This is a genomic window from Streptomyces sp. NPDC059787 (assembly GCF_042732315.1).
Classification (GTDB): domain Bacteria; phylum Actinomycetota; class Actinomycetes; order Streptomycetales; family Streptomycetaceae; genus Streptomyces; species Streptomyces atrovirens.
Genome location: NZ_JBHWHX010000031.1, coordinates 1 through 94,169 on the forward strand (window position 1 = coordinate 1; position 94,169 = coordinate 94,169).

Annotated in this window: 90 protein-coding genes and 1 riboswitch; of the genes, 44 read left to right on the top strand and 46 right to left on the bottom strand. The window is 72.2% G+C overall.

The window, feature by feature from the left end:
• Positions 1-88: 88 nt before the first annotated feature.
• The 3 genes from otsB to ACFV5H_RS25860 are packed head-to-tail and all read right to left on the bottom strand — an operon-like array spanning position 89 to position 3,413.
• Positions 89-952 (bottom strand): trehalose-phosphatase, encoded by an 864-nt coding sequence (gene otsB, locus ACFV5H_RS25850; protein ID WP_385057925.1) that lies wholly within the window; start codon positions 950-952, stop codon positions 89-91.
• A 60-nt stretch (positions 953-1,012) separates the two neighbouring features.
• Positions 1,013-2,410 (bottom strand): trehalose-6-phosphate synthase, encoded by a 1,398-nt coding sequence (locus ACFV5H_RS25855; protein ID WP_385057927.1) that lies wholly within the window; start codon positions 2,408-2,410, stop codon positions 1,013-1,015.
• A 58-nt stretch (positions 2,411-2,468) separates the two neighbouring features.
• A complete protein-coding gene (locus ACFV5H_RS25860; RefSeq protein WP_385057928.1) occupies positions 2,469-3,413 on the bottom strand; it encodes a glucosyl-3-phosphoglycerate synthase in 945 nt (314 codons plus the stop codon).
• A gap of 140 nt (positions 3,414-3,553) precedes the next feature.
• Positions 3,554-3,701: riboswitch (SAM riboswitch) on the top strand.
• Positions 3,702-3,718: 17 nt separating this feature from the next.
• On the opposite strand from ACFV5H_RS25860, the gene thrC reads away from it, so the two are divergent.
• The 4 genes from thrC (at position 3,719) to groL (ending at position 7,947) form a co-directional block, all read left to right on the top strand.
• Complete coding sequence (gene thrC, locus ACFV5H_RS25865) at positions 3,719-5,008, top strand: threonine synthase (RefSeq protein WP_385057929.1); 1,290 nt, start codon at positions 3,719-3,721, stop codon at positions 5,006-5,008.
• An 81-nt stretch (positions 5,009-5,089) separates the two neighbouring features.
• On the top strand, positions 5,090-5,365 hold the full coding sequence (locus ACFV5H_RS25870; RefSeq protein ID WP_385057930.1) for a ubiquitin-like small modifier protein 1: 276 nt from the start codon (positions 5,090-5,092) through the stop codon (positions 5,363-5,365).
• Between the two features lie 430 nt (positions 5,366-5,795).
• The gene (locus ACFV5H_RS25875) at positions 5,796-5,999 is read left to right on the top strand and encodes a cold-shock protein (protein WP_004929928.1); all 204 of its coding nucleotides are present in this window, start codon (positions 5,796-5,798) and stop codon (positions 5,997-5,999) included.
• 325 nt (positions 6,000-6,324) lie between these two features.
• Positions 6,325-7,947: a chaperonin GroEL gene (gene groL / locus ACFV5H_RS25880; protein ID WP_073934393.1), complete on the top strand. Its 1,623-nt coding sequence runs from the start codon at positions 6,325-6,327 to the stop codon at positions 7,945-7,947.
• A 90-nt stretch (positions 7,948-8,037) separates the two neighbouring features.
• Here groL and ACFV5H_RS25885 read toward each other — a convergent pair whose 3' ends face one another.
• The 3 genes from ACFV5H_RS25885 to ACFV5H_RS25895 form a co-directional block, all read right to left on the bottom strand.
• Positions 8,038-8,265, bottom strand: coding sequence for a hypothetical protein (locus ACFV5H_RS25885; protein ID WP_385057932.1), 228 nt, complete (start codon positions 8,263-8,265; stop codon positions 8,038-8,040).
• 952 nt (positions 8,266-9,217) lie between these two features.
• The gene (locus ACFV5H_RS25890; protein ID WP_385197461.1) at positions 9,218-10,687 is read right to left on the bottom strand and encodes a serine/threonine-protein kinase; all 1,470 of its coding nucleotides are present in this window, start codon (positions 10,685-10,687) and stop codon (positions 9,218-9,220) included.
• A gap of 136 nt (positions 10,688-10,823) precedes the next feature.
• Positions 10,824-11,180 (bottom strand): hypothetical protein, encoded by a 357-nt coding sequence (locus tag ACFV5H_RS25895; RefSeq protein ID WP_385057936.1) that lies wholly within the window; start codon positions 11,178-11,180, stop codon positions 10,824-10,826.
• 157 nt (positions 11,181-11,337) lie between these two features.
• Here ACFV5H_RS25895 and ACFV5H_RS25900 point away from each other — a divergent pair, with 157 nt between their 5' ends.
• Positions 11,338-12,468: an NADH:flavin oxidoreductase gene (locus ACFV5H_RS25900; protein WP_385057937.1), complete on the top strand. Its 1,131-nt coding sequence runs from the start codon at positions 11,338-11,340 to the stop codon at positions 12,466-12,468.
• A gap of 361 nt (positions 12,469-12,829) precedes the next feature.
• Positions 12,830-14,299, top strand: coding sequence for an MFS transporter (locus ACFV5H_RS25905; RefSeq protein ID WP_385197463.1), 1,470 nt, complete (start codon positions 12,830-12,832; stop codon positions 14,297-14,299).
• Between the two features lie 208 nt (positions 14,300-14,507).
• On the opposite strand, the gene ACFV5H_RS25910 is transcribed toward ACFV5H_RS25905, so the two are convergent.
• The 3 genes from ACFV5H_RS25910 to ACFV5H_RS25920 form a co-directional block, all read right to left on the bottom strand.
• Positions 14,508-15,080 (bottom strand): hypothetical protein, encoded by a 573-nt coding sequence (locus ACFV5H_RS25910; protein WP_385057941.1) that lies wholly within the window; start codon positions 15,078-15,080, stop codon positions 14,508-14,510.
• Between the two features lie 49 nt (positions 15,081-15,129).
• The gene (gene murQ / locus ACFV5H_RS25915; RefSeq protein ID WP_385197464.1) at positions 15,130-16,065 is read right to left on the bottom strand and encodes an N-acetylmuramic acid 6-phosphate etherase; all 936 of its coding nucleotides are present in this window, start codon (positions 16,063-16,065) and stop codon (positions 15,130-15,132) included.
• Between the two features lie 102 nt (positions 16,066-16,167).
• On the bottom strand, positions 16,168-17,109 hold the full coding sequence (locus ACFV5H_RS25920; protein ID WP_385057944.1) for a MurR/RpiR family transcriptional regulator: 942 nt from the start codon (positions 17,107-17,109) through the stop codon (positions 16,168-16,170).
• Between the two features lie 57 nt (positions 17,110-17,166).
• On the opposite strand from ACFV5H_RS25920, the gene ACFV5H_RS25925 reads away from it, so the two are divergent.
• Both ACFV5H_RS25925 and ACFV5H_RS25930 read left to right on the top strand, forming a co-directional pair.
• Positions 17,167-17,580 carry a hypothetical protein gene (locus tag ACFV5H_RS25925; RefSeq protein WP_385057945.1) on the top strand — a complete coding sequence of 138 codons (414 nt, stop codon included), beginning with the start codon at positions 17,167-17,169 and terminating at the stop codon, positions 17,578-17,580.
• Positions 17,577-17,855, top strand: a complete 279-nt coding sequence (locus ACFV5H_RS25930) for a DUF4031 domain-containing protein (RefSeq protein WP_073934401.1) — start codon at positions 17,577-17,579, stop codon at positions 17,853-17,855. The genes ACFV5H_RS25925 and ACFV5H_RS25930 overlap by 4 nt, the downstream gene beginning before the upstream one ends.
• Here ACFV5H_RS25930 and ACFV5H_RS25935 read toward each other — a convergent pair.
• Together ACFV5H_RS25935 and ACFV5H_RS25940 are read right to left on the bottom strand one after the other, a co-directional pair.
• Positions 17,837-18,922: a GNAT family N-acetyltransferase gene (locus tag ACFV5H_RS25935; protein WP_385197466.1), complete on the bottom strand. Its 1,086-nt coding sequence runs from the start codon at positions 18,920-18,922 to the stop codon at positions 17,837-17,839. The genes ACFV5H_RS25930 and ACFV5H_RS25935 overlap by 19 nt on opposite strands.
• Positions 18,923-18,932: 10 nt before the next feature.
• Positions 18,933-19,595, bottom strand: coding sequence for a hypothetical protein (locus ACFV5H_RS25940; protein ID WP_385197467.1), 663 nt, complete (start codon positions 19,593-19,595; stop codon positions 18,933-18,935).
• 48 nt (positions 19,596-19,643) lie between these two features.
• On the opposite strand from ACFV5H_RS25940, the gene ACFV5H_RS25945 reads away from it, so the two are divergent.
• From ACFV5H_RS25945 to ACFV5H_RS25955, 3 genes are all read left to right on the top strand, one after another.
• On the top strand, positions 19,644-20,057 hold the full coding sequence (locus ACFV5H_RS25945) for a cytidine deaminase family protein (protein WP_385197469.1): 414 nt from the start codon (positions 19,644-19,646) through the stop codon (positions 20,055-20,057).
• Positions 20,058-20,090: 33 nt separating this feature from the next.
• A complete protein-coding gene (locus ACFV5H_RS25950; protein ID WP_385197470.1) occupies positions 20,091-20,771 on the top strand; it encodes a maleylpyruvate isomerase family mycothiol-dependent enzyme in 681 nt (226 codons plus the stop codon).
• Positions 20,772-20,866: 95 nt separating this feature from the next.
• The gene (locus tag ACFV5H_RS25955; RefSeq protein WP_385057954.1) at positions 20,867-21,556 is read left to right on the top strand and encodes a copper homeostasis protein CutC; all 690 of its coding nucleotides are present in this window, start codon (positions 20,867-20,869) and stop codon (positions 21,554-21,556) included.
• A gap of 213 nt (positions 21,557-21,769) precedes the next feature.
• Here the strand turns inward: ACFV5H_RS25955 and ACFV5H_RS25960 are convergent, their stop codons facing one another.
• Together ACFV5H_RS25960 and ACFV5H_RS25965 are read right to left on the bottom strand one after the other, a co-directional pair.
• The gene (locus tag ACFV5H_RS25960; protein WP_385197472.1) at positions 21,770-23,851 is read right to left on the bottom strand and encodes a HelD family protein; all 2,082 of its coding nucleotides are present in this window, start codon (positions 23,849-23,851) and stop codon (positions 21,770-21,772) included.
• Positions 23,852-24,175: 324 nt separating this feature from the next.
• Positions 24,176-25,066: a helix-turn-helix domain-containing protein gene (locus ACFV5H_RS25965; protein ID WP_385058446.1), complete on the bottom strand. Its 891-nt coding sequence runs from the start codon at positions 25,064-25,066 to the stop codon at positions 24,176-24,178.
• A 93-nt stretch (positions 25,067-25,159) separates the two neighbouring features.
• On the opposite strand from ACFV5H_RS25965, the gene ACFV5H_RS25970 reads away from it, so the two are divergent.
• The gene (locus ACFV5H_RS25970; RefSeq protein ID WP_385058444.1) at positions 25,160-26,032 is read left to right on the top strand and encodes an aldo/keto reductase family oxidoreductase; all 873 of its coding nucleotides are present in this window, start codon (positions 25,160-25,162) and stop codon (positions 26,030-26,032) included.
• Positions 26,033-26,162: 130 nt separating this feature from the next.
• Entirely contained in the window at positions 26,163-26,348 is a 186-nt protein-coding gene (locus tag ACFV5H_RS25975) for a hypothetical protein (RefSeq protein ID WP_385197474.1), read from the top strand.
• A 46-nt stretch (positions 26,349-26,394) separates the two neighbouring features.
• Here ACFV5H_RS25975 and ACFV5H_RS25980 read toward each other — a convergent pair whose 3' ends face one another.
• Positions 26,395-27,150 carry a helix-turn-helix domain-containing protein gene (locus tag ACFV5H_RS25980; protein ID WP_385058449.1) on the bottom strand — a complete coding sequence of 252 codons (756 nt, stop codon included), beginning with the start codon at positions 27,148-27,150 and terminating at the stop codon, positions 26,395-26,397.
• Positions 27,151-27,371: 221 nt separating this feature from the next.
• Between ACFV5H_RS25980 and ACFV5H_RS25985 the strand changes: the two genes are divergently transcribed.
• The 4 genes from ACFV5H_RS25985 to ACFV5H_RS26000 all read left to right on the top strand — a co-directional run bounded on the left by ACFV5H_RS25985 (position 27,372) and on the right by ACFV5H_RS26000 (position 30,367).
• Complete coding sequence (locus ACFV5H_RS25985; protein ID WP_385197476.1) at positions 27,372-28,040, top strand: DUF4097 family beta strand repeat-containing protein; 669 nt, start codon at positions 27,372-27,374, stop codon at positions 28,038-28,040.
• Between the two features lie 30 nt (positions 28,041-28,070).
• Complete coding sequence (locus ACFV5H_RS25990) at positions 28,071-29,027, top strand: ATP-binding cassette domain-containing protein (protein WP_385197478.1); 957 nt, start codon at positions 28,071-28,073, stop codon at positions 29,025-29,027.
• Positions 29,024-29,815 carry an ABC transporter permease gene (locus ACFV5H_RS25995; protein WP_385058439.1) on the top strand — a complete coding sequence of 264 codons (792 nt, stop codon included), beginning with the start codon at positions 29,024-29,026 and terminating at the stop codon, positions 29,813-29,815. Before ACFV5H_RS25990 ends, ACFV5H_RS25995 begins: the two co-directional genes overlap by 4 nt.
• Before the next feature lie 168 nt (positions 29,816-29,983).
• Positions 29,984-30,367: a hypothetical protein gene (locus ACFV5H_RS26000; protein WP_385058438.1), complete on the top strand. Its 384-nt coding sequence runs from the start codon at positions 29,984-29,986 to the stop codon at positions 30,365-30,367.
• Positions 30,368-30,371: 4 nt separating this feature from the next.
• Here ACFV5H_RS26000 and ACFV5H_RS26005 read toward each other — a convergent pair whose 3' ends face one another.
• The 3 genes from ACFV5H_RS26005 to ACFV5H_RS26015 form a co-directional block, all read right to left on the bottom strand.
• The gene (locus ACFV5H_RS26005) at positions 30,372-32,015 is read right to left on the bottom strand and encodes a DNA repair helicase XPB (protein ID WP_385058436.1); all 1,644 of its coding nucleotides are present in this window, start codon (positions 32,013-32,015) and stop codon (positions 30,372-30,374) included.
• A 96-nt stretch (positions 32,016-32,111) separates the two neighbouring features.
• Positions 32,112-32,297 carry a hypothetical protein gene (locus tag ACFV5H_RS26010; protein ID WP_385058434.1) on the bottom strand — a complete coding sequence of 62 codons (186 nt, stop codon included), beginning with the start codon at positions 32,295-32,297 and terminating at the stop codon, positions 32,112-32,114.
• Between the two features lie 425 nt (positions 32,298-32,722).
• On the bottom strand, positions 32,723-35,464 hold the full coding sequence (locus tag ACFV5H_RS26015; protein WP_385197479.1) for a helicase-associated domain-containing protein: 2,742 nt from the start codon (positions 35,462-35,464) through the stop codon (positions 32,723-32,725).
• Positions 35,465-35,581: 117 nt separating this feature from the next.
• On the opposite strand from ACFV5H_RS26015, the gene ACFV5H_RS26020 reads away from it, so the two are divergent.
• Both ACFV5H_RS26020 and ACFV5H_RS26025 read left to right on the top strand, forming a co-directional pair.
• Positions 35,582-36,718, top strand: a complete 1,137-nt coding sequence (locus ACFV5H_RS26020; RefSeq protein WP_385197480.1) for a hypothetical protein — start codon at positions 35,582-35,584, stop codon at positions 36,716-36,718.
• 377 nt (positions 36,719-37,095) lie between these two features.
• Positions 37,096-37,725: an HAD family hydrolase gene (locus tag ACFV5H_RS26025; protein ID WP_385197482.1), complete on the top strand. Its 630-nt coding sequence runs from the start codon at positions 37,096-37,098 to the stop codon at positions 37,723-37,725.
• An 11-nt stretch (positions 37,726-37,736) separates the two neighbouring features.
• On the opposite strand, the gene ACFV5H_RS26030 is transcribed toward ACFV5H_RS26025, so the two are convergent.
• Positions 37,737-38,003, bottom strand: a complete 267-nt coding sequence (locus tag ACFV5H_RS26030) for a hypothetical protein (protein WP_385058776.1) — start codon at positions 38,001-38,003, stop codon at positions 37,737-37,739.
• A 164-nt stretch (positions 38,004-38,167) separates the two neighbouring features.
• On the opposite strand from ACFV5H_RS26030, the gene ACFV5H_RS26035 reads away from it, so the two are divergent.
• Positions 38,168-38,551 (top strand): cold-shock protein, encoded by a 384-nt coding sequence (locus ACFV5H_RS26035; protein ID WP_385058778.1) that lies wholly within the window; start codon positions 38,168-38,170, stop codon positions 38,549-38,551.
• A 4-nt stretch (positions 38,552-38,555) separates the two neighbouring features.
• Here the strand turns inward: ACFV5H_RS26035 and ACFV5H_RS26040 are convergent, their stop codons facing one another.
• The 4 genes from ACFV5H_RS26040 to ACFV5H_RS26055 form a co-directional block, all read right to left on the bottom strand.
• Positions 38,556-39,413, bottom strand: a complete 858-nt coding sequence (locus ACFV5H_RS26040; RefSeq protein WP_385197484.1) for a 1,4-dihydroxy-6-naphthoate synthase — start codon at positions 39,411-39,413, stop codon at positions 38,556-38,558.
• Complete coding sequence (locus ACFV5H_RS26045) at positions 39,400-40,122, bottom strand: futalosine hydrolase (RefSeq protein WP_385197522.1); 723 nt, start codon at positions 40,120-40,122, stop codon at positions 39,400-39,402. Before ACFV5H_RS26045 ends, ACFV5H_RS26040 begins: the two co-directional genes overlap by 14 nt.
• An 8-nt stretch (positions 40,123-40,130) precedes the next feature.
• Entirely contained in the window at positions 40,131-40,631 is a 501-nt protein-coding gene (locus ACFV5H_RS26050; RefSeq protein WP_385058781.1) for a DUF2771 domain-containing protein, read from the bottom strand.
• 64 nt (positions 40,632-40,695) lie between these two features.
• Positions 40,696-42,129: an MFS transporter gene (locus ACFV5H_RS26055; protein ID WP_385058783.1), complete on the bottom strand. Its 1,434-nt coding sequence runs from the start codon at positions 42,127-42,129 to the stop codon at positions 40,696-40,698.
• Positions 42,130-42,471: 342 nt separating this feature from the next.
• On the opposite strand from ACFV5H_RS26055, the gene ACFV5H_RS26060 reads away from it, so the two are divergent.
• The gene (locus ACFV5H_RS26060) at positions 42,472-43,398 is read left to right on the top strand and encodes a DUF3027 domain-containing protein (RefSeq protein WP_385058784.1); all 927 of its coding nucleotides are present in this window, start codon (positions 42,472-42,474) and stop codon (positions 43,396-43,398) included.
• A gap of 6 nt (positions 43,399-43,404) precedes the next feature.
• Here the strand turns inward: ACFV5H_RS26060 and ACFV5H_RS26065 are convergent, their stop codons facing one another.
• From ACFV5H_RS26065 to ACFV5H_RS26080, 4 genes are all read right to left on the bottom strand, one after another.
• A complete protein-coding gene (locus ACFV5H_RS26065) occupies positions 43,405-43,836 on the bottom strand; it encodes a DUF4440 domain-containing protein (RefSeq protein ID WP_385058786.1) in 432 nt (143 codons plus the stop codon).
• Between the two features lie 137 nt (positions 43,837-43,973).
• On the bottom strand, positions 43,974-44,930 hold the full coding sequence (locus tag ACFV5H_RS26070; RefSeq protein WP_385197485.1) for a hypothetical protein: 957 nt from the start codon (positions 44,928-44,930) through the stop codon (positions 43,974-43,976).
• Between the two features lie 16 nt (positions 44,931-44,946).
• Complete coding sequence (locus tag ACFV5H_RS26075) at positions 44,947-45,843, bottom strand: helix-turn-helix domain-containing protein (RefSeq protein ID WP_385197487.1); 897 nt, start codon at positions 45,841-45,843, stop codon at positions 44,947-44,949.
• A gap of 440 nt (positions 45,844-46,283) precedes the next feature.
• Complete coding sequence (locus ACFV5H_RS26080) at positions 46,284-46,745, bottom strand: ATP-binding protein (protein ID WP_385058792.1); 462 nt, start codon at positions 46,743-46,745, stop codon at positions 46,284-46,286.
• A 159-nt stretch (positions 46,746-46,904) separates the two neighbouring features.
• On the opposite strand from ACFV5H_RS26080, the gene ACFV5H_RS26085 reads away from it, so the two are divergent.
• Both ACFV5H_RS26085 and ACFV5H_RS26090 read left to right on the top strand, forming a co-directional pair.
• Positions 46,905-47,783, top strand: a complete 879-nt coding sequence (locus ACFV5H_RS26085; protein ID WP_385197489.1) for a helix-turn-helix domain-containing protein — start codon at positions 46,905-46,907, stop codon at positions 47,781-47,783.
• Entirely contained in the window at positions 47,780-47,989 is a 210-nt protein-coding gene (locus tag ACFV5H_RS26090) for a DUF397 domain-containing protein (protein ID WP_385058795.1), read from the top strand. The genes ACFV5H_RS26085 and ACFV5H_RS26090 overlap by 4 nt, the downstream gene beginning before the upstream one ends.
• Positions 47,990-48,060: 71 nt before the next feature.
• On the opposite strand, the gene ACFV5H_RS26095 is transcribed toward ACFV5H_RS26090, so the two are convergent.
• Positions 48,061-48,663 (bottom strand): M23 family metallopeptidase, encoded by a 603-nt coding sequence (locus tag ACFV5H_RS26095; protein ID WP_385197491.1) that lies wholly within the window; start codon positions 48,661-48,663, stop codon positions 48,061-48,063.
• 350 nt (positions 48,664-49,013) lie between these two features.
• Complete coding sequence (locus tag ACFV5H_RS26100) at positions 49,014-50,276, bottom strand: SLC13 family permease (RefSeq protein ID WP_385054488.1); 1,263 nt, start codon at positions 50,274-50,276, stop codon at positions 49,014-49,016.
• A gap of 107 nt (positions 50,277-50,383) precedes the next feature.
• On the opposite strand from ACFV5H_RS26100, the gene ACFV5H_RS26105 reads away from it, so the two are divergent.
• On the top strand, positions 50,384-53,527 hold the full coding sequence (locus ACFV5H_RS26105) for a sacsin N-terminal ATP-binding-like domain-containing protein (RefSeq protein WP_385197492.1): 3,144 nt from the start codon (positions 50,384-50,386) through the stop codon (positions 53,525-53,527).
• 166 nt (positions 53,528-53,693) lie between these two features.
• Positions 53,694-54,473 (top strand): DUF5707 domain-containing protein, encoded by a 780-nt coding sequence (locus ACFV5H_RS26110; protein ID WP_385054377.1) that lies wholly within the window; start codon positions 53,694-53,696, stop codon positions 54,471-54,473.
• Positions 54,474-54,572: 99 nt separating this feature from the next.
• On the opposite strand, the gene ACFV5H_RS26115 is transcribed toward ACFV5H_RS26110, so the two are convergent.
• Both ACFV5H_RS26115 and ACFV5H_RS26120 read right to left on the bottom strand, forming a co-directional pair.
• Positions 54,573-56,975: a cation-translocating P-type ATPase gene (locus ACFV5H_RS26115; protein ID WP_385197494.1), complete on the bottom strand. Its 2,403-nt coding sequence runs from the start codon at positions 56,973-56,975 to the stop codon at positions 54,573-54,575.
• 118 nt (positions 56,976-57,093) lie between these two features.
• Positions 57,094-57,396 (bottom strand): DUF2530 domain-containing protein, encoded by a 303-nt coding sequence (locus ACFV5H_RS26120; RefSeq protein WP_385054382.1) that lies wholly within the window; start codon positions 57,394-57,396, stop codon positions 57,094-57,096.
• Positions 57,397-57,603: 207 nt separating this feature from the next.
• Between ACFV5H_RS26120 and ACFV5H_RS26125 the strand changes: the two genes are divergently transcribed.
• Entirely contained in the window at positions 57,604-59,055 is a 1,452-nt protein-coding gene (locus ACFV5H_RS26125) for an NCS2 family permease (protein WP_385197495.1), read from the top strand.
• 16 nt (positions 59,056-59,071) lie between these two features.
• Here ACFV5H_RS26125 and ACFV5H_RS26130 read toward each other — a convergent pair whose 3' ends face one another.
• On the bottom strand, positions 59,072-59,254 hold the full coding sequence (locus tag ACFV5H_RS26130; RefSeq protein WP_167996206.1) for a ribbon-helix-helix protein, CopG family: 183 nt from the start codon (positions 59,252-59,254) through the stop codon (positions 59,072-59,074).
• Positions 59,255-59,408: 154 nt separating this feature from the next.
• Between ACFV5H_RS26130 and ACFV5H_RS26135 the strand changes: the two genes are divergently transcribed.
• Genes ACFV5H_RS26135 through thpR form a run of 3 tightly spaced genes read left to right on the top strand, consistent with a single transcriptional unit; the run spans position 59,409 to position 61,876 of the window.
• Complete coding sequence (locus tag ACFV5H_RS26135) at positions 59,409-59,846, top strand: MarR family winged helix-turn-helix transcriptional regulator (protein ID WP_385054388.1); 438 nt, start codon at positions 59,409-59,411, stop codon at positions 59,844-59,846.
• 53 nt (positions 59,847-59,899) lie between these two features.
• The gene (locus ACFV5H_RS26140; RefSeq protein WP_385054391.1) at positions 59,900-61,264 is read left to right on the top strand and encodes an MFS transporter; all 1,365 of its coding nucleotides are present in this window, start codon (positions 59,900-59,902) and stop codon (positions 61,262-61,264) included.
• A 15-nt stretch (positions 61,265-61,279) separates the two neighbouring features.
• The gene (gene thpR, locus ACFV5H_RS26145) at positions 61,280-61,876 is read left to right on the top strand and encodes an RNA 2',3'-cyclic phosphodiesterase (protein ID WP_385197496.1); all 597 of its coding nucleotides are present in this window, start codon (positions 61,280-61,282) and stop codon (positions 61,874-61,876) included.
• 166 nt (positions 61,877-62,042) lie between these two features.
• On the opposite strand, the gene ACFV5H_RS26150 is transcribed toward thpR, so the two are convergent.
• From ACFV5H_RS26150 to ACFV5H_RS26160, 3 genes are all read right to left on the bottom strand, one after another.
• Positions 62,043-63,035, bottom strand: coding sequence for an aldo/keto reductase (locus ACFV5H_RS26150; protein WP_385054397.1), 993 nt, complete (start codon positions 63,033-63,035; stop codon positions 62,043-62,045).
• 30 nt (positions 63,036-63,065) lie between these two features.
• Positions 63,066-63,641: a Uma2 family endonuclease gene (locus tag ACFV5H_RS26155; RefSeq protein WP_385054400.1), complete on the bottom strand. Its 576-nt coding sequence runs from the start codon at positions 63,639-63,641 to the stop codon at positions 63,066-63,068.
• 135 nt (positions 63,642-63,776) lie between these two features.
• Positions 63,777-64,454, bottom strand: coding sequence for an SGNH/GDSL hydrolase family protein (locus tag ACFV5H_RS26160; protein ID WP_385197497.1), 678 nt, complete (start codon positions 64,452-64,454; stop codon positions 63,777-63,779).
• An 88-nt stretch (positions 64,455-64,542) separates the two neighbouring features.
• Between ACFV5H_RS26160 and ACFV5H_RS26165 the strand changes: the two genes are divergently transcribed.
• Entirely contained in the window at positions 64,543-65,529 is a 987-nt protein-coding gene (locus ACFV5H_RS26165; protein WP_385197499.1) for a WD40 repeat domain-containing protein, read from the top strand.
• Here ACFV5H_RS26165 and ACFV5H_RS26170 read toward each other — a convergent pair whose 3' ends face one another.
• Entirely contained in the window at positions 65,530-66,300 is a 771-nt protein-coding gene (locus tag ACFV5H_RS26170; RefSeq protein WP_385197501.1) for a TetR/AcrR family transcriptional regulator, read from the bottom strand.
• Positions 66,301-66,386: 86 nt separating this feature from the next.
• On the opposite strand from ACFV5H_RS26170, the gene ACFV5H_RS26175 reads away from it, so the two are divergent.
• The 3 genes from ACFV5H_RS26175 to ACFV5H_RS26185 are packed head-to-tail and all read left to right on the top strand — an operon-like array spanning position 66,387 to position 68,891.
• Entirely contained in the window at positions 66,387-67,349 is a 963-nt protein-coding gene (locus ACFV5H_RS26175) for an ATP-binding cassette domain-containing protein (protein WP_385054411.1), read from the top strand.
• Positions 67,346-68,167, top strand: coding sequence for an ABC transporter permease (locus ACFV5H_RS26180; protein WP_385054415.1), 822 nt, complete (start codon positions 67,346-67,348; stop codon positions 68,165-68,167). The genes ACFV5H_RS26175 and ACFV5H_RS26180 overlap by 4 nt, the downstream gene beginning before the upstream one ends.
• 28 nt (positions 68,168-68,195) lie before the next feature.
• The gene (locus ACFV5H_RS26185; protein ID WP_385197502.1) at positions 68,196-68,891 is read left to right on the top strand and encodes a hypothetical protein; all 696 of its coding nucleotides are present in this window, start codon (positions 68,196-68,198) and stop codon (positions 68,889-68,891) included.
• A 60-nt stretch (positions 68,892-68,951) separates the two neighbouring features.
• Here ACFV5H_RS26185 and serC read toward each other — a convergent pair whose 3' ends face one another.
• The 7 genes from serC to ACFV5H_RS26220 form a co-directional block, all read right to left on the bottom strand.
• Positions 68,952-70,070 (bottom strand): phosphoserine transaminase, encoded by a 1,119-nt coding sequence (gene serC, locus ACFV5H_RS26190; RefSeq protein ID WP_385054420.1) that lies wholly within the window; start codon positions 70,068-70,070, stop codon positions 68,952-68,954.
• Positions 70,071-70,241: 171 nt separating this feature from the next.
• A complete protein-coding gene (locus ACFV5H_RS26195; protein WP_385054422.1) occupies positions 70,242-71,492 on the bottom strand; it encodes a cytochrome P450 in 1,251 nt (416 codons plus the stop codon).
• Positions 71,489-72,724, bottom strand: coding sequence for a cytochrome P450 (locus tag ACFV5H_RS26200; RefSeq protein ID WP_385197504.1), 1,236 nt, complete (start codon positions 72,722-72,724; stop codon positions 71,489-71,491). The genes ACFV5H_RS26195 and ACFV5H_RS26200 overlap by 4 nt, the downstream gene beginning before the upstream one ends.
• Complete coding sequence (locus ACFV5H_RS26205; protein WP_073934445.1) at positions 72,721-73,338, bottom strand: ATP/GTP-binding protein; 618 nt, start codon at positions 73,336-73,338, stop codon at positions 72,721-72,723. The genes ACFV5H_RS26200 and ACFV5H_RS26205 overlap by 4 nt, the downstream gene beginning before the upstream one ends.
• Positions 73,319-73,666, bottom strand: coding sequence for a DUF742 domain-containing protein (locus ACFV5H_RS26210; protein WP_030835307.1), 348 nt, complete (start codon positions 73,664-73,666; stop codon positions 73,319-73,321). Before ACFV5H_RS26210 ends, ACFV5H_RS26205 begins: the two co-directional genes overlap by 20 nt.
• On the bottom strand, positions 73,663-74,070 hold the full coding sequence (locus ACFV5H_RS26215; protein ID WP_385054428.1) for a roadblock/LC7 domain-containing protein: 408 nt from the start codon (positions 74,068-74,070) through the stop codon (positions 73,663-73,665). The genes ACFV5H_RS26210 and ACFV5H_RS26215 overlap by 4 nt, the downstream gene beginning before the upstream one ends.
• The gene (locus ACFV5H_RS26220) at positions 74,067-76,154 is read right to left on the bottom strand and encodes an ATP-binding protein (RefSeq protein ID WP_385197506.1); all 2,088 of its coding nucleotides are present in this window, start codon (positions 76,152-76,154) and stop codon (positions 74,067-74,069) included. Before ACFV5H_RS26220 ends, ACFV5H_RS26215 begins: the two co-directional genes overlap by 4 nt.
• A gap of 300 nt (positions 76,155-76,454) precedes the next feature.
• Between ACFV5H_RS26220 and ACFV5H_RS26225 the strand changes: the two genes are divergently transcribed.
• On the top strand, positions 76,455-79,319 hold the full coding sequence (locus ACFV5H_RS26225) for an FAD-linked oxidase C-terminal domain-containing protein (protein ID WP_385197507.1): 2,865 nt from the start codon (positions 76,455-76,457) through the stop codon (positions 79,317-79,319).
• Between the two features lie 99 nt (positions 79,320-79,418).
• On the opposite strand, the gene ACFV5H_RS26230 is transcribed toward ACFV5H_RS26225, so the two are convergent.
• Entirely contained in the window at positions 79,419-79,871 is a 453-nt protein-coding gene (locus ACFV5H_RS26230) for an NUDIX hydrolase (protein ID WP_385197509.1), read from the bottom strand.
• A gap of 258 nt (positions 79,872-80,129) precedes the next feature.
• Between ACFV5H_RS26230 and ACFV5H_RS26235 the strand changes: the two genes are divergently transcribed.
• Positions 80,130-81,077, top strand: coding sequence for a DMT family transporter (locus ACFV5H_RS26235; RefSeq protein ID WP_385054447.1), 948 nt, complete (start codon positions 80,130-80,132; stop codon positions 81,075-81,077).
• 10 nt (positions 81,078-81,087) lie between these two features.
• Here ACFV5H_RS26235 and ACFV5H_RS26240 read toward each other — a convergent pair whose 3' ends face one another.
• Together ACFV5H_RS26240 and ACFV5H_RS26245 are read right to left on the bottom strand one after the other, a co-directional pair.
• Positions 81,088-81,393, bottom strand: coding sequence for a helix-turn-helix domain-containing protein (locus ACFV5H_RS26240; protein WP_385197510.1), 306 nt, complete (start codon positions 81,391-81,393; stop codon positions 81,088-81,090).
• On the bottom strand, positions 81,390-81,788 hold the full coding sequence (locus ACFV5H_RS26245) for a type II toxin-antitoxin system RelE/ParE family toxin (RefSeq protein WP_385197512.1): 399 nt from the start codon (positions 81,786-81,788) through the stop codon (positions 81,390-81,392). Before ACFV5H_RS26245 ends, ACFV5H_RS26240 begins: the two co-directional genes overlap by 4 nt.
• A gap of 116 nt (positions 81,789-81,904) precedes the next feature.
• Here ACFV5H_RS26245 and ACFV5H_RS26250 point away from each other — a divergent pair, with 116 nt between their 5' ends.
• From ACFV5H_RS26250 to ACFV5H_RS26285, 8 genes are read left to right on the top strand one after another with little or no spacing between them, the layout of a single operon-like run.
• Complete coding sequence (locus ACFV5H_RS26250; RefSeq protein WP_385054456.1) at positions 81,905-82,699, top strand: TIGR03084 family metal-binding protein; 795 nt, start codon at positions 81,905-81,907, stop codon at positions 82,697-82,699.
• Positions 82,696-84,378: an acyclic terpene utilization AtuA family protein gene (locus ACFV5H_RS26255; RefSeq protein ID WP_385197514.1), complete on the top strand. Its 1,683-nt coding sequence runs from the start codon at positions 82,696-82,698 to the stop codon at positions 84,376-84,378. Before ACFV5H_RS26250 ends, ACFV5H_RS26255 begins: the two co-directional genes overlap by 4 nt.
• The gene (locus ACFV5H_RS26260; RefSeq protein ID WP_385197516.1) at positions 84,375-85,973 is read left to right on the top strand and encodes an acyl-CoA carboxylase subunit beta; all 1,599 of its coding nucleotides are present in this window, start codon (positions 84,375-84,377) and stop codon (positions 85,971-85,973) included. The genes ACFV5H_RS26255 and ACFV5H_RS26260 overlap by 4 nt, the downstream gene beginning before the upstream one ends.
• Before the next feature lie 7 nt (positions 85,974-85,980).
• A complete protein-coding gene (locus ACFV5H_RS26265) occupies positions 85,981-87,891 on the top strand; it encodes an acetyl/propionyl/methylcrotonyl-CoA carboxylase subunit alpha (protein ID WP_385197517.1) in 1,911 nt (636 codons plus the stop codon).
• A 24-nt stretch (positions 87,892-87,915) separates the two neighbouring features.
• Positions 87,916-89,052 (top strand): acyl-CoA dehydrogenase family protein, encoded by a 1,137-nt coding sequence (locus ACFV5H_RS26270; protein ID WP_385197519.1) that lies wholly within the window; start codon positions 87,916-87,918, stop codon positions 89,050-89,052.
• 35 nt (positions 89,053-89,087) lie between these two features.
• Positions 89,088-90,668, top strand: a complete 1,581-nt coding sequence (locus tag ACFV5H_RS26275; RefSeq protein WP_385197520.1) for a 4-coumarate--CoA ligase family protein — start codon at positions 89,088-89,090, stop codon at positions 90,666-90,668.
• Entirely contained in the window at positions 90,665-91,399 is a 735-nt protein-coding gene (locus ACFV5H_RS26280) for an enoyl-CoA hydratase family protein (RefSeq protein ID WP_385054472.1), read from the top strand. The genes ACFV5H_RS26275 and ACFV5H_RS26280 overlap by 4 nt, the downstream gene beginning before the upstream one ends.
• Complete coding sequence (locus ACFV5H_RS26285; protein WP_385054475.1) at positions 91,387-92,001, top strand: TetR/AcrR family transcriptional regulator; 615 nt, start codon at positions 91,387-91,389, stop codon at positions 91,999-92,001. Before ACFV5H_RS26280 ends, ACFV5H_RS26285 begins: the two co-directional genes overlap by 13 nt.
• A 12-nt stretch (positions 92,002-92,013) precedes the next feature.
• On the opposite strand, the gene pdxH is transcribed toward ACFV5H_RS26285, so the two are convergent.
• The gene (gene pdxH / locus ACFV5H_RS26290) at positions 92,014-92,682 is read right to left on the bottom strand and encodes a pyridoxamine 5'-phosphate oxidase (RefSeq protein ID WP_385054478.1); all 669 of its coding nucleotides are present in this window, start codon (positions 92,680-92,682) and stop codon (positions 92,014-92,016) included.
• Positions 92,683-92,974: 292 nt separating this feature from the next.
• Between pdxH and ACFV5H_RS26295 the strand changes: the two genes are divergently transcribed.
• Positions 92,975-94,075, top strand: a complete 1,101-nt coding sequence (locus ACFV5H_RS26295; protein WP_073934464.1) for a citrate synthase 2 — start codon at positions 92,975-92,977, stop codon at positions 94,073-94,075.
• Positions 94,076-94,169: the final 94 nt, after the last annotated feature.

A 94,169-nucleotide genomic window follows, 5' to 3' on the forward strand; every position in this document is an offset into this window, starting at 1 on the left:
GATTCCAGCCCCTCCGGCGTTTGAGGAGCGGGGGTCCGGGGGCAGCGCCCCCGGGTCGGGACGGGAAGGGGCGGGGGCGAAAAAACGGTCAGCGCATCCGCTCCGCCAGCCACCGCAGCAGCCGCACGACCCCCGCCGGCCCGTCGACCACCACGTCCGCCCGCTCCCTCAGCTCCGCCACCTCGTCGCTGCCGCTGCACACCAGCAGCCCCGGAGTGCCGGCGGAGCGGAGTTTGTCGACGGCCGTGTAGGCGGGCAGGTCGCCCAGGTCGTCACCCGCGTACAGCACCGACTGCGCCCCGATGTCCCGGGCGTACTCCATCAGGGCGACGCCCTTGTCCATCCCGGGCGGACGCAGCTCCAGCACCATGCGGCCGGGCTCGACGATCAGACCGTGCCGGGTGGCGAGGTCGGCGAGCGGCTCGCGCAGGGCCTCGAACGCGGCCTGCGGGTCGGCGGCCCGGCGGGTGTGGACCGCCACCGCCCGGCCGCCCTTCTCCTCGATCCACGTGCCCTGCCACGCGCCGACCCGGTCGAGCACCCCCGGCAGCTCCGCGCGGACGGCGGCGACCCCGGGGTGCGGGGCGGGCGCGGTGACCGTGCCGGTGACGGCGTCCCAGCGCTCGGCGCCGTAATGGCCGAGAACGACGAGGTGTCCGAGGCCGGGAACGCCCGCGAAGCCCCCGTGGCGGACCGCGACCCCCGCCGGCCGGCCGGTGACGACCGCGACCGCGGCCACCTCGGGCGCGAGCGCGGCGAGCGCGCCGACCGCGTCCGGGTGCGCGCGGGCCTGCTCGGGATCGGCCACGATCGGCGCGAGCGTCCCGTCGAAGTCGAGCCCGATCAGTGCCTTCCCCGGGCGGGAGAGAAGCGCCTCCAGCCCTTCCCGCCCGGCCTGCGTGGCGGGCGTCGGCGTGGCATTCGGCTCCGTGGAATCCGTATGGCTGGCCATACCGTCCAACCTATCCGCGCCCGCCCCCTCGCACTCCTGTGTGACCGGCCATACCTCCGGTCAGCCGGGCGTTCCGTCCCGCAGCGCGTCCAGCTGCTCCAGGAACCAGCGGGCCGGGGGCAGCGCGGTCGCCGCCGCAGCCAGGCGCTTGGCGCGCTCGGCGCGTTCGTCCGGGCTCATCGTCAGGGCCTCGTGCAGGGCCTCGGCGGTCCCGACGACGTCGTACGGGTTGACCGTGAGCGCGTCCTCGCCCAGCTCCTCGTGGGCGCCCGCCTCCCGCGACAGCACCAGCGCGCAGCCCGCGTCGGAGACGACCGGGACCTCCTTGGCGACCAGGTTCATGCCGTCGCGGATCGGGTTGACCAGCGCCACGTCCGCCATCCGGTACGCGGCGAGCGAGCGCGCGAAGTCGTCCTTGACGTGCAGGACGACCGGCCGCCAGCCCGGTGTGCCGTACCGCTCGTTGATCTCCTCCGCGACCCGCCGCACCTCGGCGGTGTAGTCGCGGTACACGGCGAGGTCCTGCCGGGAGGGGTAGGCGAACGCGACGTGCACGACGCGCTCGCGCCACTCGGGACGGTCGTCCAGGAGCTGCCGGTAGGCCAGCAGGCCCCGCACGATGTTCTTCGACAGCTCGGTCCGGTCGACCCGGACGATCGTCCGGCGCCCCTCGCCGATCTCCTTCCGGAGCGCGGTGATCCGCTCCTCGACGTCCGCCTCGTGGGCGCGGGCGCGCAGGAAGTCCGCGTCGGCCCCCAGACCGTGCACGCCGATCCGCGTGTCCCCGAGGCCGTCCGCGAAGCGTTCGCAGCACGCGGTGAACGCGTCCGCCCAGCGGTGGGTGAGGAAGCCGAGCCGGTCGGCGCCCAGCATCCCGCGCAGCACCTGCCGCGCGATGTCGTCGGGCAGCAGCGCGAAGTACTCCGGCGGCGCCCACGGTGTGTGCGAGAAGTGCGCGATGCGCAGGTCGGGGCGGAGTTCGCGGAGCATCCCGGGGACGAGCGTCAGGTGGTAGTCCTGGACCAGTACCGCCGCACCCCGCGCCGCCTCCTCGGCCAGCGCCTCGGCGAACGCCCGGTTGTAGGCCTCGTACGACGCCCACTGCCGGCGGAACCCCGCGTCGAAGACCGGCTCCAGCGGCGTCTGGTACAGCATGTGGTGCACGAACCACAGCACCGAGTTGGCGATCCCGTTGTACGCGTCCGCGTGCACGTCCGCCGGGATGTCCAGCATCCGCACGCCGTCCTCGCCGACCCCGCGCCGCACCGCCTCGCGGTCGCCGTCGGACAGCGCCGAGCACACCCACAGCGCCCCCGCGTCCGGTCCGATCGCCGACAGCCCGGACACCAGCCCGCCACCGCCCCGCCCGGCCCGCAGCGAACCGTCGTCCTCCACCGTGTACGAGACGGGCCCGCGATTCGACGCGACCAGCACCTGAGCACCCTGCGTGACAGCCATACGCGTCAACCTAGCCCGGCCCCACGGGCCTCAAACGCACGGATCGGCCGTATACGGGTCAGGCCACCCTTCGTGCCTGGTACTCCGCGATCTCCGCCATCGGCGGCCGTTCCTCCGTGTCCACGGAGTACGTACGGGGTTCGAAGTTGTCGCCGGTGCGCTCGAACTGGGTCAGGGACGGGCGGATCAGATGGCCGCGGGCCAGGCGGAGCTGCGCGGTGCGGTAGATCGCGGCGGCCATCCGGCCGAGGGCCTGGCCGTCCTGGTGGCGGTGGACGCGGACGCCGACGTCCACCTGGGCGAGGGCGTCCAGGCCCACCAGGTGCAGGGCGTCGACCAGCATGCCCAGCTCGACGCCGTACCCGACCGGGAACGGGAGCTGTTCCAGCAGGGTGCGGCGGGCCGCGTACTCGCCGCCGAGCGGCTGGACGAAGCCGGCGAGCTGGGGCCAGTGCATGTTCAGCAGCGGGCGGGCCATCAGCTCCGTGACCCGGCCGCCCTGACCGGCGGCGGAGCCCAGCGGACGGTCGTACATCGCCTTGACCAGGTGCACGTCCGGCTCGGTGAGCAGCGGGCCGACGATGCCGGAGACGAAGTCGGAGGAGAACTCCCGCAGATCCGCGTCGACGAAGCACACGATGTCCCCGCGGGTGACGAGCAGGGAGCGCCACAGCACCTCGCCCTTGCCGGGCACCGCCGGTATCCGGGGCAGGATCGCGTCCCGGTGCACCACTCGCGCGCCCGCCGCCGCCGCCACCTCGGCCGTGCGGTCGGTCGAACCCGAGTCGACCACCACCACCTCGTCGACCAGCGGGACCTGGAGCACCAGGTCGTGCCGGATCACCGACACGATCTCGCCGACCGTCGCCTCCTCGTCGAGCGCGGGCAGCACCACGCTCACCGTCTGACCCGTCGCGCGTTTCGCCGCCAGGATCCGGTGGAGCGGGCGGTCGGCCACGGACCAGGAACGGTCGATCAGCCAGCGCTCGACTTCTTCCAGCACGGTCCCGGGCTCCTCACTGGCCTGTGATCCATCTCGCGGTACGGACGACTATCTCAACCATGCAGGCCTTCGGTTACAGTCTTGAACAACGCCGATGACCACCGCATGCCGGGGTCACCGCGCGGACGACAACTGAACACCGCTCATCCAGAGGGGCAGAGGGATACGGCCCGATGAAGCCCCGGCAACCCTCCAGTCGGTTCTTGTCACACGGACGTGGCGAGGCTCCCGGCTAGGGAAGGTGCCAAATCCGTCTCACGGCGAGGTGCGTCGTGAGGAAGATGAGGAGAAAGGGCCTCGCCTCCATGGCTGTGCAGACTGTTGCAAGCACCACCGATTCCGCCGCCGTAGACCTCGGTCCGGCCGCGGCGCTCTCCTGCCGCGAATGCGGGCACCGCGTCCCCCTCGGCCCCGTCTTCGCCTGCGAGGAGTGTTTCGGCCCGCTGGAGATCGCGTACGACTTCTCGGCCCACGACACCGAGGAGCTCCGCAAGCGGATCGAAGCGGGACCCGCGAACATCTGGCGCTACGCGCCGCTGCTGCCCGTCCCGGCGGACGTGGCGACCAAGCCGAACCTGAACCCCGGCTGGACCAAGCTCGTCCAGGCCGACAACCTCGCGCGTGAGCTGGGTGTCGACGCCGGCAAGCTGTTCGTCAAGGACGACTCCGGCAACCCGACGCACTCCTTCAAGGACCGCGTCGTCGCCCAGGCCATCGAGGCCGCCCGCGCCTTCGGCTTCACCACCCTCTCCTGCTCCTCCACCGGCAACCTCGCCGGCGCCGTCGGTGCCGCCGCGGCCCGGGCGGGCTTCCGGTCCTGCGTGTTCATCCCGCACGACCTGGAGCAGGGCAAGGTCGTCATGGCCGCCGTCTACGGCGGTGAACTCGTCGGCATCGAGGGCAACTACGACGACGTGAACCGCTTCTGCTCCGAGCTGATCGGCGACCCGGCCGGCGAGGGCTGGGGCTTCGTCAACGTCAACCTGCGGCCGTACTACGCGGAGGGGTCCAAGACCCTCGCGTACGAGATCTGCGAGCAGCTCGGCTGGCGGCTCCCGGACCAGATCGTGATCCCGATCGCCTCCGGCTCCCAGCTCACGAAGATCGACAAGGGGCTGCAGGAGCTGATCGCGCTCGGGCTGGTCGAGGACAAGCCGTACAGGATCTTCGGCGCGCAGGCCGAGGGGTGCTCGCCGGTGTCCACCGCGTACAAGGCGGGGCACGACGTCGTACGTCCGCAGAAGCCGGACACGATCGCCAAGTCGCTGGCGATCGGGAACCCGGCGGACGGGCCGTACGTGCTGGACATCGCCCGCCGGACGGGCGGGGCGGTGGAGGACGTGAACGACGGGCAGATCGTCGACGCGATCAAGCTGCTGGCGCGCACCGAGGGGATCTTCGCGGAGACCGCGGGGGGTGTCACGGTCGGCGTGACCAGGAAGCTGCTCGAGAGCGGTGCCCTCGACCCGTCCCTGACCACGGTTGTGCTGAACACCGGGGATGGTCTGAAGACGCTGGACGCGGTGGCCGGCACGGGGCTGACCGCGACGATCCGTCCGAGCCTTGAGTCGTTCCGTGAAGCCGGGCTTGTCTGAGTCGTTCGTCCGCGGGCCGTCTGTGGCCGGTCGCGCAGTTCCCCGCGCCCCTAGGGTGCTGTCCCTTCCGGAGGTTTTGTCGTGAGCGTGACTGTTCGTATCCCCACCATCCTGCGCACCTACACCGGTGGGCAGGCCGAGGTTGCCGCCGAGGGTGCGACCCTCGGCGAGGTCATCCAGGACCTGGAGAAGAACCACACCGGGATCGCCGCCCGGGTGCTGGACGATCAGGGCAAGTTGCGGCGGTTCGTGAACGTCTACGTCAATGACGACGACGTGCGGTTCGAGCAGGGGCTCGAGACGACGACCCCGGACGGGGCCGGCGTGTCGATCATTCCGGCGGTGGCCGGCGGCTGATCATTACCTTCGGTAATGACGGTTACCGAGCGTTTGGGACTTTGCCCCCTCCGTGAGAGAAGCGGAGGGGGCAATTCCATGGGATTGAGCGCGATAGAGTTGGGGAACGCGCTCCCGATCCACTGATCGGAAACACTGAATTCCTGCCGCGGGCCCGACTGGATGTAGCCAAAGTGTGGGCACCTTTCGCGGCATTTGTGACCTTCGCGTGGCCCGACTTGCCCTGGATTAAGGCGAATTCTCGCCACATTCCGGACCGGCGTCGTCCAGATTTCTCGTCCGATTGACCTGTTGCAGACGGCAGTTGGACAGATACATTCAGCCGCGGTCGACGCGTTCCGGCGCACGCCCCCAACCGTTGGGGGGTGAGGTCTGACCCGGATCCGCGAAGTGTGGATCTGTGCAAGGGCCAGTAATAGGGGAGTTAGGCATGGCTCAGGGCACCGTCAAGTGGTTCAACGCGGAGAAGGGGTACGGCTTCATCGCGGTCGACGGTGGTGCGGATGTTTTCGTCCACTACAGCGCGATCCAGATGGACGGCTACCGCACCCTCGAAGAAGGCCAGCGGGTCGAGTTCGAGATCTCGCAGGGTCAGAAGGGCCCGCAGGCCGACATGGTTCGTCTCAGCGCCTGAACGCGCTGCCAGCCGCAAGCATCTTCTGCCGGCGAAGGGCCCGCACCTCCCGGGGTGCGGGCCCTTCGCCGTGCCCGCGCGCGGCCGAGAGGTGTTCGCGTACGGCCGAGCGCCCCCGTGTACTCCTCATGGGCGCTTGCACTCGCATGGGTCGAGTGCTAATCATTGGCGTTAGCACTCTGAAGGTGAGAGTGACAACGAAGGACCGGGTCGGTGAGGCCCGCGGGCCGTGTGGGGCAAGGAACCACGGGGTCGGCGAGCCGTCCGTCGCGGGCGCGGGCGCGGTCCGAAGGAATCACCCCCAGTCCTGGAGGGACCACTTCACATGGCCAAGATCATCGCGTTCGACGAGGAGGCGCGGCGCGGCCTCGAGCGCGGCATGAACCAGCTCGCGGACGCCGTCAAGGTGACGCTCGGCCCCAAGGGCCGCAACGTCGTCCTCGAGAAGAAGTGGGGCGCCCCCACGATCACCAACGATGGTGTGTCCATCGCCAAGGAGATCGAGCTCGAGGACCCGTACGAGAAGATCGGCGCCGAGCTGGTCAAGGAAGTCGCCAAGAAGACGGACGACGTCGCCGGTGACGGTACGACCACCGCGACCGTCCTCGCCCAGGCCCTGGTGCGCGAGGGTCTGCGCAACGTGGCCGCCGGCGCCAACCCGATGGCTCTGAAGCGCGGCATCGAGAAGGCCGTCGAGGCCGTCTCCGGTGCCCTGCTCGAGCAGGCGAAGGATGTCGAGACCAAGGAGCAGATCGCCTCCACGGCCTCCATCTCCGCCGCCGACACCCAGATCGGCGAGCTCATCGCCGAGGCCATGGACAAGGTCGGCAAGGAAGGCGTCATCACCGTCGAGGAGTCCCAGACCTTCGGTCTGGAGCTGGAGCTCACCGAGGGTATGCGCTTCGACAAGGGCTACATCTCGGCGTACTTCGCCACCGACATGGAGCGTATGGAGGCCGTCCTCGACGACCCGTACATCCTGATCGCGAACTCCAAGGTCTCCAACGTCAAGGACCTGCTCCCGCTCCTGGAGAAGGTCATGCAGTCGGGCAAGCCGCTGCTGATCATCGCCGAGGACGTCGAGGGCGAGGCCCTGTCGACCCTGGTCGTCAACAAGATCCGCGGCACCTTCAAGTCCGTCGCCGTCAAGGCCCCGGGCTTCGGTGACCGCCGCAAGGCCATGCTCGGCGACATCGCCATCCTCACGGGCGGCGAGGTCATCTCCGAGGAGGTCGGCCTCAAGCTGGAGAACGCGACGCTCGACCTGCTGGGCAAGGCCCGCAAGGTCGTCATCACCAAGGACGAGACCACCATCGTCGACGGTGCCGGCTCGGCCGACCAGGTCCAGGGCCGCGTGAACCAGATCCGCGCCGAGATCGAGAACAGCGACTCGGACTACGACCGCGAGAAGCTGCAGGAGCGCCTGGCGAAGCTCGCCGGCGGTGTCGCGGTCATCAAGGCCGGTGCCGCCACCGAGGTGGAGCTCAAGGAGCGCAAGCACCGCATCGAGGACGCCGTGCGCAACGCCAAGGCGGCCGTCGAGGAGGGCATCGTCGCCGGTGGTGGCGTGGCCCTGCTGCAGGCCTCCCAGGTCTTCGAGAAGCTGGAGCTCGACGGTGACGAGGCGACCGGCGCCAACGCCGTGAAGCTCGCGCTGGAGGCCCCGCTGAAGCAGATCGCCGTCAACGGTGGTCTCGAGGGCGGCGTTGTCGTGGAGAAGGTCCGCAACCTCACGGTCGGCCACGGCCTGAACGCCGCGACCGGCGAGTACGTCGACATGATCGCCGAGGGCATCATCGACCCGGCGAAGGTGACGCGCTCCGCGCTGCAGAACGCCGCCTCCATCGCCGCGCTGTTCCTCACCACCGAGGCCGTCATCGCCGACAAGCCGGAGAAGGCCGCGGCCCCGGCCGGCGGCGGCATGCCGGGCGGTGACATGGACTTCTGATCCTTATTCGAGGATCGGATCCGTCCGTCGTACGACCGAGGGCGGCACCCCCTGTGTGGCAGGGGGTGCCGCCCTCGGGCGTGTGTGGGGTCAGTCCGCGTACTCCTTGAGTTCCTCGGTGTCGAGGGTGATGTCCACGGGGGAGGGGAGTACGACGGTGGTTCCCCAGGGGTAGGACGGAGACTGCTGGTAGCGGCCGTTCTTGGGCTCGCTGTATACCTTGACCGTGTCGCTGTCGCGGTCGATGCCGACAGGGGCGTGTCGGGGCGGGCGGGGGGCGCGTTCGCCCCGACACGCGCCGCAGATGCCGCCCGGCAACACCTCCGGACGACCCGGCGCCCGGCATTTCGCGCACTCCAGGAGCCGGAGCGGGCAGCGGCTCCGGCGGCAGCTTGTCGGTCAGGCGACGGCGTAGCAGGGCCGCCGGATGGCGCACGGGAGTGGGCAGGCCGGCGGTGAGTGCGGCACGTACGGCCTCGTCGGTGGCACCGCGCGCGAACCACTCCTCCACCAGCGGGGCGAGCCGCGCGCAGTCGGTCCGGGAGAGCGACAGCGCGGGGGTGTCACGGCCGAGGGCGGCGAGGAGGAGGTGGGCGCGGGAGCGGGTGGGGCGGGCGCGTTCAGGCGGGGCGGCGTCCTCGCCCGGTACGTCGCCGCGGGTGAACGCCGCCCACCAGTCGTCGTCGCGTGCGGTGGGCGACCACCACGATCGGGTGATCCAGCGTGTGCCACTCCCGGTGTCCCCTGCCGCGACGGTTTCCCGGCCGCGGCGCAAGTGGCCTGTGCGCTGAAGGTTGTTGAGGGCGGTCCGCAGGGAGCGCTGTCCGTACGGGAGCGTCCTGGCCGGCGTCTTCACCGAGATGTCGGCGCCGTCGGTGAGCCGGTCGATGAAGGCGGCGACGGCCGCCTCCCGGGGCGGGAGGTGCGTGAAGTCATGCCGCGTGCGCCGGTGTTGGCCCGGCACGGTGCGTTTTCCGTAACCCGGATTGGCCATCGGGTGCGGGGAGCCGTGCGCGGACAGGCGAGCAGGACCAGGCTGGGCGGCAGCCATGGGATCGACTTTCTCTCGATCTTGTAGGTCAGGCCCCCGCAGGTGTTGTGTGCACCGGGCGGTGGCTGTTCGTTATGCGGGCACGCCAGACGTTCGTGACCTTGCGTGGCGAGCCGGACGCGTCAAGTCAACACGCGGGGGTGGGAGGGCGGGTGGGACCCTCCGCCCGTTCCTTGAAAAGAGGGCTCGGAGCTCGGTACTTGAGCTTCGGGAGTCCGGTCAGCCGGCCCGGGTCTCCGTCAGGGGGACGTGCCGGTGTGCGGCGAAGGCGCGCAAGGCGTCCGGGAGCGGAGGCGTGTCGCCGATGGGCCGCAGCCATCGGGTGCGGATGTGAATGGTTCCGTTCCGTTTGTTGCGGACCCACAGCGGGCGGTGGAAGGCCAGGGGGAGGTACTGCCGCTCACCGCACCGGACGGTCAGCCACGTCTCCCTGGCGCCGTCGGCCAGTTCCAGGGACCTCATGTCCGTCCAGCGCAGCACGGCCAGATTGCCCGGGGAGCCCATCCCGATGCCCAACTCGTTGATCACGATTCCGTCGTTGGTGCTTCCGTACAGGCCGACCAGCCGGATGGCCGTGAAGAAAGAGCCGAGGAATCCTGTCAGGGGGACCGAGTCGGGCAGGTCGTGGATGCTGCCCAGCACGGTCGTCGTGACGAACCCGGCCATGACGAGCAGGTTTCGCGTGATCAGGATCGTCCAGCTCCGGCGGTTGCGCCGGTAGAGGGCGAGCGGCGGCGTGGTTCTCGCACGTCGGCGGGGGGCGGTCGAGGGCCGGGGAGGGTCCGGCGGCCGGTGCGGGGGTGGGGGCGGAGGCGTGGGCGGGGCCTCGGGGCGGGGACGGCCGGCCGTCACGGTGGGGGATGCGTGGAAGGGGGCGTCCGGGGGGTCGGTCACGGTGGCCGTGTGATCGGTACGGTCTGCGCACAGGTCCAGTAACCGCCTTGGTGACGGCCGTTGTTCGGGTTCCTTGCGGAGGCAGGCTTCAGCGAGGGGGCGCAGGGCGGCGGGCAGCGCGGTCACATCCGGGGTGTCGTGCACCGCCCGGTACATCAGCCCGTACGGCGACCCCTCCCCGAAGGCGCTGCCGCCGGCCGCGGCTACCAGTACGGCGCCGAGGGCGAAGACGTCGCACGCCCCGGTGATCGCGCGGCCCAGGACCTGCTCGGGTGCGATGAACCCCGGGGTTCCGACAGCCGCGCCGTCGACGGTCAGCCGGGTGCCCTCCAGCGCCTGGGCGATTCCGAAGTCCAGGACGCGGGGGCCGTCCTCGGCCAGGATGATGTTGCCCGGTTTGAGGTCGCGGTGCACCAGCCCGCAGCCGTGGATCGCTTCCAGTGCCTCGGCCAGCGCGGCGGCGAGGGACCGGAGTCCGGCTTCGTCGAGGGGGCCGCGCCGGGCGACGGCTTCGGCCAGCGTCGGTCCTTTGACGTACGCGCTCGCCATCCATGGCTGTGCCGCGTCGGGGTCGGCGTCCACCACCGCCGCCGTATGGAAGCCGCCGACCCTGCGGGCGGCCTCGACCTCCTTGCGGAATCGGTCCCTGAACCGTGGGTCGGCCGCGTACTCGGGCCGGATCACCTTGATGGCGACGGCCCGGCCGGAACGCGAACGCCCCAGATAGACGGATCCCATGCCTCCGCTGCCCAGCTTGCGTTCGATCGAGTAGTCCCCGATGCGTGCCCCCGTCACGGCAGCCCCTCATGTGGTCAGCGGTGGGCGTTGTCCCCCATGCGGGTAATCCTGCGCTCATAAGGCGCCGGCCTCCCGCGGTACGGCGGGGTGTGGCCGCTTTGTGACATTGCCCGGGCTTCGGGCGTGCGGCGTTTCAGGCGGCGCACCACGGCACGCGGCAGACGTGCGGTGCCGTGCCCTGCGGGCACAGGCCCCGCAGCACCGCCTTGCGGACCGCCCGCCAGGTCCGCAGCGAGCACACCAGACGGACGCGCAGCTCGACCGGCTCCCGTGCGCCGCTGCTTCGGCCCGGGTGCTCCCAGGCCCACTGCTGCGCCAGGTGGTCGTAGAGGTCGGCGGTCGTCGTACCGCTGCCGGGGAGCGTGCGGAGGACGTCCCGGCCGACGGTCCGGGCGTTCCGGAGCTCCACGGCCCGGTCGACGACCGAGCCGGCCCACGCCAGTCCTTCCTCGTCCGCGTACAGGCCGAAGCGCAGGAGGCGTGTTCTCATCGGGCGACCGTACCCCGGTGCGCGGGAGGGCGTCCCGTGACCGGCGTCACGTCCGGGGCCCGAGGGGAATGCCTCTCCCCGCTTCCCGGTTGGTGCTGAGCGTGCATTTAATGCATGCGCACGTACTAACCGGTATGCAAAGCAGAGGAGCCCCCACGTGACCACCACCTCCCCGGACACCGCCGCCCGAGCCGCCGGGCTCCTCTCCCGGCCCGTCACGATCAACGGCCTGACCGTCCCCAACCGCATCGCCATGGCGCCGATGACCCGGATGTTCTCGCCGGGCGGTGTGCCCGGTGCGGACGTGGTGTCGTACTACTCGCGTCGCGCCGCGGCCGGTGTCGGGCTGATCGTCACCGAGGGGACGTACGTGGGGCACGAGTCGGCCGGGCTGAGCGACCGGGTGCCGCGGTTCCACGGGGAGGAGCAGCTCGCGGGCTGGGCGGAGGTCGCCGAGGCGGTGCACGCGGCGGGCGGCACGATCGTGCCGCAGCTCTGGCACATCGGCATGGTCCGCGAGCAGGGTCAGGCGCCGTACCCCGAGGCCCCGGCGGTCGGCCCGTCCGGGGTGCGCACGGACGGCACCGAGGGCAAGGGCGAGGCGATGACGCAGACCGACATCGACGACGTCGTCGCCGCGTTCGCCCGGGCCGCCGCCGACGCCGAGCGCATCGGCTTCGACGGTGTGGAGCTGCACGGCGCCCACGGCTATCTCATCGACCAGTTCCTGTGGTCCGGCACCAACCGCCGCACCGACGCCTACGGCGGTGACCCGGTGGCCCGTGCGCGGTTCGCGGCGGAGATCGTGGCGGCGGTGCGTGCCGCCGTGTCGCCCGAGTTCCCCGTGATCTTCCGGTACTCGCAGTGGAAGCAGGACGCCTACGACGCCCGGCTCGCCGAGACGCCCCAGGAACTGGAGGCGATCCTCGCCCCGCTCGCCGCGGCCGGTGTCGACGCCTTCCACGCGTCCACGCGCCGCTACTGGCTGCCGGAGTTCGAGGACTCCGACCTCAACCTGGCCGGCTGGACGAAGAAGCTGACCGGCAGGCCCGCCATCACCGTCGGCTCCGTCGGGCTGAACGGCGAGTTCCTCAAGGCTTTCCAGGGGCAGGGTGCCGAGCTCGGCAGCATCGACAACCTGCTCGACCGGATGGAGCGGGACGAGTTCGACCTCGTCGCCGTGGGCCGTGCGCTGCTCCAGGACCCGAACTGGGCGGCCAAGGTGCTGGCCGGCCGCTTCGACGAGCTGACGCCGTACGAGCCGGCGTCCATGAAGACGCTGAGCTGACGTCGTGCGGGTCGGTGTCCATGCGGACCCTGAGCTGACGTCGTGCGGGTCGGTGTCCATGCGGACCCTGAGCTGACGTCGTGCGGGTCGGTGTCCATGCGGACCCTGAGCTGACGCCGTACGAGCCGGCGTCCGTGAAGACGCCGAGCTGACGCCGTACGAGCCGGCGTCCGTGAAGACGCCGAGCTGACGTCGTGCGGGTCGGTGTCCCGTGAAGACGCCGAGCTGAGCCGGTCGATGGCGCCCCCGGAAGCGGGGGCGCCATCCGCGCGTCACCCGTTTTTAATTTGCTTAAGTCAATCAATCGCCTTAAAGTTGCCTGAGTCAAGTATTGGCCTGAGTCACGACGGAGACCTCCTTCATGTCCGACGCACTCGACCGTTCCCCCACGCCCGGCACCGCCGCGCCGCCCAAGACCGGTGCCGTGGTGCCCGTACTGGCCTTCGGCGGCATCGTGGTCTCGCTGATGCAGACCCTGGTGATCCCGATCGTGGGGCAACTGCCGCAGTACCTGAACGCCTCCGCCGCGGACACCGCCTGGGCCATCACCGCCACCCTGCTCGCCGCCGCCGTCGCCACGCCCGTCATGGGCCGCCTCGGCGACATGTACGGCAAGCGCCGCATGCTGCTGGTCAGCATGGCCATGCTGGTGGTCGGCTCCGTGGTCGCCGGACTCAGCGACTCCCTGGTCCCGATGATCGTCGGCCGCGCCCTGCAGGGCCTGTCGTCCGGTGTGATCCCGCTCGGCATCAGCATCCTGCGCGACGAACTGCCCGCGGAGAAGCTGGGCTCGGCCACCGCGATGATCAGCGCCTCGCTCGGCGTCGGCGGTGCCCTCGGCCTGCCCGTCGCCGCGCTCATCGCCGACAACTTCGACTGGCACATGCTCTTCTGGATCTCGGCCGCGCTGGGTGTGGTCGCGCTGGTCCTGGTGCTGATCATGGTGCCGGAGTCGAAGGTGCGCACCGGTGGCCGGTTCGACCTGCCCGGCTCGATCGGCATGGCGGCCGGACTGATCTGTCTGCTGCTGGCGATCTCCAAGGGCGGCGACTGGGGCTGGGCGAGCGGCACCACCCTCGGCCTGTTCGCGGCGGCCGTCGTGATCCTGGTGGCCTGGGGCTTCTACGAGCTGCGCAACGACCAGCCGCTGGTGGACCTGCGCAGCACGGCCCGCCCCCAGGTGCTGATCACCAACCTCGCCTCGATCGCCATCGGCTTCGCGATGTTCTCGATGTCCCTGGTCATCCCGCAGGTGCTGCAGCTCCCGGAGGAGACCGGCTACGGCCTGGGCCAGTCGCTGCTGACGGCCGGTCTGGTCATGGCGCCGTCCGGCCTGGTGATGATGGCGCTGGCCCCGGTCTCCGCGCTCGTCTCCCGCGCCAAGGGCCCGAAGGTGACGCTCATGATCGGCGCCCTGATCGTGGCCGCCGGCTACGGCCTGAACGTCCTGCTCATGAGCGAGGTCTGGCACTTCGTGCTGGCGTCCTGCGTCATCGGCGCCGGCATCGGCTTCACCTACGGTGCGATGCCCACGCTGATCATGGGCGCCGTGCCCGCCTCCGAGACGGGTGCCGCCAACGCCCTCAACACCCTCATGCGGTCCATCGGCACCTCCGTCGCCAGTGCCGTCGCCGGTGTCGTCCTGGCCCAGATGACCACGGAGTTCGGCGGGTTCGCACTGCCGTCCGAGGACGCCTTCCGTACGGTGCTGGCGCTCGGGGCCGGGGCGGCGCTGCTCGGCTTCGTCATCGCCGGCTTCATTCCGCGGCAGCGGGCCGCGGGGGCGGAGGACGCCGTCGCGGGGCGCGTGGCGGAGCCGTCGAAGGCGTAGGGCCGGTCGGCGCTGCCGGATGACGGCCGCCGTCCCGGGAACCCCGGGGCGGCGGCCGTTGCCGTGTTCGGGGTCGTGGCGGGGCCCGGGAGCTGCGGTTGTCCGCGGTGGGTGGGCCGTCGCGGTGGTGTTTCTCGCCCCCGCCGCCCCTTCCCTTCCCGTCCCTGGGGCTCCGCCCCAGACCCCGTGCGCAGTTCCCCGCGCCCCTTCAGGGATTGCCGCCCATCGGCTCGATGTCGACCCTGACCGGTGTCCCCCACACGCGCAGCACCTCGTAGTCGGTGAACTCGTGGACGATCCGGTACGCCATGGCGGGCCGGGGCCCGCGTCGCTGCGCCGCGACGAACAGTTCCGCCTCGCGCCGGTCCCGGCGCGGGGTGCCGCACAGCTGCCACGTCTGCCCGTTCCACAGCTCCGGCAGCCAGCGCTGCTGCGGCTGCGGCCGGTCACCGCGCACCCCGTACCGGGACTGCACGGGCCCGGCGGGCCGGGCCTGCGGGGCCGGGCCGTTGAACTCGGCGCGGCGGGCGGTGCGGCGCCGGGTCTCGCAGAGCAGGCACAGGTCGGGGGCGCTCTTGTCGACCGGTCCGGTCGGGTGCTCGGCGCAACGCGTGCTGGGCGCGGCCGTGGTGACGCTCTCCTCCAGCAGGTCCAGGGCCCGCCGCAGGTCGTCCTTCACTTCGTGCAGCCGGGCGTCCGGGGTGTCGGCGGACAGCGCCTCGCCGTGCTCCCCGAGCACGCGCAGGGCGCGGCCCAGGGCGGTGAGCTGCGCGTGGTTCATGGTTCGTCTCCGGGTCGGGTGCTCTCCAGTATCCGCCCACGGATTCCCTCTACTCCCGCGCCCTGGTGAGCGCCGCGCGCAGACGGCCGTCGGACTCCGCGAGCAGACGGGCGGCCGTCGGACCGTCCACGTCCGCCAGGATCACCAGGATCGCGTGCTTGACCTCGCCGTCCGTGGCGGTCAGGGCCCGCTCGATGACGTCGTCCGCCGCACCCGTCGCCTGCGCGACGATACGGCGGGAACGGGCGCGCAGCTTCTCGTTGGAGGCCCGCACGTCGACCATCAGGTTCCCGTACGTCTTGCCCAGCCGGATCATCGTGATCGTCGACAGCATGTTCAGCACCAGCTTCTGCGCGGTACCGGCCTTCAGGCGCGTGGAACCGGTGAGGAACTCCGGGCCCACGACGACCTCGATGCCGTGCTCGGCCGCCGCCGCCAGCGCACTGCCCCGGTTGCAGGCCAGGCCCACGGTGAGGGCACCGAGCGCACGGGCGTACGCGACGGCGCCGACCGCGTACGGGGTCCGGCCGGAGGCGGAGACACCGACCACCGTGTCGTCGGCGGTCAGCTCCAGCGCGGCCAGGTCGGCCTCGGCCAGCTCGCGCGAGTCCTCGGCACCCTCCACCGAGGTGACCACGGCGTCGGGACCGCCCGCGATCAGACCGACGACCCGCGCCGGATCGGTGTTGAAGGTCGGCGGACACTCGGAGGCGTCCAGCACCCCCAGCCGGCCGGCGGTACCCGCACCCGCGTAGATCAGCCGCCCGCCCCGGCCCATCCGCTCGGCGACGGCGTCGATCGCGGCGGCGATCACCGGCACCTGCTCGCCCACGGCCCCGGCCACCGTGGCGTCCTCGCCGTTCATCAGCCGCGCGATGTCGAGGGTGGGCAACCGGTCGACGTCCGCCAGCTCGGGCCGGAACGCCTCGGTGGTGAGCGTCTCCAGCTGGGCACGGAGATCGCGGTGGTGGGAGGTGGAAGTCATGGCGGGTCTTTCCAGTCCGGGGGTTGGGCGGCCTACCTCAGGGGCGCGGGGAACTGCGCGATCAGCCACAGATCACCCGCGGTCGAAAACGGCGCTCCGCCCCTACGGCCCCTTGCGGAGCACCCGGTGCCGATGAGCCAACGCCTCGTACGACGCGGCCAGCGAAGGCGCCGCCGACTCGTACGTCCGCTGGGCGACCCCCACGAACAGACAGTCCACCACCAGCAACTGCCCCGTCCGGGACGACATCGCGGCCGGCCGCAACTCGCTCTCCCGTGCCGTGGACGTGGTCAGGACGTGATCGGCGTACTGCGTGACGGGACCGTCCGGGCGTCCGGTGACCGCCACCGTCGTCGCCCCGCGCTCGAAGGCCACCCGGAGCGGTTCGATGACGTCCCCGGTCGACCCGGAGTGCGTGACGGCGATCGCCACGTCTCCCGACCGCAGCTGCACCGCGTTGGTGACGGCGAGGTGCGGGTCGCTGTGGGCGTGCGCCATCAGGCCTATGCGCAGCAGCTTCTGGGTGAGGTCCTGGGCGACGAGCCCCGACGCGCCGACACCGTACACATCGGTGCGGCGGGCGCCGGCCAGGGCGGTCACGGCGGCGGCGAGCTGCACGGTGTCCAGTCCGGCCGCCGTGTCGGCGAGGGTCTGCTGCTCGTCGTAGGCGAGTTTCGCCACGACGTCGGCTATGGGGTCGTCCACCGCGATGTCGGTGGTGATGGCGGGCGCGCGCCCGGACTGCTGCTGGGCGGCGAGACCGGCCAGCGCGAGGCGCAGATCGCGGTAGCCGGGGTAGCCGAGCAGGCGGGCGGTGCGTACGACGGTGGCCTCGCTGGTGCCGGTGAGTTCGGCGAGTCCGGTGACCGTGAGGGCCGCGCAGCCGGCCGGGTCGTCGGCGACGGCCTCGGCGACCCGCTGCATGGAACGGGTCATCGACGGAGCCAGCGTGCGCACCTTGGCCGCCAGGGCGGCGGGCGCGGGAGGGGAGGGCGTACTGCCGCCCGGACCGTTCCCGAAAATTTCCTTCACGTCACGGGTCACGATATGAAAGATATTTTCGTTCCGGTCGTGCGGTCAAGAGTGCGCACAATAGGGGGCATGGACCCCCACGATCCGCCCGGCGAACCCGGCGCCCCCGGACCCCGTCCGGTCAGCCCTCTGGAACAGGCCCTGCACGCGGCGCGCGCCCTCGTGCTCGCCGATCTGGCCGCGCGCGAGGTCGCCGAGGCGGAGGTGGTGTCCCTCGTCGAGGAGTCCGTCACGCACCGGCGCTGGTGGGTGGAACAGTGGCCGGACGGTTCCGGGTTCCTCGCCGGCCTGGTCGCCCAGGACGTACAGGACGCCCTGCTGGAGCGGCACGGGCGCTGGCCGCTGTGCCCGGTCTGCGGTACCGGCGACCCGCACGCGCTGGACGTGGAGCCGGAACTCGGCCCCGATCCGCACTGGGTGTGCCACAAGGCGGGCGTGAAGGTCGCGGCGGTGGGCGGGCTGGGCGGGGCGACACCTTCGTGACCGTGTACATCGACCCGCCCACCTGGCCGGGCCACGGCCGGATGTGGTCCCACCTCGTCAGCGACCTCTCCTACGACGAACTGCACACCTTCGCCGACCGCCTGGGCGTCCCCCGCCGCGCCTTCGAACGCGACCACTACGACGTCCCCGCCCACCGGTACGCCGACGCGGTGCGCGCGGGGGCGGTCGAGGTCAGCAGCCGCGAGGTGGTGCGGCTGCTGCACGGGGCGGGGCTGCGGCGCCGCAAGGGCGCGGCTCAGCCGCGGAGTTCGTAGGAGATCTGCCCCTCCTGCCGGGACACCTCGGTGAAACCGGCCCGGGTGACGACCTTCTGCGAGGGCACGTTCTCCTGGTCGACCACGGCGGCCACCGTCCGTACGCCGTCCCGCGTGAGCGCCCACGCCGACAGGGTGCGCAGCGCCTCGGTGGCGTAGCCGTTGCCGCGGGCGTCCACGGAGAGGTCGTAGCCGATCTCCACCCTGCCGTCCTCGTCCGGGACGCCGTGGAACCCCATCGCGCCCACCGCGCGGTCGTCCTCGCGCCGGACCAGTACGTACATGGCCCACTCCGGGTGGAAGACACCCTCCTCGTACTGCTTGAGCAGCATCCCGGCGCCCTCCCGCGTCCCCTCGAACGGACCCGAGTCCACCCAGTGGAACCCGCCGTCACCGGCGAGGGACAGTTCGGCCGCGACCGCGGGGGTGACGCCCTCCAGGGCCAGCCGCTCCGACCGGAGCACGGGGTTGTTGCTCCACTTCCACTCGGTGACGGGTTCCCGGCCCGGCAGATCACCGCGCCCGGTGGCCCACAGCAGCGTCCGCCACGGCGTGGGCCCCGGCTTGGCCTGCGGGAAGATCCGGGTGAGGACGAAGGAGGCCAGCTCGGCCGGCGGCTCGTAGCCGATCCCCATCCCCTCGGCGATGTCGTGCGTGTGCAGTAGCACCTCGGCGATGCCCATCGCGGCGAAGCCCTCACGGCTCGCGTGCCGGAAGGGGAACGGGTGGAAGGCGCGGACCGCGCGCGGGGTGGTGCGGACGGCGGCGGCGAGCAGGGCGCCGGTCGTGGTGATCACCTGGAGGGTGCCCGCGTTGTCGGCGGGGTCCAGGCCGTCCTCGCTGCCGTCGAGGGTGATCTCGAAGGGCACGTAAGCGTCCTGCGCCCGCCCGGCGATCTGTCCCGCGTACGCGATGAGATCGCTCGCGATGTGTGCCGCCGTCTCCCGGCAGTTCCACTCCAGTCGCCCGGCCCGCACCCCCGTCCAGTCCCGGTCGGTGACCGTCCCCAGCGCCGCCACGCAGTCCGCGACGGCTTCCTCCACCTGTTCCGCTCCCACAGCACGCATGCGGGGCAGGCTAGGCGGGCGGCACGGCCGGGGGCGACAGCATTTCCAGCTCGCCGCGCATGTTGTAGCGGGCGGTGGCCTCCCAGTGCTCCCGCCCGTACGGCGTACGGAACAGGCGTGGCAGGGCGAGGAGTTGCCGCAGCACCTCGGCCCGTCCCGCGCGGAACGCGTCGTTCGGCACGAAGTGGTACTCCTCGCGGACGGCGGCGGTGTAGGCGGCGTACGACGACGGCGACGCGGCGAGGACCGCGAGGTCGGCGTCGCACAGCACCTGCCCGTCCCGGTCGTCGTCGGCCGGATCGTGCGTGACGGTGAGCCGCACCAGCCGGGCCACCTCGGCGGTCTTCTCCGCGGACACCCCGGCCTCGGGAAGGGCCCGCTCGGCGAGGCGGGCGGAGCGCTCCTCGTTGGTGGACCGGTCCGGCAGGTAGACCGCGTCGTGGAACCAGGCGGCGAGCCGTACGACGTCCGGGTCGCCGGCGTACTCCTCCAGTACGTCGATGTGGTCCAGGACGGCGGTCAGATGGGTGAGCGTGTGGTAGTGCCGCTGGGGCTCGGACCAGCGGCGCAGCAGGGCGTCGGCGTACCGGTACGGCTCGGGGTGGCACGCGCCGTCCCGTGCCGGGAGGAGGGCACGCAGCCAGCGGGCATGGAGGGCGTCGGTGTCGGCCATGGGCCCATTGTCCGCCCCGGCTCCCGGCGCCTGCCGCACACTGAGGGGATGACCACGCAGATCCGCTCCGTCGACCGTGAACTCGTCGAGGCCGCCGCCCGGGTCGCCCGTACCCGTTGCCGGGGTGACAACCACACCATGGCGGCCGCAGGCCGGGGCCGGGACGGGCGGATCGTCACCGCGGTGAACGCCTACCACTTCACCGGCGGGCCCTGCGCCGAGCTGGTTCTCGTCGGCGCGGCCGCGGCTCAGGGGATCTACGAGCTGGAGACGATCGTCGCCGTGGGGGACCGGGACCGGGGGGTCGTTCCCCCGTGCGGCCGGTGCCGGCAGGTTCTGCTCGACTACTTTCCCGGGATCGAGATCATCGTCGGCGGGGGTGAGGACGTCCGTACCGTCCCCATCGCCGAACTGCTGCCCGTGGGCTACGTCTGGGCCGACCATCAGGTCGACGCCCAGTAGGCCGCGCGCCCCCGCCGCACTAGCGTGGACGGCATGACGACTCCTGCGGATGTGCGGAACGTACGAGACCCCGAGCTGCCCGGCCGGCTGCTGGCCGTCGAGCGGGACGCGCTGATCCCGTTGCTGCGGGGGAGGGCCGACGGGGACTTCGCGCTGCCGGTGGCGGCGTGTCCGGGGTGGACGGTGCGGGATGTGCTGGCGCACTGCTCGGCCGCGTTCACCCGGGTCCTGGAGCGGCGGTTCGAGGACGGGGTGTTCTCGCCCGAGAGCAACGAGCGGGACATCGTCGAGCGGGCCGGGTGGACGAACGCCCGGGTCGTGGACGAGCTGGAGCGCGGGATGAGCGGGGCGGGGCCCGTGATCGCCAAGGCGGGCGGGGCGCTGGACGGGCTCGCGCTGGGCGAGTGGGTGCACGCCGGGGACGTACGGGTCGCGCTGGGGGAGGCGGGGGCGTACGCGGGCGCGGGGCTGCCGTACGCGCTCACTCTGCTGGGGCAGGTGACCAGCGGGAAGGGCCATCTGCCGCTGCACGCCGACCTCGACGACGCCGACGAGCCGCTGCGACTGGGCGACGCCACGGGGGAACGTCCCCCGGCCCGCTACATCGGGGACGGGCCGACCCTCGTACGGCTGTACGCGGGGCGTCCGGTGGACGGTGCCGCGTACGAGCTGGCCGGGGCGGAGGCGGCGGAGCTGAACATCTTCGGGGACTGAGCGGAGGGGCGGGGCGGCCTCGGGCGGGCGGTCGGGCGTAGTCTTGGATTGGACTAGACCTGTAGTCGCCGTCTGATGCCGAGGAATGGGGTCCCATGAGCAAGCGTGCAGTCCTGGAGGTGATCGCCCTCGACGTCGAGGACGCGGTGGCCGCCCAGGCCGGAGGTGCGGACCGCCTCGAGCTGGTGACCGACATGGCGGCGGACGGGCTGACGCCTTCGGCGGCGACCGTCGCGGGGATCCGGGCTGCGGTGGACATTCCGGCGCGGGTGATGCTGCGGCTGGCGGACGGGTTCGCGGCGGGGGACGTCGAGCGGCTGGTGAAGGCCGCGTGCGAGATGCGCGAGGCCGGGGCGGAGGAGTTCGTGCTCGGGTTCCTCGACGCGGGCGGGGCCGTGGATCTGGGTGCGGTGGAGCGGGTCGCCCGTGTGCTGGAGGGGTGCCGGTGGACGTTCCACCGGGCGATCGACCGGGCCGCCGACCGGGATGCTCTGCGCAAGCAGCTCGATGGGGTGCCGGGGCTGGACACCTATCTGACGGCCGGGTCGGCCGATGGGGTGGACGCCGGGCTGCCGGTTCTGCTCGCGGAGGCGGGGCGGCGGGGGGAGCCGGGGTACGAGCAGCAGTTGCTGGTGGGGGGTGGACTGCGGTTGGAGCATGTGCCGGGGTTGTTGGATGCGGGGATCGACGGGTTCCACATCGGTGGGGCGGCCCGCCCTCGGGGGTGGGGCGGGCCCGTGTCGGCGGCGGCCGTCGCGGAGTGGCGGCGGGTGCTGGGGGGCTGAGCGGCGCTGCTGCTGGGCGGGGGGTGGTCGCGCGGCCCGGCGCTTGCGGGGCGCCGTCGCGCCCACCCGTGCCGCCCCGCGGCACGATTGCCCGCGGTGGCGGAGGGGGCGGGTCGCGCGGCCCGGCGCTTGCGGGGTGCCTCCCCCGGAGGGGGTACCCCCAGCCCACCCGTGCCGCCCCAGCGGCACGATTGCCCGCGGTGACGAGAGCGGTTACGTCAGCTGCTCCGGCAGGGGTGCGTTGTGCGTGACGATCAGGCCTGACACCGCTCGGGTCAGGGTTACGTACAGGCGGCGCAGGCCCGTGCGTTCGTCGGGTTCGGCGTCGACCACCGCGCGGGGTTCGTCCAGGAGTACGTAGTCGTACTCCAGGCCCTTCGCCAGGGAGGCCGGGACCAGGGTCAGGCGGGTCTCACGGGTCGTCTCCTCGCCGGGGGCGATGTAGGTGATGCCTGCCGCCGTCAGTGCCTTCGCCAGTTCCGGGATGTGGGTGTCCGCCGCGATCAGGCCCACCGAGCCCTCGTTGCGCAGGAGTTCGCGGCACGCGGACACCACGTCGTCCGTCCCCCCGGACCGGCGGACCTCGAAGAAGCCCGGGTTCTCGCGGATCGACGCCACCGGGGTCAGACCCGGAGCGATGTGCGTCAGGAGCCGGGAGGCGTAGGTGATGACGTCCGTGGGGACGCGGAAACCGGCCGTCAACTCCTCGATCACCGCGTCCTGTTTGCCCAGGTGGAGCAGGGCTTCGTCCCAGCTTCGGGTCGCCCAGGGTGTGGTGCCCTGGGCCAGGTCGCCGAGGACGGTCGCCGAACCGGTCGTGCAGCGGCGGCCCACCGCGCGGTACTGCATGGGGGACAGGTCCTGCGCCTCGTCCAGCACCACGTGTCCGAGGGAGTGCGTGCGCTGGACGAGGTCCGTCGCCTCGTCGATCAGTACCGCGTCCGCCACCGACCACTTCGCCGACTTCACCGACCGCGCGGGCTTCGCCCACAGGATCGTCTTCTGCTCCTGCTCGTCGAGCAGGCCCTCGGCGTGCTCCGCCAGGAACTCCGGGTCGCTCAGCAGCCGCAGCACCAGCTTCGCCGGGTCGACGGCCGGCCAGACCGTCTTCACCGCCGCCTTCACCGCGCTGTTGCGGGCCACCGCGTCCTGCACACGGTCGTCCGGTGCCTCGCCCGCCCGCTCCATCTGCACCAGCACGGCGTGCGCGACGCGCTGCGGAAGGGCGTCGCGGGCGGCGCCGTAGCGGATGTCGCGGTCGAGCAACTGCCGGACGATCTCCTCCAGTTCGTACGCCGGTACCCGCCAGCGGCGTGAACCCCGTACGACCACGACCGGTTCGGTGGGCATCGTGACGTGCGCGTAGAGGGCCCTGCGCAGGACCTGCGCCATGCGGGCGTCGCCCTTGACCACCGCCGCCGGCGCGTCGTCCGTCCCGCGCACCTCCACGTGCGCCACCAGGTCGTCCACCGTGGCCTGCGCGACCGTCAGCTCGCCCAGTGCGGGCAGCACCTGCTCGATGTAGTGCAGGAAGGAGCGGTTCGGCCCGACGACCAGCGTGCCGGTGCGGGCCAGCCGCTCGCGGTGGGCGTAGAGGAGGTAGGCGACCCGGTGCAGGCCGACGGCCGTCTTCCCGGTGCCCGGACCTCCCTGCACGCACACGCTGCCGGACAGCCCGGACCGTACGATCTCGTCCTGCTCGGGCTGGATCGTGGCGACGATGTCCCGCATCGGGCCGACGCGCGGACGTTCGATCTCCTGCTGGAGCAGCTTGCTGGTGGTCGCGGCCTCGGACGGATCGGAGAGGTGCTCGTCCTCGTACGCGGTGAGGTCGCCGCCGGTGTAGCCGAAGCGGCGGCGCAGCGCGATGTCCAGCGGGTCCTTCCTGGACGCCCGGTAGAACGGCTGTGACACCGGCGCACGCCAGTCGATCACCATCGGGTCGCCGTCCGCGTCGTGCACGTGCCGGCGCCCGATGTAGAAGCGCTCGCCCTCCGCGCCTTCGGCCTGCTCGGCGCCGGGGGAGTGCAGGTAGTCGAGGCGGCCGAAGAACAGCGGGGTGTCGCTGAGGTCGGCCAGCGCCTTGATGCGCTCGTCGATCTGGTGTGCCAGCGCGGCCGCGTTGACCCAGTTCGCCGTGACGTCGCTGATGTCGAGGGCCTCGACGTCCTCGCGCATGGCGCGGAGCGCGGAACGGGACGCGGCGAGGTGGGAGCGTTCGCGGGCGAGCGGGTCGTCCGCGGGGGTGGTCGCGGGACCGTCTACGGGCTCGTCTACCGGTGTGGACGCGGACAAGGGTGTGCCTCCGGGAGAACTGCGGCTGAAGTTGCTGCGAGATACCGGCCGGTTTCCGTCCGGGCGGCGGCGCTCCGTGAGGGGAGGCGGGCAAGAGCGGAGATTCTAGGACGCGGAGCCGGTGCGGGCCAAACGGTTTGTGCGCCGGACGGGGCGGGCGCGGTGGGCCGACGCGGCGGGCACGCCCGTGTCCGCGCCGGTCAGCCCGTAGGGGGTGAACCGTCCGCGTCGCGCACGCCGGGCACGCCCGTGTCCGTGCTGGTCAGCCCGTAGGGGGTGAACCGTCCGCGTCGCGCACGCCGGGCACGCCCGTGTCCGCGCCGGTCAGCCCGTAGGGGGTGAACCGTCCGCGTCGCGCACGCCGGGCACGTCGACCGGACGCCGCACCGGTCGTCCCGTGGTCAGCGAGGCGAGCAGGGCGAGCCGCTCGGCGTCCTCGGTCCCCGGCTCGGCGTGGTAGACCGCGAGCATCATGCCGTCGGGGCCGTCGACGTCCAGTTTGGACATGGTGAGGTTCAGCTCGCCGACCTGCGGGTGGTTCATCCCGATCGGCCCGGTGCCCGGCGGCCGCACGTCGTGGCGTGCCCACACCTGCCGGAACTCCTCGCTGGCCAGGGACAGTTCGCCGACGAGCCGGACGATCCGCGGGTCGTCGACGTCGGACCCGATCCGTCTGCGGAAGGCGGCGACGCACCGGGACGCCGTGTGGGCCCAGTCCGTGTGCAGCGCCTGTTCGGCGGGATCGAGGAAGAACGACCGGAGCCGGTTCTCCCCCACCCGTACGCTCGGGACCAGCGCGGTGGCGAGCGCGTTGGCGGCGATCACGTCGAGGGACCGGTCCGTCACGAAGGCCGGCAGCCCGATCGCGCGGAGCAGCTGTGCCGTGGCCGGCGGAACGGTCCGCCGCAGTGGCCGGCGGTGGGCGCGGGGCCGTGGCGCGGCGAGCTGGTGGAGGTAGCCGGTGGCGGTCTCGTCGAGCCGGAGCACCCGGGCGAGCGCGTCGAGGACCTGCGCCGACGGGTTGCGGTCGCGGCCCTGTTCGAGTCGCAGGTAGTAGTCGGAGCTGATGCCGGCGAGCATGGCCACCTCCTCACGGCGCAGCCCCGGCACCCGGCGTATCCCGTGGACCGGCAGCCCGATGTCCTCGGGCGTCACCAGCTCCCGGCGCGCCCGGAGGTAGTCACCGAGCCGGCTCTCCTCAGACATGTCCTTCATGGTAGGCGGGCGGGGCCGCTCGTCCCTGTCCCTGTCACTCCCAGGATCGGCGGGGACCTGGGCGGGCCGGCCGCCGGCGTGGACGGTGGGGGCATGAGCACTCGGACGACATCCCTCCCCGGCGGCACCTGGACGATGGGCGACCTGACCGTCACCCGGTTCGGCTACGGGGCCATGCAACTGAGCGGCCCCGGTGTGATGGGGCCGCCGGCCGATCACGACGGCGCGCTCGCGGTGCTGCGCGAGGCCGTACGTCTCGGCATCACCCACATCGACACCGCCGACGCCTACGGGCCGCACGTCACCAACCGGCTGATCCGTGAAGCGCTGCACCCCTACCCCGACTCACTGCACCTCGTGACCAAGGTCGGCGCGGTCCGCGACGCACAGGGCGGCTGGCCCCCGGCCCGGGAGCCGGACGACCTGCGCCGGGCCGTCCACAGCAACCTCGAGAACCTCGGCGTCGAGACGCTGGACCTCGTCAACCTCCGGCTCGGCGACGCCGGAGGCCCGCGGCCCGGCTCGCTCGCCGAGGCGTACGAGACCCTCGTCGAACTCCAGCAGCAGGGCCTGATCCGCCACCTCGGCCTGAGCAACGCGACCGCCGGTCAGATCGCCGAGGCGCAGACCATCGCCCCGTTCGTCTGCGTGCAGAACCTCTACAACCTCGCCCACCGCCAGGACGACGACCTCGTCGACCGGCTCGCCGAACAGGGCATCGCCTACGTGCCGTTCTTCCCGCTGGGCGGCTTCAGCCCCCTGCAGTCCTCGGTGCTCTCGGCCGTGGCCGCCCGGCTCGGCACCCGCCCGATGTCGGTCGCCCTGGCCTGGCTGCTGCACCGGTCGCCCAACATCCTGCTCATCCCCGGGACCTCGTCGGTGGCACACCTGCGGGAGAACATCACCGGCGCGGCCCTCGCCCTGTCCGGGGAGGACCTCGCCGAGCTCGACACGATCGGCCGCTGACCCGCCGCCCCTAGGGGACGACCCGTCCTGCCTGAGGGCTACGGGTCGTCCCGGAGGCGTACGCGGGGGGCCGGCAGGCCGGTCCCTTCGGCCGATGCCCGTACCGGTGGCGGAGAGCAACCATGGAGGCATGAGCGCAGCGACCCTCCACCCCACCACACCGCCGGTGCGGCCGACCGGCGCGACCTCGATGCAGGGCAGTCGCCCGCACCGCCTCGGTGATGCCCTGCGCGCCGTGAAGGTGTTCCTCGGCGCCGCCTTCGAGGTGGTCCTCCTCGGCGAGTACGGTGAGGAGGCGGGCGTCCGCCGCAGGTAGGCGGTGCCCCCTCCGCACGGCGGCCGTCGCGCCCGCGGTCGGCCGGCTACCCGTGGTCCGGGCCCGGTCCGGCGGTGTCGTCCGGGGCCGTTTCGGGTTTCGTGTACAGGACCTCGCGGGCCTGCTCGGCGGAGCGAATCATGGTCTCGGCGATGAAGTCGAGGAAGCGGGCGGCGTTCTCCAGCCGGGTGGCGGCCGGTGTACCGGGCCCCATGACGGCGACGCCCTGCCGTGAGGTCTCGGCGACCTGGGCGGTGGACCGGGCGCTGGCGATCATCGACTGGTACCAGATGTCCTCGTCGAAGCCGTAGCGCTCACGGCGGCCCTCCTCGCGGTACCGGCGGACGAGGTCCTGAGTCTCCAGGAACGTGATCGCCTTGGAGACGGACGCCGGGGAGACCTGGAGGCGCTGGGCGAGTTCGGCGGCGGTGAGGCTGCCGGTGTCGCTGAGGGTCAGGCAGGCCATGACCCTGGCCATCATCTTGGGTGTGCCCGACGCTATGAAGACGGTGGTGAGCGTCTCCTCGTACGCGCGCACGGCTTCCGCGTCGCGGCCGTAGTCCTCCGTGAGCGCCTTCGGCCCCCGCGGCGCGGCCTGTCCGCGCCGGTGGGCGCGGCGCTCGGTGGCGCGGTGGGCCAGGTCCGCGCGGTAGGCGGTGGGGCCGCCGTTGCGCATCACCTCGCGCGTGATCGTCGAGGTGGGGCGGTCGAGACGTCTGGCGATCTCCGCGTAGGCGAGCCCGTCGGCCAGCCCCGTCGCGATCTGCTGGCGTTCCTGCTGGGTGAGCCTGCCTCCTGGCAACGCGATCTCCTTCGTGGTCCGTGGTGGCTCCAGCATAGCGTTCACTCTCATTTCATTGCAATGAACCAAGCGTGCGTGTTGCGTTAGGTTTCAAACCGTTGCAACGATATTTAGGCTCTGAGCTGCATAAATCTTTTTCTTGTGCAACAAGCATGTTGCCGTAATCATGAACGCAACGTAGCGTTTCCGTTGTCAGAAACGACAACCCGAAGGAGCGCACGATGCAGTTCGACACCCCCACCCCCGTCTCGGTCGTCCTCGACATCCCCGCCGGCCGCATCCGGTTCATCGCCGCCGACCGGGCCGACACCGTGGTCGAGGTCCTGCCCGCGGACGCCACGAAGAGCCGCGACACGAAGGCGGCGGAGCGGATCAGGGTCGAATACGGCGGCGGGGTCCTGCGGATCGACGGCCCGCCGGCGAAGAACCAGATCCTCGGCCCGTCCGGATCCGTCGAGGTCACCGTCCAGCTGCCCACCGGCTCCCACATCGAGGCGAAGGCCGCCGGCGCGGAGCTGCGGGGCGTCGGCCGGCTCGGTGACGTCGTCTTCGAGGGCGCGCAGGGCCCGGTCAAGCTCGACGAGACCGCGAGCGCCCGCCTCACCGTCCTCGCCGGTGACATCTCGGTCGGCCGTCTGGGCGGCCCCGCCGAGATCAGCACCCAGAAGGGAGACATCCACGTCACCGAGGCCGTGCGCGGCACGGTCGCGCTGCGCACCGAGCACGGTGACATCACCGTCGGCGCCGCCCGCGGGGTCTCCGCCTCCCTCGACGCCGGCACCGGCTACGGCCGGGTCCACAACACGCTCAGGAACGCCGACGGTGCCGCCGCCGGCCTGACCGTCCACGCGACCACCGCCTACGGCGACATCACCGCCCGCAGCCTGTGACCGCCCGCTGCCTGTAAAGGAGAACCCCTCATGACCGGCTTGGCCATCGCGGCGAACGGGCTGCGCAAGTCCTACGGCGACAAGACCGTCCTCGACGGCGTCGACCTGACCGTCCCGGAAGGCACGATCTTCTCCCTGCTCGGCCCGAACGGCGCCGGCAAGACCACCGTCGTCAAGATCCTCTCCACCCTCATCACCGCGGACGCGGGCGACCTGCGCGTCGGCGGCCACGACCTCACCGCCGACCCCCAGGCCGTGCGGGCGGCGATCGGGGTAACCGGTCAGTTCTCCGCCGTGGACGGCCTGATCACCGGCGAGGAGAACATGCTCCTCATGGCCGACCTGCACCACCTCCCCAAGCACGAGGGGCGGCGGGTGGCCGCCGAACTGCTGGAGCGGTTCGACCTGGTGGAGGCCGCGAAGAAGCCCGCCTCCACCTACTCCGGCGGCATGAGGCGCCGCCTCGACATCGCCATGACCCTGGTCGGCGACCCGCGGATCATCTTCCTCGACGAACCGACCACCGGACTCGACCCCCGCAGCCGCCACAACATGTGGCAGATCATCCGCGAGCTCGTCACGGGCGGCGTCACCGTCTTCCTCACCACCCAGTACCTGGAGGAGGCCGACGAACTCGCCCACCGCATCGCCGTACTCCACGACGGCACGATCGCCGCCGAGGGCACCGCCGAGGAACTCAAGCGGATCGTCCCCGGCGGACACGTCCGGCTCCGCTTCACCGACCCGGCCGGCTACCGGTCCGCCGCCTCCGCACTGCGCGGAGCGACCGAGGACGACGAATCCCTCACCCTCCGGGTCCCCAGCGACGGCAGCCAGCGCGAACTGCGCGCCGTACTCGACCGGCTCGACTCCGCCGGCGTCGAGGCGGACGAACTGACCGTGCACACCCCCGACCTCGACGACGTCTTCTTCGCCCTGACCGGCGGCGCCGCCGTCCCCGCCCAGCCCAAGGAGGCCGTCCGATGAGCAACCTCGCCCTCGCCGTGCGCGACTCGTCCACGATGCTGCGCCGCAACCTCCTGCACGCCCGGCGCTACCCGTCGCTCACCCTGAACCTGCTGCTCACGCCGATCATGCTGCTGCTGCTCTTCGTCTACATCTTCGGCGACGCGATGAGCGCGGGCCTCGGGGACGGCGGGGGCGACCGGTCCGCGTACATCGCCTACATCGTGCCCGGCCTGCTGCTGATGACCATCGGCTCCACCACGATCGGCACCGCGGTCTCCGTCTCCAACGACATGACCGAGGGCATCATCGCCCGCTTCCGCACCATGGCGATCCACCGGGGTTCCGTGCTCATCGGGCACGTCGTCGGCAGCGTGCTGCAGTCGGTCGCCAGCGTGGTCCTCGTGGGCGCCGTGGGCGTGGCCATCGGCTTCCGCTCGACGGACGCCACGGCCCTGGAGTGGCTGGCCGCGTTCGGGCTGCTGGTGCTGTTCGCCCTGGCGCTCACCTGGATCGCCGTCGGCATGGGCCTGATCAGCCCGAACGCCGAGGCCGCCAGCAACAACGCGCTGCCGCTGATCCTGCTGCCGCTGCTGTCCAGCGCCTTCGTCCCGGTCGAGGGGATGCCGGGCTGGTTCCAGCCGATCGCCGAGTACCAGCCCTTCACGCCCGCCACCGAGACCCTGCGCGGGCTGCTGCTCGGCACGGAGATCGGCCACAACGGCTGGCTGGCCGTGGCCTGGTGCCTGGGCCTGGCGGTGCTCGGCTACTTCTGGTCGGCCGCCAAGTTCGACCAGGACCCGAAGTAGCCCTCGTGCGAGGGGATGAACCATGTCCCGCGCCTCGACTCCAGGGGGGCGGCGTACTCCGACACCGCGTCGGTGCACGCCGCCCCCTCGGCGTCTGAGTACGCGGACACCTCCCGCTGAGTACCCGCGCCGGTGCGCCGGCCACCGCCCGGCCGCTTCACTGGCCGTATGAGCCACCACCACGCCGCCGCCCCCGTTCCGCCCGCCTGGCAGTACCGGGCCGACCGGGACCCCCACGCCTGGGTGGCGCCCACCGTCGCCACCGTGCTCGGGGCTGCGTTGGCCCCCGTGGCGTTCCTGCTCGGCGGGCTGTCCGTCATGGCGACCGACAGCTGCGGACCCGACGACTGCTCGCAGGCGCTGACGACCACCCTGAGCGTGATCTTCGGAACCCTGTTCTTCGGCGGCATCCTCGCGCTGGGCGCCTGGCTCGCCTCCTGGCTGCTGCCCTGGACCCGCCGCTGGTCGGTGCCGCGGATCTGGCTGGCGGTCCTGTCGCTGCTGCCCTGGCTGTTCGTCCTGGTGCTGGTGTTCACCCTGCCCGCGGGGTGACCGGTCAGCCGTCGGTGAGCAGCTCGTCCGCGTCCATGATCCGGTACGCGTACCCCTGCTCCGCCAGGAACCGCTGGCGGTGCGCCGCGAAGTCCTGGTCGATGGTGTCCCGGGCGACCACGGAGTAGAAGTGGGCCTGGTGCCCGTCCGCCTTGGGCCGCAGCACCCGGCCGAGCCGCTGCGCCTCCTCCTGCCGGGAACCGAAGGTGCCCGACACCTGGATGGCGACCGTCGCCTCCGGCAGGTCGATCGAGAAGTTCGCGACCTTGGACACCACCAGGACGTTGATCTCGCCCTCCCGGAACGCGTCGAACAGCTTCTCCCGCTGGGCGTTCGACGTCTCGCCCTTGATCACCGGCGCGTTCAGATGCTCGCCCAGTTCGTCGAGCTGGTCGATGTACTGCCCGATGACGAGGATCTGCTGCCCCGCGAACCGCCGGACGATCGCCTCCGTCACCTTCTGCTTGGTCGCCGTCGTCGAACAGAAGCGGTACTTCTCCTCCTGCTCCGCCGTCGCGTACGCCAGCCGCTCGGAGTCGGTGAGGTTGACCCGGACCTCCACGCAGTCGGCCGGGGCGATGTAGCCCTGCGCCTCGATCTCCTTCCACGGCGCGTCGAACCGCTTCGGGCCGATCAGCGAGAACACGTCCGACTCACGGCCGTCCTCACGCACCAGGGTCGCCGTCAGGCCGAGCCGCCGCCGGGCCTGGAGATCGGCGGTGAACTTGAAGACCGGCGCGGGCAGCAGATGCACCTCGTCGTAGAGGATCAGGCCCCAGTCACGGGAGTCGAACAGCTCCAGGTGGGGGTAGACGCCCTTCCGCTTCGTCGTCAGCACCTGGTAGGTGGCGATGGTGACGGGGCGGATCTCCTTCCGCGTCCCGCTGTACTCGCCGATCTCGTCCTCGGTCAGCGAGGTCCGCTTCACCAGCTCGTGCTTCCACTGCCGGGCCGAGACGGTGTTGGTGACCAGGATCAGCGTGGTCGACTTGGCCTGCGCCATCGAACCCGCGCCGACCAGTGTCTTGCCCGCGCCGCAGGGCAGGACGACCACACCGGAGCCGCCGTGCCAGAAGTTCTCCACGGCCTGCTTCTGGTACGGGCGCAGCGCCCACCCGTCCTCGACCAGCTCGATGGGGTGCGCCTCGCCGTCCACGTACCCGGCGAGGTCCTCGGCCGGCCAGCCCAGCTTCAGCAGCGTCTGCTTGATCTGCCCGCGCTCCGAGGGGTGCACGACCACCGTGTCGGGGTCGATACGGGCGCCGACCAGCGGCGCGATGCGCTTCGAGCGCAGCACCTCCTCCAGCACGGGCCGGTCGGTGCTGGTGAGGACGAGACCGTGCGCCGGGTGCTTGTGCAGGCTGAGCCGGCCGTAGCGGTCCATGGTGTCGGCGATGTCGACGAGCAGCGCGTGCGGCACCGGGTAGCGGCTGTACTGCACCAGCGCGTCCACGACCTGCTCGGCGTCGTGCCCGGCCGCCCGCGCGTTCCACAGGCCGAGCGGGGTCACCCGGTAGGTGTGGATGTGCTCGGGCGCCCGCTCCAGCTCGGCGAACGGCGCGATGACACGACGGCAGTCGTCGGCCTGCTCGTGGTCGACTTCGAGGAGCAGGGTTTTGTCGGACTGGACGATGAGCGGACCATTCACGCGCGGCTGCCTTTCTGCGACGGGCTCGGCACGGGCACTGCGGCCAAACCTCCAGTCTGCCCGATCGCGCGCGCTCACGGTCCTGAGCGGACCGGGCTACATCGGCGCGGGCAGCGTGAGGTTGTTCACCAGCGGCCCCTCGACGAACACCCCCTCGGTGAGGAGCGGCTCCCCTCCGGCGGCCGGAACCGGCAGCGGCAGCGCGGCGGCGGCCGGGGCGAGCACCGCGACGAGCGCGAGAGCGGAGAGACGGACGGCCACCGCACGGAACAAGGAAGGCACGGGACACCCTTCGTTCTCTTCGGATCGTTTTCTTCGGACGACGGGAACGGGCCGGCCCCGGGGACGAGGGACCGGCCCGCCGTGAACGAGAAACGGAACGGATCAGAACACGAGACGTGTCAGGACACGGAACGTGTCAGAAGGTCACGCCCCCGCCGAGGTCGATCCCGACCGCGGCGGCCTCGGCGGCGAACGCTCCGAGCAGCACGGCCGTGGAGGTCAGTACGGCGGCGACGCGACGAACGGCACGCATGGGACTTCCTTTCTGTTGCGTGCGAACGGACCGCGGTGGCTTCCGGGCCCGTTCAGGACACCCGGTGGCTGCCCAACGGCCCGCCACGGGATGCGCGACGCCCCACAACCTCGCTCATCAGGGGGAACGCCCCGGCGTGGCGTGCATGAAGCCCGCCGTACACCCGAACGGCTCAGCCCTCGTCGTCCGCCAGCTCCGCGACCCCCGTGATCCTGTGCAGCGGATACGTACGCACCTCGTCCGCGGTGTGGTCGTACGCCGTGACGAAGCCGCCCTCGACCCGGACCGGGGCGATGACGCGCTGGCTGGCGCCGCCCTCGGCGTTGACGTAGCCGATCCACAGCGCCTCACCGGTGAGGACGGCGGCCTGCACGGTGGCGAGGGTCTCGGCGGCGGTCGTACGGGGCAGCTCCCCGCGGCCCGGCTCGCCCCCGGCGGCCGGCTTGCGCGGGGCGGTGGAGGCGAGGTCGCCGGCGCGGACGGCGCGGATCGCCGCCGTGAGCAGGGTGTCGTCGGGGACCGGCGGCCCGTCCGGGACCGGCGCGGGAGGGGTGCGCGGCGGGGTGCGGTGGGCGTCGGCGCGGGCGATCACCACATCGCCCTCCGCCGACTCGGCGGCCGGTGCGAACCCCATCGCGCGCAGCCCCTCCAGCAGGCCGGCCGGATCGGCCCGCGCGGCCAGCACGGTCGGGGCCAGCCGCCGCAGGCCCAGCCCCGCGGCCCGCTTGTCGGCGAGGATCTCGCTGAGCACGGCGTCGTCGTCGCAGCGGACGTACGCCGAGGCGGCGCCGACCCGCAGGTGCCCGTGCCTGCGGGCGACGTCGTCGATGAGGTACGCCAGCGGCTGCGGCACCGGCGTGCGGGAGTGCGCGGCGAGGAAGGCGTGCAGGTCGGAGGCGGTCTGCCCGGCGTCGAGGGCGCGCCGTACCGAGCCGGGCGTGAACCGGTAGACGGTCGCGCCACCCTTCGACTCCACGTCCGCGAGGACCCCCAGCACGTCGGCGAGCGGACGCTCCAGCGGGCCCGGCGCCACCGCCGTCAGATCGGCCTGGAGGAGCACGTGGTCCAGCGGTTCGGGCAGCAGCGGCGCGAGCAGGCGGGCGGCGGCAGCGGCGGCCGTGGCCTGCTCGGCGGGGGAGAGCGGCACCGGCGCCGGGGCGGGCCGGTGGTGCACGGGCAGCTTGTCACCCGGCCCCTCGGGCTCCGCCTCCGCCCGCCTGGCCGCGGGCGCGCCGATCAGCGCACGCCCGTGCGCGGACAGCGCGCCACGCCCGGTGACCCCGAGCAGCTCCGCTTCGGAGAGCGTCCACCGCGCGACCCGCGCCCGTAGATCCTCACCGTCCCCCGCCCCCGAGGCCCCCTCCGCCCCGCGAGCACCTCCCGCGACGGAGCCGTACGCACCACGAACACCCCCTGCTCCCGCACCGCCGGCCCCGCGAGCGCCCTCCGCCGACACCCCCGCCCCCCGGCCGTCCCCGGTCCCGGGGCCGCCCGGCGCCTGGCGAGCGCCCTCCGCCGCCGAGGAGGCCGGGCCGGCGGAACCCCGCCCGCCCCCGCGCGGGGGGCGTTCCCAGCGCAGGCGTGCCAGGACCGACTCCGGGGCCGGTGCGGTTCCCTCCGGGAGGCCGGACAGCAGGGTCAGGACCCTGTGCCGTACCTCCGGGGCCACCGAGCGGTCCAGGCCCGGACCCAGGGCCGACAGCGTGCGGTCCTTCGCGTCCCGCCCGCCGACCAGCCCCGCCGTCCGGGTCGCCGCCAGCCACGCCGTGACCAGGTGCGCCCACCGCTCCGCGTCCGGCCGCTCACGCCACTCGTCGTACGCCGGGGTCGCCGCGTACCGCTCGTCGGCCTCCCCGTCGGAGGCCAGCAGCCCGGCAGCGTAGGCGAGTTCCACCCAGAACGCGGCCACCGGCTCGGGCACGTCCAGGGCGGCGGCGGTCCGCTTCAGGTCCCGCACGCTCAGCCCGCCGGCCCGCAGTACCGCCGGGCCGCCCTCGTGCCAGTCCTTCAGCAGCTCCTCGACCGTCGACAGCGCCGTGTACGCCTGCCCGGCCGCCGTCGCGTCCACCACCTGCGGACGGTGCGTGGCGGCGGCCTCGACGGGCGGCGGCGACAGCTCCACCGCCCGGTGCGCCCGACCGGCCCGCAGCCGCAGCGCGACCTCGCGCGGCAGGACGACCGTCCCGGGCGCCGTCGGCAGCAGCAGCCCCCGGTCGAGCAGCCAGCGCAGCCGGGGCGCGGGATCGGCGGTGACCTGCCCGTACGGCGGGCCCCAGACCAGCCGCTCCAGCACCTCCACGGACTCGGCCGGCGCCTCGTCGAGCAGTGCGGACATCCGCGCCGGGTCGTCGAACAGGGCGGTCAGAGCGGTCACGGCGGACACCGAGTCGTGCGTGGAGGGCAGTCCCGCCGTCGCCACGATCTCCTGGATCCGCCCCGGCGACATCCCGGCGGTGGCCTCCCGCACGGTCGGACCGAGCCCGGTCGGCGAGGGATGCTGCGGCGACGGCGCCAGCAGCTCACGGGCGGTGCGCACCAGCCGCAGCCGGTCGTCGCCACCCCACACCAGTGCCTGTTCGCGCAGCACGCCGAGCGCGTGCGGCAGCGCGGCGGAGACCGCCGGGTCGCGGTCGTCGCCCGCCATCAGCCCGAGCAGTTCGTCGTACGACGCCGGATCCGCCGCCACGGCCAGCGCCTGCGCCGTCTGCAGCGTGAACCGGTCGAGCCGTTCCAGCGCCCGTACGACCGAGGCGCGGGTGCCGGCGCGGGTGGCGAGCTGGGTGAGGTCGGTGGGCACGGGCGTGACGAGGTCCGGCCGGCTGCGCAGCAGCGCGGCCAGCGCCGCGTCGTCCCGCCCCCGGAGGGCCTCAGCGAGGGATCGGGGGGCCGCCGCGGGCTTCTCCTCGGTGCTCATCCGCCTCACGTTAGCGGGTGGGTACGCCGGTGGCGTGCCGGGAGTTGGGTCGGCCGGCCCCACTCGCGGTACCGTCGGGCGACGGTGTCCCGACGCATCCGTCCCGGAGGGGACTTCGTGGGTATCGAGAGCGACCAGGTCGTCTACGAGTATCTGAGCCGCGTCGGCGACGTGGCGCAGCAGCGGCAGCTGCCGTCGGCGGCCCGCATGCGGCTGGTCGCCGAGCTGCGCGACGAGATCGACCGGCGGCGGGCGAAGGCCGTGGTCGATTCGCCCGCGGCGGTCCGCCGCATCATCTCCCGCATCGGCACGCCGACCGAGGTCGTCACGGCGGCCGAGGACACCTCCGGCCCCGCCCCGGGCTCCACCGGCCCCGCGCCGCCCGCCGCCGTGCCGGTGCAGCGGGAGCGGGAGGGCGGCGCCGGGGCCCGCGGCGGCGCCCGCGAGGACACGGGTGGCGACGTCCGCGAGGACGCGCGCGACAGCGCCCGCGAGGGCGCGCGCGGTGATGCCCGTGACAACGCCCGCGGTGATGCTCGTGACAACGTGCGCGGTGACGCCCGCGCCGACCGTCCCAAGGGCATCCTGCGCCGGATCGTCCCCCGTCCCCGTCCTGCCGGGACGCCGGACAGCAGCCCCGCCCCCGCCGACGTACCGTCCCCGCCGCACCGGGCCGGTACGGACGAACTCGGCGACAGCGCCACCCAGCCGGACTGGTGGCGGGTGGACAACAGCGCGTTCGGCATCGGTGACGAGGTGCCGGGTTTCGTCGGCGGTGTCGAGATCCCCGAACTCCTCAAGCCGCCCCCGGCGAAGGAGAAGGAGGAGACGCCGGCCGGGCCGGCTGCCGCGCCCGAAGCCCGGGAGGAGCCCGCCGCTTCCCGTCGCCGCCGCTTCCTCCCGCGCCTGCCGTCGGGTCGCTGGAGCAACCCCCTGCTCCTGCTCGCCGCCGGGCTGCTGGTCGCGGGGACCGTGATCGGTGACTGGCGCGCCCTGGTTCTGGGCTGGCTCATCGCCTACGCCTCCCGCCGTCTGACCCAGGCGGAGATCAAATGGGCGGTGGTCATCCTTCCCGGCCTCGCGCTCGCGGGCGGTGTCGTGTGGCTCTGGGGGAGGACGGCGGGGCGTTGGGGTACGCCCATCGCCGAGGGGCACATGAACGCCGCGATCTCCGAGACGTGGCCGTGGGTCATCCGGGCTGCGGCTCTCACCACGGCGCTGTTCCTGGTCTGGCGCTCACAGCGCCAACGCTGACCCTTCAGCTGAACTCGGCCCGTCCCGCTGCACTCGGCCCCTCTGGCTCGACTCGGCCCGTCCGGCACCATTCAGCCCGTCCGGCACCATTCAGCCCCTCCGGCGTTTGAGGAGCGGGGGTCCGGGGGCAGCGCCCCCGGGGACGGGAAGGGAAGGGGCGGCGGGGGCGATCCAACTGGGTTGCGCTCACGGCGCTTGCCAGGTGCCGCTGCGCCCACCCGTGCCGCCCCAGCGGCACGATTGCCCGCAGCTGCCGCGGCTGCCCGCGGCTGCGTCGGGTGGTCGGCTACTGCCGCTGCTACCGCAGCTGTCGCGGCTGCCCGCGGCTGTCTCGGGCGTCCGCCTGCCCGCCGCAGGCGTTGGGCACAATGGCGCGCATGGCCATCACCACCCCCCTCCCGCCCACCGTCGGCTTCGATCTCGACATGACGCTCATCGACTCCCGCCCCGGCATCCGTGCCTGCTACCTCGCACTGGCCGAGCGGACCGGGACGTACATCGACGCCGATCTCGCGGTCAGCCGCCTCGGGCCGCCGCTGGTGGACGAGCTGGTCAACTGGTTCCCGGCCGAGCGGGTCGACGAGATGGCGGACCTGTACCGGGCCATGTACCCGACGTACGCCATCGCCCCCACGTCCGCCCTCCCCGGCGCCCGTGAGGCGATAGCCGCCGTACGGCAGGCCGGCGGGCGCGCGATCGTCGTCACCGCCAAGTACGAGCCCAACGCCGAACTGCACCTGGCCCACCTCGGCATCGAGCCGGACGCCGTGATCGGGAACCTGTGGGCCGAGCAGAAGGCGCTCGCGCTGCGCGAGCACGAGGCCGCCGTCTACGTCGGCGACCACGTGGGCGACGTGCGCGGCGCGCGGACCGCCGGCGCGCTGTCCGTCGCCGTCGCCAGCGGCCCCTGCGACGCCACGGAGCTGCGTGAGGCCGGCGCGGACGTCGTCCTCACCGGTCTGACGGAATTCCCGCGGTGGTTTTCGGACCACTGCTCGGACAACTGACCGGAAACCGCTCAGGAAACCGGACCGGAAACCTGCCCGGCCCGCGCCCGGCGGCGACCCGCCGCGGCCGAACGCAGTACGCCCGCGCCGGCCATCAGGAATCCGACAGCCATGAACATGCTCAGCCCGAACATGTACGTGGGAAAGGGCGTCGTCCCGAGGAACAACGGGGCCACGGTGACCAGAGTGGCCACGGCACCGACGAAGAAGACGATGGCACCGGCACGGACCAGACCGTCACCGGGCGCGGGGGAATTCGCTTGGGTTTTGTCACGCACCGGACCAGGGTAGTTCCCAGCGCGAAGGAACAACCGGGTGACGTCTTGTCACCGGCCTGAAGACCATTAGCCTTGGTACCGGCGGGTCATCGGGCCCGCCCGAGTGCTATCAAGAGCCGTTTTCCGAAGCAGTTTTCCCGACGAGTACGAGGACGAGGACAGACGTGCCCACCGGCAAGGTCAAGTGGTTCAACAGTGAGAAGGGCTTCGGCTTTCTCTCCCGTGACGACGGCGGAGACGTCTTCGTGCATTCCTCGGTCCTCCCCGCCGGAGTCGAGGCCCTCAAGCCGGGCCAGCGCGTCGAGTTCGGCGTGGTCGCCGGACAGCGCGGCGACCAGGCCCTCTCCCTGACCGTCCTGGACCCGGCCCCGTCGGTCGCGGCGGCCCAGCGCAAGAAGCCGGACGAGCTGGCCTCCATCGTCCAGGACCTGACGACCCTGCTGGAGGCCACCGCGGAGTCACTGGAGCGGGGCCGCTACCCCGACCGCGCGGCCGGCAAGAAGATCGCCGGCCTGCTCCGCGCGGTCGCCGACCAGCTGGACGTGTGAGAGGTCAGGGAAACCGCAGCGCGTCCGGGCCGAGGGCCGGTACCAGTCCCTCGGCCGCCGCACGCGTCAGCAGCCCCCGTACGGCCGCGTAGCCGTCCTCGCCGAGACCGGCCGTGAACTCGTTGACGTACAGCCCGATGTGCTGGTCGGCGACGGCCGGGTCCATCTCCTGGGCGTGCTCCATGACGTACGGACGCGACACCTCCGGCTCGTCCCAGGCCATCCGCACCGATGTGCGAATGGACTCGGCGAGCCGTGTCAGCGTCTCCTCGCCCAGCGACCGCTTCGCGATGATCGCGCCCAGCGGGATCGGCAGCCCGGTGGTCCGCTCCCAGTGCTCACCCATGTCGGCGAGCCGGTGCAGCCCGTACTCCTGGTACGTGAAGCGCGCCTCGTGGATGACGAGTCCCGCGTCGCCCTTCCCGTCCCGTACGGCGGGCATGATCTCGTGGAACGGCATCACCACGATCTCCCCGACGCCACCCGGCACGACCTCCGCCGCCCACAGCCGGAACAGCAGGTACGCCGTCGACCGCTCGCTCGGCACGGCGACCGTACGGCCGGTCAGGTCCACCCCGGCCTCCCGGGTCAGCACCAGCGGCCCGCAGCCCCGCCCCAGCGCGCCCCCGCAGGGCAGCAGGGCGTACTCGTCGAGGACGTACGGCAGCACCGCGTACGACACCTTCAGCACGTCCAGCTCACCGCGCTCGGCCATGCCGTTGGTGAGGTCGATGTCGGCGAACGTCACGTCGACGGCGGGCGCGCCGGGGACACGGCCGTGGGCGAGGGCGTCGAAGACGAAGGTGTCGTTCGGGCAGGGCGAGTAGGCGATCCGCAGCCGCTGCTGCTCAGGGGTGGTCATGCTGTATCCAACTCTCCAGGACGGGCGCGAGCTTCCCGAAGCCCTCGGTGAGGGCCGTCAGGGCGTCGCCGATGCGCCAGGCGGCGCGGTCGCGCGGGCCGACGGGGTTCGACACCGCCCGCACCTCCAGCACGGGCACGCCGTGCGCGGCGGCGGCCTCGGCGACCCCGAAGCCCTCCATGGCCTCGGCGAGGGCGCGGGGGTGACGGGCTCGGAGCGCGGCGGCGCGGTCGGCGGTCCCGGTCACCGTCGACACGGTGAGCACGGTCCCGGTGAGCGCGCCGGACGCGGCGGCGGCCTGACGGACCAGGGCGGCGGGCGGACGGTGGGTGACGGTGCCGAAGCCCAGGTCGGTGACGGGCAGGAAACCGTCGGCCGTCTCGGCGCCCAGGTCGGCCGCCGTGATCTCGTCGGCGACGACGAGCCGGCCGAGGGGCGCGTGCGGCGGGAAACCGCCGGCGATCCCGGCGGAGACGACGAGGCCGTAGGGCCGGCCGTCCAGGGCGGCGGCGGTGAGCGCACCGGCCGTGGAGGCGGCGGCGAGCGCCGGGCCGACCCCGGCGGCGAGCAGGTCGGGTCCGCCGGGGACCCGGAGCACGGTCGCCCCGGGGAGCGTCCGTTCCCGTACGTCCCCGGGGAACGCCCCGGCCACCGCGTCCCGCTCGACGGGGACCGCGGTGGCCACGAGAACGCGTGAGGACGACGTGATCAGGCTGATCAGTCTTCCTTCTTCTTCAGCCGGAAGGACCACAGCCCCGTGGTCGACTCCTCGCCCTCCTTGATCGACACCAGGGTCGAGTCGCCCTGGGCGCCGTACTGGGCGTTGAAGAACACGCTGCCCGGGATGACCTGGTAGGTCTTCTTGCTGGAGTCGACCAGCGGCTGACCGTTCATCAGGATGGTCCAGCCGTTGTCGGCGATCTCCGGGTCGACGCCGAAGCGCACTTCCTTGGTGGGGTCGACGTCGATCTCGTCGATGCCCTTGTCCTTCAGGCACTCGTTGAGCGTCTCGGTGGTCAGGGCCTCGCCCTTGCCACCGCAGGTGGCCTCGGAGCTCACCGAGTCGCCGCCCACCGTGATGGTGGCCATCGACGTCGGCTTGTCACAGGCGGCCAGGACGAGCAGTCCGGCGGATACGGCGCCGACGGCGGCGACGGCACGGCGGCGTCGCACAGCGCGGTGACTCGGGGCGGCTGCGCCGCGGGGCAACGTGGTCATGGGGCGAAGGCTATCTGGCGCATCCGCCACACTTCCCATGCGGGGGTACGGCGTGGCCGCGCCGTTACGCCACTCGCGCCCGCCCCGCGTTCCCCTGCCGGGCCGAACGGATCAGCCCGCGGACCGTGGTCAGCCAGCCCGCGGCGACGATCGTCGCGCCCACGGCCAGCCCCAGCGTGCCGATCAGCGGCATCACGATGCCGATCGCGCCGCCCAGCACCCACGACATCTGCAGCAGCGTCTCCGAGCGCGCGAACGCCGACGTCCGCACCGGCTCGGGCACGTCCCGCTGGATCAGCGCGTCCAGCGACAGCTTGGCCAGCGCCTGCGCGAACCCGGCGACCGCGGCGAGACACGCCACCAGGACCGCGCCGAAGAACGCGGCGGCCAGGATCGCCGCACTCACCACACACGCCACCACCGTCACGATGATGATCTCCGGGGCGCGCGACCGCAGCCATGCCCCGACCGCCGTACCGAGCGCGTTGCCCGCCCCCGCCGCCACGCCCACTATGCCGAGCGACACGGCGGCGCTCTGCCCCGTCATCGGGTGCTCGCGCAGCAGGAAGGCGAGGAAGAAGATCAGGAAGCCGGTGAGGCAGCGGATGGAGGCGTTGGCGCCGAGCGCGTGGGTGACGGCCGGGCCGACCGTCCGCAGGCCGGGACGTTTCTCCGCTCTGCCGCGCGGGCCGTGCAGATGCCGCTCGTCGGCGGCGAGCAGCGCCACGTCCTCGCCCTTCGCGGAGTCCACCTTCGGCGGCAGCCGGAAGGACAGGAACATCCCCGCCACGAAGATCACGAACGCCCCGTACAGCGGCCAGCGCGGCCCGACCTGCTGCAGGCCCGCGCCGATCGGCGCGGCGATCCCGGTCGCCAGCAGCCCGCCGAGGGTGACGCGCGAGTTCGCCTTGACCAGGGAGAAGGCGGGCGGCAGCAGCCGCGGCACGACCGCGCTCCTGACCACCCCGTACGCCTTGGACGCCACCAGCACGCCCAGCGCCGCCGGGTACAGCTCCAGACCACCGGTGATCACCGCGCCGGACAGCACCAGCGCGAGCAGCGCCCGGGCGAGCATCGCGCCGGCCATGGCGGCGCGGCGGCCGTGCGGGAGGCGGTCCAGGAGCGGGCCGATCACCGGGGCGAGGAGGGTGAACGGCGCCATGGTGATGGCGAGGTAGAGGGCGACCCGTCCGCGCGCCTCGTCGGTCGGCACCGAGAAGAACACGGTGGACGCCAGCGCGACCGTGATCATGACGTCGCCGGCGCCGTTCACGCCGTGCAGCTCGATCAGCTTGCCGAGCCCGGACTCCCCGGCGCCGTGCGCGTGGGTCGCCCGGCGGATCCCCCGCGCGGTTCTGGTCACCGGGAAGTGCAGGGCGCGCCCGAACGCGCGAAGACGGCCGCCCGCCCGGCCCGTCCCGAAGCGTCGGCCGCTGCCCCTGACCCCTTTCGGCCCACCGGTCCCGGTGGCGCCCTGGGGTGTCCTCGCGGTAGCCACGACGCCATAGTGCCCCGAGAAGGCCGTGTGTAATGCCGTATCGCCATGGACACCGCCGTGGTGCGGCTGTACGGCCGAACACCGGAGGCCGACGGAAACACGCCGCCGGGGGTGGCCGGCCGGCCCCGGAAACCGGCGCGCGGGACTCCGTAACAACCGTCGGTGTAGGCCCAGCGCACGCGAGAAGGTAGCGTGCGTATCTCAGCCATCCCGCAGAATGGATGGAGGCGCGCCCGAGCACGTTGTGGCGCGGACGTCGACGCGGTCCCACTGTCCGCTCCGTCCGCCCCCCGTGCTGGGAGTGGCGCACTCGTGAGACGGCGTAGGAGAGAAGCGATACCTGTGAGCGCAGCGACAACGCGAAGCCGCACCCCCGACCGCCTGTGCGCCGAGGCCGTCGACCTCGCCCGCGCCGCCGCCGAGGAGGTCGCCGCGCCCGGGGTCGTGGGCGAACACGAGGGGCTGGTCTCCGAGGGCGACCGCGTCGTCACCCACTTCTTCGGGTGTCACGAGCCCGGCTACCGCGGCTGGCGCTGGGCCGTCACCGTGGCCCGCGCCTCCCGCGCCAAGATCGTCACGGTCGACGAGGCGGCGCTGCTGCCCGGCCCCGACGCGGTCCTCGCCCCGGAGTGGGTGCCGTGGAGCGAGCGGCTGCGCCCCGGCGACATGGGCCCCGGCGACCTCCTCCCCACCGAGGCCGAGGACCTGCGTCTGGAGCCCGGTTTCTCCGGCGAGGAGGAGCCGCCGCCGAGCTCCGCGGTCTCCCACGAGATGGCCGACCTGGTGGAGGCGGAGGACGCCGAGGTCACGGAGGGCACCCCGGCCCACCTGGCGGTGACTCCGTCCCGCGGCACGATCGCGGCGGTCGCCGAGGAACTCGGCATGCGCCGCGCCCGGGTCCTGTCCCGCTACGGCCTGCACAGCGCCGCCGACCGCTGGGAGGAGGGCTTCGGAGCGAAGACGCCGATGGCGCAGGCGGCCCCCGCCTCCTGTGTGTCGTGCGGTTTCCTCACCCCCATCGGCGGCTCGCTGGGCCAGGCGTTCGGGGTGTGCGCCAACGAGTTCTCCCCGGCCGACGGCCACGTCGTCTCCCTGGCCTACGGCTGCGGCGGCCACTCCGAGGCCGCGGTCATGCCGAAGCCCCCGCAGCCGGCCCCGCCGGTCATCGACGAGACCCGCGTCGACCCGTTCCCCCTCCGCCCGTCCGCGGACTCCGGCTCGGTCCCGGCGACGGAGGACGCCTCGTCGGCGGAGCTGGGGCACTCGTAGGGGGCGTCATCGCAGGTTGTCCCCCCAGCCGCCCTGGAGCATGGTCTGGAACGCCCACTTCCCGTCCCGCCTGAGCAGGATGTCGGCGTAGCGGAGCTGCTGGGACTCGCCGTCGGTGGTCATGGTCGAGTCCGTGAGGACCACGGCCATCGAGGGGGACAGGAACACCGGGGTCCGGGTGGACTCGAAGGTGATGTCCTGACTCCCCTCGCCCATCACCCGGGTCATGACCGCGACGAACTGCTCCCGGTCCCACTGCGCCGACCGTCCGTCGCCCGCGGAGTCGTCACTCACGAGGTTGAGGGGGAACACGGCCAGGTCCGCCATGCGCTCGACGTCACGCTTGCCGCTCGCCGCGTCGTACTCGGCGAACCAGGCGTCGAGGCTCGCGCGGTCCTCGGCGGTCGGGGTGTATCCGGTGTCGGGGAGGTAGGTCATGCGGCTCCTTCGAGGGATGGCTAGTCAAGTTTGTCTAGTGATTGACGGAGGGGTTTCTACCTCTCGCAAGGACTGGTCAAACTTTATTAGTGATGTCCCCTGATGTGGTCTGAGCCACATCAGGGGGTGGAGGACGCCTACTGGCCCTCGAAGATCTCTTCAGCCTTCGGGACGGTGACGGCGCGGGCGAGCCAGTGGCGAAGGAGGCCGGGGTTGGTGCAGTCCGTGATGCGGCCGCGGACGTCCTCTGAGACGTCGAGGCCGCGCTGCTCCAGGACGAGCAGGACGTCTTCGGCACCGCGCCGGGCGCGCTCTTCGTCCCGTACTTCGCCGCGTACTTCGTCCCGTACTTCTTCGCGTACTTCGTCCCGTACTTCTTCGCGTACTTCGCCGCGTACTTCGTCGCGGATTTCTTCGGCGAGGTAGGACTTGTAGAAGGAGAGGTCCACGGCCACCAGATTCCTCCAGAGGTTCTTGGCCGGGCGCTTGGCCAGGCCCTGTGCGGTGAATTCGACGAGGGGCTTCGCGATGTCTTCGGGTGCGTCCCGGAGCGCTGTGGACAGGGCCTTCAGTATCGCATCGATGTCCGGTTCGGCAGCGTGTGTAATGGCCGCCAGGCTGGCCAGGACCAGGTCGGTGCGGGCTTCTTCCGGGTCGGTGATCACGGGCATGTTGTGCGGTCCGGCGACCAACGGCTGCACGGTGAGGGTGGGCAGTTGGGGCGGTCCGCAGCTCACCGGTTGCTGGGCCCACCTGGCCGTGGCGTGGTCCTGGCACACGACCAGGAGAGCCGTGGGCAGCCGGTACTTCGTCCACAGGTACGCGGTGTAGTACGCCCAGCTCGCCGGCTTGTCCGGGTGCTTCTTGCCCTGGGCCTCGACGGCGAGGAGGAACGGACCCTGCTCGGCGGTTTCCAGCCGGAGGAGCGTGTCGACCCGGCGTTCCACGGGGTTGGTCTCCGTCAGGTCGGTCGGCAGGGCTGTCGCCTTCACCGGGGTGGGGATGTCGACTCCGAGGAAGCGCGATACGCGGCTGAAAAGCCCGGGGTCGTGCTGGAAGATGCGGTGCATCGCCTCGTGGGGCGGGCTGACCATGGGTTTCCTTGTGGTGTCAGGGGCGGGTGGCGGCTGTGCGGCAGCTGGGGCAGTGGGTTTCGGTTTCCGGGGCGCGGAAGGCGTGGTCGCAGCCGTCGCAGTTGCGTACGGGCAGGGGGTCGGCCGGGGGCCGGTACGGGGGCAGGGGTGGGAGTCCGTCGGTGAGGCGGTGGGCGAGGAGGGCCGCGGGGCGGTGGAGGGGTTCGTCGGGGAGGTTGTCGGTGAGGGCGTGGCGTACGGCGGTGGGGGTGACCTCGCGTTCGAGCCAGGCGATGACTCCGGGGGTCAGGTGCTCGGTGTCGGTGGCGGAGAGCAGGAGGCGGGGGTCGTGGCGGCGGAGGTCGGTGGCCTGCTGGTGGAGCGCGGTGGCTGCGGCGCGGGTGGGCTGGGGGACGGCGGGGAGTGCTTTGCGGGGGCGGGGGCCGCGCGGGTGGGGCGGGGGCGTTCCCTCCGTCGGCGGTTGGGGGTGCGGGGCAGGACGGTGCGGCTTGGCAGGCCGGGTGGGGCAGTCGGTGCCCGCTGTCTCGCGCCGGTGGTGCGGCTGGTTGCAGGAGGTGGTGCGGGTGATGATGCGGCCGGTGGGGGTGCGGACGCGTTCGCGGCGGAGGTAGCCGTGGGTCTCCAGTTCGCGCAGGGCGTCGGCGATGCGCTTGGTGCCTTCTTTGAAGCGGGCGGCGAGGCTCTTGATGTCGACGGGGGTGCCGGTGGGCAGCGACTGGATGTGGCAGCCGAGGCCGATGGCGAGCAGCGACAGCTCGGGGTGCTGGGTGAGGTGGTTGCCGATCACCACGAAGCGGGTGGTGTGGCGGGTGTTGTCGTGGATGACGCCGCCGGTGTGGTGACGCGATCGGGTCGGATTGCCGGCGGGGGCTGACCGGGTGCGCGGGGGCGCGCTAGTGTTTTGGGTATCCATGCGGGAAGGGCCTTTGCTTCCTGGGTGGTTAGGCCCTCGCACCGGGATGCCAGTCCCGGCGGGGGCCGAAGTCTTTTTCGGGTGGTGTGCGCTGAGCGTAGAGGTGTGAGGGGTCCGAAAATCCAGCTGAGCCGGTGATGTTCACCCGCCCGAGTGATCACGCGCCTCGGGCGGGAAAGGGTGGGGCTTGGTGGGGTGCTTTCCCCCGGGTTCTTCCCTTGGGAAGGCGCCGACGGCACCGGAGTCTCAGAACTCGGGTTCCGGTGCCGTAAGAGGTGATCCGGAGCCGCACGGCGGCCGACAGGAGGGTGCCGTGCTGAAAAACCGTGAGCAGTCGGCGAGGAAATGCCACATGGGCGCTCGAATGAGCGGCATGTGGACAGTGGCGGCCAGAGTGTGCGCGTATCGGGAAAGGTGTCGTGTCCAGGGACGGGCCGGCGTCACCTTCCCGTCTCCCGCACCGACGCACGGGACGCCGACGGTTCCGGTGAGGTGAGGCGCAGTTCGGCCCAGACGGTCTTGCGTGGGAAGCGGCCCTCGGTCACGCCCCAGCGGTCGGCGAGCGCTTCGACGAGCAGCAGGCCCCGACCGGACTCGGCGTCGGGGGAGGCCGGTCGCGGGTCGGGGAGGCGGTCGCCGCGCGTGTCGGTGACCTCGATACGGAGGGTGTCGGCGACGACGTGGAGCGTGAGCCGGAAGTCCCGGCCCGCGACGCGGCCGTGGGTCGCCGCGTTGACGGCCAGCTCCGCGATGACCTGGCGGGCCGGGTCCACGGGCAGCCCCCAGGAACGCAGTTGGCCTGCTCCCAGTCGCCGGGCCTGATGGGCGCCGCGTGGCGTGGGGGAGAGCAGCACGCTGAAGTTGCGGACGGGGGTGGCGGGTTCGGCGGTTCGCTGATTCACATCACTCAGCGTGGCCGGATCCGCGTACCGTGGAATGTCACTTGGCGCGTACGTACGGTCACTGTCCGGTGGTTGTCCGGTGCTGTCGGGGCTGTTCCGACGGTTGGTGCGGGCAGGACGCCGGGTGCGTCACGGACGAGGTCGAGGGAGAGGTGCGGCATGACGGCGGTCGAGGCGGAGGCGGGTCGGCTCAAGGAAGAGGCGGACGAACCCGGTTGGGAGGTGGACCCGGACGACGAGTGGGGCGTCGCGGTCATCACGACCGTCGGACGGCAGTTGAAGCTGCGCCGTGAGGCGGCGGGGATGCGGGCCATCGAGTTCGGGCGGATCGTCGGGTACGGCGAGGACATGGTCTACAAGATCGAGGGCGGCAAGCGGATCCCCCGCCAGGAGTTCCTGGACAAGGCGGACAAGGTCCTGAACGCGGGCGGCCTCATCGCGGCGGCCTGGGAGGACGTGAAGAAGGTCCGGTACCCGAAGACCGTGCGGCAACTGGGGAAGCTGGAGGGCAGGGCGGTCGAGATCGGGGTGTACGAGTGCAACATCATCGCCGGGTTGTTGCAGACGCCGGAACACGCGAGGGCGGTGATCGGGGCGGCACAGCCTCCGTACTCGCCGGATGACGTAGAACGCATGGTGGCCGCTCGTCTGGACCGGCGGGCGGTCTTCGAGCGTGACCCGGCCCCGGCACTCAGCTTCGTCTTGGAGGAGGGGGTTCTGCGCCGACCCATCGGGGGGAAGATGGTTTGGCGTCAGCAGCTCGAGCGTTTGTTGGAGGTGGGGCGGTTGCACAACGTCGTGCTTCAGGTGATGCCGATGAACTGCGACACCCACTCCGGGCTGGACGGCAGGATCGAGCTGCTGAAGTTCGCGGACGGTACGGCGGTGGGCCGCTCCGACGGTGCGTTCAGCGGTCGGCCGACCTCCGATCCGAGGCAACTGCGCATTCTTGAGCTGCGGTATGGCACGATCCGGGCTCAGGCACTCTCTCCATGCGAGTCACTGGCCTTCATCGAACAACTGCTGGGGGAAACATGATCCGCAAGACCACCGCCGGGGACGCCTCTGAGCTGGCGTGGTTCAAGAGCAGCTACAGCGGTGGCAACGACGGCAACTCCTGCGTCGAACTCGCTCTCACCCCCGGCACCGTTCACGTCCGCGACTCCAAGGACATCGCGGGCCCCCGTCTCACCTTCGCCCCCGACACGTGGGCGAGTTTCGTCCCGTACGCCTCCGAGGACTGAACGCCGAAAGCGACCCCGAGCGGCGCGGGGCCGTTCTCGGGGTCGCTCGGGTGCTGCTCAGGTGACCGGGGTCAGACGGTCACGCCCTTGGAGTGCAGGAACTTGACCGGGTCGATGGCGGAGCCGTAGTTCGGGGTGGTGCGGATCTCGAAGTGCAGGTGCGGGCCGCTGGAGTTGCCGGTGTTGCCGGACAGGGCGATCTTCTGGCCGGTCTTGACGACCTGGCCGACCCGCACGTCGACCTGCGACAGGTGGGCGTACTGGGAGTACGTGCCGTTGCCGTGCTTGATGACAATGGCGTTGCCGTACGCGGGGCCGTCGCCGGCGCCGTTGGGGCCGGCCTTGACGACGGTGCCGCCGTGCGCGGCCATCACCGTGGTGCCGGTCGGGACGGCGTAGTCCTGACCGCTGTGCTTGTGCGCCCACATGCCGCCGTTCTGGGCGAAGCTCGCGGACAGCTTGTAGCTCTTGACCGGGTCGACCCAGGACGCGGCCTTCTTGGCGGCGGCCTGCGCCTGGACGGTGGTGGCGGCGCCGGGCGCGGCCGTGTTCTCGGCGGCGACCGCGGCCCCGACTCCCATCACGACCGTGGCGCCCATACCGGCGGCCAGGACGGCCGCGCGGGTCCGGGTCAGGGACGTACGGGGGAGACGGGACGTGACGCGCTGGAGCATGGAGACCTCATGGGTGAGGGGACGGGGAAGCCATCGGCGGAACGGGTCCGTGCCGTGCTGGCTGTTCCTTGGTAACCGGACCCGGACAGAAGCCGCAAAGGTGTGACCTACGACGAAAGGCCGTACTTCGGGCGTGAGACGCACGTCTCTTGACCGGTGGGTCCGGACGGGGCGAAACCCCCCATTTCAAGCTGATCCGTCGGCCCCGCGTCCTAAATGTCCCTTTTGGATTCAACCACTTTTCCACTATTCCGGGTAGTACCGGACGGAACACCTGTGCCGCTTGTCACCGGGAGCCCGGTCCGGGTACCGCCTGAATGTGGCGTGGGTCTCCGGGACCCCGTCCGGAATCACCCGCCCAGCAGCTCCAGCGACACCCACAGCGCCACCGTCGACGCCAGCAGCGCCGTCGGGACGGTGGCCAGGCCCAGCAGCGTGAAGCGCTTGAGGCTGACCTCGTGGGCGTGGTGATGGGCGATGCGGCGCCACAGGAGGGTGGCCAGGGAACCCGCGTAGGTGAGGTTCGGGCCGATGTTGACGCCCAGCAGGACCGCGAGGACCGCGCCGGGGCCGGACGGCGCGGCCAGGGGGACGAGGGCGAGGACCGCCGGCAGGTTGTTGATCAGGTTGGCGAGCAGTGCCGCCAGGCCCGCGGTGGCCAGGAGGGCCGGCAGGGTCGTGCCGTCGGGGAGGACCGCGCCGAGCGCGTCGCCCAGGCCGTGGTCCAGGACCGCCCGTACGACCACGCCGAGGGCGAGGACGAACGCGAGGAACGGCAGGTCGGCCGCGCGGAGGATCGCCGACGGGGTGGTGCGGCGGCGCGACAGGGCACGTACGGCCAGCACCGTCGCGCCGGCCGCCGCCGCCCACGCCGGGTCGACGCCGAGCGCGGACGCCACGGCGAACCCGGCGAGCGTGGCGGCCACCGTCACCAGGGCGAAGAGCGGCGGCTTCGCCGGCTTCTCCGGCACCTCGGGAGCGGTGGGCGCCGTGTCCAGGTCGGCGGCGAAGAAGCGGCGGAAGACGGCGTACTCCACGGCGATCGCCGCCAGCCACGGCAGGGTCATCAGCAACGCGAAACGGGTGAAGCCCAGCCCCGTGGCGGTGAACGCCAGCAGGTTCGTCAGGTTCGACACCGGCAGCAGCAGCGACGCCGTGTTCGACAGGTGCGCGCCCGCGTAGACGTGGGGGGCCGGACGGGCACCCATGCGGGTGGCGGTGGCGAACACCACCGGCGTCAGCAGCACCACGGTGGCGTCCAGGCTGAGCGCGGCGGTGATCAGCGAGGCGAGGGCGAAGACCGCGCCCAGCAGCCTGCGCGGCCGATGGCGGGACCAGTGGGCCATCCAGCTCCCGCAGGCGTGGAAGAGGCCCTCGTCGGCACAGAGCTTGGCCAGCACCAGCACGGCGGCGAGGAAGCCGAGCACCGGCCCGAGCCGGACGGCCTCCTCCCGCACCGCCTCCAACGGGATCGCACCGGTCGCGATCACGACGCCGGCCGCGGGCACCGCGAACGCCGCCTCCGGCCAGCGGAAGGGACGGACGACGGCACACACCAGCACCACGGCCAGCGCGGCGACGGACAGGGATTCGAGCAGCACAGCCCTGATCATCCACAGGGGGCGGCGGTACGTGGACACCGCGTCGCCGGGATGTCGTGGGGCGGTACCTTCGACCTCACGCCGATGCGCCGATGTGGGGCCGATGAGGAGAGATGAACGTGAGCAAGTTCGTGCGGCCCGCCGCCGAGGGTGCCGATCCGTTCGGTACGGCGCGTCTGCGGCGCGGGGTCCTGGACGCCTGGGTCACCAGCCCCGCCCGTTTCCGTGAGGACGCCAACGCCGAGGAGGACCTCGTCCTCGGCGGCTACCGGGACCGCCTCGTCGTCGAACTCGCCCAGAACGCCGCCGACGCCGCCGCCCGGGCCGGCGTACCGGGACGGCTGCGGCTCACCCTGCGCGACGGGGTCCTCGTCGCCGCGAACACCGGGGCCCCGCTGGACGCGGCCGGTGTCGAGTCGCTGTCCACGCTGCGTGCCTCCGCCAAGCGGGACGCGCCGGACCGGGCCGTGGGGCGCTTCGGTGTCGGCTTCGCCGCCGTCCTCGCCGTCACCGACGAGCCCGCCGTCGTCGGACGGCACGGCGGGGTCCGCTGGTCGCTGGCCGAGGCGCGGGAACTCGCGGGCGACACCGCACGGCACAGTCCCGGCCTCGGGGACGAGATCCGGCGGCGTGACGGGCACGTGCCCCTGCTCAGGCTGCCGTTCGCCGCCGAGGGCACCGCGCCCGGCCCGTACGACACCGCCGTCATCCTCCCCCTGCGCGACACCGCCGCCGCCGACCTCACCGAGCGGCTGCTGAACGCCGTCGACGACGCCCTGCTGCTCGCCCTGCCCGGCCTGGAGGAGGTGGTCGTCGAGATCGGGGACGCGGAACCCCGGACCGTGAGCCGCCGCACCGACGGCGCACTCACCGTCGTCGAGGACAGCCGGGAAGGCACCACCCACTGGCGCACCGCCGCCGCGCACGGCCCGCTCACCCCCGAGCTGCTCGCCGACCGGCCCGTCGAGGAGCGGCTGCGCCCTTACTGGTCGGTCACCTGGGCCGTCCCCGTGGACGCCGACGGCGGCCCCGCCCGGCCCCGCACCAGCCCCGTCGTGCACGCGCCCACCCCCAGCGACGAGCCGCTCGGCGTGCCCGCGCTGCTCATCGCCTCCTTCCCGCTGGACTCCACCCGCCGGCACGCCGCCCCCGGCCCGCTCACCGACTTCCTCGTGCAGCGCGCCGCCGACGCCTACGCCGGGCTCCTCGCCGACTGGCGCCCGGTGGCCGCCGGGATCATCGACCTCGTGCCGGGCCCGCTCGGCAAGGGCGAACTGGACGGCGCCCTGCGCCGGGCGATCCTCGAACGGCTGCCCCGTACGTCCTTCCTGCCGCCCGCCGTCGAGCAGGCCGAACAGGCCGAACAGCACGACGACTCCGAGCTGCCGCAGTCCCTGCGGCCCCGCGACGCCGAGGTCGTCGAGGGCGCGGGCGCCGACACCGTACGGGTGCTGGCCGAAGTCCTCCCCACCCTCCTGCCCGCCGGTCTCGAACGCCGCGCGGAGCTGCGCACGCTGGGCGTGGCCCGCGTCCCGCTCACCGACGCGGTCGACCGGCTGGCCGGCCTGGAGAAGTCCCCCGACTGGTGGCGGCGGCTGTACGACAGCCTCGCCGGGGTCGACCCCGACCGGCTGTCCGGGCTGCCGGTGCCGCTGGCCGACGGCAGGACGACGATCGGTCCCCGTCAGGTGCTGCTGCCCGGAGCGGAGGCCACCCGGATCGACCCCGAGGTGCTGGCCCGGCTCGGGCTCAAGGTCGCCCACCCGGACGCCGCCCACCCCCTCCTGGAGAAGCTCGGCGCGCTCCCCGCCACCCCGCGCGCCGTCCTCACCACCCCGCAGGTGCGGGCCGCCGTCGCCGCGTCCCTGGACGACGAGGGCCCGGTGAACTGGGAGGACGAGGACACCCCGGACGCCGAGGAACTCGCCGACACCGTGCTGGGTCTTGTGCGCGACGCCGGGCTCGAACCCGGTGACGAGCCGTGGCTGGGCGCCCTCGCCCTCCCCGACGAGGACGGCGAACTCTCCCCGGCCTGCGAGCTGGTCTTCCCCGGCGGACCGTTCGCCCAGGTCATGCGCGAGGGCGAGCTCGCCTCCGTGGACGGCGAACTGGCCGACAAGTGGGGCGAACAGCCGCTTGCCGCCTGCGGGGTGCTGGTGGACTTCGCGCTGGTCCGCGCCACCGACGTCGTCCTCGACCCGGACGAACTGGAACCGCGCGAAGGCGACTTCGCCGAGCCGGACGACGCCGGTCTGCTCGACGCCGTGGACGTGTGGAGCGAGGACGTCCTCGACCGCTTCCCGGACAGCCCCGTCCCGCCCGTCGCCACCGAGATCGTCGCCGTGCGCGACCTCGACCTCGTGGACGACGACCACTGGCCCCGGGCCCTCGCCCTGCTGTCGCGGCCCCCGCTGCGCGACGCGCTCGTCCAGCCGGTACGGATCCTGCTGCACGACGGCACGCACGAGGTCGTACGGCCGTACACCGCGTGGTGGCTGCGCGGGCACCCGGTGATCGGCGGGCGCCGCCCCGCCGGACTGCGCGCGGCCGGCGGCGACCCGCTGCTGCGGGGCCTGTACGACGAGGCCGACGCGACCGGGTTCGAGGACGAGCAGGTACTGCGGGCGCTGGGCGTACGGACCTCGGTGGCCGCACTGCTCGACGAGCCGGGAGGCGCCGCCGAACTGCTGGACCGGCTCGCCGACCCCGACCGGCCGGTCACGGCGGCCCAGCTGCACGCGCTCTACGGCGCGCTGGCGGAGCTGGACCCCGAGCAGGTGACCCTGCCGGACGATCTGCGGGCCGTGGTCGACGGCCGGGTCGAGGTGGTGGACGCCGCGGACGCGGTGGTCGTCGACTCGCCCGACCTGCTGCCGTTCACGGCGGGGGTTCCGCTGCTGCCCGTACGGCCGGCGCGGGCGGCCGAGCTGGCGGAGCTGTTCCAGGTGCGGCGGCTGAGCGAGTCCGTCACCGGGGAGGTGGACTCCGAGGGCACGGAGCACGACGTACCGGATCCGGTGCGGGTGCTGCTGGGGCCGCGCACCCCGGCCGTGTACGTGGAGCACGAGGAACTCGTCGTCGACGGCGTGGAGATCGACTGGCGGCTGACGGACGACGGCGTCCTGCACGCCGCGACCCTGGAGGGCGTGGCCGCGGGCCTCGCCTGGGCGGCGGGCCAGTGGCCCCGGCGCTTCGAGGTGGCGGCACTGCTGGAAGACCCGTCCCGCACGGAGGAGTTGGCGCGGGACCGCTGGTTCGACTGAGCCCGGCGACGTCCGCACATTTGTTTCACTTCTCGTACAACCATTTGGGCGAGTGGTGTATCTGATCATGCGAGTCAACAGACTCCATGGTCATTCGGGGCCCCGTGCCGACGACCGGTCGTGGAACACGATCAGGCCGGGGCCCTTGTCTTCACGTGGGGAACACATGCGATTCCGCGCCACCGTGGCCGCCGTCTCCGGCGCCCTGGCCCTGTCCGCCCTCGCCGTCCCGGCCGCGCACGCCGACGACTCCGAAGGCGACACGAAGATCTCCAACGTGGTGGTCAACGGCGGCAAGTCCGTCGTCGTCGGCGCCACCAGCACCAAGAAGGTCACCGTGACCTTCACCGTCACCGACAACTCCGGCGTCGACTGGGCGCAGGCCATCCTGTACCACGGCGCGAGCATCGAGAAGTCCGACAGCGGAGCCGTCGCCGACACCAGCGACGGCGAGGCCAAGTGCACCAAGGTCAACGCCACGACGTCGACCTGCACGTCCCCCTTCACCCTGGACGCGGGCGAGAACCTGATCAACTCGGTCGCCGGCACCTGGAAGGTGTGGGCCATCGCCGCGGGCAAGGACTACGACTTCACGCAGAAGGACAACGTCAAGAGCTTCAAGGTCCAGCGCGCCTCCCAGCTCACCGTCAACGCCTCCCCCGAGCCGGTGAAGAAGGGCAAGACCATCACCGTCACGGGCAAGCTGTCCCGCGCCAACTGGGAGACCGGCAAGTACGCCGGCTACACCGGCCAGTCGGTGAAGCTCCAGTTCCGCAAGAAGAGCTCCAGCACCTACACCACGGTCAAGACCATCAAGACCAACTCCAAGGGCGAGCTGAAGACCACCGTCAAGGCCTCCGCCGACGGCTACTACCGCTACTCCTTCGCGGGCACCACGACCACCCCGGCGGTCAACGCCGCCGGTGACTTCGTCGACGTGAAGTAAAAACATGCGGCGCCCCGCGCCCCGAAAGGGGCGCGGGGAACTGCGCGACCAGCCACCGCGGACCCGCGGGGACACCCATCGGGCGGGCCCGGCCTCCCACTACGCGGGGACCCGCCGGTCCACCCACCGCCACAAGAGCTCCAGCACCCCCGCCGCGAAGACCGCGATCCCGGTCGCGACCCACGGCATGGTCATGCCGACCAGCCTCAGCGCGAAGAACTCCTGCAGCCACGGCACCACCAGCACCACCAGGAACGCCCCGCCCATCGCCGCCACCAGCCCGATCCGCCACCACGTGTACGGGCGGGCGATGATCGCCAGTACCCAGATCGAGATCAGGAACAGCGTCAGCGTCGCCGCGCTCGTCTCCGCCTCCAGCGCGCCCGCACCGGTGTAGTACTCCCGTGCGACCAGATACGACGCGAACGTCGCCAGCGCGGCCAGCACCCCGCCCGGGATCGCGTACCGCATGACCCGCCGTACGAAGTTCGGCCGCGCCCGCTCCTTGTTGGGGGCGAGGGCCAGGAAGAACGCCGGGACGCCGATGGTGAGCGTGGACAGCAGGGTCAGATGGCGTGGCAGGAACGGGTACTCCACCTGCGAGATCACCACCAGCACCGCCAGCAGCACCGAGTACACCGTCTTCACCAGGAACAGCGTCGCGACCCGGGTGATGTTGCCGATCACCCGCCGCCCCTCCGCCACCACCGACGGCAGCGTGGCGAAGCTGTTGTTCAGCAGCACGATCTGCGCGACCGCCCGCGTGGCCTCCGAACCGGAGCCCATCGCCACGCCGATGTCGGCGTCCTTCAGCGCCAGCACGTCGTTCACGCCGTCCCCGGTCATCGCGACCGTATGGCCGTTCGACTGGAGCGCGCCCACCATGTTCCGCTTCTGCTGCGGGGTGACCCGCCCGAACACCGTGCCGTCGTCCAGCGCCTTCGCCATGCCGTCGGTGTCGGCGGGCAGCCGGCGCGCGTCCACCGTCGTACCGGACAGGCCCAGCTTGGACGCGACCGCCCCGACCGACACCGCGTTGTCCCCGGAGATGACCTTGGCCCGGACGTCCTGCTCGGCGAAGTAGCGCAGGGTGTCGGCCGCGTCCGGGCGCAGCCGCTGCTCCAGCACCACCAGCGCGGCCGGCCGTACGCCCTCGACGGCCCCGGGGTCGTCGACGTCCACGCCGTCGCGGGCACGGGCGAGCAGCAGCACCCGCAGCCCCTGCTCGTTCATCCGCTCCGTCTCGGCCAGCGCCGGGTCGTCGGGGTCCAGCAGCACGTCGGGCGCCCCCAGCAGCCAGGTCACGGCCGCCTCGCCCGCGCCCTCCTCGAACGTCGCGCCGCTGTACTTGCGGGCGGAGGAGAAGGGCAGCGTGTCGGTGAGGCGCCACCCGGTGGTGTCCGGGTACGCGTCGATGATCGCCCGCAGGGAGGCGTTCGGGCGGGGGTCCGCCGAGCCGAGCTCGCCCAGCACCTTGCGGAGGTACGCCTCGTCGCCGTCCCCCAGCACCCGCAGCCCGGTGACGTCCATGCCGCCCTCGGTGAGCGTGCCCGTCTTGTCCAGGCAGACCGTGTCGACGCGGGCCAGTCCCTCGATCGCCGGCAGCTCCTGCACCAGGCACTGCTTGCGGCCCAGCCGGATCACCCCGATCGCGAAGGCGACGGAGGTGAGCAGCACCAGCCCCTCGGGGACCATCGGCACGATCCCGCCGACCGTGCGGGCGACCGAGTTCTTCAGCTCGTTGTCCTTGACCACGAGCTGGCTGATGATCAGGCCGATCGCGGTCGGGACCATCATCCACGTCACGTACTTGAGGATCGTGGAGATGCCCGAGCGCAGCTCGGAGTGGACCAGCGTGAACCGGGAGGCCTCCTCGGCGAGCTGCGCCGCGTACGCCTCGCGCCCCACCCGGGTCGCCTGGAAGGAGCCGCCGCCCGCGACGACGAAGCTGCCGGACATGACCTGGTCCCCGGGCCGCTTCACCACGGGGTCGGCCTCGCCGGTGAGCAGCGACTCGTCGATCTCCAGGCCGTCCGCCTCGGCGCACACCCCGTCGACGACGACCTTGTCACCCGGCCCGATCTCGATCAGGTCGTCCAGCACGATCTCCGAGGTGCCGACCTCCGTCGCCGTCCCGTCCCGGCGCACCGTGGGCCGTACCTCGCCGATCACCGCGAGGGAGTCGAGGGTCTTCTTGGCCCGCCACTCCTGGACGATGCCGATGCCGGTGTTGGCGAGGATCACGAAGCCGAACAGGCTGTCCTGGATGGGCGCGACGATCAGCATGATCACCCAGAGCACGCCGATGATCGCGTTGAACCGGGTGAAGACGTTCGCGCGGACGATCTCGGCGAGGGACCGGCTGCTGCGCACCGGCACGTCGTTGACCTGTCCGCGCGCCACCCGTTCGGCCACTTCCGCGGCGGTCAGCCCGGTCACCGGCGAGGTGACCCCGGCGGGGTGTTCGGTATCGATCCGGTCGCCCGCCTCGAGATGCGTCATGCATTCGACGGTACGTGCGGACCCGGCGGTTCACCCACCCGATCGGCGGAAGATCCGACCGGGATAGGACGGCCGTAGTGCCGTGGTCGTACGGCGGTGGCGCGGACGCCCGCCGGGCTCAGTCGGCCGAGGGGGCGGGGGAGCGGTCCGGCTCCGGCTCCCCGCCGGCCGGCCGCCCCCGCTTGATCGCGGCGTCGCGCCTGCGGACGTACCAGATGCCGATGAAGCCGAGCCCGCCGCCGGCCAGGCAGGTCCACAGCCACCAGGTGTGGCCGTGGTCGTCGAACCAGCCGTAGAACGGCAGCTGCACCAGGAACAGGACGAACCAGATGATCGTGCCGCCGACGATGGTGGCGACCACGGGGCCCTCCAGGGGCTCCGGCGCCTCGTGTTCGGGGGATCCCGAAAAAAACCCGGCCATGCGGACAGCTTACGAGGGACCCCGGACGTGACGGGGACCGCATGACCCGCGTGACGGGGACCGCGGGGAGTCACGTGTGTCTACGCGCGGAGATAGCGCGGACGGCGTTATATGTTCATACTGAATCCGTTTGTCTCTGACCACTTTCATTCGTAGAAAACACCAAAGGGCTTCGGGGGGCGCCCGCCGGTGATGAGGTCCCCGCATATGTCCCCGTCGGCCACCACCAAGGCCCCCACCCCCGAGCAGCCGGGGTCCGGTGCCGCGTCCGGCGCCCTCGACCGCTACTTCCGGATCTCCGAGCGCGGCAGCACCCTGCCCCGTGAGATCCGCGGCGGCTTCGCCACCTTCTTCGCGATGGCGTACATCATCGTGCTGAACCCGATCATCCTGAGCAGCGCGAAGGACATGTACGGCCACCAGCTCGACAACGGCCAGCTCGTCACCGCGACCGCCCTGACCGCAGCGTTCACCACGCTGCTCATGGGCGTCATCGGCAACGTCCCGATCGCGCTGGCCGCCGGTCTGGGCATCAACTCCGTCGTCGCGCTCCAGCTCGCGCCGCGCATGTCGTGGCCGGACGCCATGGGCATGGTGGTGCTGGCCGGTTTCATCGTGATGCTGCTGGTCGCCACCGGTCTGCGCGAGCGCGTGATGAACGCCGTCCCCTACGGTCTGCGCAAGGCCATCGCCATCGGTATCGGCCTGTTCATCATGCTGATCGGCCTGGTCGACGCCGGGTTCGTCTCCCGCATCCCGGACGCCGCCCACACCACCGTCCCGCTCCAGCTCGGCGGCACCGGTCACCTCACCGGCTGGCCGGTGCTCGTCTTCGTCCTCGGCGCGCTGCTCACGCTGGTGCTGATCGCACGCAAGGTGCCCGGCGCGATCCTCATCTCGATCGTCGCGATGACGGTCCTCGCGCTGATCGTCAACGCCGTGGCCGACATCCCCACCTGGGGCCTGACGACCCCCGAGTGGCCCGGCAACCCGGTCGCCACCCCCGACTTCGGCCTGATCGGCCAGGTCAGCCTGTTCGGCGGCTTCGAGAAGGTCGGCGTGCTGACCGGCATCCTGTTCGTCTTCACCGTGCTGCTGTCGAGCTTCTTCGACGCGATGGGCACGATCATGGGCGTCTCGGACGAGGCCAAGCTGACCGACGCCCAGGGCCAGATGCCCGGCGTCAACAAGGTCCTGTTCCTCGACGGCGTCGGGGTCGCCGCGGGCGGTGCCAGCTCGGCCTCGGCCACCACCGCCTTCGTGGAGTCCACGGCCGGCGTCGGCGAGGGCGCGCGCACCGGCTTCGCCAACGTCGTCACCGGCGGCCTGTTCGCGGTGGCGCTGTTCCTCACGCCCATCGCCACGATGGTCCCGTCCCAGGCGGCCACCCCGGCGCTGGTCGCGGTGGGCTTCCTGATCCTGGCCGGTTCGATCAAGGAGATCGACTGGGCGGACCACACGATCGCCATCCCGGCCTTCGTGACGATGGTGATGATGCCGTTCACCTACTCGATCACCAACGGCATCGGCATGGGCTTCATCACCTTCGTGGTGCTGCGCCTGACGGCCGGGCGTGGCCGGGAGGTCCCGGCGGCGATGTACGTGGTGTCGGCGGTCTTCGCCTTCTACTACCTGATGCCGGCGCTGGGCCTGACCTGACCGTGCACGCGGGGGCTCACGTGACCCCGTAGAACTTCTCCGTCTCCTCGACGGCGGCCTGGAACCGCTGGTCGAAGTCATCGCGCATGAGCGTCCGGACGACATAGTCCTGGACGCTCATGCCGCGTTTCGCGGCATGTTCCCGGAGCCGTTCGAGCAGTTCGTGGTCGATACGCAGGCTGAGCACGTCGGTCCCCATGCGCATGAGGGTCCCTGCACACCACGGTGCGCCGCGCCACGATTCATGGATGGATCACTCGTACGGGTGATACGGCGTGACAGTGGCGGGGGTCACGGGCGCGTACGCGCCCCCGGGTGGTCTTTAGCGAGAGTAATGAGTTACGCTAAAGAACATGCCGGACTTCAGCCATGGCGACGACGCAGCCGCCGTGAACGCCCTCCGATCCGCCGTGATGCGGCTGTCCCGTCGGCTCAAGCACCAGCGCGTCGACGAGTCCCTCAGCCCCACCGAGATGTCGGTGCTGGGCACCCTGGCCCGCTGCGGCCGGGCCACCCCGGGCGAGCTCGCCCGCAAGGAGCACGTCCAGCCGCCGTCGATGACCCGCATCGTGGCCCTGCTGGAGGCCAAGGGACTGGTCCGCCTGGAGCCGCACCCCGACGACCGGCGCCAGAAGGTCGTCACGCAGACCGAGCGGGCCGAGACGATGCTCGAGGAGAGCCGCCGCAAGCGGAACGCGTTCCTGGCCTCGCTGGTCGAGGAACTCGACGACGACGAGTGGGCGAAACTGCGCGCCGCCGCCCCCGTGCTGGAGAAACTGGCGCACGTCTGAGCACGCAGTACGGCAGTACGGCAGTACGGCAGCAAGCTAGGAGGCGAACCCTTTTGAGTACGGGATCCGGAGCAGCTTCCGCCCCCGCACCTGACCCCCACGACACCCTGGCCGCCCCCGACACCCCCGCCCGCAAGACCTCGATGTTCGCCTCGCTGAGGGTCAGGAACTACCGCCTGTTCTTCATCGGCCAGGTCGTCTCCAACATCGGCACCTGGATGCAGCGCATCGCCCAGGACTGGCTGGTGCTCAGCCTCACCGGCTCCTCGGCCGCCGTCGGCATCACCACGGCCCTGCAGTTCCTGCCGATGCTGCTGTTCGGCCTGTACGGCGGTGTCCTCGTCGACCGCCTGCGCAAGCGCCCCACGCTGCTCGTCACCCAGACCGCGATGGCCCTCACCGCCCTCGCGCTCGCCGCCCTCACCCTGACGGGGCGGGTCGAGGTCTGGCACATCTACGTCGCCGCCTTCGCCCTCGGTCTCGCGACCGTCGTCGACAACCCGGCCCGCCAGTCCTTCGTCTCCGAACTCGTCGGCCCCGGCCAGCTGCAGAACGCGGTCAGCCTGAACTCCGCGAACTTCCAGTCCGCCCGTCTGGTCGGCCCCGCCGTCGCGGGCCTGCTGATCACCGGCGTCGGCACCGGCTGGGCGTTCCTCCTCAACGGCCTGTCCTTCGTCGCGCCGCTCGCCGGCCTGATGATGATGCGCGCCCGCGAGCTGCACGCCGTCGAGCGCGCCCCGCGCGGCAAGGGGCAGCTCCGGGAGGGCGTGCGCTACGTCACCGGGCGGCCCGAGCTGATCTGGCCGATCGTCCTGGTCGGCTTCATCGGCACCTTCGCCTTCAACTTCCCCGTCTACCTCTCGGCCTTCGCCGACGACGTCTTCCACGGGGGCGCGGGCGTCTACAGCATGTTCAACACCCTGATGGCGGTCGGCTCCGTCTCCGGCGCCCTGCTCGCCGCCCGGCGCGGCACGGCCCGGCTGCGGCTGCTGATCCTGGCCGCGCTGGCCTTCGGCGGCCTGGAGATCCTGGCCTCCGCCTCACCGCGGCTGTGGATGTTCGCCCTGATCATGGTCCCGCTGGGTCTGTTCTCGATGACGGTCAACGTCACCACCAACACCAGCCTCCAGATGGCCACCGACCCGGCGATGCGCGGCCGTGTCATGGCCCTCTACATGATGGTCTTCCTCGGCGGCTCCCCGGTCGGCGCCCCCGTCGTCGGCTGGATCACCGACACCTACGGCGCCCGCGTCGGCTTCGCGGCCGGCGGTGCGGTCGCGGTGGCCGCGGCGACCGTCATCGGCCTGATCCTGGCCAGGGTCGGCGGCCTGCGCCTGTCGGTCGGCTGGCACCGGGGCCACCCCAGCGTCCGCTTCGTGCCCCGTGAGCGTCAGGAAGCCCTCGCTCCGGCGGTCTGACGGCAGACTGGCCCCATGAGACTCTTCGCCGCCGTACTGCTGCCCGAGGACGTGGTCCAGGAGCTCGCCGCCGAGGTCGCGGAGTTGCGGAGGCTGCCCGGGGCGGACGGGATGCGGTGGACCGGGCGGGCCGGGTGGCCCCGCGGCGGAGCCGCTGACTGGCACTTCACGCTCGCCTTCTACGGCGAGGTCGACGACGGGCTCGTACCGGAGCTGACGGCGCGGCTGGGGCGGGCCGCGTCCCGGACCGAGCCGTTCCGGCTGGCGCTGCTCGGCGGCGGCCAGTTCGGGCACGGCAGGGTGCTGTGGGCCGGTGCGGAGGGGGACCTGCGCACGATGCGGCTGCTGGCCGAGCGGGCCGAGGCGGCGGCGCGCAAGGCGGGCGTGCCGATGGACGAGCACCGCCGCTACAAGGCCCACCTGACCGTCGCCCGCAGCCGGGACGCCGTCGACGTACGGCCGTACGTGGAGGCCCTGCACGCGTTCCGCAGCCGCACCTGGACCGTGGACGAGGTGGTGCTGATGCGCAGCCACCTGCCGACGTCCGGGGTGCCGGGCGAGCAGCCCCGCTATGAGGCGGTCGCCCGGCAGGCACTGGGCGCGGCCGGTTAGGCTCGGTGGCGTGGACCCGAAGACCCGTAACCGGATCATGGCCGGTGCGCTCGTGCTGATGTTCGTCGTGGTGGCGCTGGCGGCGGCACTGGGCAATTAGCGCCGCCGTCGGCCGCTGTACGCGGCGCCGGGCCATCAGTGCCGCCACCGGCCCCCGTACGCGCCGCTACCAGGCGAAGGCCTCCGGCGACGGACCCGGACCCGGGAAGATCTCGTCCAGCGAGGTCAGCAGCTCCTCGCTCAGCTCCAGCTCGACCGCCCGCAGCGCGGAGGCGAGCTGCTCGGACGTGCGCGGACCGACGATCGGGCCGGTCACGCCGGGCCGGGTGAGCAGCCAGGCCAGCGCGGCCTCGCCGGGCTCGACGCCGTGCTTGTCGAGCAGGTCCTCGTACGCCTGGATCTGCGCGCGGGACGACGGATCGGCGAGCGTGTCGGCGGCCCGTCCGGAGGCGCGCCGGCCGCCCTGGACCTCCTTCTTGATCACACCGCCCAGCAGCCCGCCGTGCAGCGGCGACCACGGGATGACCCCGAGCCCGTACTCCTGCGCGGCCGGGACGACCTCCATCTCGGCGCGGCGCTCGGCGAGGTTGTACAGGCACTGCTCGCTGACCAGGCCGATGGTGCCGCCGCGCCGGGCGGCGATCTCGTTGGCCTGGGCGATCTTGTAGCCGGGGAAGTTCGAGGAACCGACGTAGAGGATCTTGCCCTGCTGGACCAGGACGTCGACCGCCTGCCAGATCTCCTCGAACGGGGTGTTCCGGTCGACGTGGTGGAACTGGTAGACGTCGATGTAGTCCGTCCGGAGCCGCTTCAGGCTGGCGTCGACGGCCCGGCGGATGTTCACGGCCGACAGCTTGTCGTGGTTGGGCCACGCCTCGCCGTCGGCGGCCATGTTGCCGTACACCTTGGTGGCGAGGACCACCTTGTCGCGGCGCTCGCCGCCCTTCGCGAACCAGTTCCCGATGATGCTCTCGGTACGGCCCTTGTTCTCGCCCCAGCCGTAGACGTTGGCCGTGTCGAAGAAATTCAGTCCCGCGTCCAGCGCGGCGTCCATGATGGCGTGGCTGTCGGCCTCGTCGGTCTGCGGACCGAAGTTCATCGTCCCGAGGACGAGCCGGCTGACCTTGAGTCCCGTGCGTCCGAGCTGCGTGTACTTCATGGTCATCAAGCCAACGGCTTGGAGTGCGCTCTATGCAAGAGGAGACCGGTCCCGGGGGAATTTGCCGGTGCTCACGGTCAGGTCGGCCACGGTGCCGGTGAGATCGATGTCGTCACCGAAGTCCACCCGCGTCCGCGTGACGTAGTCGCCGTTCTTGGGGTCGGTGTAGACGTAGCAGCGGCCCCGGTAGGGGTCGACGATGACGTAGAGGGGCACTTCGGCGGTCGCGTAGGCGGCCTTCTTCGGGCCGTAGTCGTTGGCGGCCGTGCCCTCGGAGATGACCTCGAAGACGAACTCGACGTCCTCGTAGCGCCAGTGGCCCTCGTCGTCCTTCTCGGCGGAGGCGCGGAGTACGGCGACGTCCGGGCAGAGACCGTTCTCGTGGCCGGGGAAGTCGATGCGGACGTTCGAGAACACCTTGACGTCCATTCCGAACCGATTCTCAACGGCCCTCACCATCTTGAGGATGATCCCCCAATGGGTGGCCCGCTGTGGTGTCATGAAAACGTTGCCACCGACGATCTCGACCCTGAAACCTTCGGGGACGGGCATCCGCTCCAGCCGCTCGAACCACTCGTCCAAGCGTTGCGTGTCGGCGTCGGCCATGGAGATCCTGTCGTCTACGACGGTCGTCGTGGCGTTCCTCCCGGCTGTCCCCGGACGAGTGCGGCCGCGCGGTACAACGATACGCACGGTGAGCAGGACACGGGGCCGGGCGCATATGCCAGGAATCCCCGGCCGCTACACCGCCCCGTACGGCCCGCCCAGCCCCCACCCCCGCCACATCGCCTCCGCGAACGCCCCCGCGATCCGGTGCTCGCCGCTCTCGTTGGGATGCGTGCCGTCGTACGTGTCCACGTGGAAGTCGTACGACGCCGGCGGCGGGACCAGCAGCAGCGAGGAGTCCGGTTCGTCCAGGTCGGCGACGGTCTTCGCCAGGAGTTCGTTGAAGTGGGCGACCTGTTCGGCGAAGGCCGGGTCCGCCTCCACCCGGATGTTGCGGATCACCGGCATGACGGCCATGCGGACGCGTGGCCCGGCGGCCCTCGCCTCCGCGATGAACGCGCGGACGTTCGCCGCCGTCTGCTCGGCGTTCGTGTAGAAGCCCAGGTCGATCAGGCCCAGCGACACCAGCAGCACATCCGCGCGGCAGGAGCGCACGGTCTCGCCGATCAGCGGGACCATGTGCTGCCAGCCCTCGCCCCAGCCGGCCAGGTGGGCACGGGGGAAGCCGGGGGCGGCGTACGCGTGCGAGGTGGGGGCGTCCGTCACCGGGTCGTGCAGCGTCTCGCGCGGGCCGACCAGCGTGAAGGGACCGCCGTACGCCGTGCACAGGTGCTGCCACAGCCGGTAGCGCCAGGTGTGTTCACCCGCGCTCCCGATCGTCATCGAGTCACCTACGGGCATGAACCTGAGCACCCGATCATCATGGACGATCGGTCCGGCCGTCGCGATGTGAGTCCGGACACCCGCCGTGAAGTGCGTTGACCAATGGCACTCTTGGCACATGCGCCGACCCTTCGCCCTGATCGCCGCGACCCTCCTCACGGGTGCGCTCGCCATGCCCGCCGCCTCCGCAGCCGACGGCGACGAGGGCTTCACCGTCAAGGACCCGCGCATCACCGAGTCCAGCGGACTCGCCGCCTCCCGCCTCCACCCCGGCATCTACTGGACCCACAACGACAGCGACGACGGCCCCTACCTCTACGCCGTCGACAGCGCGACCGGCGAGACCGTCGCCCGCCTCACCCTCACCGGCGTCGGCACCCCGCGTGACGTCGAGGCCATCTCGATCGGCCCCGGCGACAAGATCTTCGTCGGGGACATCGGCGACAACCTCGGCGGTACGTGGCCGTACGTCTGGATCTACGAGCTGCCCGAGCCGAAGGAGCTCAAGGACGCGACCGTAAGGGCCACGCAGTACGTCGTGAAGTACTCCGACGGGGCCCGGGACGCCGAGTCGATGTTCGTGCACCCGAAGACCGGGCGGGTCTACATCATCGACAAGAAGGAGGAGGGCGGGCACCTGTACGAAGGGCCGGCCGAACTGTCGGCGTCCGGGAGCAACGTGTTCCGCCCGGTCGCCCCCGTCGACCTGTGGGCCACCGACGCCGCACTCTCCCCGGACGGCCGGCAGCTCGCCGTACGCGGCTACTTCGGCGGCATCCACTACTCCTGGAACGGCGGGAAGCCCAAGCGCGAGGGCCGGCTGAGCGTGCCGCTCCAGGGGCAGGGGGAGTCGGTCACCTACTCCGCCGACGGGTCCCGGCTCATGTACGGCAGCGAGGGCGACCAGAGCCCGGTCGAGTCCCGCGAGGCGCCGGGCGGGGGCGGCGGGAAGGGGTCCCCGTCCAGCGGCGGGGGCACCGGGAGCGGGGAGGGCGGCGCCGGTGCCGGCGACGGGACCGACGGCACCGTCAAGGTCGGCGCCGCCGCCGCGGCGGCCCTCCTCTGCGTGCTCCTCTTCCGACTGCTGCGCCGCCGCAACCGCTGATCAGCCGCCCTGCCCCGCCGGGGCCCGCCCGGCGACGAACACCTCAAGACCGTCCAGGATCCGCTGCAACCCGAACTCGAAGTGGTCGAAGCCCGAGCCGAAGGTGTCCTCGGACAGCCCGGCCAGGACGGGGTAGCGCCCGCTGAGCATGGCTTTCTCCAGGGCCGGCTGCTGCGCCTCCCAGAACTGCGCGTCCGTCAGCCCGGAGCCGCGCTCGGCCTGCTCCTGGTAGAGCTGGGTCCGGGCGGCCCCGACCACGTACCCGTCGATCATGATGATCACCGACAGCAGTTCGGGGTCGGACAGGCCCATCGGCTTGATCCGGGTGAGCACCTTCTCCATACCGTCCAGCGCGCTCGGGCCGAGGACCGGGCGGGACTGGTTGACCTCCATCAGCCACGGGTGCCGGCGGTACAGGGCGAGGGTGGCGTGGCCGAAGGCCTCCAGCGCCGCGCGCCAGCCGCCGTCGCCGAGGTCCGCGGGGTCCTCCGAGGGCCGCTGCACCCGGTCCAGCATCAGGTCGAGCAGCTCGGCCTTGCCGGGGACGTAGCGGTACAGGGACATCGTGCCGGTGCCGAGTTCCGTGGCGATCCTGCGCATCGACAGCGCGCCGAGCCCGTCCCGGTCGGCGACCCCGACGGCGGTCTCCACGATGCGGTCCAGTGTCAGCCCCGGCTTCGGCCCCCGGCTGGGCCGCGGGCCGGTGTCCCACAGCAGGTCGAGGGTGCGGGCGATGTCGCCGCCGCCACTGGTCTCCGTACCGCTGCTCATGAGGGCAGTCTAGTTCCGTCCGAAAAAACTGAGTACGGCGTACGCGTAATCGGGTACGGTGTACTCAGTTCTTGGAAGGGGGACTCATGGACGACGGCTACGCGGTCCGGGCGGAGGGCCTGGAGAAGCGGTACGGCGAGAAGCGCGCCCTCGACGGCTTCGACCTCGCCGTCCGCGAGGGCACGGTGCACGGACTCCTCGGACCGAACGGCGCCGGCAAGACCACCGCCGTACGCATCCTGTCGACGCTGATCCGGCTCGACGGCGGCCGTGCCACGGTCGCCGGGCTCGATGTCACCCGGCAGGCGCGCGGGGTGCGGGCGCGGATCGGGCTCACCGGGCAGTACGCGGCGGTGGACGAGGTGCTCACCGGGCGGCAGAACCTGGAGATGTTCGGCCGGCTGTTCCACCTCGGCGGCAGACGGGCCGCGGCGCGGGCGGTCGAGCTGCTGGAGCGGTTCGACCTGACCGACGCCGCCGACAAGGGCGTGGGCGGTTACAGCGGCGGCATGCGCCGGCGCCTCGACCTCGCCGCCTCGATGATCCTCGCCCCGGCCGTGCTCTTCCTGGACGAGCCGACCACGGGACTGGACCCCCGTAGCCGCGGCGAAGTCTGGGATTCGGTGCGGGCGTTGGTGGCGGACGGTACGACCGTGCTGCTGACCACGCAGTACCTGGAGGAGGCCGACAGGCTGGCTTCCCGGATCACCGTCATCGACCAGGGGCGGGCCATCGCCGACGACAGCCCGGACGGGCTGAAGAACCTGGTCGGCGGCGACCGCATCGAGGTCGTGGTCGCCGAGCGCTCCGACATCCCGCGCGCGGTGAAGGTCGTCGCGCGGGTCGCCGAGGGCGAACCCGAGTCGGACGACACCGAGTTGCGGGTGCACGCGCCCGTGACCGACCGGGTGGCCGCGCTCACCGAAGTGGCGCGCACCCTCCAGGACGAGGGCGTACGGGTGGAGGACCTCGGACTGCGCAGGCCCAGCCTCGACGACGTGTTCCTGCGCCTGACCGGACACCGCGCGGAGAAGGAGGCGGCGGCATGAGCACGGCCGAACTGACCGGACCGGCCGAGCACGGCCGTACGTACTGGGTGCTCGCGGACTGCTGGAACATCGTCCGCCGCGGCCTCACCCACTACCGGCGCCAGCCCGTCAACATCGCCTGGCAGCTCGGCTTTCCCATCCTGTCGGTCCTCCTCTACGGCTATGTCTTCGGCAGCGCGATGACCGTGCCGGGCGGCGGGGACTACAAGGACTTCCTGATGCCGGGCATGTTCGTGATGACCATGGCGTTCGGCTTCATCAACACGGCGACCGTGGTGGTGTACGACTCCACCAAGGGGGTCATCGACCGGTTCCGCTCCATGCCGATGGCGTCGTCCGCGGTGGTGGCCGGGCGCGGGGTGACCGATCTGGTCGTCGCCTGCGCGGAGCTGGCCATCATGATGCTGACCGCGCTGGCCATGGGCTGGCGGCCGGACGGCGGCTGGGGCTTCCTGGCGGCGTTCGGGCTGCTGCTGTGGCTGCGGTTCGCGCTGATCTGGATCGGGGTCTGGCTGGGACTGCTGGTGCCCAACCCGGAGGCGGCGGGCGGGCTGTTCGCGGTCGCGTTCCCGCTGACGATGATCTCCAGCATCTTCGTCGCCCCGCAGCTCATGCCGGACTGGCTGGGCTGGGTGGCGGCCTGGAACCCGATCTCCTCCACGGCCGCCGCGGCCCGCGACCTGTTCGGCACGCCGGTCGGCGGCGGCGACTCCTGGGTCGAGCGGCACGCGCTGCTGATGGCGGGGGTGTGGCCGCTCGTGCTGACGGCGGTCTTCCTGCCGCTCGCGGTGCGCAGGTTCCAGCGGCTCAGCAGGTGAGGAGGGGCCGCGGCTAGCATACGGTCGCATGGAACCGTACGGACGTCCGATCGGTGAACTGCCGGGTGACCCGCGGCGGTTGTCGCTGGAGTACCACCAGCGGCAGCCGCTGAGCGGCGTCGAGGACCAGGACGGTCTCGACGAGTGGACCGTGTCCGTGCGGGCGGAGCGGTTCCGGAACCGCACCGTCGGCGGTGTCGTCGGCTCCCTGACCCTCTTCCGGCTGCGGCAGGACGAGCGGTTCGGCCCATCCCCCTGTGGGGACGCGGAGGGGTACGACCTCGGTCTCTTCCATGCGGTCATGGGCTGCTACGACCTCGGGCGGGGCGGCTACCGGCAGGAGTTCCGGGACAGCATGACGTCCGCCGACGGCGACCTGCTCGTCCTGTGGGACGTCCGGCTGGACCCGGAGTGGCGCGGGGTCGGCCTGGGCCCCGTGCTCGCCTCCCAGGCGCTGTGGACCCTGGGCGCCGGGTGCAGCGCGGTGGCCGCCGCGACGACGGCGCCCGTAGCCGGCGACGAGGGGCGCCGGCTGTCGGCGGAGGAGTGGAACCGGGCCAACGAGAAGATCACGGTCCTGTGCGAGTCCATCGGTTTCCGGCTCCGTCCCCGGCCGCTGGGGTACCTCCTCGACCCCGCCACCGAAGAGGCGCAGAACGCGCGTGAGGAGCAGCTCCGGCGGTACGACGCGCTGGCGGACGCCTGGCGCGCGCACCGCGGGTGAGACGACGGAAGAGGACGCCCGGTCCGCCGGGCGCCCTCTTCCGTGTCGTGCGAGGCGTGACTACAGCTGCTCGATGACGTAGTCCACGCACTTCGTCAGGGCCTCGACGTCCGCCGGGTCGATCGCCGGGAACATCGCGACGCGGAGCTGGTTGCGGCCGAGCTTGCGGTAGGGCTCGGTGTCGACGATGCCGTTGGCGCGCAGCGCCTTGGCGACGGCGGCGGCGTCGACCTCGTCCGTGAAGTCGATCGTGCCGATGACCTGGGAGCGCTTGGCCGGGTCGGTGACGAACGGGGTGGCGTGCTTGGACTCGTCCGCCCAGGTGTACAGGCGGGTCGAGGAGTCCTTCGTACGGGCCGTGGACCAGGCGAGGCCGCCCTGGCCGTTGATCCACTCCAGCTGCTCGTTGAGCAGGAACAGGGTGGCCAGCGCCGGGGTGTTGTACGTCTGGTTCTTGCGGGAGTTGTCGATCGCCGTGGGGAGACTGAAGAACTCCGGGACGTGGCGGCCGGAGGCGTGGATCCGCTCGGCGCGCTCGATCGCGGCCGGGGAGAACACGCCGATCCACAGGCCGCCGTCGGAGGCGAAGGACTTCTGCGGGGCGAAGTAGTAGACGTCCGTCTCGGCGATGTCGACCGGGAGGCCGCCCGCGCCGGAGGTGGCGTCCACCAGGACGAGGGAGCCCTCGTCGGCGCCGGCGACGCGCCGGATCGGCATGGCGACGCCGGTGGAGGTCTCGTTGTGGGTGAAGGCGTAGACGTCCACGCCCGCCTCGGCGGCGGCCTCGGGGTGCGTGCCCGGGTCGGCGGAGACGACCGTGGGGTCGGCGAGCCACGGGGCGAGCTTGGCGGCCTTGGCGAACTTGGAGCTGAACTCGCCGAAGGTGAGGTGCTGCGACTTGTTCTCGATCAGGCCGTGGGTCGCGACGTCCCAGAACGCGGTGGAGCCGCCGTTGCCGAGGACGACCTCGTAGCCGTCGGGGAGCTGGAACAGCTCGCGGATGCCCTCGCGCACCTTGCCGACCAGGTTCTTCACCGGGGCCTGGCGGTGGGAGGTGCCGAGCAGGGACGTGCCGGTCGCGGCCAGGGCGTCCAGTGCCTCCGTCCGCACCTTGGAGGGGCCCGCACCGAAACGACCGTCGGCGGGCTTGATGTCAGCAGGAATCCGGATCTCAGCCACGACCGGAGCCTAGCGGCTGCGGGAAACCCCGGCGAAACATCGTCCGTCCGCTGAGACGAGCGGTGGGACGGAGGTGAGACGGGTGCCGGACGGAAGGGGAGCGGGTGCCGGGGCGGAAGTGAGACGGGTGGCGGACGGACCGGGGGGAGGTCCGTCCACCACCCGCGTCGTTCACCCGCCGAGCTTCACCGGAAGCTCGAACAGGTCGTTCTGGGTGACCACCGGCTTGTTGCGCAGCTCGCTCGCCGGGACCGCCAGGTCCAGCTTCGGGAAGCGGGCGTACAGGGCCGGGAGGGCCACGCCCGCCTCCAGGCGGGACAGGGCCGCGCCGGGGCACACGTGCGGGCCGTGGCCGAAGGAGATGTGCCGGTTGGTGATCTCGCGGGTGATGTCGAAGTCGCCGGCCGTCGGGCCGTGCGCCTGCTCGTCGCGGCCGATCGCGGCGTACGACACGATCAGCGCGTCACCCGCCGGGAGGACCTTGTCGCCCACCGGTATGTCCTCGGTCGCGAACCGGATCAGCACGTGGGACGTCGGCGTGGCGTACCGCAGCGTCTCCTCGACCACCGCCGACCAGTCCGCCTCGCCGGACAGCACCAGTTCCCGCTGCTCGGGGTGGAGGGACAGGTTGGCCACCGCGTTGACGATGAGGGAGATCGTCGTCTCGTGGCCGGCCGCCACCATCAGCTGGAGCGTGGCGACGATCTCCTCGTCGGTGAGGCTGTCGCCGTCCTCCGACGCCTGGATGAGCGCGGAGGTCAGGTCGTCGCCCGGGTGCTCGCGCTTGTGCGCCACCGTCTCGGCCATGATCCCGGCCAGCTCGGTCAGCGTCGCGACGACCTCCTCGGGCGGGGTCTGCGTGGAGAAGAACTTCTCGAAGAGCTCCTTCAGGCGCGGCAGCCGCTCCTCCGCAAGACCCATCAGGTCGGCGATGACGTACATCGGCAGCGGGTAGGCGAACGCCGCCTTCAGGTCCACCGTGTCGCCGGGCCGGTCGGCCACCTGGTCCAGCAGGCCCTCGGTCAGCTCCGTGATCCGCTCCCGCATCCGCTCCACCCGGCGCGGCGTGAGCGCCTGCGCGACCAGCGTGCGCAGCCGGCGGTGGTCGGAGCCGTCCACGGTGAGCATGGAGCGGGGCGGGTTGGCCAGCCCGATCAGCGGCCAGTCGGGGGCGATCTCGCCGCGCTGCCAGGCGGTCCAGACGTTGATGTCCTTCACCACGCGCGGGTCGGTGAGCAGCCTCTTCGCCTCGGCGTGGTGGGTGACCGCCCACACCGGCACGCCACCCGGCAGCGTCACGGCGGCCAGCGGCCCGGCGGCCCGCAGCGCCGCGCTCTCCCCGTCCAGGTCGGAGACGAAGGGGTCGAGGGGGATACGGGTCTGTCCGGTGTCGGTCGTCATGGTGTCCGTATCAGCCGTCATGCGAGCGAGCCTCCAAGGGCGGGAGTGGGTGTGAACGTGACCGGGAGTTCGGACAGTCCGCGCAGCCACGGCGACGGGCGGCGGGTCAGGTTCGCGGCCGGCACCGCGAGGTCGATGTCCGGCAGCCGGTCCAGTACGACCTCGATGCCGGTCCGGGCGATCACCTCGGCGATCTCCTGCGCCGGGAACGGGCAGCGGTGCTCCCCGTGACCGAAGGAGAAGTGCGCGCTGTTGCCGCCGGTCAGCGCCGAGCCGTCGGTCCGCACCTGGGGGTCGGCGTTGGCGCCCTGCAGGCCGAGCAGCAGCATGTCGCCGGCGCGGACGCGGCGTCCGCCGAGCTGGGTGTCGCGGGACGCCCAGCGGGCGGCCACGTTCTGGGTCGGCGTGTCCTCCCACAGCACCTCGTTCATCGCCTCGGCGATGCTGTTGCGGCCTCCGAACAGGGAGGCCGCGAAGCGGCTGTCGGTGAGCATCAGGTGCAGCGAGTTGCCGATCCAGTCGGCGGTCGGCTGGTGCCCGGCCGCCAGCATCACCATCAGGTCCTGGAGGATCTCCTCCTCGGTGAAGCCGGAGGGGTCGGTGAGCATCCGGGACGCGACGTCCTCGGCGGGCGCGTTCCTGCGGGCGGTCACCAGCTCCGTCATCGACGTGAACAGGTGGCTCTGGCCCGCGAGGGCCCGCTCCCGCCCGTCGATCATGTCGTTGAGGGCGGTGACCAGGGCCGGGCCCTCCTCGTCGGAGAAGCCGAAGATCCGGGCCAGCACCCGCACCGGCAGCAGCATCGCGAACTCGCCGATCAGGTCGGCGGTGCCCTTGGGGCAGATCCCGTCGATCAGCTCGTCCGCGAACTTCTCGGCGTACCCGCGCAGTTCGAACGGGTCGACCGCCTCCAGCGCGTTCCCCAGCATCCCCGCCCGCTCGCGGTGCCGCTCGCCGACGGTGTAGAGGATCGACGGCTGCCTGCGGCCGATCATCGGCAGCAGCGGCCAGTCGTCGGGGATGTTCTCCCACTGGTTCCACAGGTCGGAGTCGCGGCTGAACAGCACCGGGTCGCCGGTGATCTGGTGCAGCTCGCGGTAGCCGAGCACCAGCCAGGCCGGCGCGTCCCCGTCCAGCACCACCGGGACGACGCTGCCGTGCTCGCGCCGCATCTCCCGGTACACGCGGGACGGGTCGTCCTGGAGCAGGGACCCCTGGAAACGGACGGCGTTGGGGACGGAGGCGGGACTCACACCAGCTCCTGACGGGGGGCTCGGGCCGGGTCGGCGTACAGGGCCTGGATGTGCTCCACCAGCGTGATCAGCACGATCTTGCTGGACTCCCGGGAGCGCGCGTCGCAGTTGACCAGCGGCACGTGCGGGTCGAGGTCGAGGGCCTCGCGGATCTGCTGGGGAGTGAAGGTGGCGCCGCCGAAGTCGTTGCACGCCACGATGAACGGCGTGCCGTGCTTCTCCAGCCGGTCGATGGCGTACCAGGAGTCGTCGATGCGCCGGGTGTCGACCAGCACGACCGCGCCGAGCGTGCCGGAGAACAGCCGGTCCCACAGGAACCAGAAGCGCTCCTGTCCGGGCGCCCCGAACAGGTACAGCACGTTGCGGGTGTCGAGGGTGATGCGGCCGAAGTCGAAGGCGACGGTGGTCGCGGTCTTGCCGCTCACCCCGCTGGTGTCGTCGACGGCCTCCCCGGCCTGGGTCATCGTCTCCTCGGTGTTGAGGGGACGGATCTCGCTGACCGAGCGGACCATCGTCGTCTTGCCGGCGCCGAAGCCGCCCACGACCACGATCTTCAGGCCGTTGTCGGCCGACGCGCCCAGCGGCGTACGCGTCTCAGAGGTTGCGGAGTCCAACGAGCACCTGCTCCAGGATGTCGGGGTCGGGTACGGCGGCCTTGCGGGGGTGACGGGCGCTGACCCGGCCCGCCGCCTGCAGGTCGGAGAGCAGGATCCGGGTGATGCTCACGGGCAGCTTCAGCTCGGCCGCGATCTCCACGACCGCCGTGGGGCGTTCGGTCAGCCGCAGGATCGCCGCGTGCTCGGACTGCATGCCGGGCACCGGATCGCACTCGGCGACGACCAGGGTCACCAGGTCGAAGGGGTTGTCGGGACCGGACCGGCTGCGCCCCCCGGTGAGGGTGTAGAGCCGGTCGGGGGAGTCGTCCCTGCCGGGCCTGCTCATGAGGTGCGCGGCTGCGCGGTCAGGTGCTCGCCGAGTTGTTCCACGAGCTCGCTCATGTTGTGCCCGATGAGCCCGGCGTCCGCGTCCTCGGTGGTGATCACGGCCAGGTGCGCGCCCTCGCCGGCCTCCACGATGAACAGCACACCGCCGTAGAACTCGGTCATCGCCGAGCGCACGCCGCCGCTGCCGTCGCCGAACTCGACGGAGGCGCCGTGCGACAGCGACTGGATGCCGGCGGCGATCGCGGCGAGCTGGTCGGCCTGGTCGGCGGACAGCTCCGGGGTGCGGCACAGTTTCAGGCCGTCGCGGGAGAGCACGAGCGCGTGCCGTGCGCCCGGCGTGCGCTCCAGCAGGCCCTCTATCAGCCAGGTGAGCTTCTCGTCGGCGGTCGTCGTGCCGGTCATGAGGTGGTGTCGCCTTCCGGGGTCGCGGGGGTGGGGTGTGCTTCGGGGGTCGGGCCGGCGGTGGTGCCGGTGTCCGGGTCGGCCGTGTCGTCCGGGGTGGGCGGGCGGACGGCCTGGCGGAAGCTGCTGAAGCGGGCGGTGCGTGCCTTGGTCTCCTCGGCGGTCGGGGCGGGCCGGGGCGTGGTGCCACGGCCGCCCGGACGCGTGCGCTCCGCCTCGGCGAGGGTCCGGCCCCGGCGGCGGCGGGGCAGCACGAGGGGCGGGACGTCGGCGGTCCGGTCCGGGGACTCGTGGGTCGGCACCGGGTCGGGGTCGAGGTCGGCGCCCGCGCGGGAGGCCGCGTAGGAGGGGGCGGGGCGGGTGCCCTCGGGGGACGTCGGGCGGTCCACCGGGGCGGTGCCGGCGGTGGTGCCGGCGTCGGTGCCGGTGTCGCCCGCGCTGCCGTGGCTGGTCTCGGGTTCCGGCCGGTCGGGGGCGGTCTCCGCGCGGTGGTCGCGGCGCGGGGGGAGACCGCCGGACGCCTCGTCGGCCGGGGCCTCGGAACCGAGTGCCCCGACGAGTGCGGCGGGGGTCGCGGGGACGGACGGAGTACCGGCCGAAGCGGTGGTGCGGGATGTCGACGCGGTGGTGCCGCCGGTCGCCGCGGTTCCCGCCGCCGGGGCCGTGGGCGCCGCGTCCGGCGGTACGAGGATGTCCTGCGGGACGAGCATCAGGACGCCCGTGCCGCCGCGGGCCGAGGGCCGGTAGGAGACCCGGAGCCCGTACCGCCGGGCCAGCCGGCCGACCACGCCGAGCCCGAGCCGGGTGCCGGTGAGGCCCCCGAGTTCGGCGGACTCGCCGGAGACCGCGCGCTCGGCGCGACGCAGCTGCGCCTCGCCCATGACGAGCCCGCTGTCCTCGACGGAGACGATGACCCCGGCCGGGACCTCCTCGACGTACACGTGGACCTCGGCGGTCGGCGGCGAGAAGTTCGCGGCGTTGTCGAGGAGTTCGGCGAGCGCGTGCATGACGCCCTCGGCGGCGTGCCCGGCGACCGCGGTGTCGCTGGCGGAGTGGACCCTGACGCGCTGGTAGCCGCTGATCCGGCCCATGGCGCCGCGCAGGATGGACTCCATGGCGATGGGCCGGGCCCAGCGGCGGCCGGAGCGGGCGCCGGTGAGGACGGCGACGGAGTCGGCGAGCCTGCCCGCCTGCGCGGTGCGGTGGTCGAGGTGGAGCAGGTCGGCGAGGACCTCCTCGTCGTGGTGCTTCTCCTCCATCGCGCGCAGGTCGGCGAGCATGCCGGTGGAGAGGGCCTGCATGCGTCCGGCCGCGTTGGCGGTCGCGGACAGTGCGGCGGCCCGGGCGCCGTCGGCCTCGCGCAGCCGGGTGGTCAGCCGCGCGTTCTCGGCGGTGAGCCGGTCCCGGTCGGCCCTGATCCGGTCCCGCTCCTCGGCCAGCCGGTCGCGCTCCTCCGCGTGGTCGCGGGCCGACCGGGCGGTGTGGGCGCCGTGTTCCTCGGTGATGAGGCGCAGTTTCCCGGCGTGTTCCTCGGCGAGCCGCTCCAGTGCGGCGGTGTGGTCGTCCACGAGCCGGGCCCGCTCGTCGGCGTGCTCCCGCGTCAGGCGGGCGGTGTCGGCGGCGTGCTGCTCGGCGAGGCGGGCGGTGTCGGCGGCGTGCTGCTCGGCGAGACGGTCGCGCTCCGCGGCCAGGGTCTCGGCGAGGTGGTTGCGCTCCTGGTCCAGTTCGGCGGACAACCGGGCGCGTTCACGGGTGAGTTCACCGGTCAGCCGCTCGTGCTGGCGGCGGGACTCCTCCGTCAGCCGGGCGCGTTCCTGGAGCAGCCGGCCGACGTCCTGGGTGACGGCGTCCAGCCGTGCCCGGGCGGCCCGCGCCGACAGGACGGCGTACGTGGCCACCGTGGCCGCCGCGCACAGCAGCACGGCGGCGATCGTCCCGACCACGACGACGGAGCCGATCGCGTCGTCCGGGACGAGGAAGAGGGCGGCGAGGACCCCGATCGCGGCGACTGCCGCGGTGAGCACGGGAACGGGCAGCATGCTGCGGGGGGTGGGGCGGTCGCCGGGGAGCAGGGGGGAGGTCATCAATCAGGGTCCTCGTTCGGGTCCTCGGTCGGTCCGCGGGCGTGCGTCGTCGTGTCTGCGCGGCCCTCGGGCGGTTTCACGGGAATGCCGGACTCGGTTTTCGGGGTCGCTTTCGAACGAGGCCGACAACTGCGCGCAACTCGCGGTCACTATATGAGAGTTCGTGTTCGACTTGGGAAGATTCCGCTTCCGTTTTCGTCAATCACCCCATCCCGGGCGCGCATCCGGGTCTTCCGCGGCGCCGTGGGACATGCGGGCGCCGTCGCCTGCGCCCGGCCTCCGCGGAGGCATCCTGAGGGCATGACGGATCACCGGGAACTGCTGGCCGGACTGCGGACGGCCGTGCGCGGCGAGGTCGACTTCACCGCGGCCGCACGCGCGCTGACCACGATGGACGCCTCCAACTACCGCCGGGTACCGCTCGGGGTGGTGGCCCCGCGGGACGCCGACGACGTGGCGGCGGCGCTGTCGGTGTGCCGGGCGTACGGCGTCCCCGTGGTGCCGCGCGGTGGCGGCACGTCGATCGCGGGGCAGGCGACCGGCACCGGTGTGGTGCTCGACTTCACCCGCCACATGAACCGCCTGCTCTCCCTCGACCCCGAGGCGCGCACGGCCGTCGTCCAGCCGGGCCTCGTCCTCGACCGCCTCCAGGAGGCCGCCGCCCCGTACGGCCTGCGCTTCGGCCCGGACCCCTCCACCCACAGCCGCTGCACGCTCGGCGGCATGATCGGCAACAACTCCTGCGGCTCCCACTCGGTGGCCTGGGGCACGACGGCCGACAGCGTGCGTGAGCTCGCGGTCGTCACCCCGCGCGGGGACCGGCTGCGGCCGGGACGGGCGTGGGCGGGCGCCCCGGCCGGGCTGCGGGACCTGGTGGACGGTGAACTGGCCCGCCTGCGCACGGCTTTCCCCGACCTCCCCCGCCGTATCTCCGGATACGCCGTGGACGCCCTGCTGCCCGAAAAGGGCGCGGACGTCGCCCGCTCCCTCTGCGGCTCGGAGGGCACCCTGGGGGTGCTCACGGAGGCGGTCGTGGATCTCGTACGGGCTCCACGCGCGCGTGCGCTCGCCGTGCTGGCGTACGCGGACGAGGGCGGGGCCGCGGAGGCGGCGGCGGGGCTGCTGGAGCACGGCCCGCTGACCGTGGAGGGCATGGCGGCGGACCTCGTGCCGTCCGTGGCGGACCTCCCGCGCGGGGGCGCCTGGCTGTTCGTGGAGACCGGCGGGGAGACGGAGGCGGAGGCACGCGCGCGTGCGGAGACGGTCGTCCGCGCGGCGGACGTCATGGACGCCCTGGTGGTCACCGACCCGGCGCGGCAGCGCGCGCTGTGGCGCATCAGGGAGGACGCGAGCGGTACGGCGACGCGCATGCCGGACGGAACGGAGGCCTGGCCGGGCTGGGAGGACTGCGCGGTGCCGCCCGCCCGGCTCGGCGCGTACCTGCGCGACTTCCGGTCCCTCATGGCGGACCACGGGCTGCGCGGCACCCCGTACGGGCACTTCGGGGACGGCTGCATCCACGTCCGTATCGACTTCGACCTGCTGACCGGGCCGGGCATCGCCCGCTTCCGGCGCTTCTCGGAGGACCTGGCCGACCTGGTCGTGGCGCACGGCGGCTCGCTCTCCGGCGAGCACGGCGACGGCCGGGCCCGCGCGGAGCTCCTCCCGCGCATGTACGGCGCGGAGACGGTCGCCCTCTTCGAACGCGTGAAGGCCCTCTGGGACCCGGACGACCTCCTCAACCCCGGCATGCTGGTCCGCCCCGCGCCGCTGGACGCCGGCCTCCGCTTCTCCGTCCTCCCGCGCGAACCGGTCGACGTCGCCTTCGGCTACCCCGCCGACGGCGGCGACTTCTCGGCGGCGGTACGGCGCTGCGTGGGCGTCGCCAAGTGCCGTACGACGTCCGTGTCGGGGCCGGCGGTGATGTGCCCGTCGTTCCGCGCGACGGGCGAGGAACAGCACTCCACGCGGGGGCGCGCCCGCCTGCTGCACGAGATGCTCGCGGGTGAGCTGGTGACCGACGGCTGGCGCTCCACGGAGGTACGGGACGCCCTGGACCTGTGCCTGTCCTGCAAGGGCTGCCGTTCCGACTGCCCGGTCGAGGTCGACATGGCCACGTACAAGGCGGAGTTCCTCCACCACCACTACGCGGGCCGTCGCCGCCCGGCCGCGCACTACGCGATGGGGTGGCTGCCGGTGTGGCTGGGCTGGGTCGCGCGGACGCGGTCTGCGGCGGCGGTGAACGCCCTGGCCTCGGTGGGCCCGCTCGCGGGCGCGGCGAAACGGCTGGGCGGGATCGCGGGGGAGCGGGAGATCCCCCGGGTGGCGGGGGAGACGTTCACACGGTGGTGGCGGGGGCGGCGGGTGCCCTCGGGGGAGGGCAGGCCGGTCGTCCTCTGGCCGGACACGTTCACCGAGCACCTGTCGCCGTCGGTGGGCCGTGCGGCGGTACGCGTGCTGGAGGCGGCGGGCCTGCGGGTGGCGCTGCCGCCCACACTGCGGCCGGGGAGCCGCCCGGTGGGCGACGCCCGCAGCCGCTCGGCCCTCTCCCTGCTGACGACCCGCAGGGGCCGGGTCTGCTGCGGCCTGACGTACATCTCCACGGGCCAGCTCGACCGCGCGCGTACGGTCCTGAGCCGCACCCTCGACCTCCTGGAACCGGTCCTGGCCACGGACGCGCCCCTGGTCGTCCTGGAACCGAGCTGCGCGGCGACTCTGCGCACGGACGCCCCGGAACTCCTCCACGACGACCCCCGTGCGGCGCGGCTCGCTTCGCGGGTCCTGACGTTCGCGGAGGCGCTGGAGCAGCACGCCCCGGACTGGACCCCGCCCGCACTGAACCGCCCGGTCACCGGCCAGACCCACTGCCACCAGCACGCGGTGCTGGGCGAGGACCCGGACCGCCGACTGCGCGAGGCGGCGGGCCTCACCGGCGAACTGGCGGGCGGCTGCTGCGGCCTGGCGGGCAACTTCGGCTTCGAGGAGGGCCACTACGAGGTCTCGGCCGCCTGCGCCGAGGACCAGCTCCTCCCGTCGGTGCGCGAGGCCCCGGAGGAAGCGGTGGTCCTGGCCGACGGCTTCTCCTGCCGGACACAGCTGGAGCAACTGACGGGCGTACGGGGGTGGCACCTGGCGGAGGTCCTGGCGGCTGCTCTGGAGAAGTAGGCGAGCGGCCGTAGCCCTCAGAGGAACCCGGCCCCTTCGCCACCGAGCGGCCCGAGGCGCAGTGCCCGCCGGGGCACCCGCGTGTACGGGCCGGTGCGTTCAGGGAGCCGTCTCTCCCCGTACCAGCGGGCCGCACACCGGCTGGACCCCCTCCGGGAGGTCGTCCGGGCGGCACCAGCGGGCCTCCAGGATCTCGAAGGGGTCGAGGCGCAGTTCGCCGCCGAGCAGGCGGGTCTCGTAGGCCACCTCCATGCGCGTACGGAAGCCGCTGTTCAGCATGACCAGGCGGCCCACCTCCACGTCGAGGTTCGTCTCCTCCTTGACCTCGCGCACCACGGTTGCCCGGAAGTCCTCGCCCTTGCGGGCGAAACCGCTCGGCAGACCCCACTGGCGGCCCGGCGGCCACATCCGGTGCCGGAGCAGCAGCACCCGCCCCTCGTCGTCACGCACCACTCCGGTCACGCCGACCACGAACTTGGCGTGCAGCAGCCACATGATGCGGCTCTGCACGGGGCGCAGGAGGCGCCAGAGTCGGGCAATGAGTCGTCGCACGGGGCCTCGGATGATGGGAGCGGTGGCGGGTGTCGGCAGTGGAAACCGTATCTTTCCCGCACTGTCCGAACGTGATGCGCTCCAAGAGCGCCGGGTCCACGTGACGGACGGAGTTGACCGCGGCGGGGCGCGGGTCGCATGGTCAGGCATGTAGCTGCTTCACGGTGCTGACTTGGTTCAATGTAGTGGACTGGGCAGTACACCAAGATGCACAATCCTTATAGGCAAGTTCTCGTCCCCACGTCCCTGGAAGGCCCCGTGACCACCCCCAGCACCGCCACCCCGTCCACCACAGCAGGGACGGGGCAGCGCGGCCGTGCGCCCGCCCCGGCCGGCGCCCCGCGCGGACGGGGCTCCCTCGGGCCGGTCGGGCTGGTGCTCGCCGGCGGGGTCTCCGTGCAGTTCGGCGGGGCGCTGGCCGTGACGCTGATGCCGCGGGCCGGTGCGCTCGGGGTCGTGACGCTGCGACTGCTGGTGGCGGCGCTCGTGCTGATGGTGCTGTGCCGGCCGAAGCTGCGCGGGCACTCGCGCGCCGACTGGGGCACGGTGATCGTCTTCGGTGTCGCCATGGCGGCGATGAACGGCCTGTTCTACCAGTCCGTCGCCCGCATCCCGCTGGGCCCGGCGGTCACGCTGGAGGTCCTCGGCCCGCTCACGCTGTCCGTGCTGGCCTCCCGGCGGGCGGTCAACCTCGTGTGGGCCGCCCTGGCCCTCGCCGGTGTGTTCCTCCTGGGTGGCGGCGGCTTCAGCAGTCTCGACCCGCTGGGTGTGGTCTTCGCACTGGGTGCCGGCGCCATGTGGGCGGCGTACATCGTCTTCAGTGCGCGTACGGGGCGCCGCTTTCCCCAGGCGGACGGTCTCGCCCTCGCCATGGCCGTGGCGGCCGTACTGTTCCTTCCCCTCGGGGTCGTGGAGTCCGGTACGAAGCTCCTCGACCCGACGGTTCTCGGCCTGGGCGCGGCGGTCGCGGTGCTGTCCTCCGTCCTCCCGTACACCCTCGAACTTCTCGCCCTGCGCCGCCTGCCCGCCTCCACCTTCGCGATCCTGATGAGCCTGGAACCGGCCCTCGCCGCAGCCGCCGGCTTCCTCATCCTCGACCAGGCCCTCTCCACCGCCGAGGCCGCCGCCATCGCCCTGGTCATCGCGGCGAGCATGGGGGCGGTGCGGACGCAGGTGGGGCGGGGGAAGGCCGGTACCGGGCTGTGATGCGTCGCGCCTACAGCCGTACCGAAAGGTTCCCCACGGTGGCCGTTATGGTCAGCTCGCCACCGATCGCGTGCAGGTACGCCGCCATCGTCGAGGTGTCCAGGCGGGCTGCACCCCGCTCGATCTGACTGACCCGGCCCTGGGTGACGCCCATCGCCTTGGCGACCTGGACCTGGGTGAAGCCCTGAGCCTTGCGGAGCGCGGCCAGCTCGTGTCCACGCTCCGCATCGACCATTTCCGCCTTGATGGCGTCGATGCGTTCGCGCTTCTCGGGGGTGATGTCGGCCGTCAGGTCGTCCATGGAGCCAAGGTTCATTTGCCCTGCCCTTCCTTCTTCTCCTGTTCCAGCGCATCAAGGTAAGACGTGTACTTGTCTTCCGCCTCTTTGATCGCCCGGGGGTACCAGGCTGCCCATTGGCGCCCGGCGGCCTTGTTGCCCGCCACCAGGAAGATGGCCCGCCGCTCGGGGTCGAAGACGAACAGCATGCGGATACTCACCGTCCCGCCGTGGCGGGGGCGTAACTCCCGCATGTTCCGGTAGCGGCTCTTTTCGATCGCCCCGACCGTCGGCCGCCGAAGCGCCGGGCCCACTTCCTGGAGCCGTTCCAAAGCGGCTATCACATGGAGGTGGCTGTCGGGGTCCTCCTTGGCGAGCGTCTTGATCCAGTCCAGTACGTCTTCGAAGAAGCGCAGCTCATAGGGTTCGGCCACACCTGAAAAATTAGCACTCCCTAATATTTCGGGCAAGTGGCCGAGTTGTCGCCTCGGCGAACAAAAGCCAGCAAGCATGCTTGATTGTTTTATTCGCCCCTGCCATGCTCCCCCTCATGGCCGACCCGACGCGTGTCATCGACGACCTGTGTGCCGAGAGCGACGACCTCGACCGGCTGGTGGCCGGACTCGACACCGAACAGTGGGCGCTGCAGACGCCCGCCGCCGGCTGGACCCTGGCCCATCAGATCGCCCACCTCGCCTGGACCGACCGCTCCGCGCTGCTCGCCGTCACCGACCCGGACGGGTTCCGGGCGCTGGTGGAGAAGGCCCTCGCCGCCCCGTACACCTTTGTGGACGAGGGTGCCGAGGAGTACGCCCGGTCCGCGCCCGCCGAGTTGCTCGCGCGGTGGCGGGAGGGGCGCGCGGCGCTGGAGAAGGCGCTGCGGGAGGCGCCGGCCGGGGCGCGGTTCCCCTGGTACGGGCCGCCCATGTCCGCCGCCTCCATGGCCACCGCCCGTCTCATGGAGACCTGGGCCCATGGACAGGACGTGGCCGACACGGTCGGTGTGATGCGGCCACCCAGCGACCGGCTCAGGCATGTGGCCTGGCTCGGGGTGCGGACGCGGGACTTCGCCTACGGGGCACACGGGCTCACCCCGCCGACCGATCCCTTCCGGGTCGAACTCGTCGGCCCGGGGGGTGAGGTGTGGGCGTACGGTCCCGAGGACGCGCCCCAGCGGGTCACCGGCCCCGCGCTCGACTTCTGCCTCCTGGTCACCCAGCGCGCCCACCGCGCGGACCTCGCCCTCACCGCCGACGGCCCCGACGCCGACCGCTGGCTGGACATCGCCCAGGCCTTCGCCGGGCCGCCCGGTGGTGGACGCCCGTCGAAGGAGGGCACCCGGTGACCCTGCGCGTCGGGAACTTCTCCGGCTTCTACGGCGACCGCTCCGACGCCCTGCGCGAGATGCTCACCGGCGGCGAGGTCGACGTCCTCACCGGCGACTACCTCGCCGAGCTGACGATGCTCATCCTCGCCCGCGACCGGCTGAAGGACCCCTCCGCCGGGTACGCCCGCACCTTCCTGCGGCAACTGGAGGAGACCCTCGGGCTCGCGCACGAGCGGGGCGTCAGGATCGTCACCAACGCGGGCGGGCTGAACCCCGCCGGACTCGCCGACGCCGTACGCGCCCTCGCCGACCGGCTCGGCATCCCCGTACGGATCGCCCACGTCGAGGGCGACGACCTCACCGCGCGGTACCCCGGCAGCCTCGCCGCCCACGCCTACCTCGGCGGCTTCGGGATCGCGGAGTGCCTCCGCGCGGGCGCCGACGTGGTCGTCACCGGGCGGGTCACCGACGCGGCCCTCGTCACCGGGCCCGCCGCCGCGCACTTCGGCTGGGCGCCGACGGAGTACGACCGGCTCGCGGGGGCCGTCGTCGCCGGCCACGTGCTGGAGTGCGGAACGCAGGCGACCGGCGGGAACTACGCCTTCTTCGGCGAGCGCCGCCCCGGTGACCTCCGGCGGCCCGGATTCCCGCTCGCCGAGATCCACGCCGACGGCAGCAGCGTCATCACCAAGCATCCCGGAACCGGCGGCTTCGTCGACGTCGGCACGGTCACCGCGCAACTGCTGTACGAGACCGGGGGAGCCCGGTACGCCGGGCCGGACGTCACCGCGCGGCTGGACACCGTACGGCTGAGGCAGGACGGGCCCGACCGGGTGCGTGTCGAAGGCGTCCGGGGCGAGGCCCCGCCGCCCACGCTCAAGGTCGGGCGCAACCGGCTCGGCGGCTTCCGCAACGAGGTCGTGTTCGTGCTCACCGGGCTCGGCATCGAGGCCAAGGCCGGCCTCGTGAAGGAGCAGATGGGCGACGCGCTCGCCAAGTCGCCGCCCGCCGACGTGCGCTGGGAGCTGGTCCGCACCGACCGGACCGACGCCGGCACCGAGGAGACCGCGAGCGCGCTGCTGCGTCTCGTCGTACGGGATCCGGCTCAGGAAGCGGTCGGGCGGGTGCTGAGCGGGGCCGCCATCGAGCTGGCACTGGCGAGCTATCCCGGGTTCCATGTCATGGCGCCACCGGGGAAGGGCTCACCGTATGGGGTCTTCGAGGATGTGTACGTCCCCCATGGTGACGTCGACCATGTGGCCGTCCTCCACGACGGACGCCGTATCGCCGTGGACGCACCTCACGACACCGCCGTACTCGCCGACGTACCGGACCCCGCACTCCCCGAGCCGCTGCCCGCGGGACCCACCACAAGAGCCCCCCTCGGCCTCGTCGCCGGCGCCCGCAGCGGCGACAAGGGCGGGAACGCCAACGTCGGCGTCTGGGTCCGCTCCGACGACGCCTGGCGGTGGCTGGCGCACGAGCTGACCGTCGAGCGGTTCCGGGAGCTGATCCCCGAGGCCCGCGACCTGCCGGTCACCCGGCACGTACTGCACCACCTGCGCGCCCTGAACTTCCTCGTCGAGGGGATCCTCGGCGAGGGCGTCGCCGCACAGGCCCGCTTCGATCCGCAGGCCAAGGCGCTCGGCGAATGGCTGCGCTCCCGGCACCTGGACATCCCGGAGGCCTTGCTGTGACGGTCCTCGAATCCGCCCTGAACACCGCCGACCCGGAGTACCGGGCGCACCGCGACGCCATGCTCGCCAAGCTGGCCGAACTCGATGCCGAACACGCCAAGGCCCTCGCGGGCGGCGGCGACAAGTACGTCGAACGGCACCGCACGCGCGGCAAGCTGCTCGCCCGCGAACGCATCGAGCTGCTCCTCGACCCCGACACGCCCTTCCTGGAGCTGTCCCCGCTGGCCGCGTGGGGGAGCGACCACACCGTCGGCGCCTCGCTCGTCACCGGCATCGGGGTCGTCGAGGGCGTGGAGTGCCTGATCACCGCCAACGACCCGACCGTGCGCGGCGGCGCGAGCAACCCCTGGTCGCTGAAGAAGGCCCTGCGCGCCAACGACATCGCGCTCGCCAACCGGCTGCCCTGCATCAGCCTCGTCGAGTCCGGCGGCGCCGACCTGCCCTCCCAGAAGGAGATCTTCATCCCGGGCGGCGCGATCTTCCGGGACCTCACCCGGCTCTCGGCGGCCGGGATCCCGACCATCGCCGTCGTCTTCGGCAACTCCACCGCCGGGGGCGCGTACATCCCCGGCATGTCCGACCACGTGATCATGGTGAAGGAACGGGCGAAGGTGTTCCTCGGCGGTCCGCCGCTGGTGAAGATGGCGACGGGGGAGGAGAGCGACGACGAGTCCCTGGGCGGCGCCGAGATGCACGCGCGCGTGTCGGGCCTCGCCGACCACTTCGCCGTCGACGAACCGGACGCGCTCCGTCAGGCCCGCCGGGTCGTCGCCCGCCTCAACCACCGCAAGGCCCACGACGAGCCGGGACCGGCCGCACCGCCCAAGTACGACGAGGAAGAGCTGCTGGGCATCGTCCCGGGCGACCTCAAGATCCCCTTCGACCCGCGCGAGGTCATCGCGCGGATCGTCGACTCCTCCGACTTCGACGAGTTCAAACCCCTCTACGGCACCAGCCTCACCACCGGCTGGGCGGCTCTCCACGGCTATCCCGTCGGCATCCTCGCCAACGCCCAGGGGGTCCTCTTCAGCGAGGAGTCCCAGAAGGCCGCCCAGTTCGTCCAGCTCGCCAACCAGCGCGACATCCCGCTGCTCTTCCTGCACAACACCACCGGCTACATGGTCGGCAAGGAGTACGAGCAGGGCGGCATCATCAAGCACGGCGCGATGATGATCAACGCGGTCAGCAACTCCCGCGTCCCCCACCTGTCCGTCCTCATGGGCGCCTCCTACGGCGCCGGCCACTACGGCATGTGCGGCCGCGCCTACGACCCCCGCTTCCTCTTCGCCTGGCCCAGCGCCAAGTCCGCCGTCATGGGCCCGCAGCAGCTCGCCGGCGTGCTGTCGATCGTCGCGCGGCAGTCGGCGACGGCGAAGGGACGGCCGTACGACGACGAGGCGGACGCGGCACTGCGCGCCATGGTGGAGCAGCAGATCGAGTCCGAGTCGCTGCCCATGTTCCTGTCCGGGCGGCTCTACGACGACGGCGTCATCGACCCGCGCGACACCCGCACCGTCCTCGGCCTGTGCCTGTCGGCCGTCCACACCGCGCCCTACGAGGGCGCGCGCGGTGGCTTCGGCGTCTTCCGGATGTGAGGGACCGATGATCACTTCCCTGCTGATCGCGAACCGGGGCGAGATCGCCTGCCGTATCGCCCGCACCTGCAGTGAGTTGGGGATCCGAACCGTCGCCGTGCACTCGGACGCCGACGAGAACGCCCGCCACGCGCGCGTGGCGGACACGGCGGTACGACTGCCGGGGTCGGCGCCCGCCGACACCTACCTGCGCGGCGACCTGATCGTGAAGGCCGCCCTCGCGTCCGGCGCGGACGCCGTGCACCCCGGTTACGGCTTCCTCTCCGAGAACGCCGACTTCGCGCGGGCCGTCCAGGACGCGGGCCTGGTGTGGATCGGGCCGCCCCCGGAGGCGATCGAGGCGATGGCGTCCAAGACGCGCGCCAAGGAGCTGATGGGCATCGAGCCCCTGCGGGACGTCACCGAGTCCGACCTGCCGGTGCTGGTGAAGGCGGCGGCGGGCGGCGGCGGGCGCGGGATGCGCGTCGTACGGCGCCTCGCGGACCTGGACGGCGAACTGGCCGCCGCCCGCGCGGAGGCCGCGAGCGCCTTCGGCGACGGCGAGGTGTTCGTCGAGCGGTACCTCGGCGGTGACGCGGGCGGCCGGCACGTCGAGGTGCAGGTGCTCGCCGACACGCACGGCACCGTGTGGGCGCTGGGCACCCGTGACTGCTCCCTCCAGCGCCGCCACCAGAAGGTGATCGAGGAGGCCCCGGCACCCGGTCTCACCGGCCCGCTCACCGAGGAGCTCCACGCCCTCGCCGTACGCGCCGCGCGTGCCGTCTCCTACGTCGGCGCCGGGACCGTCGAGTTCCTCGTCGCCGACGGCCGGGCGCACTTCCTGGAGATGAACACCCGCCTCCAGGTGGAGCACCCGGTGACGGAGGCCGTGTTCGGTGTGGATCTCGTCGCCGAGCAGATCCGCGTCGCCGAGGGGCACGCCCTCCCGGACGACCCTCCACGCGCGCGTGGACACGCCGTCGAGGCCCGCCTCTACGCCGAGGACCCGTCCCGGGAGTGGGCACCGCAGACCGGCCGCCTGCACCGCCTCGCCGTTCCCGGCACCGTGCGCCTGGACACCGGCTACACGGACGGTGACGACATCGGCGTCCACTACGACCCCATGCTCGCCAAGGTCGTCGCCCACGCCCCCACCCGCGCGGAGGCGGTCCGCAAGCTGGCCTCGGCGCTGGACCGCGCGGTGATCCACGGCCCCGTCACCAACCGGGACCTCCTCGTCCGCTCCCTGCGGCACGAGGAGTTCGCGGAAGCCCGCATGGACACCGGCTTCTACGACCGTCACCTGCCCGGACTGACCGCCCCGGCCCCCGACCCGTACGCCCCGCTCGCCGCCGCCCTCGCCGACGCCCACGGCCGCTCCCGCTTCGGCGGCTGGCGCAACGTCGCCTCGCAGCCACAGGTCAAGCGGTACGCCATGGGGGGCGAGGAGCACGAGGTCCGCTACCGGCACACGCGCGGCGGCCTCGCAGCCGACGGGGTGCACGTCGTGCGCGCCGACGCGGAGCTGGTGGTCCTGGACGTGGACGGCGTACGACGCCGCTACGAGGTCAGCCGCTACGGCGACCGCGTGTACGTCGGCACCACCACCCTCACCGCCCTGCCCCGCTTCCCCGCCCCCACCGCCCAGCACGCCCCCGGCTCCCTCCTGGCCCCCATGCCGGGCACGGTCGTCCGCATGGCGGAAGGCCTGGCAGAGGGGTCCGAGGTAGAGGCCGGCCAACCCCTGCTCTGGCTGGAGGCAATGAAGATGCAGCACAAAATCACCGCCCCGGTCAGGGGAGTCGTGAGCGCCCTCCATGCGGCTCCGGGCCGTCAGGTGGAGGTCGGCACCCTCCTGGCCGTCGTGGAGGCAACCCCCCAGGGGCGCGGGGAACTGCGCGACGAGCCCGGGACGACCCGCACCCTCCCGACGAACTGAAGCCCCTCCCCCTTAGGAGCGCTCATGCCGGTGATCGAATCAGAGGAACACAAGGCCCTCCGCGAAGCGGTCGCCGCGTTCGCGACCAACCACCCCCACACCCCCGGTACCGACAACACCGAGTTCTGGAAGAACGCCGCCAAGCTCGGCTACATCGGCGTCAACCTGCCGGAGGCGTACGGCGGTGGCGGCGGCGGCATCACGGAACTCTCCCTGGTCCTCGAAGAGATGGGCGCCGCCGGCAACCCCCTGCTGATGATGATCGTCTCTCCGGCGATCTGCGGCACCGTCATCTCCCGCTTCGGCACCGATGCCCAGAAACGGGAGTGGCTGCCCGCCCTGGCCGACGGCAGCCGCCTGATGGCCTTCGGCATCACCGAACCCGACGCCGGCTCCAACAGCCACCGCATCACCACGACGGCACGCCGCGACGGCACCGACTGGCTCCTCACCGGCCGCAAGGTGTTCGTCTCCGGGGTCGACATCGCCGACGCCACCCTCATCGTGGGCCGCACCGAGGACGCCCGAACCGGGAGGCTCAAGCCCTGCCTGTTCATCGTCCCGCGCGACGCCGAGGGCTTCCAGCGGCGCCCCATCGACATGGAACTCAACGCCGTGGAGAAGCAGTTCGAGCTGGTCCTCGACGACGTACGGCTGCCCGCCGACGCGCTCGTCGGCGACGAGGACGCGGGCCTGCTCCAGCTCTTCGCCGGCCTCAACCCCGAACGCGTCATGACGGCCGCCTTCGCGATCGGCATGGGCCGTCACGCGCTCGCCCGCGCCGTCGAGTACGCGCGTGAGCGCACGGTGTGGAACGCCCCCATCGGCTCCCACCAGGCGATCGCCCACCCCCTCGCCCAGGCGCACATCGACCTCGAACTGGCCCGCCTGATGATGCAGAAGGCCGCCCACCTCTACGACGCCGGTGACGACACGGGGGCGGGCGAGGCCGCCAACATGGCCAAGTACGCGGCCGGCGAGGCCTGTGTGAAGGCCGTCGACCAGGCCGTGCACACCCTCGGCGGGAACGGCCTCACGCGAGAGTACGGGCTCGCCTCACTGATAACCGCCGCGCGCGTGTCCCGTATCGCCCCGGTGAGCCGGGAGATGATCCTCAACTACGTCTCCCACCAGACCCTGGGCCTTCCCAAGTCGTACTAGGCCCTCATGGCCCCCTCGGCCGTCTTGGAGGAACCATGTTCCGAAGCGAGTACGCAGACGTCTCCCCGGTAGAACTCCCCATCCACGACGCGGTGCTCGCGCGGGCCGCCGAGTTCGGCAGCACCCCGGCACTGATCGACGGCACCGACGGCACCACCCTCACGTACGAGCAGGTGGACCGGTTCCACCGGCGGGTCGCCGCCGGCCTCGCCGAGGCGGGCGTGCGCAAGGGGGACGTGCTCGCCCTGCACAGCCCCAACACGGTCGCCTTCCCCACCGCGTTCTACGCGGCCACCCGCGCGGGCGCCTCCGTCACCACCGTGCACCCGCTCGCGACCGCCGAGGAGTTCGGCAAGCAGCTGGGGGACTGCGCGGCCCGCTGGATCGTCACCGTCTCACCGCTGCTGGAGACCGCGCGGAGGGCCGCCGAGCTGGCCGGCGGGATCGAGGAGATCCTCGTCTGCGACAGCGCGCCCGGACACCGTTCCCTGATCGACATGCTGGCCTCCACCGCGCCCGAGCCGGTGGTCGGCATCGACCCGGCCGAGGACGTCGCCGCCCTGCCGTACTCCTCCGGCACCACCGGCGTCCCCAAGGGCGTGATGCTCACCCACCGGCAGATCGCCACCAACCTCGCGCAGCTCCAGCCGCTGATCACGGCGGGCCCCGGCGACCGCGTCCTCGCGGTGCTCCCGTTCTTCCACATCTACGGTCTGACGGCCCTGATGAACGCCCCCCTCCGCCAGGGCGCCACCGTTGTCGTCCTGCCGCGCTTCGACCTGGAGACGTTCCTCGCGGCCATCCAGAACCACCGCATCACCGGCCTGTACGTGGCCCCGCCGATCGTGCTGGCCCTCGCCAAGCACCCGCTGGTCGCCCGGTACGACCTGTCGTCCCTGAAGCACATCGTCAGCGCCGCCGCACCCCTGGACGCGAGCCTCGCCGCCGCCTGCTCGCGGCGGCTCGGGCTGCCGCCCGTCGGCCAGGCGTACGGCATGACGGAACTGTCGCCCGGCACCCACGTCGTCCCCCTGGACGCCATGAGCGACGCGCCCCCCGGCACCGTCGGCAAGCTCATCGCCGGCACCGAGATGCGGATCGTCTCCCTCGACGACCCCGGCAAGGACCTCGGTCCCGGCGAGTCCGGCGAGATCCTCATCCGCGGGCCGCAGATCATGAAGGGCTACCTCGGCCGCCCCGACGCCACCGCCGCGATGATCGACGAGGACGGCTGGCTGCACACCGGCGACGTCGGCCACGTCGATGACGACGGCTGGCTCTTCGTCGTGGACCGCGTGAAGGAACTGATCAAGTACAAGGGCTTCCAGGTCGCCCCCGCCGAACTCGAGGCGCTGCTCCTCACCCACCCCGGTATCGCGGACGCCGCGGTCATCGGCGTCTACGACGAGGACGGCAACGAGGTCCCGCACGCCCACGTCGTCCGTCAGCCGTCCGCCCCGGAGCTCTCCGCGGGCGAGGTCATGATGTACGTCGCCGAGCACGTCGCCCCGTACAAGCGCATCCGGCACGTCACCTTCATCGATGGCGTCCCGCGCGCCGCCTCCGGAAAGATCCTGCGCCGTGAACTCCGCGCGGCGCACAAGGAGCCCTCGTGACCCTGATCGGCCGCACCCGCGCGCGGGGCGTCGAGACGCTCTCCCTCGACGCCCCGGAGCGCCGCAACGCCCTGTCCGCCGCCCTCGTCGGCGAACTGGCCGACGCGCTCACCGACGCCGGCGAGGACACCGGCGTCCGCGCGGTGGTCCTCACCCACACCGGCAACACCTTCAGCGCGGGCGCCGACCTGCGCGACCCGCCCGCACCCGAGGCGCTGGTGGGCCTGTTGCGGGGGATCGTCGAGCTGCCCAAACCGGTCCTCGCGCGGGTCACCGGGCACGTCCGCGCGGGCGGCCTCGGCCTGCTCGCCGCCTGTGACGTCGCCGTCGCCTCCCGCGCGGCGACGTTCGCCTTCACCGAGGTCCGTATCGGGGTCGCGCCCGCCGTGATCTCACTGCCGCTGCTGCCCCGCACCGACCCGCGCGCCCTGGCCCGCTACTACCTCACCGGCGAACGCCTCGACACCGCCGAGGCCATCCGCACCGGCCTGCTCACCGCCGCCGGAGACGACGTGGACGAGGTCCTCGCGCCGATCCTCGACGGTCTGCGCAGATCCGCCCCCGAAGCCCTGGCCGAGACGAAACGGCTGCTCACGGCTAGGGTGCTGGAGACCTTCGACCGGGACGCGGCCGACCTGACCGCGCTCTCGGCGCGCCTCTTCGCCTCCGCCCACGCGCGCGAGGGAATGACGGCCTTCCTCGAACGACGGGATCCGGAATGGGTGGTGTGAGCACGGCCGACCGTGCGGAACGAGTCCCCAAGCAGGACCGTAGCCGGGCCACCCGGCAGCGGCTCCTGGAGGCCGCCGTGGCCTGCCTCGCCGAGCACGGCTGGGCGGGCTCCACGGTCTCCGTCGTCGCCGAACGCGCGGGCGTCTCCCGAGGGGCCGCCCAGCACCACTTCCCGACCCGTGAGGACCTCTTCACGGCCGCCGTCGAGTACGTCGCCGAGGAGCGCTCCACCGCCCTGCGCGCCCTCTTCCCGGAGGGTGCCGCGGCCGGCGACCGCCGCGCGGTGATCGCGGCCCTCGTCGGCCTCTACACCGGCCCCGTCTTCCGCGCGGCGCTCCACCTCTGGGTCGCCGCCTCCAACGAGGAGCAGCTGCGCCCGCGCGTGACGGAGCTGGAGCTGCGCGTCGGCCGCGAGTCCCACCGCATCGCCGTCGAACTCCTCGGCGCCGACGAGTCCCGCCCCGGCGTCCGCGAGACCGTCCAGGGCCTGCTGGACATGGCCCGCGGCCTGGGCCTCGCCAACCTCCTCACCGACGACGGGGCCCGCCGGGACCGCGTGGTGGCGCAGTGGGCGGTGCTGCTGGACGAGGCGCTGGGCTGAGACGCCCCGGGGTCACGGGCTCAGCCTCTCCACCCGCCAGCCCCCGCCCGCCTCCGCCACGTACCGCAGGCGGTCGTGCAGGCGGTTCTCCCGGCCCTGCCAGAACTCCACCGCCTCCGGGACCACGCGGAAGCCGCCCCAGTGGGGCGGTACCGGGACCTGCTCGTGTTCCGGGTAGCGGGCCGCCAGGTCGGCGTAGGTCGCGTCGAGCTCCGCGCGGTCGGCGATCACCGACGACTGGCCGCTGGCCCACGCGCCGAGCTGGGAGCCGTGCGGGCGGGTGCGGAAGTAGGCGGCCGTCTCGTCGCGGCCGGTGCGGCGCGCGGTGCCGGTGACGATGACCTGCCGGGCCATCGGATGCCAGGGGAAGAGGAGCGAGACGTGGGGGTTCTCCGCCAGGTCGCGGCCCTTGCGGGAGTCGTAGTTCGTGTAGAAGACGAACCCGTCGTCGTCGAAGTGCTTCAGCAGCACCGTGCGTGAGCCGGGCCGTCCCGCCGCGTCCGCCGTCGAGACGATCATGGCGTTCGGTTCGAACAGCCCGCCGTCCGTCGCGGCCTGTTTGAACCAGCGCGCGAACTGTTCGACGGGGGTGGCGGCCAGGTCGGTCTCGGAGAGCCCCTCGGTCCGGTACTGCTTGCGCATCGAGGCGAGATCGAAGGGGACGGCGTCTCGGTCGGTCACGCCGTCATCCTGCCGTATGCGCGGAGCCCCCGAGAGCGGGGTGTCCTACGTCACGTGGTGGCACTGAGTGCCGCGAACCCTCCCCAAGGATGGCACTCGGGGATATCGTGCTGCCACTGATCCGGTTGGGTGACCGCCAGCCGGGCATCACAGGGGTGACGTCCCGGACCGCGAGTCCGTTCGACACGGACCGTGGATCCACCGGACGCGCGTCACGCTTCCGCCGACCGCCGACACATGGTCGTCCCACCCCACAACACCATCTGTCACCCACCTCACAAGGAGCCGCCAGATGTCCGACTTCGTACCCGGGCTCGAAGGAGTCGTCGCGTTCGAGACGGAGATCGCCGAACCCGACAAGGAGGGCGGCGCCCTGCGGTACCGGGGCGTCGACATCGAGGATCTGGTCGGGCACGTCTCCTTCGGCAACGTGTGGGGGCTGCTCGTCGACGGGGCGTTCAACCCCGGACTGCCGCCCGCCGAGCCGTTCCCGATCCCCGTGCACTCCGGCGACATCCGCGTCGACGTGCAGTCCGCGCTGGCCATGCTGGCGCCCGTGTGGGGCCTGAAACCGCTCCTCGACATCGATGCCGAGCAGGCCCGCGACGACCTCGCCCGCGCCGCCGTCATGGCCCTGTCCTACGTCGCCCAGTCCGCGCGCGGCCAGGGCCTGCCCATGGTGCCGCAGCGCGAGATAGACAGGGCCGAGTCCATCGTCGAACGCTTCATGATCCGCTGGCGCGGTGAGCCCGACCCCAAGCACGTCGCGGCCGTCGACGCGTACTGGACGTCGGCCGCCGAGCACGGCATGAACGCCTCCACGTTCACCGCGCGGGTCATCGCCTCGACCGGCGCGGACGTCGCGGCGGCCCTCTCGGGAGCCGTCGGCGCCATGTCGGGACCGCTGCACGGCGGCGCCCCCTCGCGCGTACTGGGCATGATCGAGGAGATCGAGCGCACCGGGGACGCCGAGGCGTACGTCAGGCAGGCACTCGACAAGGGCGAGCGCCTCATGGGCTTCGGCCACCGCGTCTACCGCGCGGAGGACCCCCGCGCCCGCGTCCTGCGCCGCACCGCCCGCGAACTCGGCGCCCCGCGCTTCGAGGTCGCCGAGGCCCTGGAGAAGGCCGCCCTGGCCGAGCTCCACGCCCGCCGCCCCGACCGGGTGCTCGCCACCAACGTGGAGTTCTGGGCGGCCATCGTGCTGGACTTCGCCGAGGTCCCGGCGCACATGTTCACCTCGATGTTCACCTGCGCCCGTACGGCGGGCTGGTCGGCGCACATCCTGGAGCAGAAGCGCACGGGCCGCCTGGTCCGTCCCTCGGCCCGTTACGTCGGCCCGGGCACGCGAGACCCGCGCGAGATCGAGGGGTACGCGGACATCGCCCGCTGAGCTTGGCGTTTAACCTCGCGGGTCACTCGTCCTGCTGACCTGCGGTTCTTCCCAGGACAGCGGAGGCGGCCGTTCTCCACGCTTCGAGATGTCG

What these genes read in the sequence shown, in the direction of transcription:
- otsB (WP_385057925.1), bottom strand. Translation starts at nt 952, where the DNA reads ATGGCCAGCCATACGGATTCCACGGAGCCGAATGCCACGCCGACGCCC.
- ACFV5H_RS25855 (WP_385057927.1), bottom strand. Translation starts at nt 2,410, where the DNA reads ATGGCTGTCACGCAGGGTGCTCAGGTGCTGGTCGCGTCGAATCGCGGG.
- thrC (WP_385057929.1), top strand. Translation starts at nt 3,719, where the DNA reads ATGGCTGTGCAGACTGTTGCAAGCACCACCGATTCCGCCGCCGTAGAC.
- ACFV5H_RS25875 (WP_004929928.1), top strand. Translation starts at nt 5,796, where the DNA reads ATGGCTCAGGGCACCGTCAAGTGGTTCAACGCGGAGAAGGGGTACGGC.
- groL (WP_073934393.1), top strand. Translation starts at nt 6,325, where the DNA reads ATGGCCAAGATCATCGCGTTCGACGAGGAGGCGCGGCGCGGCCTCGAG.
- ACFV5H_RS25895 (WP_385057936.1), bottom strand. Translation starts at nt 11,180, where the DNA reads ATGAGAACACGCCTCCTGCGCTTCGGCCTGTACGCGGACGAGGAAGGA.
- ACFV5H_RS25905 (WP_385197463.1), top strand. Translation starts at nt 12,830, where the DNA reads ATGTCCGACGCACTCGACCGTTCCCCCACGCCCGGCACCGCCGCGCCG.
- ACFV5H_RS25910 (WP_385057941.1), bottom strand. Translation starts at nt 15,080, where the DNA reads ATGAACCACGCGCAGCTCACCGCCCTGGGCCGCGCCCTGCGCGTGCTC.
- murQ (WP_385197464.1), bottom strand. Translation starts at nt 16,065, where the DNA reads ATGACTTCCACCTCCCACCACCGCGATCTCCGTGCCCAGCTGGAGACG.
- ACFV5H_RS25925 (WP_385057945.1), top strand. Translation starts at nt 17,167, where the DNA reads ATGGACCCCCACGATCCGCCCGGCGAACCCGGCGCCCCCGGACCCCGT.
- ACFV5H_RS25935 (WP_385197466.1), bottom strand. Translation starts at nt 18,922, where the DNA reads ATGCGTGCTGTGGGAGCGGAACAGGTGGAGGAAGCCGTCGCGGACTGC.
- ACFV5H_RS25940 (WP_385197467.1), bottom strand. Translation starts at nt 19,595, where the DNA reads ATGGCCGACACCGACGCCCTCCATGCCCGCTGGCTGCGTGCCCTCCTC.
- ACFV5H_RS25945 (WP_385197469.1), top strand. Translation starts at nt 19,644, where the DNA reads ATGACCACGCAGATCCGCTCCGTCGACCGTGAACTCGTCGAGGCCGCC.
- ACFV5H_RS25950 (WP_385197470.1), top strand. Translation starts at nt 20,091, where the DNA reads ATGACGACTCCTGCGGATGTGCGGAACGTACGAGACCCCGAGCTGCCC.
- ACFV5H_RS25955 (WP_385057954.1), top strand. Translation starts at nt 20,867, where the DNA reads ATGAGCAAGCGTGCAGTCCTGGAGGTGATCGCCCTCGACGTCGAGGAC.
- ACFV5H_RS25965 (WP_385058446.1), bottom strand. Translation starts at nt 25,066, where the DNA reads ATGAAGGACATGTCTGAGGAGAGCCGGCTCGGTGACTACCTCCGGGCG.
- ACFV5H_RS25970 (WP_385058444.1), top strand. Translation starts at nt 25,160, where the DNA reads ATGAGCACTCGGACGACATCCCTCCCCGGCGGCACCTGGACGATGGGC.
- ACFV5H_RS25975 (WP_385197474.1), top strand. Translation starts at nt 26,163, where the DNA reads ATGAGCGCAGCGACCCTCCACCCCACCACACCGCCGGTGCGGCCGACC.
- ACFV5H_RS25985 (WP_385197476.1), top strand. Translation starts at nt 27,372, where the DNA reads ATGCAGTTCGACACCCCCACCCCCGTCTCGGTCGTCCTCGACATCCCC.
- ACFV5H_RS25990 (WP_385197478.1), top strand. Translation starts at nt 28,071, where the DNA reads ATGACCGGCTTGGCCATCGCGGCGAACGGGCTGCGCAAGTCCTACGGC.
- ACFV5H_RS25995 (WP_385058439.1), top strand. Translation starts at nt 29,024, where the DNA reads ATGAGCAACCTCGCCCTCGCCGTGCGCGACTCGTCCACGATGCTGCGC.
- ACFV5H_RS26000 (WP_385058438.1), top strand. Translation starts at nt 29,984, where the DNA reads ATGAGCCACCACCACGCCGCCGCCCCCGTTCCGCCCGCCTGGCAGTAC.
- ACFV5H_RS26015 (WP_385197479.1), bottom strand. Translation starts at nt 35,464, where the DNA reads ATGAGCACCGAGGAGAAGCCCGCGGCGGCCCCCCGATCCCTCGCTGAG.
- ACFV5H_RS26025 (WP_385197482.1), top strand. Translation starts at nt 37,096, where the DNA reads ATGGCCATCACCACCCCCCTCCCGCCCACCGTCGGCTTCGATCTCGAC.
- ACFV5H_RS26040 (WP_385197484.1), bottom strand. Translation starts at nt 39,413, where the DNA reads ATGACCACCCCTGAGCAGCAGCGGCTGCGGATCGCCTACTCGCCCTGC.
- ACFV5H_RS26050 (WP_385058781.1), bottom strand. Translation starts at nt 40,631, where the DNA reads ATGACCACGTTGCCCCGCGGCGCAGCCGCCCCGAGTCACCGCGCTGTG.
- ACFV5H_RS26065 (WP_385058786.1), bottom strand. Translation starts at nt 43,836, where the DNA reads ATGACCTACCTCCCCGACACCGGATACACCCCGACCGCCGAGGACCGC.
- ACFV5H_RS26070 (WP_385197485.1), bottom strand. Translation starts at nt 44,930, where the DNA reads ATGGTCAGCCCGCCCCACGAGGCGATGCACCGCATCTTCCAGCACGAC.
- ACFV5H_RS26075 (WP_385197487.1), bottom strand. Translation starts at nt 45,843, where the DNA reads ATGGATACCCAAAACACTAGCGCGCCCCCGCGCACCCGGTCAGCCCCC.
- ACFV5H_RS26085 (WP_385197489.1), top strand. Translation starts at nt 46,905, where the DNA reads ATGACGGCGGTCGAGGCGGAGGCGGGTCGGCTCAAGGAAGAGGCGGAC.
- ACFV5H_RS26090 (WP_385058795.1), top strand. Translation starts at nt 47,780, where the DNA reads ATGATCCGCAAGACCACCGCCGGGGACGCCTCTGAGCTGGCGTGGTTC.
- ACFV5H_RS26095 (WP_385197491.1), bottom strand. Translation starts at nt 48,663, where the DNA reads ATGCTCCAGCGCGTCACGTCCCGTCTCCCCCGTACGTCCCTGACCCGG.
- ACFV5H_RS26100 (WP_385054488.1), bottom strand. Translation starts at nt 50,276, where the DNA reads ATGATCAGGGCTGTGCTGCTCGAATCCCTGTCCGTCGCCGCGCTGGCC.
- ACFV5H_RS26110 (WP_385054377.1), top strand. Translation starts at nt 53,694, where the DNA reads ATGCGATTCCGCGCCACCGTGGCCGCCGTCTCCGGCGCCCTGGCCCTG.
- ACFV5H_RS26115 (WP_385197494.1), bottom strand. Translation starts at nt 56,975, where the DNA reads ATGACGCATCTCGAGGCGGGCGACCGGATCGATACCGAACACCCCGCC.
- ACFV5H_RS26120 (WP_385054382.1), bottom strand. Translation starts at nt 57,396, where the DNA reads ATGGCCGGGTTTTTTTCGGGATCCCCCGAACACGAGGCGCCGGAGCCC.
- ACFV5H_RS26125 (WP_385197495.1), top strand. Translation starts at nt 57,604, where the DNA reads ATGTCCCCGTCGGCCACCACCAAGGCCCCCACCCCCGAGCAGCCGGGG.
- ACFV5H_RS26130 (WP_167996206.1), bottom strand. Translation starts at nt 59,254, where the DNA reads ATGGGGACCGACGTGCTCAGCCTGCGTATCGACCACGAACTGCTCGAA.
- ACFV5H_RS26135 (WP_385054388.1), top strand. Translation starts at nt 59,409, where the DNA reads ATGCCGGACTTCAGCCATGGCGACGACGCAGCCGCCGTGAACGCCCTC.
- thpR (WP_385197496.1), top strand. Translation starts at nt 61,280, where the DNA reads ATGAGACTCTTCGCCGCCGTACTGCTGCCCGAGGACGTGGTCCAGGAG.
- ACFV5H_RS26150 (WP_385054397.1), bottom strand. Translation starts at nt 63,035, where the DNA reads ATGAAGTACACGCAGCTCGGACGCACGGGACTCAAGGTCAGCCGGCTC.
- ACFV5H_RS26155 (WP_385054400.1), bottom strand. Translation starts at nt 63,641, where the DNA reads ATGGCCGACGCCGACACGCAACGCTTGGACGAGTGGTTCGAGCGGCTG.
- ACFV5H_RS26165 (WP_385197499.1), top strand. Translation starts at nt 64,543, where the DNA reads ATGCGCCGACCCTTCGCCCTGATCGCCGCGACCCTCCTCACGGGTGCG.
- ACFV5H_RS26170 (WP_385197501.1), bottom strand. Translation starts at nt 66,300, where the DNA reads ATGAGCAGCGGTACGGAGACCAGTGGCGGCGGCGACATCGCCCGCACC.
- ACFV5H_RS26175 (WP_385054411.1), top strand. Translation starts at nt 66,387, where the DNA reads ATGGACGACGGCTACGCGGTCCGGGCGGAGGGCCTGGAGAAGCGGTAC.
- ACFV5H_RS26180 (WP_385054415.1), top strand. Translation starts at nt 67,346, where the DNA reads ATGAGCACGGCCGAACTGACCGGACCGGCCGAGCACGGCCGTACGTAC.
- ACFV5H_RS26185 (WP_385197502.1), top strand. Translation starts at nt 68,196, where the DNA reads ATGGAACCGTACGGACGTCCGATCGGTGAACTGCCGGGTGACCCGCGG.
- ACFV5H_RS26195 (WP_385054422.1), bottom strand. Translation starts at nt 71,492, where the DNA reads ATGACGGCTGATACGGACACCATGACGACCGACACCGGACAGACCCGT.
- ACFV5H_RS26210 (WP_030835307.1), bottom strand. Translation starts at nt 73,666, where the DNA reads ATGAGCAGGCCCGGCAGGGACGACTCCCCCGACCGGCTCTACACCCTC.
- ACFV5H_RS26215 (WP_385054428.1), bottom strand. Translation starts at nt 74,070, where the DNA reads ATGACCGGCACGACGACCGCCGACGAGAAGCTCACCTGGCTGATAGAG.
- ACFV5H_RS26220 (WP_385197506.1), bottom strand. Translation starts at nt 76,154, where the DNA reads ATGACCTCCCCCCTGCTCCCCGGCGACCGCCCCACCCCCCGCAGCATG.
- ACFV5H_RS26225 (WP_385197507.1), top strand. Translation starts at nt 76,455, where the DNA reads ATGACGGATCACCGGGAACTGCTGGCCGGACTGCGGACGGCCGTGCGC.
- ACFV5H_RS26240 (WP_385197510.1), bottom strand. Translation starts at nt 81,393, where the DNA reads ATGAACCTTGGCTCCATGGACGACCTGACGGCCGACATCACCCCCGAG.
- ACFV5H_RS26250 (WP_385054456.1), top strand. Translation starts at nt 81,905, where the DNA reads ATGGCCGACCCGACGCGTGTCATCGACGACCTGTGTGCCGAGAGCGAC.
- ACFV5H_RS26265 (WP_385197517.1), top strand. Translation starts at nt 85,981, where the DNA reads ATGATCACTTCCCTGCTGATCGCGAACCGGGGCGAGATCGCCTGCCGT.
- ACFV5H_RS26270 (WP_385197519.1), top strand. Translation starts at nt 87,916, where the DNA reads ATGCCGGTGATCGAATCAGAGGAACACAAGGCCCTCCGCGAAGCGGTC.
- ACFV5H_RS26275 (WP_385197520.1), top strand. Translation starts at nt 89,088, where the DNA reads ATGTTCCGAAGCGAGTACGCAGACGTCTCCCCGGTAGAACTCCCCATC.
- ACFV5H_RS26285 (WP_385054475.1), top strand. Translation starts at nt 91,387, where the DNA reads ATGGGTGGTGTGAGCACGGCCGACCGTGCGGAACGAGTCCCCAAGCAG.
- ACFV5H_RS26295 (WP_073934464.1), top strand. Translation starts at nt 92,975, where the DNA reads ATGTCCGACTTCGTACCCGGGCTCGAAGGAGTCGTCGCGTTCGAGACG.